At 60.0% G+C, this 115,343-nt stretch carries 99 protein-coding genes, 1 other RNA gene and 4 pseudogenes (2 of these 104 only partly in view); 43 read left to right on the top strand and 61 right to left on the bottom strand.

Going from position 1 to position 115,343, the window contains the following annotated elements; all coding sequences use genetic code 11:
• The 17 genes from ftsZ to rnpB form a co-directional block, all read right to left on the bottom strand.
• On the bottom strand, positions 1 to 814 hold the 5' portion of the coding sequence (gene ftsZ / locus A0U93_RS14395; protein ID WP_077807937.1) for a cell division protein FtsZ. 641 nt of this gene lie to the left of the window's left edge; the window shows 814 of its 1,455 coding nt (coding positions 1-814); its start codon is at positions 812 to 814; the stop codon falls past the left edge of the window.
• A gap of 88 nt (positions 815 to 902) precedes the next feature.
• A complete protein-coding gene (gene ftsA, locus A0U93_RS14400) occupies positions 903 to 2,297 on the bottom strand; it encodes a cell division protein FtsA (protein WP_077807938.1) in 1,395 nt (464 codons plus the stop codon).
• The gene (locus A0U93_RS14405; protein WP_077807939.1) at positions 2,294 to 3,211 is read right to left on the bottom strand and encodes a cell division protein FtsQ/DivIB; all 918 of its coding nucleotides are present in this window, start codon (positions 3,209 to 3,211) and stop codon (positions 2,294 to 2,296) included. Before A0U93_RS14405 ends, ftsA begins: the two co-directional genes overlap by 4 nt.
• Positions 3,211 to 4,137, bottom strand: coding sequence for a D-alanine--D-alanine ligase (locus tag A0U93_RS14410; RefSeq protein WP_077808571.1), 927 nt, complete (start codon positions 4,135 to 4,137; stop codon positions 3,211 to 3,213). Before A0U93_RS14410 ends, A0U93_RS14405 begins: the two co-directional genes overlap by 1 nt.
• A 2-nt stretch (positions 4,138 to 4,139) precedes the next feature.
• Positions 4,140 to 5,057, bottom strand: a complete 918-nt coding sequence (gene murB, locus A0U93_RS14415) for a UDP-N-acetylmuramate dehydrogenase (RefSeq protein ID WP_077807940.1) — start codon at positions 5,055 to 5,057, stop codon at positions 4,140 to 4,142.
• Positions 5,054 to 6,490, bottom strand: a complete 1,437-nt coding sequence (murC, locus tag A0U93_RS14420; RefSeq protein WP_077807941.1) for a UDP-N-acetylmuramate--L-alanine ligase — start codon at positions 6,488 to 6,490, stop codon at positions 5,054 to 5,056. Before murC ends, murB begins: the two co-directional genes overlap by 4 nt.
• A 12-nt stretch (positions 6,491 to 6,502) precedes the next feature.
• Entirely contained in the window at positions 6,503 to 7,642 is a 1,140-nt protein-coding gene (gene murG, locus A0U93_RS14425; RefSeq protein WP_077807942.1) for an undecaprenyldiphospho-muramoylpentapeptide beta-N-acetylglucosaminyltransferase, read from the bottom strand.
• The gene (locus tag A0U93_RS14430) at positions 7,639 to 8,835 is read right to left on the bottom strand and encodes an FtsW/RodA/SpoVE family cell cycle protein (RefSeq protein ID WP_077807943.1); all 1,197 of its coding nucleotides are present in this window, start codon (positions 8,833 to 8,835) and stop codon (positions 7,639 to 7,641) included. Before A0U93_RS14430 ends, murG begins: the two co-directional genes overlap by 4 nt.
• A 13-nt stretch (positions 8,836 to 8,848) precedes the next feature.
• Complete coding sequence (murD, locus tag A0U93_RS14435; RefSeq protein ID WP_077807944.1) at positions 8,849 to 10,240, bottom strand: UDP-N-acetylmuramoyl-L-alanine--D-glutamate ligase; 1,392 nt, start codon at positions 10,238 to 10,240, stop codon at positions 8,849 to 8,851.
• A 1-nt stretch (position 10,241) separates the two neighbouring features.
• Positions 10,242 to 11,333 (bottom strand): phospho-N-acetylmuramoyl-pentapeptide-transferase, encoded by a 1,092-nt coding sequence (mraY, locus tag A0U93_RS14440; protein WP_077807945.1) that lies wholly within the window; start codon positions 11,331 to 11,333, stop codon positions 10,242 to 10,244.
• Positions 11,333 to 12,709: a UDP-N-acetylmuramoyl-tripeptide--D-alanyl-D-alanine ligase gene (locus A0U93_RS14445; RefSeq protein WP_077807946.1), complete on the bottom strand. Its 1,377-nt coding sequence runs from the start codon at positions 12,707 to 12,709 to the stop codon at positions 11,333 to 11,335. The genes mraY and A0U93_RS14445 overlap by 1 nt, the downstream gene beginning before the upstream one ends.
• Positions 12,706 to 14,166, bottom strand: a complete 1,461-nt coding sequence (locus tag A0U93_RS14450) for a UDP-N-acetylmuramoyl-L-alanyl-D-glutamate--2,6-diaminopimelate ligase (protein WP_077807947.1) — start codon at positions 14,164 to 14,166, stop codon at positions 12,706 to 12,708. The genes A0U93_RS14445 and A0U93_RS14450 overlap by 4 nt, the downstream gene beginning before the upstream one ends.
• Before the next feature lie 8 nt (positions 14,167 to 14,174).
• Positions 14,175 to 16,184, bottom strand: a complete 2,010-nt coding sequence (locus A0U93_RS14455; protein WP_077807948.1) for a peptidoglycan D,D-transpeptidase FtsI family protein — start codon at positions 16,182 to 16,184, stop codon at positions 14,175 to 14,177.
• A 12-nt stretch (positions 16,185 to 16,196) separates the two neighbouring features.
• Positions 16,197 to 17,006 (bottom strand): cell division protein FtsL, encoded by an 810-nt coding sequence (gene ftsL / locus A0U93_RS14460; RefSeq protein ID WP_077807949.1) that lies wholly within the window; start codon positions 17,004 to 17,006, stop codon positions 16,197 to 16,199.
• Entirely contained in the window at positions 17,003 to 18,007 is a 1,005-nt protein-coding gene (gene rsmH, locus A0U93_RS14465; RefSeq protein ID WP_245824939.1) for a 16S rRNA (cytosine(1402)-N(4))-methyltransferase RsmH, read from the bottom strand. The genes ftsL and rsmH overlap by 4 nt, the downstream gene beginning before the upstream one ends.
• Before the next feature lie 8 nt (positions 18,008 to 18,015).
• Positions 18,016 to 18,480, bottom strand: coding sequence for a division/cell wall cluster transcriptional repressor MraZ (gene mraZ, locus A0U93_RS14470; RefSeq protein WP_077807950.1), 465 nt, complete (start codon positions 18,478 to 18,480; stop codon positions 18,016 to 18,018).
• A 349-nt stretch (positions 18,481 to 18,829) separates the two neighbouring features.
• Positions 18,830 to 19,246: RNase P RNA component class A (rnpB, locus tag A0U93_RS14475), an RNA gene on the bottom strand.
• A gap of 337 nt (positions 19,247 to 19,583) precedes the next feature.
• On the opposite strand from rnpB, the pseudogene A0U93_RS16870 reads away from it, so the two are divergent.
• A pseudogene (locus A0U93_RS16870) lies at positions 19,584 to 20,231 on the top strand (alpha/beta hydrolase); the annotation flags it as partial.
• A 69-nt stretch (positions 20,232 to 20,300) separates the two neighbouring features.
• Here the strand turns inward: A0U93_RS16870 and A0U93_RS14485 are convergent.
• The 5 genes from A0U93_RS14485 to A0U93_RS14505 form a co-directional block, all read right to left on the bottom strand.
• Entirely contained in the window at positions 20,301 to 21,044 is a 744-nt protein-coding gene (locus A0U93_RS14485) for a hypothetical protein (RefSeq protein ID WP_077807952.1), read from the bottom strand.
• A 67-nt stretch (positions 21,045 to 21,111) separates the two neighbouring features.
• Positions 21,112 to 22,467 carry an NCS2 family permease gene (locus A0U93_RS14490; RefSeq protein WP_077807953.1) on the bottom strand — a complete coding sequence of 452 codons (1,356 nt, stop codon included), beginning with the start codon at positions 22,465 to 22,467 and terminating at the stop codon, positions 21,112 to 21,114.
• A gap of 133 nt (positions 22,468 to 22,600) precedes the next feature.
• Positions 22,601 to 23,887 (bottom strand): alkaline phosphatase family protein, encoded by a 1,287-nt coding sequence (locus tag A0U93_RS14495; protein ID WP_211274017.1) that lies wholly within the window; start codon positions 23,885 to 23,887, stop codon positions 22,601 to 22,603.
• An 8-nt stretch (positions 23,888 to 23,895) separates the two neighbouring features.
• Complete coding sequence (locus A0U93_RS14500) at positions 23,896 to 26,055, bottom strand: AsmA family protein (protein WP_245824941.1); 2,160 nt, start codon at positions 26,053 to 26,055, stop codon at positions 23,896 to 23,898.
• A gap of 25 nt (positions 26,056 to 26,080) precedes the next feature.
• On the bottom strand, positions 26,081 to 26,389 hold the full coding sequence (locus A0U93_RS14505) for a hypothetical protein (protein WP_077807954.1): 309 nt from the start codon (positions 26,387 to 26,389) through the stop codon (positions 26,081 to 26,083).
• 108 nt (positions 26,390 to 26,497) lie between these two features.
• On the opposite strand from A0U93_RS14505, the gene A0U93_RS14510 reads away from it, so the two are divergent.
• Positions 26,498 to 27,034 (top strand): biliverdin-producing heme oxygenase, encoded by a 537-nt coding sequence (locus tag A0U93_RS14510; RefSeq protein WP_077807955.1) that lies wholly within the window; start codon positions 26,498 to 26,500, stop codon positions 27,032 to 27,034.
• Positions 27,035 to 27,043: 9 nt separating this feature from the next.
• On the opposite strand, the gene lepA is transcribed toward A0U93_RS14510, so the two are convergent.
• The 6 genes from lepA to efp all read right to left on the bottom strand — a co-directional run bounded on the left by lepA (position 27,044) and on the right by efp (position 33,448).
• Entirely contained in the window at positions 27,044 to 28,846 is a 1,803-nt protein-coding gene (gene lepA, locus A0U93_RS14515; RefSeq protein WP_077808575.1) for a translation elongation factor 4, read from the bottom strand.
• An 87-nt stretch (positions 28,847 to 28,933) separates the two neighbouring features.
• Positions 28,934 to 29,938, bottom strand: coding sequence for a peptidoglycan -binding protein (locus A0U93_RS14520; RefSeq protein WP_077807956.1), 1,005 nt, complete (start codon positions 29,936 to 29,938; stop codon positions 28,934 to 28,936).
• Between the two features lie 9 nt (positions 29,939 to 29,947).
• Complete coding sequence (locus A0U93_RS14525) at positions 29,948 to 31,117, bottom strand: flagellar motor protein MotA (protein ID WP_077807957.1); 1,170 nt, start codon at positions 31,115 to 31,117, stop codon at positions 29,948 to 29,950.
• A complete protein-coding gene (locus A0U93_RS14530; protein ID WP_147150680.1) occupies positions 31,114 to 31,923 on the bottom strand; it encodes an OmpA family protein in 810 nt (269 codons plus the stop codon). The genes A0U93_RS14525 and A0U93_RS14530 overlap by 4 nt, the downstream gene beginning before the upstream one ends.
• 66 nt (positions 31,924 to 31,989) lie before the next feature.
• Positions 31,990 to 32,820 carry an inositol monophosphatase family protein gene (locus A0U93_RS14535; RefSeq protein ID WP_077807958.1) on the bottom strand — a complete coding sequence of 277 codons (831 nt, stop codon included), beginning with the start codon at positions 32,818 to 32,820 and terminating at the stop codon, positions 31,990 to 31,992.
• A gap of 61 nt (positions 32,821 to 32,881) precedes the next feature.
• Complete coding sequence (gene efp / locus A0U93_RS14540) at positions 32,882 to 33,448, bottom strand: elongation factor P (RefSeq protein ID WP_077807959.1); 567 nt, start codon at positions 33,446 to 33,448, stop codon at positions 32,882 to 32,884.
• A gap of 256 nt (positions 33,449 to 33,704) precedes the next feature.
• Here efp and A0U93_RS14545 point away from each other — a divergent pair, with 256 nt between their 5' ends.
• On the top strand, positions 33,705 to 34,010 hold the full coding sequence (locus A0U93_RS14545) for a carboxymuconolactone decarboxylase family protein (protein ID WP_077807960.1): 306 nt from the start codon (positions 33,705 to 33,707) through the stop codon (positions 34,008 to 34,010).
• A gap of 18 nt (positions 34,011 to 34,028) precedes the next feature.
• Here the strand turns inward: A0U93_RS14545 and A0U93_RS14550 are convergent, their stop codons facing one another.
• The gene (locus A0U93_RS14550; protein ID WP_169852778.1) at positions 34,029 to 36,002 is read right to left on the bottom strand and encodes a glycosyltransferase family 61 protein; all 1,974 of its coding nucleotides are present in this window, start codon (positions 36,000 to 36,002) and stop codon (positions 34,029 to 34,031) included.
• 118 nt (positions 36,003 to 36,120) lie between these two features.
• The gene (locus tag A0U93_RS14555) at positions 36,121 to 36,705 is read right to left on the bottom strand and encodes a YqgE/AlgH family protein (protein ID WP_077808576.1); all 585 of its coding nucleotides are present in this window, start codon (positions 36,703 to 36,705) and stop codon (positions 36,121 to 36,123) included.
• A gap of 120 nt (positions 36,706 to 36,825) precedes the next feature.
• Here A0U93_RS14555 and A0U93_RS14560 point away from each other — a divergent pair, with 120 nt between their 5' ends.
• The 4 genes from A0U93_RS14560 (at position 36,826) to A0U93_RS14575 (ending at position 39,770) form a co-directional block, all read left to right on the top strand.
• The gene (locus A0U93_RS14560; RefSeq protein WP_077808577.1) at positions 36,826 to 37,581 is read left to right on the top strand and encodes an SDR family NAD(P)-dependent oxidoreductase; all 756 of its coding nucleotides are present in this window, start codon (positions 36,826 to 36,828) and stop codon (positions 37,579 to 37,581) included.
• On the top strand, positions 37,574 to 38,476 hold the full coding sequence (locus tag A0U93_RS14565) for a PPK2 family polyphosphate kinase (protein WP_245824943.1): 903 nt from the start codon (positions 37,574 to 37,576) through the stop codon (positions 38,474 to 38,476). The genes A0U93_RS14560 and A0U93_RS14565 overlap by 8 nt, the downstream gene beginning before the upstream one ends.
• A gap of 27 nt (positions 38,477 to 38,503) precedes the next feature.
• A complete protein-coding gene (locus A0U93_RS14570; RefSeq protein ID WP_211274018.1) occupies positions 38,504 to 39,457 on the top strand; it encodes an alpha/beta hydrolase in 954 nt (317 codons plus the stop codon).
• Positions 39,458 to 39,539: 82 nt separating this feature from the next.
• Positions 39,540 to 39,770, top strand: a complete 231-nt coding sequence (locus tag A0U93_RS14575; protein ID WP_077808580.1) for a (2Fe-2S)-binding protein — start codon at positions 39,540 to 39,542, stop codon at positions 39,768 to 39,770.
• Positions 39,771 to 39,868: 98 nt separating this feature from the next.
• Here the strand turns inward: A0U93_RS14575 and bfr are convergent, their stop codons facing one another.
• A complete protein-coding gene (bfr, locus tag A0U93_RS14580) occupies positions 39,869 to 40,354 on the bottom strand; it encodes a bacterioferritin (protein ID WP_077807962.1) in 486 nt (161 codons plus the stop codon).
• A 92-nt stretch (positions 40,355 to 40,446) separates the two neighbouring features.
• Positions 40,447 to 42,222 carry a DEAD/DEAH box helicase gene (locus tag A0U93_RS14585; protein ID WP_077807963.1) on the bottom strand — a complete coding sequence of 592 codons (1,776 nt, stop codon included), beginning with the start codon at positions 42,220 to 42,222 and terminating at the stop codon, positions 40,447 to 40,449.
• Positions 42,223 to 42,867: 645 nt separating this feature from the next.
• Here A0U93_RS14585 and A0U93_RS14590 point away from each other — a divergent pair.
• Entirely contained in the window at positions 42,868 to 45,030 is a 2,163-nt protein-coding gene (locus A0U93_RS14590) for an FUSC family protein (protein ID WP_245824944.1), read from the top strand.
• 4 nt (positions 45,031 to 45,034) lie between these two features.
• Here the strand turns inward: A0U93_RS14590 and A0U93_RS14595 are convergent, their stop codons facing one another.
• From A0U93_RS14595 to A0U93_RS14605, 3 genes are all read right to left on the bottom strand, one after another.
• Entirely contained in the window at positions 45,035 to 45,517 is a 483-nt protein-coding gene (locus tag A0U93_RS14595; RefSeq protein ID WP_077807964.1) for a hypothetical protein, read from the bottom strand.
• Positions 45,518 to 45,645: 128 nt separating this feature from the next.
• The gene (locus A0U93_RS14600; RefSeq protein WP_077807965.1) at positions 45,646 to 48,027 is read right to left on the bottom strand and encodes a DUF3772 domain-containing protein; all 2,382 of its coding nucleotides are present in this window, start codon (positions 48,025 to 48,027) and stop codon (positions 45,646 to 45,648) included.
• A 92-nt stretch (positions 48,028 to 48,119) separates the two neighbouring features.
• A complete protein-coding gene (locus A0U93_RS14605) occupies positions 48,120 to 49,196 on the bottom strand; it encodes a quinone-dependent dihydroorotate dehydrogenase (RefSeq protein ID WP_077807966.1) in 1,077 nt (358 codons plus the stop codon).
• Positions 49,197 to 49,332: 136 nt separating this feature from the next.
• Here A0U93_RS14605 and A0U93_RS14610 point away from each other — a divergent pair, with 136 nt between their 5' ends.
• The 7 genes from A0U93_RS14610 (at position 49,333) to purF (ending at position 57,044) form a co-directional block, all read left to right on the top strand.
• On the top strand, positions 49,333 to 49,593 hold the full coding sequence (locus tag A0U93_RS14610; RefSeq protein ID WP_077807967.1) for a hypothetical protein: 261 nt from the start codon (positions 49,333 to 49,335) through the stop codon (positions 49,591 to 49,593).
• 250 nt (positions 49,594 to 49,843) lie between these two features.
• Entirely contained in the window at positions 49,844 to 51,682 is a 1,839-nt protein-coding gene (gene thiC / locus A0U93_RS14615) for a phosphomethylpyrimidine synthase ThiC (protein WP_077807969.1), read from the top strand.
• Between the two features lie 480 nt (positions 51,683 to 52,162).
• Positions 52,163 to 53,572 carry an MFS transporter gene (locus A0U93_RS14625; protein ID WP_077808582.1) on the top strand — a complete coding sequence of 470 codons (1,410 nt, stop codon included), beginning with the start codon at positions 52,163 to 52,165 and terminating at the stop codon, positions 53,570 to 53,572.
• A 67-nt stretch (positions 53,573 to 53,639) separates the two neighbouring features.
• Positions 53,640 to 54,428, top strand: a complete 789-nt coding sequence (locus A0U93_RS14630; protein WP_077807973.1) for a 2-keto-4-pentenoate hydratase — start codon at positions 53,640 to 53,642, stop codon at positions 54,426 to 54,428.
• Positions 54,429 to 54,613: 185 nt separating this feature from the next.
• Positions 54,614 to 54,973 carry a hypothetical protein gene (locus A0U93_RS14635; RefSeq protein WP_147150683.1) on the top strand — a complete coding sequence of 120 codons (360 nt, stop codon included), beginning with the start codon at positions 54,614 to 54,616 and terminating at the stop codon, positions 54,971 to 54,973.
• A 65-nt stretch (positions 54,974 to 55,038) separates the two neighbouring features.
• Positions 55,039 to 55,560: a CvpA family protein gene (locus tag A0U93_RS14640; RefSeq protein ID WP_077807976.1), complete on the top strand. Its 522-nt coding sequence runs from the start codon at positions 55,039 to 55,041 to the stop codon at positions 55,558 to 55,560.
• 38 nt (positions 55,561 to 55,598) lie between these two features.
• Positions 55,599 to 57,044 carry an amidophosphoribosyltransferase gene (gene purF / locus A0U93_RS14645; protein WP_077807978.1) on the top strand — a complete coding sequence of 482 codons (1,446 nt, stop codon included), beginning with the start codon at positions 55,599 to 55,601 and terminating at the stop codon, positions 57,042 to 57,044.
• Between the two features lie 61 nt (positions 57,045 to 57,105).
• Here purF and A0U93_RS14650 read toward each other — a convergent pair whose 3' ends face one another.
• Positions 57,106 to 57,696 carry a TetR/AcrR family transcriptional regulator gene (locus tag A0U93_RS14650; RefSeq protein ID WP_169852779.1) on the bottom strand — a complete coding sequence of 197 codons (591 nt, stop codon included), beginning with the start codon at positions 57,694 to 57,696 and terminating at the stop codon, positions 57,106 to 57,108.
• 273 nt (positions 57,697 to 57,969) lie between these two features.
• Between A0U93_RS14650 and A0U93_RS14655 the strand changes: the two genes are divergently transcribed.
• From A0U93_RS14655 to A0U93_RS14705, 13 genes and pseudogenes are all read left to right on the top strand, one after another.
• Positions 57,970 to 59,181 (top strand): efflux RND transporter periplasmic adaptor subunit, encoded by a 1,212-nt coding sequence (locus tag A0U93_RS14655; protein ID WP_077807980.1) that lies wholly within the window; start codon positions 57,970 to 57,972, stop codon positions 59,179 to 59,181.
• Between the two features lie 7 nt (positions 59,182 to 59,188).
• Entirely contained in the window at positions 59,189 to 62,344 is a 3,156-nt protein-coding gene (locus tag A0U93_RS14660; protein WP_077808583.1) for an efflux RND transporter permease subunit, read from the top strand.
• 20 nt (positions 62,345 to 62,364) lie between these two features.
• Positions 62,365 to 63,855, top strand: coding sequence for an efflux transporter outer membrane subunit (locus tag A0U93_RS14665; RefSeq protein WP_077807981.1), 1,491 nt, complete (start codon positions 62,365 to 62,367; stop codon positions 63,853 to 63,855).
• Positions 63,856 to 63,915: 60 nt separating this feature from the next.
• Positions 63,916 to 64,227, top strand: coding sequence for a hypothetical protein (locus A0U93_RS14670; RefSeq protein ID WP_077808584.1), 312 nt, complete (start codon positions 63,916 to 63,918; stop codon positions 64,225 to 64,227).
• 49 nt (positions 64,228 to 64,276) lie between these two features.
• Positions 64,277 to 65,437 (top strand): hypothetical protein, encoded by a 1,161-nt coding sequence (locus tag A0U93_RS16295; protein ID WP_147150685.1) that lies wholly within the window; start codon positions 64,277 to 64,279, stop codon positions 65,435 to 65,437.
• 9 nt (positions 65,438 to 65,446) lie between these two features.
• A complete protein-coding gene (locus A0U93_RS14680) occupies positions 65,447 to 66,139 on the top strand; it encodes a flagellar hook assembly protein FlgD (protein WP_077807983.1) in 693 nt (230 codons plus the stop codon).
• Positions 66,140 to 66,191: 52 nt separating this feature from the next.
• Entirely contained in the window at positions 66,192 to 67,853 is a 1,662-nt protein-coding gene (fliF, locus tag A0U93_RS14685; protein ID WP_077807984.1) for a flagellar basal-body MS-ring/collar protein FliF, read from the top strand.
• Positions 67,853 to 68,212: a hypothetical protein gene (locus tag A0U93_RS14690; protein WP_077807985.1), complete on the top strand. Its 360-nt coding sequence runs from the start codon at positions 67,853 to 67,855 to the stop codon at positions 68,210 to 68,212. Before fliF ends, A0U93_RS14690 begins: the two co-directional genes overlap by 1 nt.
• A gap of 12 nt (positions 68,213 to 68,224) precedes the next feature.
• A pseudogene (locus A0U93_RS17145) lies at positions 68,225 to 68,410 on the top strand (flagellar motor switch protein FliG); the annotation flags it as partial.
• Between the two features lie 39 nt (positions 68,411 to 68,449).
• On the top strand, positions 68,450 to 68,857 hold the full coding sequence (locus tag A0U93_RS14695; RefSeq protein WP_169852780.1) for a FliG C-terminal domain-containing protein: 408 nt from the start codon (positions 68,450 to 68,452) through the stop codon (positions 68,855 to 68,857).
• Positions 68,858 to 69,098: 241 nt separating this feature from the next.
• Positions 69,099 to 69,410 carry a hypothetical protein gene (locus A0U93_RS16300; protein WP_170233436.1) on the top strand — a complete coding sequence of 104 codons (312 nt, stop codon included), beginning with the start codon at positions 69,099 to 69,101 and terminating at the stop codon, positions 69,408 to 69,410.
• A complete protein-coding gene (gene fliN, locus A0U93_RS14700; RefSeq protein WP_077807987.1) occupies positions 69,407 to 69,727 on the top strand; it encodes a flagellar motor switch protein FliN in 321 nt (106 codons plus the stop codon). The genes A0U93_RS16300 and fliN overlap by 4 nt, the downstream gene beginning before the upstream one ends.
• A gap of 14 nt (positions 69,728 to 69,741) precedes the next feature.
• Positions 69,742 to 71,817 carry a flagellar biosynthesis protein FlhA gene (locus A0U93_RS14705; RefSeq protein WP_077807988.1) on the top strand — a complete coding sequence of 692 codons (2,076 nt, stop codon included), beginning with the start codon at positions 69,742 to 69,744 and terminating at the stop codon, positions 71,815 to 71,817.
• A gap of 196 nt (positions 71,818 to 72,013) precedes the next feature.
• Here the strand turns inward: A0U93_RS14705 and A0U93_RS14710 are convergent.
• From A0U93_RS14710 to minC, 7 genes and pseudogenes are all read right to left on the bottom strand, one after another.
• Positions 72,014 to 72,935: pseudogene (locus tag A0U93_RS14710) on the bottom strand (IS256 family transposase); the annotation flags it as partial.
• The gene (locus tag A0U93_RS14715; protein WP_147150691.1) at positions 72,859 to 73,671 is read right to left on the bottom strand and encodes a phage baseplate assembly protein; all 813 of its coding nucleotides are present in this window, start codon (positions 73,669 to 73,671) and stop codon (positions 72,859 to 72,861) included. The pseudogene A0U93_RS14710 and the gene A0U93_RS14715, both read right to left, overlap by 77 nt.
• A gap of 53 nt (positions 73,672 to 73,724) precedes the next feature.
• A pseudogene (locus A0U93_RS14720) lies at positions 73,725 to 74,475 on the bottom strand (IS5 family transposase).
• Between the two features lie 171 nt (positions 74,476 to 74,646).
• Positions 74,647 to 74,991: a YidB family protein gene (locus tag A0U93_RS14725; RefSeq protein ID WP_077807990.1), complete on the bottom strand. Its 345-nt coding sequence runs from the start codon at positions 74,989 to 74,991 to the stop codon at positions 74,647 to 74,649.
• 57 nt (positions 74,992 to 75,048) lie between these two features.
• Positions 75,049 to 75,333 carry a cell division topological specificity factor MinE gene (minE, locus tag A0U93_RS14730; RefSeq protein ID WP_077807991.1) on the bottom strand — a complete coding sequence of 95 codons (285 nt, stop codon included), beginning with the start codon at positions 75,331 to 75,333 and terminating at the stop codon, positions 75,049 to 75,051.
• Entirely contained in the window at positions 75,330 to 76,145 is an 816-nt protein-coding gene (gene minD, locus A0U93_RS14735; protein ID WP_077807992.1) for a septum site-determining protein MinD, read from the bottom strand. The genes minE and minD overlap by 4 nt, the downstream gene beginning before the upstream one ends.
• 114 nt (positions 76,146 to 76,259) lie before the next feature.
• Entirely contained in the window at positions 76,260 to 77,015 is a 756-nt protein-coding gene (gene minC / locus A0U93_RS14740) for a septum site-determining protein MinC (protein ID WP_077807993.1), read from the bottom strand.
• A gap of 98 nt (positions 77,016 to 77,113) precedes the next feature.
• Here minC and fzlA point away from each other — a divergent pair, with 98 nt between their 5' ends.
• The 4 genes from fzlA (at position 77,114) to A0U93_RS14760 (ending at position 81,207) form a co-directional block, all read left to right on the top strand.
• Entirely contained in the window at positions 77,114 to 77,782 is a 669-nt protein-coding gene (gene fzlA / locus A0U93_RS14745; protein ID WP_077808585.1) for an FtsZ-binding protein FzlA, read from the top strand.
• A gap of 1 nt (position 77,783) precedes the next feature.
• Positions 77,784 to 78,962, top strand: coding sequence for a BaiN/RdsA family NAD(P)/FAD-dependent oxidoreductase (locus A0U93_RS14750; RefSeq protein ID WP_077807994.1), 1,179 nt, complete (start codon positions 77,784 to 77,786; stop codon positions 78,960 to 78,962).
• A gap of 71 nt (positions 78,963 to 79,033) precedes the next feature.
• Positions 79,034 to 79,687 carry a gluconate 2-dehydrogenase subunit 3 family protein gene (locus tag A0U93_RS14755; protein ID WP_169852781.1) on the top strand — a complete coding sequence of 218 codons (654 nt, stop codon included), beginning with the start codon at positions 79,034 to 79,036 and terminating at the stop codon, positions 79,685 to 79,687.
• The gene (locus A0U93_RS14760) at positions 79,684 to 81,207 is read left to right on the top strand and encodes a GMC family oxidoreductase (RefSeq protein WP_077807996.1); all 1,524 of its coding nucleotides are present in this window, start codon (positions 79,684 to 79,686) and stop codon (positions 81,205 to 81,207) included. The genes A0U93_RS14755 and A0U93_RS14760 overlap by 4 nt, the downstream gene beginning before the upstream one ends.
• Positions 81,208 to 81,229: 22 nt before the next feature.
• On the opposite strand, the gene murA is transcribed toward A0U93_RS14760, so the two are convergent.
• The 3 genes from murA to dcd all read right to left on the bottom strand — a co-directional run bounded on the left by murA (position 81,230) and on the right by dcd (position 84,345).
• Positions 81,230 to 82,492, bottom strand: coding sequence for a UDP-N-acetylglucosamine 1-carboxyvinyltransferase (gene murA, locus A0U93_RS14765; RefSeq protein WP_077807997.1), 1,263 nt, complete (start codon positions 82,490 to 82,492; stop codon positions 81,230 to 81,232).
• A 63-nt stretch (positions 82,493 to 82,555) separates the two neighbouring features.
• Positions 82,556 to 83,785, bottom strand: a complete 1,230-nt coding sequence (locus tag A0U93_RS14770; protein WP_077807998.1) for a right-handed parallel beta-helix repeat-containing protein — start codon at positions 83,783 to 83,785, stop codon at positions 82,556 to 82,558.
• A gap of 8 nt (positions 83,786 to 83,793) precedes the next feature.
• Positions 83,794 to 84,345: a dCTP deaminase gene (gene dcd / locus A0U93_RS14775; protein WP_077808586.1), complete on the bottom strand. Its 552-nt coding sequence runs from the start codon at positions 84,343 to 84,345 to the stop codon at positions 83,794 to 83,796.
• 223 nt (positions 84,346 to 84,568) lie between these two features.
• On the opposite strand from dcd, the gene A0U93_RS14780 reads away from it, so the two are divergent.
• Positions 84,569 to 85,756 (top strand): WD40 repeat domain-containing protein, encoded by a 1,188-nt coding sequence (locus A0U93_RS14780; protein ID WP_077807999.1) that lies wholly within the window; start codon positions 84,569 to 84,571, stop codon positions 85,754 to 85,756.
• Positions 85,757 to 85,764: 8 nt separating this feature from the next.
• Here the strand turns inward: A0U93_RS14780 and A0U93_RS14785 are convergent, their stop codons facing one another.
• From A0U93_RS14785 to A0U93_RS14815, 9 genes are all read right to left on the bottom strand, one after another.
• Positions 85,765 to 86,058: a putative quinol monooxygenase gene (locus A0U93_RS14785; RefSeq protein ID WP_169852782.1), complete on the bottom strand. Its 294-nt coding sequence runs from the start codon at positions 86,056 to 86,058 to the stop codon at positions 85,765 to 85,767.
• 91 nt (positions 86,059 to 86,149) lie between these two features.
• Positions 86,150 to 86,302: a hypothetical protein gene (locus A0U93_RS16520; protein WP_169852783.1), complete on the bottom strand. Its 153-nt coding sequence runs from the start codon at positions 86,300 to 86,302 to the stop codon at positions 86,150 to 86,152.
• Between the two features lie 17 nt (positions 86,303 to 86,319).
• Positions 86,320 to 87,519: a glycosyltransferase family 4 protein gene (locus A0U93_RS14790; protein WP_077808000.1), complete on the bottom strand. Its 1,200-nt coding sequence runs from the start codon at positions 87,517 to 87,519 to the stop codon at positions 86,320 to 86,322.
• A 57-nt stretch (positions 87,520 to 87,576) separates the two neighbouring features.
• Positions 87,577 to 89,163 carry a Na+/H+ antiporter gene (locus tag A0U93_RS14795; RefSeq protein WP_077808001.1) on the bottom strand — a complete coding sequence of 529 codons (1,587 nt, stop codon included), beginning with the start codon at positions 89,161 to 89,163 and terminating at the stop codon, positions 87,577 to 87,579.
• A gap of 68 nt (positions 89,164 to 89,231) precedes the next feature.
• On the bottom strand, positions 89,232 to 89,366 hold the full coding sequence (locus A0U93_RS17000; RefSeq protein ID WP_255318259.1) for a hypothetical protein: 135 nt from the start codon (positions 89,364 to 89,366) through the stop codon (positions 89,232 to 89,234).
• Positions 89,367 to 89,478: 112 nt separating this feature from the next.
• Positions 89,479 to 91,680 carry a pyrroloquinoline quinone-dependent dehydrogenase gene (locus A0U93_RS14800; RefSeq protein ID WP_077808002.1) on the bottom strand — a complete coding sequence of 734 codons (2,202 nt, stop codon included), beginning with the start codon at positions 91,678 to 91,680 and terminating at the stop codon, positions 89,479 to 89,481.
• The gene (locus tag A0U93_RS14805) at positions 91,680 to 92,063 is read right to left on the bottom strand and encodes a hypothetical protein (RefSeq protein WP_077808003.1); all 384 of its coding nucleotides are present in this window, start codon (positions 92,061 to 92,063) and stop codon (positions 91,680 to 91,682) included. The genes A0U93_RS14800 and A0U93_RS14805 overlap by 1 nt, the downstream gene beginning before the upstream one ends.
• 115 nt (positions 92,064 to 92,178) lie before the next feature.
• Positions 92,179 to 93,336, bottom strand: a complete 1,158-nt coding sequence (locus A0U93_RS14810) for a hypothetical protein (RefSeq protein ID WP_245824945.1) — start codon at positions 93,334 to 93,336, stop codon at positions 92,179 to 92,181.
• 179 nt (positions 93,337 to 93,515) lie between these two features.
• A complete protein-coding gene (locus A0U93_RS14815) occupies positions 93,516 to 94,385 on the bottom strand; it encodes a Rossmann-fold NAD(P)-binding domain-containing protein (RefSeq protein WP_077808004.1) in 870 nt (289 codons plus the stop codon).
• Positions 94,386 to 94,482: 97 nt separating this feature from the next.
• Here A0U93_RS14815 and A0U93_RS14820 point away from each other — a divergent pair, with 97 nt between their 5' ends.
• From A0U93_RS14820 to dld, 3 genes are all read left to right on the top strand, one after another.
• The gene (locus A0U93_RS14820; RefSeq protein WP_169852784.1) at positions 94,483 to 95,202 is read left to right on the top strand and encodes a tetratricopeptide repeat protein; all 720 of its coding nucleotides are present in this window, start codon (positions 94,483 to 94,485) and stop codon (positions 95,200 to 95,202) included.
• A gap of 78 nt (positions 95,203 to 95,280) precedes the next feature.
• On the top strand, positions 95,281 to 96,000 hold the full coding sequence (locus A0U93_RS14825; protein ID WP_245824947.1) for a type 1 glutamine amidotransferase domain-containing protein: 720 nt from the start codon (positions 95,281 to 95,283) through the stop codon (positions 95,998 to 96,000).
• A 78-nt stretch (positions 96,001 to 96,078) separates the two neighbouring features.
• A complete protein-coding gene (gene dld, locus A0U93_RS14830; RefSeq protein ID WP_077808007.1) occupies positions 96,079 to 97,836 on the top strand; it encodes a D-lactate dehydrogenase in 1,758 nt (585 codons plus the stop codon).
• Positions 97,837 to 98,186: 350 nt separating this feature from the next.
• Here dld and A0U93_RS14835 read toward each other — a convergent pair whose 3' ends face one another.
• From A0U93_RS14835 to A0U93_RS14845, 3 genes are all read right to left on the bottom strand, one after another.
• Positions 98,187 to 100,625, bottom strand: coding sequence for a helicase-related protein (locus A0U93_RS14835; RefSeq protein WP_077808008.1), 2,439 nt, complete (start codon positions 100,623 to 100,625; stop codon positions 98,187 to 98,189).
• A gap of 89 nt (positions 100,626 to 100,714) precedes the next feature.
• The gene (gene pdeM / locus A0U93_RS14840; RefSeq protein WP_077808009.1) at positions 100,715 to 101,383 is read right to left on the bottom strand and encodes a ligase-associated DNA damage response endonuclease PdeM; all 669 of its coding nucleotides are present in this window, start codon (positions 101,381 to 101,383) and stop codon (positions 100,715 to 100,717) included.
• Entirely contained in the window at positions 101,380 to 103,860 is a 2,481-nt protein-coding gene (locus tag A0U93_RS14845) for a ligase-associated DNA damage response DEXH box helicase (RefSeq protein ID WP_456306285.1), read from the bottom strand. Before A0U93_RS14845 ends, pdeM begins: the two co-directional genes overlap by 4 nt.
• A 59-nt stretch (positions 103,861 to 103,919) precedes the next feature.
• On the opposite strand from A0U93_RS14845, the gene A0U93_RS14850 reads away from it, so the two are divergent.
• The 6 genes from A0U93_RS14850 to A0U93_RS14875 all read left to right on the top strand — a co-directional run bounded on the left by A0U93_RS14850 (position 103,920) and on the right by A0U93_RS14875 (position 109,522).
• Positions 103,920 to 104,957 carry a ligase-associated DNA damage response exonuclease gene (locus A0U93_RS14850; protein ID WP_245824949.1) on the top strand — a complete coding sequence of 346 codons (1,038 nt, stop codon included), beginning with the start codon at positions 103,920 to 103,922 and terminating at the stop codon, positions 104,955 to 104,957.
• Positions 104,954 to 106,576 (top strand): cisplatin damage response ATP-dependent DNA ligase, encoded by a 1,623-nt coding sequence (locus A0U93_RS14855; RefSeq protein WP_077808012.1) that lies wholly within the window; start codon positions 104,954 to 104,956, stop codon positions 106,574 to 106,576. Before A0U93_RS14850 ends, A0U93_RS14855 begins: the two co-directional genes overlap by 4 nt.
• A 96-nt stretch (positions 106,577 to 106,672) precedes the next feature.
• Positions 106,673 to 107,128: a type II 3-dehydroquinate dehydratase gene (gene aroQ / locus A0U93_RS14860; RefSeq protein ID WP_077808013.1), complete on the top strand. Its 456-nt coding sequence runs from the start codon at positions 106,673 to 106,675 to the stop codon at positions 107,126 to 107,128.
• Positions 107,125 to 107,574, top strand: coding sequence for an acetyl-CoA carboxylase biotin carboxyl carrier protein (locus tag A0U93_RS14865; protein WP_077808014.1), 450 nt, complete (start codon positions 107,125 to 107,127; stop codon positions 107,572 to 107,574). Before aroQ ends, A0U93_RS14865 begins: the two co-directional genes overlap by 4 nt.
• 13 nt (positions 107,575 to 107,587) lie before the next feature.
• Complete coding sequence (gene accC / locus A0U93_RS14870; RefSeq protein ID WP_077808015.1) at positions 107,588 to 108,931, top strand: acetyl-CoA carboxylase biotin carboxylase subunit; 1,344 nt, start codon at positions 107,588 to 107,590, stop codon at positions 108,929 to 108,931.
• Between the two features lie 9 nt (positions 108,932 to 108,940).
• Positions 108,941 to 109,522: an NIPSNAP family protein gene (locus A0U93_RS14875; RefSeq protein ID WP_077808016.1), complete on the top strand. Its 582-nt coding sequence runs from the start codon at positions 108,941 to 108,943 to the stop codon at positions 109,520 to 109,522.
• A gap of 138 nt (positions 109,523 to 109,660) precedes the next feature.
• On the opposite strand, the gene A0U93_RS14880 is transcribed toward A0U93_RS14875, so the two are convergent.
• The 3 genes from A0U93_RS14880 to ccmA form a co-directional block, all read right to left on the bottom strand.
• A complete protein-coding gene (locus A0U93_RS14880; protein WP_077808017.1) occupies positions 109,661 to 112,942 on the bottom strand; it encodes a S41 family peptidase in 3,282 nt (1,093 codons plus the stop codon).
• 74 nt (positions 112,943 to 113,016) lie between these two features.
• Positions 113,017 to 113,688, bottom strand: a complete 672-nt coding sequence (gene ccmB / locus A0U93_RS14885) for a heme exporter protein CcmB (RefSeq protein WP_077808018.1) — start codon at positions 113,686 to 113,688, stop codon at positions 113,017 to 113,019.
• Entirely contained in the window at positions 113,685 to 114,320 is a 636-nt protein-coding gene (gene ccmA, locus A0U93_RS14890) for a heme ABC exporter ATP-binding protein CcmA (RefSeq protein WP_077808019.1), read from the bottom strand. Before ccmA ends, ccmB begins: the two co-directional genes overlap by 4 nt.
• A gap of 113 nt (positions 114,321 to 114,433) precedes the next feature.
• Here ccmA and acnA point away from each other — a divergent pair, with 113 nt between their 5' ends.
• A protein-coding gene (gene acnA / locus A0U93_RS14895) for an aconitate hydratase AcnA (RefSeq protein WP_077808589.1) crosses the window boundary here: on the top strand, positions 114,434 to 115,343 show its 5' end (the start). 1,784 nt of this gene lie beyond the right edge of the window; the window shows 910 of its 2,694 coding nt (coding positions 1-910); its start codon is at positions 114,434 to 114,436; the stop codon falls past the right edge of the window.

Consider the following 115,343-nt stretch of genomic DNA (forward strand, 5'->3'; position numbering starts at 1 on the left):
CCGTGATGTTGATGAGAAGGCCGCGCGCGCCCGACATCGACGTGTCTTCAAGCAATGGGTTGGAGATGGCCAGTATCGCTGCCTCGAGGGCGCGATCATCGCCCTCGGCTTCACCCGTGCCCATCATCGCCTTGCCCATTTCGGCCATGACGGTGCGGATATCCGCGAAATCGAGATTGATAAGACCCGGCGCCATCATCAGGTCGGTCACGCCGCGCACGCCCATGTAGAGAACGTTGTCCGCCATCTTGAAGGCGTCTTTCCAGCTCGTCCGCTCATTGGCCAGCCGGAAAAGGTTCTGATTCGGGATAACAATCAGCGTATCGACGTATTGCTGCAATTCGGCGATGCCGGCTTCGGCCGATTTCGCACGGCGCGCACCTTCGAAGGTGAACGGTTTGGTGACCACGCCGACCGTCAGGATGTTGCGCTCGCGCGCCATCTTCGCGATCACCGGTGCGGCGCCCGTTCCGGTGCCGCCGCCCATGCCGGCGGTGATGAACACCATGTGCGCGCCGTCGATGTGGCGGCTGATTTCATCGGCGGCTTCCTCCGCCGCGGCCTTGCCGATCTCCGGTTTCGCGCCGGCGCCCAGCCCCTGAGTCAGATGCGGCCCCAGTTGCACCCGCCGGTCGGCGCGGGAGTGCGACAACTGCTGCGCATCCGTATTCGCCACGACGAACTCGACGCCCTGCAACTGCAACGCGATCATGTTGTCCACCGCATTCGTGCCGCCGCCACCAACGCCGATCACAGTGATGCGTGGCGAGAAATCCGAATGGTTATGCTGCGGGACGGTGAGATTGAGCGTCATGGGCGTATCCGACTGGGGCAGAGCGTGGGAGAATTGCGACAGAAAATGTTAAAAAAGCGTTCTCGGAAAAGAATGTGGCAGTTCTATATCACACGCGATCACGAATGAAGTGGATCAAACGACGTATTACGCCTGAAGAGCGCAATTCTGGCGTATCAGCGTCACGAAAGGCGCGATCCGCACCCGCGGCCCATGCCAGAAGGCCTGCTGATGTCGCAAAGCCGGCCGATGCCGCGGCACCCTCCGGAAGGCCGGTGATGCGCAGGGGACGGCCCAGACGGATCGGCCGATCAAGAATACGGGCTGCCATGGGGCCGATCCCGTCAAGAAGCGAGGCGCCGCCGGTCAAAACGACCCGCCCGCGCCCGGCACGTCCCAGACCGGCGCCGTCGAGCCGATCGCGAACCAGTTCCAGCGTCTCTTCCACGCGCGGTCGAATGGCCGAGACCAGCCGGGCGCGGGAGACACGCGTCAGGGCGCCATCTCCTTCGCCGATCTGCTGGAGCTGCAGCAGGTCGCCCTCATCCTCGGAGGCAAGTTCCGCCGAGCCGAACATCGTTTTCAGCCGCTCGGCATAATCAAGCGACGTCGACAGCATGCCGGCCAGATCGCGCGTGACATGAAGCCCCCCGACAGGCAGGTGCGCCGTGTGAAGCAGCATGCCTTCGCCGAACACGGCCAGGGAGGTTGTGCCGCCGCCCATTTCGACGACGGTCGCGCCCAACTCACGTTCGTCCTCGTCCAGAACAGACAGGCCGGAGGCGAACGGGGCAGACACCAGACCGGACATCTTGAGTTCCGCTCGCATCATGACCGAATCCAGGGTGCGGAGCGCTGTCGAGGCGGCATCGACGATGTGCAGTCTGGCGGTCAACTGATCGCAAAGGTGCCCACGCGGGTCGAGAATGCCTTGTGTTTCGTCGACGGCAAAGCCGATCGGCAAGGTATGGATTGCCGTTCGCCCTTCCGTATGGGCGCGGGCCTGCCCTTCGGCAATGACGCGCGACATGTCCGCTTCCGTGACTTCGCGACCGCCGATCGGCATGCGTGCGTTGAAAAGGCGGCTTTCCGGCTGCCCGCAGGAGAGATTGACGACGACATGGTCGAGCCGCTTGTCGGCCGCGTCTTCCGCCTGACCGACGGTGGCGCGAATCGCCTGTTCCGCTTCGCGCAGATCGACGATGGCACCGTTGCGAATGCCTCGTGAGCGGCGCCAGCCATGGCCTAGCACACGAAGCGATCCGTCGGCTTCGCCCCGGCCGATCAGGCAGGTCATTTTCGTCGAGCCGATGTCGAGCGCGCCGAAGACACCAGGGCGCCAGCCACGCGGTGATGATGGCTCGTCCGCAGGGGGCAGCTTCAGGATATTTCGTTCCGACCCGCCGCGATTGCGTTCTCCACCTACGGGAATCAGCGCACGTCCCCGCGTGGCGCGGCGTTTGCGCTTTGGCGTCTGGGTGTCGGAGACGACAAGATCGTTCAAGGATGCTGTCCTTTATTGTCCTGTGCGGTTGCGCCCGTTTGATCGGGCGGAGAAGGAGTGCTGGTATCCGGTGACGGTGGAGCGGCGGGCGGTTGATGGATCACCATACGGTCGGGCAGGCGCATGTCGATAGAAATTACCGGCCGTTCGAGAAGATGATCGCTTGATTGATATCGGGCCAGACGGGCGAGTGCGGCTTTTTCCTGCCCTTCCGGCAGCAGGACGGTTGTGCCGTCGCGCAATGAAAGGTTCCACCGGCGTGCGCCGACCCGGACGGCGGCTGTGACGAAGGCCTTCACATTTGGCTGTGCGTCGAGTTCATCGATCAGCTCCGCCGCGGCTGTGTTGGCGCCGTCGCCGACCACCAGAGGCAGTTGCAGGAATGCTTCGGCATTCTTCCCGGTCGTCCCCTGATCCGGCACGCGGTCTCCCGCACGGTTGATCAGGACGAAATGGCCATGGTCCTGCCAGACGGCGACGGGGCTGCGCTCAAAAAGGTGGATCACGATCGTATCGGGCATATGTCGCTCGACGGACGCGTGATCCACGAAGGGGAGCTTGTCGATCCGCTCCCGCGCCGCGTTGACGGAAAAACCGAAGATCGGCGAGCCGATCGATGTGCCCAGCGCCTGCATCAGGCTGGCTTCGGTCGTGAGATGCTGCCCGCTGATCGCAATCGCGCGGATTTGCAGCGGCATCATGTGGATCAGGCGCGCGCGGAGGGGCGCGAATCGCTGCTCCGACGCCGCATCGTGAAGCAGGATGGCCGCTCCGCCTGTGAGGGCAGCGAGAACGGCGAGCAGCGTCAACGGCCGCCAGAGCCGACGAAGACGCCGCCCCAGCATTTTCATGCGCGACGGCCGGTCGTTCGTATAGCCGCCGCGCGCGCGTCGTTCTGTCTGCCAGTTCGCCATCAGCGTGAAAGTGCTTCCTGTACGATCCAGTCGCAAAGTGCCGGGTAGCTGATTCCTTCGAGCGCCGCCTGCTCCGGCAACAGCGATGTCGGCGTCATGCCCGGCTGCGTGTTGACCTCAAGGATCACCAGACGCCCCGGACCCTCGCCCGCCGTATCGTCGTAGCGGTAGTCCGTTCGGGTTGCGCCGCGGCAGCCGAGCGCCCGGTGCGCCGCTTCCGCCAGCCGCAGGGCCTGCTCGAAAGCTTCGGGATGAATGTCGGCAGGCAGGCGATGGACGGAGCCGCCCGCCGCATATTTCGCATCGAAGTCGTAGAAGCCATCCGCCCCGACTGCCGGAACGATGTCGGTGACCGTCAGGGCGCGATCGCCCAGAACGCCGACCGTCAGTTCGCGCCCGGGAATGAATTCCTCGACCAGCGCATGGCGCCCGAATTTCCAGTCCGCCGCGATGGCGGCACGCTTGTTGCTGCCGGTCCGCACGATTTCAACGCCAACGGACGAGCCTTCCGCGATCGGCTTGACGACATAAGGCGTCGGTAGCGGATCGGCTGCGGCAAGTGTCGCAATATCGACAACCATGCCACGGGCGACAGGTAATCCGGCGGCCTGCAACGCCTGACGCGAGGCTTCCTTGTTCATGGCCAATGCCGAGGCGCGGATGTCGCAGTGGGTATATGGCAGTCCAAGCCATTCCAGAACGCCCTGAATGGCGCCGTCCTCGCCATAGCAACCGTGTAGGGCATTGAACACGACATCCGGCGCTGCCTGCCGCAACGCGGCGATCGTCACAGCGATATCGGGGCCTGCGTCGATCGGCGTGACGGTGTATCCGGCCTCACGCAACGCAGCCGAGATAGCCGCGCCACTGCTCAGGCTGACACTGCGTTCGTTCGAGATGCCGCCCTGCAGGACGGCCACATGGATGCTCATGCCTGGTTCTCCGCAGTTTGCCGGCCGAGGCGTTTGATTTCCCAATGAAGATCGATGCCGGACTGTGCCCTGACGCGATCCCGGACGGTTTCCCCGAGTTGTTCCAGATCCATGCTCCGAGCCGCGCCGAGATTGAGCATGAAGTTGCAGTGCTTCTCGCTGATCTGTGCATCGCCGATCCGCAGACCGCGACAGCCGGCGGCGTCGATCAGGGCCCAGGCTTTCTCTCCGGATGGATTGCGGAATGTGGAACCGCCCGTGCGGGCACGGATGGGCTGTGCCGCTTCACGTGCGGCCTTGATCTCGGCGATATGCGCCCTGATCTCGCCCGGATCGCCGGAACGCCCCGTCAGCCGGGCGCGCAGGACGATCGCACCAGTCGGCAGGATGGAGTGGCGATAGGCGAAACCGAGTTCCGTGGCGGCGAGGCGGCGCAGCGTCCCGTCCGGCATCATGATGTCGATCCATTCCAGAACCGTGGACAAATCGGCACCATAAGCGCCGGCGTTCATCACCACCGCACCCCCGATCGAGCCCGGAATGCCGGCGAGGAACGATAGCCCGTCGATTCCGGCGGTCGCGGCATGTTCGGCGACCGTCATGTCCAGCGCCGCAGCGCCTGCGACGATCGACCGTCCATCGACGATGATGTCGGAAAAGCCACGCGTCAGGCGAATGACGACACCCTCGATCCCGCCATCACGGATGATGACGTTCGAGCAGGCGCCAAGCACCGTTATCGGTGTGGTGGCCGGTAGCGCCTTCAGGGCCGAGGCCAGATCGTCCGCGTCTTCCGGAACGAACACGAAATCGGCGGGGCCGCCTGTGCGAAACCATGTTCTGGGTGCCAGTGGCACGTCACGGCTGACGCGTCCGCGGACCCCTGACAGGCTATTTTCGATGGAGACCGTCACGCCGCTGCTTCTTTTCCCGGCGCCTTGCCATTGAGTGCCGCCAATTGGCCGGGCAAGGCATGCGCCCAGTTCGTGATGGTGCCGGCACCCAGGCAGACGACGAAATCGCCGGGCTTGGCGATGGCGTGCACCATTTCCGGCAGGTCTTCCGGCGCGGGCAACGGCACGACGGAACGATGACCGCGCGTGCGCAGGCCTTCGATCAACGCATCGCGATCGACGCCCTCGATCGGCGATTCCCCGGCTGCATAGACATCGGCGACGATCACCGTCCCGGCATCGTTCATGCAGGTGCAGAACTCGCCGAACAGGGCCTGAAGGCGCGAATAGCGATGCGGTTGCACCACCGCGATGACATTGCGCGCGCCGGCCTGACGTGCGGCGCGCAGCACCGCCGCGATCTCCACGGGATGGTGGCCGTAATCGTCGATAACGGTGATGCCGCCGAACTCGCCCGTTCGCGTGAAGCGGCGCTTCACACCACGGAAGCCGGCCAACGCCGAGCGGATCGTCGAATCGTCGATGTCCATCTCCTTGGCGACGGCAATGGCCGCCAGCGCGTTGAGGACATTGTGATGCCCCAGCATCGGCAGCCGGAACGGTCCCGCGCGGCGCGAACTGTTTCGCGAACGGTCCGTCATGACGACCTCGAAGGTCGCACCCATGCGGTCGGTAATGACTTTCTCCGCGCGGATATCGGCCTGCGGGCTGAAGCCGTAAGTAACGATCCGATGGTCGGAGAGGCGCGGGATCATCTGTTGCACCGCCGGATGGTCGATGCACAGCACCGCGAAACCATAGAAGGGAATGTTCGAGACGAACTGATCGTAGGCCGCCTGCATCGCTTCGGCCGTTCCCCAATGGTCCAGATGTTCGGGGTCCATATTCGTGACGACGGCGATGACGGCGGGCAGGCGAAGGAACGAGCCGTCGCTTTCGTCGGCCTCCACGACCATCCACTCACCCGAACCCATGCGCGTATTGGTGCCGTAAGCTTCGATGATGCCGCCGTTGATGACGGTCGGGTCCAGCTTTGCCTGTTCCAGCACGCAGGCGACCAGGCTTGTGGTCGTCGTCTTGCCATGCGTCCCGCCGACGGCGACCGACCAGCGCAGGCGCATCAGCTCGGCCAGCATTTCCGCGCGGCGCACGACAGGAATCAGACGTGCCCTTGCCGCGACAACTTCCGGATTGTCACGCTTGACGGCCGTTGACGTCACGACGACCTGCGCGCCGCCGAGATTCTCGGCCGCGTGGCCGACATGGATGGCAATGCCCAGCTTGCGCAGCCTCAGGACGTTCGTGTTCTCGGCAATGTCCGACCCCTGAACCTTGTAGCCAAGCATGTGCAGCACCTCGGCGATGCCGGACATGCCGATGCCGCCGATGCCGACGAAATGAATGGTGCCGATGGAAAGGGGGAGGGCGCGCATGGAAACGAACTTTCAGAGCGTCTTCGAGGAGGAGGAAATCGCAGCAGGCGCTGCGTAGACGGGTTGTGTCGATTCGACCAGATCTGCCAGCAATTCGGCACTATGCGGCTTGGCCAGCGACCGGGCGGCGGCAGCGGCGACGGCAAGTTGTGCAGGATCGGCCAGCAAGGCTTGCAACTGGGCCAAAAGGGCCTCGACCGTGAAGGCCGGCTGCCGAATGAGCCAGGCCCCGCCGATACGGGCCAGTTCGGCAGCGTTTGCGCCTTGCTCATCGGAAGCGGCAATCGGCAATGGCACCAGGATGGAAGGGCGACCGGCAATCGTGAGTTCCGCGATCGATGACCCGCCTGCGCGACCGATGACCAGATGGGCGTCCTGAAGGAGCTTCGGAACGGCCTCAAAAAACGGCTGGATTGTCGCGGCGATACCGGCACCGTCATAGGCTGCGCGAACCCGATCCACATCTTCCGCGCGCGCCTGCTGCGTGACATGCAGCCGGGACCGGAACCCGATCGGCAGGGCCACCAGGGCGGCGGGAACGATATCGGCAAAAACACGCGCGCCTAATGACCCACCCCAGACCAGCAGGTGGATCGCCTCCGCCGGGGCTGCGTAGGGTGCGTCCGCCAGAGCTTCGATGCCGGGCCGAACCGGCATGCCGGTCAACGACGTTCGTGCGTGCCGGGGAAGTTTCGAGACGACGGGATAGGACGTTGCGATGACGTCGGCGGTTCGGGCCAGCAAGGCATTGGCCTGCCCAAGCACGGCGTTGCCTTCGTGGATGACGATCGCCGGGCGGCGGCGCTTGCTGCGTAGCCATGCGCCCAGGATCGGCGGAACGGAGGGATAACCACCGAAGCCCACGACCACATCGGCCTCGATATCGTTCAGAAGGCGGCGCGCGGCCCGGATGCCGGCGAACAGCGCAAGACCGCCACGTAACTTGCGCATGAGTCCGCGACCGGCAATGCCGGCGCCTTCCAGAATATACTGGGGCCTGTCCGCAAAAATGCCGTGCTCGCGGCGGCCATGACGGCGGTCGGTCATCAGCACGATGTCGTGCCCCCGCGCCGCCAGTATCGTGGCAAGTGCTTCCGCCGGAAAGAAATGCCCGCCCGTTCCCCCGGCGGCGATGACGATCCGTCGCTTCATGACGCGCGCCGTGTGCGCAGGGCGGTGTTCCACTGTTCATGCTCGTCGAAACGCTGCGCGATCGGACTTGCCGAAACGCGACGACGCGTGAGCGCCAGAACCATGCCGATCGTCAGGGCGACGGACATGGCCGAGGAGCCGCCATAAGAGATGAACGGGAGCGTCATGCCCTTGGTGGGAATGAGATGCAGGGTCGACCCCATATTGACGAAGGCTTGCAGACCGAAACCGGTGACCAGCCCGGCTGCGGAAGTGATGACGAAAGGATCGTCCTCACGCATCAGCTTCATCAGCGTGCGCAAGACGATCACCAGAAACACGCAGACGATCCCAAGGCAGATCAGCAGACCGTATTCCTCACCAGCCACGGCGAAAACGAAGTCGGCATGGGCGTCGGGCAGCAGGTCCTTGACGCGTCCCTCGCCGGGACCGCGGCCCATGAGGCCCCCGTTACCGAAGGCGCGCAGGGCGGTGTCGATCTGATAATGGTCCCCCACGTTGGGATGGAGAAATCGCTCGACGCGGGAGCGCACATGCGGGAACACCACATAGGCCCCGGCAAACGCACCGACCATCGCGCCCACGCCGACGCCAACGAAAATGAGCCGCAGACCATCGACGAACAGCTGGGTCATGAAGACCATCGTAATGACGGACAACATGCCGATGTCCGGCTGCGATTTCAGCAGGAGCAGGATAAGACCGAAGGCGGCGAATGCGATCAGCAGTCCCGGGAAAGCGACGTTGCCGAATATCTGTCGCTCACGCCGTTCCGCAAGAAGCCACCCGGTCACCACGGCGAAGCAGGGTTTAAGAAACTCAGATGGCTGAACGGACATCATAGGCAGCGCGATCCACCGCCGGGCGCCTTTGATCTCGATACCATGCACGAGTGTCATGAATGTTGCAGCCAGTGCGAGGAGGCCGCCGATAAGGGCGAGACGCTTGATGCCTGTGCGCGAAAGGCTGGAAACGCCAAGCACGATGGCGCCGGCGATGCACAGGAAGATGACCTGCTTGAGAATGAACATCTCACGCGATGCGCCGATACGAACGGCAACGGCCGGACTGGCGGCCAGCATCAGGATATAGCCGAGCGCAATCAATATTCCGACGCAGGACAACGTGACGCGATCGACATGACGCCACCAGCGGGCAACCTTCGAAGTGTCGACGCGAGAAATGGCCGGCATCGTGTCTTTTCCTTCAGGTGAGCGTCTCGGGTGAACTATCTGATTTTATAAGATTGCCGAAAAGATGAATAAACTGTGAACCTCGTGCCTCAAAGCTCGAAAATTGGTCAAAACTTGCACAAGCCGGCGAAAGCAGCACCGTGCGCACGCCAGATGCCTTCGCTGCCTGGAAGGCCGCCGGGACCGCGCGTGCCAAAGTGCCGACATTCTCAAACGGAATGTCATGGCGCGCGAGTGTTTCGCCCAGCAGGGTGGCGTCCTGCCCGATCAGAAAGGCCTGTGCGATCCGGTCGAAAAACGGTGCCAGCATCTCGATCCCGCCGGCTTTTGCCGTGCCCCCTGCAATCCAGATGACACGGTCGTAGCAGCGCAGGGCTTTTTCAGCGGCTTCCGCATTGGTCGCCTTGCTGTCGTTGACGAATGTGATGCCGTCCAGAACGCCGACCCGCTCCAGACGGTGTGCCAGGCCCGGATAAGTCCGCAGCCCCCGCGAGATGGTGGCGTCGTCCAGCCCGAGATGCGCTGCCATTGCCCAGACCGCCAGGGCATTCTGCGCATTGTGCGATCCGGGCAGGGACGGTACCGCGCGCATGTCGAAAATCGTCTGCCCACGATGGATCAGCGATCCATCGATGCTGCTGAATTCTGCGCCCTGTCCGGTGGCCGATACGCGTGCGACAGGAATGCCGCGCCGGGCAGTCCGCGTGGCGAGTGCCGCACTATCCGGGTCGTCGACGCCGATGACGGCAAGATCGCCGGACGACATGTGATCGAAGACATGCTCCTTCGCGGCGATGTAACCCGCCATGTCGCCATGCCGATCCAGATGATCCGGAGAGAGATTGAGCAGGCAGGCGGCGCTGGCGTGGTAGCTGCCAAGCCGCTCCAGCATGTAGGACGACATTTCGATGACATAGACGCCGTTGTCCGGCAGGCGCGGGAGCGCCAGCGACGCTGTTCCGAGATTGCCGCCCGCCGCGTTCGGAATGCCGGCGTCTGACAGGATATGCGCGAGCAGCGCGGTTGTGGTGGACTTGCCGTTCGTTCCGGTGATCGAGACGAAACGTGCCGCCGATCCGCTCGCCCGCACAGCCTGAAAAAGCAGTTCGGCGTCTGAAAAAATGGGAATGCCGGCGGCGCGCGCCATGTCGGCGACAGGATGCGGCCTGGGTCGTTGATGGGGAATGCCAGGCGACAGGATCAGCGCGTCCGCCGTAACCAGATCATTGAATGGCGCGACGGTCAGGCGGGGATGCGCGGGCAGTTCGGCATGCCTGTCGTCCCATGCCTGAACCGATGCGCCCATCTGGAGCAGCGCGGTGACCACCGCTGCGCCGTTACGGCCCAGGCCGAGGACCGCGTAATGGCGCCCTGCGAGAAGGTCGGTTGGAAACGTCGCGCCCAAGTCAGCGCAACTTCAGCGTCGCGAGGCCGCAGAGGCCCAGCACGATGGAGACGATCCAGAACCGCACGACGATCTTCGGCTCCTGCCATCCTTTTTTCTCGAAGTGATGATGCAGGGGCGCCATGAGAAAGACGCGGCGACCGGTGCGCTTGTACCAAAACACCTGGATGACGACGGACAGCGTTTCCACGACGAACAGGCCGCCGACGATGCACAGGACCAGTTCATGCTTGACGGCGACAGCGATGGACCCCAATGCGCCGCCAAGGGCCAGGGAACCCGTATCCCCCATGAAGACTTCCGCCGGTGGTGCATTGAACCAGAGGAAGCCCAGTCCGGCGCCGATCAGGGCGGCGCAGAAAACCGCGAGTTCGCCGGTGCCTGGAATGGGGTGGAGCTGGAGATAATCGGCGAAGACATGGTTGCCGACCAGATAGGAGATCAACGCGAACACCAGCGCAGCGATGATGACCGGTACGATGGCCAGACCGTCCAGCCCGTCCGTGAAATTTACGGCGTTTCCGAAGCCCGTGATCGTGACCATGGCGAAGATGGGAAAGGCGAAGCCGAGTGGCAGCAGCAGATCCTTGACGAACGGAAAGGCGACTGTATTGCGCAGTTCGGGCGGCATCAGGCTTTCGATCCAGAAACCGCCAATCAGCGAAGTCGCGAATTCGATCGCCAGACGCGTCCGGCCCGATACGCCTTTGGTGTTGCGTCGTGAAAGCTTCAGGTAGTCATCGGCAAAGCCGACAGCCCCGAAGATGCCGGTGATCATCATCACCGCCCAGATGTACCCATCCGTCAGGTCGGCCCACAGCAGCGTGGCGGCGAACAGGGCGATCAGCGTGAGCAGGCCGCCCATGGTCGGCGTGCCGGCTTTTTCGAGAATGTGTCGCTCCGGCCCCAGCGTGCGAATGGGCTGGCCTTCGCGCTGGATGCGTTTGAGCTGCGCAATGAAAGGGCGACCGAACGCCATGCTGATGAGCATGGCGGTGAAGCACGCGCAGCCGGCTCGGAAGGTAATGTAGTGGAACAGGTTGAAGAAACCGCCATGCGTCGTGTCATGGGCGGCGACGAGATTATAGAGCATTACCGCGCGGCCTCGCGATCGTTCTTCAGAGCGGTAACGACATCGCGCATGCGGCTGCCCAGGCTGCCTTTGACGAGCACCAGATCACCATCCGAAAGGTTGTGTTGAACAAGGGGAGCGAGTGATGCCGCATCGAGCGCCCAGGCGCCACGTTTTTCCGGCGGGAGCGCATCGAAAAGTGCACGCATTGCGAGACCGCTGCAAAAGACAAGGTCCGCGGCACGGGCGGCGTCCGGTGCGAGGCCGCGATGCTCTTCTTCCGAAAACGCCCCGAGTTCAAGCATGTCGCCCAGCACGGCAAGGCGGCGTGTCGCGGGCAGAAGGGCGAGTGTTTCCAGTGCCGCCCGAACGGAAAGGCTGGAGGCGTTATAGCTTTCGTCCAGTAGTTGCGCGCGTCCGTCGAGAATCGGTTGTGTCTGTCCCCGACCCGCGCCGGGACGAAAATCGGCGAGCGCCTTCGTCGCGCTGGCGACGTCAAGGCCCAGCGCTGACAAAAGAGCTGTGACACTCGCGGCATTACGGACGAGATGCCGTCCCGGCGCTGCGATGTCGACCGTCTGCGAGAGCGATGGTCCCACCAGCGTGAAACGACTGCCCGCCGCGGTGTAATGGGGGGACGTGATCCTGAAGGTTGCGTTTTCGCCTGTCCCGACGCGCAGAAGCTTCGCATGCGATCGTGCGACCGCGTCGGCGAAACGGTCCTGACCGGGCGCATCGTCCGGCACGACCGCCGGTGCATGAGCCGGAAGGGCAGCAATCAGGTCGGATTTCTCCAGCGCAATAGCTTCGACGCTCCCCATATGGCCGAGATGGCTTGTGCCGATACTGGTGATGATGGCCGCGTGCGGCTGGACCAGGGCGGCCAGCGGGGCGATTTCGCCGCGATGATTCATCCCGATCTCGCTCACGCAGAAAGCGGCATCGCGAGGCAGACGCGCCAGTGTCAGCGGCACGCCCCAATGATTGTTGTAGGAGGCGGCGGAGGCATGTGTCGGCCCGATCGCCGAAAGCGCCATGCGCAGCATATCCTTTGTCGTCGTCTTGCCGACGCTGCCGGTCACGCCGATGACCGTGCCACGAAAGCGCGAACGCCCGGCATGGCCGAGCGCCTGCAAGCCGTCCATCGTGTTCGCGACATGCAGGATGCGCGGATCGTCCTTGCCATGGGCGGCATGCGCCATGACGGCGGTCGCACCGCGCGCGAACGCCGTCTCGATATGCGCGTGCCCGTCGCTATTTTCTCCGACCAGCGCGATGAACAGGTCGCCCGGCACGATAGTGCGCGTGTCGATCGAAATGCCGGTGACAGTCACCTCCGCGCTCAATTGCCCGTGCGTCGCGGTGACGAGTTCATCCCTGGTCCAGAGAGTCGTCATGCCGCAATGCCCGCAACTTCGCGAATAACCGCGCGATCGTCGAAAGGATGGACAATACCGGCGACCGTCTGCCCCAACTCATGTCCCTTGCCGGCAACGACCAGCACATCTCCCGGGCGCAGCATATCGAGGCCGGCGGCGATGGCGGCGCGCCTGTCGCCGATTTCGATCGCATTCGGGCAGCCTGACCGAACCTCCCGGCGAATGGCGGCCGGATCTTCGCTCCGTGGGTTGTCGTCGGTGACGATGGCGATATCGGCCAGCCTGGCAGCAACAGCGCCCATCAGCGGACGCTTTCCACGGTCGCGGTCGCCGCCCGCGCCGAAGATCGCGACGAGACGTCCAGTGGCGTGAGGGCGCAGGCTCGTCAGCAGGCGCTCGAGCGCGTCTGGTGTATGGGCGTAATCGACATATGCCGCCGCGCCGTCCGCTCGTGCAAAAGCGCGTTCGCATCGACCGCGAACGCCTTGCAGGCGGGACAGGATATCAATGACGCCACGCGCCTGATCGTCATTTTCCCAGGCAAGGGCCGCGGCGAGCATGACGTTGTCGGCCTGGAAACGTCCCGGCAGCGCCAGCGTGATGTCCGGCAGTTTCTCGCCGAACAGTGCAAGTGAAAGGACCTGTCCTTCGGGCAAGGGACGCGCCGATAGCAATTGCAGTGTTCCGGCCTGCATGCCGACTGTTCGCAGGCGATGCATGCGGCGGGCCGCGATGTTGCGCAGGGCCGTTACGGTTGCCGCATCCATGTCGGTATTGATCGCCGAGATGCCGCCGGATGGCAGGATGTTGTCAAAGAGACGGAGTTTGGCGGCGCGATAGGCCTCCAGCGTCAGGTGATAGTCCAGATGATCGCGGGTCAGGTTGCAGAAGCCGGCGGCCGTGACGGCAACACCATCCAGGCGGTGCTGATCCAGACCATGGGACGATGCTTCCAGCGCCACGTGGTCGACGCCAGCCTTGGCCAGCGCCGCCAGCGTCTGGCTCAGCGCGACCGGATCAGGCGTGGTCAGCGGCGGCGGTGGCGGCACGGCGCGATCGGAAATCAGGCCGAGCGTGCCAAGGCTGGCGGCCGGATGGCCCTGGGCGTGCCAGATCTGCCGAACGAAGTCCGCTGTGCTGCTTTTCCCGTTTGTGCCCGTAATCGCTGCAATGCGCGCGGGTTGCGAACCGGCAAGACGTGCCGAAATCAGCGCGAGGGCCTGGCGCGGCTGCGACGTTTCAATGGCGATGGACGGCGATGCAGGAAGGACTTGCGTACCGAGCACGGCAAGCGCCCCTTTCGTGACGGCATCATGAATATAATGTGCACCGTCAGCGACCTGTCCGGATAAGGCCGCGAAAATGAAGCCCGGCCGGACCTGACGACTATCGGCCGTGATGCCGGAAATGACGGGATCAGCAGCGCCGGCCGGCAGCGTGAGGTTGGCGGCAGCGAGGAGAGAGGAAAGCTTCATCGGTGCGGTCAACCGTTTCGGGCATCGCGTAAGGCGAGGGCATGGCGGGCCGATTTCTCCGCGTGTTCGCGCGCGGCCGCGGCACGCGGATCACCGGGGTCGTTTCCGGGGCCGAGAGGGCGATAGCCCGGCGGTGGGCTGGGTTCGAGCGGTATGGCCATTTCGCTATCGATCTTCGCGGCGTCCTTCGTGTTGGGGAACATGTTCAACATGGGGCCGATGCGGGAGATCAGTGTGCCGACCGTCGGCGCGGCGTTCCAGCCTGCCGTGACGAAGCCATGGGTCTTGGCCGTCGGATGTGGCGCGTCGAGCATGACATAGACCGCATAGCGCGGTGCGTTCATCGGGAAGATGGAGGTGAAGGCCGAAACGTTTACGTGTTTGAGATAGCCACCGTGAGGGCCGATCTTTTCCGCCGTTCCCGTCTTGCCGCCCACGAAATAGCCGGGGCTTTCCGCCGATTTGGCGGTGCCGGCGGTGACGTCGAGACGAAGCATTTTCCGCAGTAATGTGGAGTTGGCCTCGGAGATTACACGCGGTCCGACCGGTGTTTCCTCGCCAACCGGAACATCCTCGTTATATGTCTGCTCACTGGGCCGGAATGCCACAGGCTGGACGTGGCCGCCGCCCGGGGTCGTCGCATCAGGCGTTGCCGGCGTAGGCAGGGATGGGCCGTCGCTCTGCGCCGTGTCGTCCGATACGGCATGCGAAAGCAGCGTCGGCTTGACGAGAATGCCGCCATTCGCCGTTGCCGCCGTGCCGCGTACGATGGAGAGCGGCGGCTCGGCGACGCCGTGCCCGAATCCGACGGTCATGACCGTGGACATGCCCCAGTTTCGGGGAGCGGGCACGAGCGGACGGCCTGCTTCCGGCAGTTCGATCGGCACGCGATCGAAGAAGCCCATGCTCCTGAGCCATTCCTGCTGACGCTTCGCACCGACATCGAGCGCGATATGCGCCGCGGCCGGGTTGGACGACACGGCCAGAACATGCGGCAAGGCCAGCCAGGGCGCGAAATGATCGGTCTTCATGTCAGAGATGGTGAAACGACCGATATGGATCGGAATGGTGCAGAATTTATCCCACGGATGGATGATGCCGTATTGGATGCCCATCGCCGCGGTTTGCAGCTTGAAGGTCGAACCCGGTTCATACATGCCGGTGATGGGCCTGTTGAAACGCGCATCCGGCGGTGCATGTCCGAAGTCGTTGGCATCGTAGTCGGGCAGGCTGACCATCGCGATGATTTCGCCCGTGTGCACATCCATGACGATGGCAGCGGCGCCGATCGCCTGGAACTCGTCCTTCGCGGCCTGAAGGACGTCATGTGCGACGGCCTGGATGCGAACGTCCAGAGAGAGCCGGAGGGGTGTTCGATCCGTGTTCAGGCGATGATCGAAGAACCGTTCGATACCGGCGACGCCATGATCGTCAATGTCGACGCTGCCCATGATCTGCGCGGCCGTGCGGCCCAAGGGATAATGGCGCCGCTCGCCCGGTTCGAAATAAATGCCGGGAATGCCGAGATTGTTGATCGCGATTTCCTGCACGGGCGAGATATCGCGGGCAAGGTAGACGAACTGCTTCTTCAGGCTGAGGCGGCGTTGCGTTTCCACCTCGTCGAGTTGCGGCAGAACGGTCTTGAGCTTCTTGGCCGCATCCGCCGGATCGATCATCTCCATCGGATTGGCGTAGACCTGCGCAACGGGCAAGGAGAGGGCGAGCGTCTGCCCATTGCGATCCACGATATTGGCGCGATGCACTTCCGGCAGTGCGAAATCGCCGGCGATCTCGCCTTTCGGGTCGCTTTTCGGGATTTGCGGCACCTGCGGTGCGATCTGGCGCTCCTCCGGCGCCATAGGCATCAGGACGGTCGCGAAGGTAAGTTTCAGCCCGACCGCGCCGAACAGGACGAGAAAACCGGCACCCACACCCAGTAAACGCCCATGCATCTGGTCGAGCGATGCGCGAACACGACGGGACGTCGGGCGTTGGGGCGGATTATCGGAGGAAGGCATCGGTGCCTTTAATCAGTTTGCGAGTGGAACAGGCGGCGGCAGGGCGCCGCCGTTGCCGCCAAGAGCCGAGCCGCCCTCATAACGCTCACGACGAACCGGAGACGGTGCGGGCATGTGTTCCGTCGGGTGCCATGCAACCATGACCGGCGCTGGACGACCGCCGTGATAAGCTGCCAGACGTACGGACGGCTCGCTATGCGACGAACGGACGGCGTCGTCGTGACTGCGGGCCGTGTCGTGCGGATGGGCAAGGTGGCGCGTCGCATGCTGATCGTCTGAAGGGGCCGGACGGGTATCCAGACGGGCCAGTTCCACAGGCGGGCGTGCGATATGGGGGGCAGCATGCGGCGGCATGGTCACATGATGCACCGACGGCTCCGCTGCGGCGATAAGCGCCTGCGTGCCCGGGGCATGGGCCGGCTGCTGTGGCGTCGGGGCCGTGACATGCGCCGGGACCGACACCACAGGCGCCTCGTGCGAGACGATCTGCGCATCGAGAGCTTCCCGCGGATTGGTCGCTGGCGGTCTGGAGCCCGGTGCAGGGAGGGTTTCCATGGCCGAAGCAAGGCGCACGAACTGGTTGGGCGCCATCGGATGCAGTTGCGGCAGGAACCGGCCGGAGAGGATGCCGAGACGGTCCGGCTGATTGAGCAGCGCCCACTGTGTGCGCAACATGGCCGTCTGCTGACGGACATGTTCCGTACTCTGGACGATCTGCGTGATCTGCTGATCGAGGATCGTCGTTTCGTGCTTCTTCGTGTAGAGAAACATTCCGGACCCACCGGCGAGAACGGCGCAGAAAATCGTGAATGGCCTGATCATGAATGTTTCCCGGCAGCGGTGTCGGAGGTTGAGAGGCGGATGAGCGAACGCAGCTTGGCGCTGCGAGCGCGGGGATTGCGACGGACCTCGGCTTCGGAGGCTGTCAGGGGCCGAACCTGCCCCAGTTTGAACGGTGTCGTATTTCGGCCCTGATCGATGGTCGGCTCATAGCGCGACGGACGGCTTTGCCGACCGGCGAGCTGTGCAAGGGTGTGCTTCACCAGCCGGTCTTCCAGGGAGTGGAATGTGACGATGGTCAGGGATCCGGCTTCGGCAAGCAGAGATGGCGCCTGCTCGAGCGCCCGCTTGAGTTCGCCCAGTTCATCGTTCACGGCGATGCGCAATGCCTGGAACGTGCGGGTCGCCGGGTCGATGCCTGAACGATCCGGACGAACGACACGACGCACGATTGCGGCAAGCTGTGCTGTCGTTTCGATCGGCGCTTCCTGCCGCGCGACGACGATGGCGCGTGCGATGCGGCGCGACATGCGTTCCTCGCCATAATGATAGATGACGTCGGCGAGATCCTGCTCGCTTTCCCCGTTTACCCAGTCGGCGGCGCTGCGGCCGGAACGCGACATACGCATGTCCAGGGGGCCGTCATGCCGGAATGAGAAACCGCGCGCGGCTTCATCGATCTGGTAGGAGGAAACACCGATATCCAGCACGATTCCATCATAAGGCCCATGAGGACCGGCGAGGTTGGCCATATCGCCGAATGTGCCATTCAGAAGATGGAGTCTGGCTCGACCGGCTGCGTTTACCCGATCGGCAATCACGCGTCCACGCGCGAGGGCATCCGGGTCCCGATCGATTCCCCAGACAGCGCAATCCGCGGCTTGCAGAATGGCCTGCGCATAACCGCCGCCGCCGAATGTCGCATCCAGATATCGACCGCCATCATGGGGACGCAACGCCGACAGCACTTCATTCAGCATGACCGGCACGTGGCCGGGATCGTGTTCGAACGAACCCTCGACATGCGGCGCAGGCGGCTTCATGGCGGTTCTCATGCCGCACCTGCGGTGTTCTTGCGCGTCATCAGGGCGCGGGAGCGAGCGCGTGCCTCGTCGCGACGGCGTGCCGCTGCACTCGGTTCCCAGATCTGGAAAGTGCGCCCCATCCCCATGAATGCGACCTCTTCCGTCAACCCGGCATGGTGCCGCAGGGTTTCCGGCAGGATAATGCGCCCTTCCTTGTCGGCATCAAGGGGGTAGGCGTCCGCATAGAGGCTGGCGGCAAGATCGTCATGGTCTTCGGAGAACACGTCGATCTCGCCCAGCGGCGCGGCCAGCGACGCGAAAGCTGCGTTCGGCCATGCCTCGATGCAGGGATGGAGATGGGAGGGACGCAGAACGACGAGCGATTCCCCGGCAGCCGCCTGCGCACGCAGGACCGTGCGGAAAGGTGCGGGAATGGACACGCGGCCCTTGGCGTCGAAACGGTTCTGATGCGTGCCAAGAAACGCACTCACGCCGAACGATACCTCCCTGCCTTATGCCCCGTGGGGTCGTTTCAGTGGGCTGCGGGCGTTCCGGCTTTCGTTTCCGAAGTATTCACGGTGGAGAAAGGAAGCGAAAGGCAGCGCACTCAGTGTGTTTGGGATATCATGGGATTTCATGGGACGTCAAACAATTCACGACGAATTCCGGGCGGAAAATCAATATCTTTCGATGCCTTAGAAAACCTTGTTCAAGGTTTGTGATAAATTAAGAACTTTTCCAAAGAGCTATGTCGGAAACGATTTTTGTTTTTGTTTTTGTTTTTGTTTTGTTCCCATTCGCCGCCTTAATAACGACAGATTTCTTTACTTCCGGAAAAAGATTGTCAGACGGTCTGTAAGCCGGGTTCTGTCCGCCGTTTCCGGCGAGGCGACCATTCCTCTGGGACTCGCCTTGCGGCGAGCCTCACGCGACCAACCCGAACGACAGGGCGGGAGAACCCCTGACCGCACGACAAGCGCCGGTCCGCCGTTCCTATTCGGTCTTGCTCCCGATGGGGTTTACCATGCCCCCGCTGTTGCCAGCGGGGCGGTGCGCTCTTACCGCACCGTTTCACCCTTGCCTGCAATCCCGATGGGCCAAAGGCAACCGAGACCGGGCAGGCGGTTTGTTTTCTGTGGCACTTTCCCTAGGGTCGCCCCCGCCGGCCGTTAGCCGGCATCGTCCTCCCGTGGAGCCCGGACTTTCCTCCACCTCCGGAATTCGCATTCCGTCGGCAGCGGTCGCCCGACCGTCTGACGCGCGGAAACTGGCCCATGCCGCAATTCCGGTCAAGCGCCTGGCTTGCGAAAAGATAACCGGGTGGAACTTGCAATCCGACGATGTCACGTTCCAGATTATGCCGATGTCAGTCGCCTCTCGCCCGACATGGGCCTATCGAGCCTTTCTCGCCTATCTTCGCCATGCGGCGCGTCGGCGGCGTACAGCGCGCTCGGGCCACGAACCGGTCGATCAGCGGCATGCCTTGGACGCCCTGCGTCGCATCACGGGCAAGCCGAGTTTTCCGGAAGCGCTTTCGTCGAAGCAGATCCGGCAATGGATCGAGATCGTCGTGCCCGGTGGTGAAGCCGGGACAATGCGCCCTGCGCGGTTGTACAGGCCCCGTGGGGAAGTGGCGGGGCTGGTATTGTTTCTGCACGGCGGGGGCTTCGTGCATTGCGATCTCGTATCTCATCATGGGATATGCTGCCGACTGGCGCGACAGTCGAAGGCCATGGTGCTTTCGCTGGACTACCGCCTTGCGCCGGAACATCCTTTCCCTGCGGCGGTGGACGACAGCTGGGCGGCATTGATATGGCTGGCTGAGCGCGGGCGTGAAACCGGGCGGCCTTTGGCGGTCGCCGGAGATAGCGCCGGGGGTAATCTTGCGGCGGTACTGACGCAGCGATCCCGCGATCGGGGCGGCCCTGAACTGGCTGGGCAGCTTTTGTTCTATCCCGCCCTGAGCGGTGCGCTCGTACCATCGACGCGGACCGAATATGGTGATGGCTACATGCTGACCACACGCGTGATGGAATGGTATGCGCGACAATACCTGACTGATCCCGCCCAACTTCACGACCCCCGCTTTGCGCCACTCGTCGCCGAGCGGTTCGAAAGCCTGGCGCCGGCGATGATCCAGACAGCCGAGTTCGATCCGATGCGTGGCGAAGGGGAGATGTATCGCGACCGCCTGCGTGCGGCAGGCGTTTCGACCGTCTATCGCATGACGCACGGCGCCATCCACGGTTTCCTGAATGCCTATGCTTTCATGCGCGATGGGCGCCGCGCTATCCGCGAAGGCGGGGCGTTCCTAGGAATATGCTTTTCGAAGCAGCAGGTTGCCGACAAAGGTCGTACTGCCGGTATGGCCCAGGCGCAGCCCCCGGTGGAGCCAGGCTTGCCCGCCAATCCAGCGCCAACGCTGACAGAAGGCGAAGTCTTCGCTTAGGTAGGTCTTTGTTTCCAGGTCGATCAGGCAATCGAAAAGCGCGAACGCATCGTTGTGCTGCATGCTTTCGGCAACAGTATCGCTGTCCATGCGTCGATAGCGGGTTTCCGGATAGGCTTTCTGCAACGCCATGACCGTTTCGCGCCGGATGAGCAGGAAGCCCGTTCCGAGATAGGCGACAGGCGCGAGAACGTCGGTGTCGCCCTCGTAAAGGGCCGCACAGTCGCCAACATAGCGCAGACTGGCGGTCTGTGCCGTTTCACCGTGCATCTGAAAGCGCGCCGTCGTCTCGTCCCAGTAATGGGCCTTGACGGGATAGGCTGCGCCGACGATTGGCTTGTCGGCAAGGAGCAGCGCCTGAATATCGTCGGCCGCGAAGCTGATGTCGCTATCCACGAACAGGATGTGCGAGGCATCGGTCTGCGAGACGAACTGATGCAGGAGCGTATTGCGCGCCCGGGTCACGAGCGCATCGTTGCCGATCATGGACAGTGTCAGGCGCAGGTTGAGGTCCGAAGCCTGCGCCATGCAACCGATGACGGACTGCATGTAGTTCTGCGTTACGAGGCCGCCATAACAGGGCGTCGCAATGAAAATATGCTGCATGGTCTCCCGGCGCGCTGTGTGGAAGACCGTATTAATGGATAAAGATTGATGTCGCGTTAAAGGCGGCTCAACTCGCCCCGATGCCGATCCGGCTGACGAGCGTCAGATAGAAAAGAAAAATGATGTCGAGTCCCAGAAGCATTGGCGTCAGCTTGGTAAACTGGCGCGTGGCGATGAGAAGCGCGGAGTAGAAAAGAAGGCCGATCGCCAGGCTATACATGAAATTTCCGGTCATGACCGCGATCAGCAGCATGACGAGCGGCGTTAAAACCCCCTCCTGGGAGCGATCCGTCATATGGGCCAGATGGGACAGCATGCTGAGGCCGACCAGAATGAGGATCGGCGCTGTCGCGACGGCCGGGATAATGATGATGATCGGCCACAGTACGGAAGCGGCCAGGAACAACAGCGCCACGACAAGGGCGGTCAGTCCCGTTTTGCCGCCAGCTTCGACACCGACGAGGCTCTCCACATAGGCCGACACCGTGCAGGTGCCCAGTGCGCTGCCGAGGATGCTTGCCGCGCCGTCCGCCGCGAACGCGGAGCGGCCGAGCATTGTCTCGCCGTTCGGTTTCACCAGGCCGGCGCGATTGGCCACACTGAACATCGTGCCGGTCGCATCGAAGAAATCGCTGATGAGGAAATAAAGCGTGATCGGCACGAGGAGGCCGATATGGGCGGCGAAATCATGAAAATCGAATGGCAGAAAAAGATGTGTCGGATAATGAGGCCAGTCGAAAATATGTTGCGGTGGCATGGTGATCGGATGGCCGCCGCTCCGGACGAAGAGCCCGGCGATGGTGACGGTGGCGATTGTAATCAGCAAGCCGCCGGAGACACGGGCGACATTCATGATGGCCGCCATGGTCAGCCCGCCCAGACAGAGCAGGACCGCCGGATCGCTGAGGGCGCCGAAGCGGAAGCCATCTGCGGACGGCACGGCCAGGCCGCCTGTGACCATGCCGATCCTGGCGATGAAGATCCCGATGGCGACCTGGATGCCCATGACGATGGGTTCGGGAAAGCCGCGCACGATCTTCTCGCGAAGGCGGGATACGGATAACAGCGTGAACGCAATGCCGCCGAGCAGGATGATGGTGAACGCGGTGCCGACGCGGACATGCATCTGCTGGACGACCACTTGAGCAAATATCGCATTGCTGCTCATGGCAGGCGCCAGGGCGATGGGCATATTGGCGAAGACTGCCATCATCAGCGTGCCGAAGAAGGCGCCAGCGATCGTCGTCATGATCATGTCGTGACGGGCGAGCCCGGCGGCGGCCATGATCGCCGGATTGACGGCCATGATGTAGGCCATCGCACTGAATGTCGTCAGGCCGGCCAGGATTTCACGACGGATGTTCGAGCCACGCGCGGCAATGGCAAAGCGGCGTTCGAGCCAGGGCGCGTAAGATCTGGGCAAGGCAACGTCTTTCTATAGGACCGGGTGTGGCGCTGATCGGCTATACGCAGGACGAACGTTATCGGTCGCGCACGGCGTTTGGCATGCGATCATGTTCGTTACGCGAGTGTACCGCAAGGGCGCCGGGAGATTCCTACTGCAGATTGGCGTAGGGCCCGCGCAAAACGGGCGCGAAGGGCAGGATGCTACCGTCGGAGGGAAGCGGCATCAGACCCAGCAGATGCATCACAAGAGGATATACGTCGACATTGTCGAACGTCGCCAGATGATGCCCCGACAGGAAGGCAGGCCCCTGGGCAATGAAAACTGCGGTCATGTCGGCGGCATTATTGTCGTAGCCGTGGGAGCCGCCGTTGATGTTATGCGGCACGTGATCGCTCACCAGCGTCCATCCGACATCTGCGACGCAAAGAAAGGCGGGAACGCGGGCATTGCGGCCATATGCGAAATGTGACGGTATCTGATCCTTCGGCCAGCATTGCACGTGCTGATGAGGTCGTGCCAGTGCGGCGCCGAGCGACCGTTCGCGTCCCGGTGCGGCGTCGATCCCGGCATAGGCGCCACTTGTGATGATGCGCATGTCTGCCGGCGGTGCGAGATCATGCAGCATGACGATTCTCTGGTCACTTGTCCTGGCCATACCATGATCGGACACGATCAGGATGTCCGCGCTGACGTTGCGGGCATGTAGGCCGGCAACCAGATGGCCAATTGCCGTATCCACTTCGCGGACGGCCTCATGCGTCAATGCCGCATCCGGACCGGCTTCGTGCCCGGCGTGATCGACTGCGCTGAAGTACAATGTCGTGAGAGCAGGGCGCTGGTCGGGCTTCCGATCGAATAGGGCTAATACGTGGCTGGTTTCCTGTTCTGCCGTGACATGGGGGTCATAATGGACCCAGTCGGTCGGCCGGATGCCGTGTATGGGCACATCAGAACCGGGCCAGAACTGTGACGCGGTGTGGACACCATGTGTTTCCGCCGTGACCCAGGCCGGCTCGGCACCATCCCACCAGCGCGGATCATCGAGATTACTGTTGTGGCTTACGCTGAATCGTTCGGCGGGAATGGCGGGGTCGAGCATCGTATTGCTGACGATGCCATGATGATCCGGACGCAGGCCCGTCACCAGCGTGTAATGGTTGGGAAACGTCACCGAAGGGAAAGATGGGTGCATGCCGCTGGAGACGCCCGCCTCGGCGAGGCTGTCGAGAGTCGGCGTGTCTCCGTGATGCAGGTAATCGGGACGAAAGCCGTCGATGGAAATGAGGATGACCGGAGCCGGACCGGAAAAGCCGGTATTCTCCGTTACGTCGCTGGGCGTGGCACAGCCCGCAAACATTCCGCACAGGAGGAGAAGGGAAGCGAAGCGGCGCATCTGCCGAAACTGACAGGATGCGCCGTCAAGATCAATCGCCATTAACACGATCAGTCATGATGCATCTTTTTCAGCCATGCATCGTGGATCTGGGCCGCGCTCTTTGGTGGAGAGGTAACGGCCTTCCGCCGCTTGTGCTGCGATGCAACCGCCTTCGGCGCCGAGTGCGCGGGCTGCACGACCGCCTTGCCGGCACCCGTCGTCGAGCCCGGCGCGATTCCGGCAGCCGGCGCGGCATTGGCCTGCTGGATCGCGTCTTCGCAGACGCTGCCCTTGCCCACGCCGAACTGGATGGTCGGGAGAAGCGCTGCCGGTGGGAAAAGAACCCCAAGCCCGACGGCCGCGGCGGTCCGGCCGATCAGCTCCGCGCCTGGAAGGACGGTTGGGCTCCTGATCGGTCCGGAGATGTTCACGGCGCCAGGCAGGGACAGGATATTGAAATGAAGCGAGCGCGTCGTGACGTGATAATCCAGCGTATCGTTCCGCATATCCACCGTGCCCGTGCCGATCGTGCGTGTATTGCTGGTCTGTAGCAGCAGCGAATGCGTCTGGAGGACACCCCGGCGCAACGGCAGATCGGCGATGAAGCATTGCAGGTCCGAACGTGTCGGGATGCCGATCGCCGAGAGAACGGCGCTTCCGATCTTCAGGCCGAGCAGGTCCGGCAGGAGTGCGGAAACATCGCCGCCATGATCCACTACCAGTGTGACACCGCCATTACCCCTTGCGACAAGATTCGCAACCGAGTTGCCGGTCGAGTCGAGCGTGATATGTCCGCCGAGCGTGCCCTGGCCTTTGAACGTGCCTGTCGACTGCATGAGGCGTGCGATGTCGAGCCGGGCAACATCCACTTTCAGTTTTGTCGCGAAATCGCCGTCCTTGGCAGGATTGAGCGTTGCGACCATGCCGAGTGTGCCGCGACCGACGGCGAAGTTCAGATGGCGGACGTCGATCGCGCCATTCTGGACCTTGATGTCGGCATCGATATTATCCAGCGGCAGCTTTTTGTTCTCGATGTGATCGCCATGATAGGTCAGGGTTGCATTGACAGCATTGAGCTTCGGTACGTTGATTTTCTGATCGGGCAAAATCTGGTTGCTGGTCGCCGCCTCCTTGCTCGGTCCCGAGCCGGGTTTTGCGCCGATGAATCCACCGAGGTCCTGAAGGTCCACGCGATGCGAATGCAGGCGTGCATCGACATAGGGTGGTGCCGCATGCGGGTCGACAGCGATATCGCCGCCGATGTCCGAAGAACCCATGCGGCCCATGAAGTTGTCGAAGCGAATGCGGGCGGCGGTATAATTCAGGTTGCCGGTCACATTATAGGCCGGCGTATGTGGAATCGGCACGCCGGTCAGCGCGTAAAGCAGCGCCATATCCGGACCCGCGAAGTGCAGAGCCAGTCTGGTGCCCTTGAAATGCAGCGGATCGTCGACGGTGCCACGCAGCGTGACGTAGGTCGGGCCGTTCGCCAGACGCGCATCAATCGGATAGGGATGCGTCTCGTTGGTCAGGGTCAGTAATGAACCCCCGACGATATGGCCGGTAATAGGCGCCTTGGCATACTGGCCCTTGAGGTCGATGACGACGCTGCCATCGTCGCCGTTCTGTGCCGGCGTCGTGTGAACCAGCGCATGCATATCCGTATGCATCCTGGCGATTGCCAGGCGTATGTCGCCGTTCGTGATCGTGAGATCGCCGATCCTGGGGATTGACGACGAACTGCTACTTCCCTTCGACGGGTTGCTGGTACTGCCGAAGGTATAATTGTTCTTCCCATCCAGAAGGGAAACGATATCGCCTTTTGGCGTGTCCACCAGAATATTCGGCAGGAAAAGACCCCCGCCCGTCAGATAACGCCATACGTTTGCCGACACGGTAATGCGACGCGCCGATGCGAAATCGTCCTTTTCCTGCTCGAAGCCTGCCGGTTGCTTGATGTCGAGATCATCGACCGAGACGGTCGTCGTGAGGCCAAGCCGGACGTGCAGGTGCGCGATCGTAACGGGGCGATTCAACGCTGCCGATGCCTTTCGGTCGATGAGCGGAACGAACCAGTCCCAACGCCAGAAAATGATCAGGAGCGCGATCAGAACAACCAGAACGCCCAGTATGCCGCCGAAGATGCGAAGGGCGGGGCGTCGTTTTTTCGGTGTCGCAGGGGGGTGGGCCGTTGCCGAGTGGCCCTGCTCATCGTGTGTGGTGGACACCAGCAGATTCTCCGGTCGGGACGTATCAGTTTTGTGGCGACGCACTGCCCGGCGTCATGCTCTGTGTCGAATTCTGGGTGTTCTGTTCGTTCTGCTGGGCACCCTGCTGTTGCTTGGCGTCCTCACGCGCCTTCTTGCGGGCTTCGTGACGCCGGGCCATGCCCGCCGCGCATCCGCCGGCAGCACCGGCCTTGGCATGTCCCTTGCCCACGAAATGACCCGCGATACCGCCCGCCGTCGCGCCCTTGATGCAGCCGCCCGGCTCCGCCAGGGCGGGCGTCGCGAAAAGCGCTCCCGTCAGGAAAACGGAAGGAAGCAAACGGTTGAAGGGCATGGCTGTTTTCCTTGTCCTGAGGTGAAAGTCGGCATATTCGACTATTCCGGTCTAATACGATCCACAGGCCGGGCAGTTCCGCCAATAAGCGCAGACGAAAGAGCAACGGTGACAGCATCCATATCGCCAGGAGCCGAGCAACTCGCGATCCTGCGACGCGCCATGCGTGGCGTACATGAGCAGACCGACAGGAAATTTTCCGTTTTCGATTTGAGGAAAAGCGCCGATTACGCTGCTTTTCTACAGGCTCATAGTCGGGTGCTGACGTGGATCGAACCTGCATTGCTCGCCGCGCCGAATTTGCCCGAGTGGTTGCCTCGTCGTGATTTTATCGAAAGCGATCTGAACGAACTGGGCATCGCCCTGCCACAGAAGATCGATGCCGCCATGCCGCAGGAAGACGGGGCCTTGCTGGGGGCTGTTTATGTTCTGGAGGGCTCACGTCTCGGTGGGCGCTGGCTTGCGGAACAAGTGCCGGTAGATATGCCGCGCCGATATCTCGGCGCGGCGCACCCTCAGGGCAGTTGGGCCCGTTTTCTTCGCGCCCTAGAGGAGGCTTTCGAGAAACACCCTGAATATGGTCCCGGCGCACTGGCCGGGGCGCATGCGGTTTTTGCCGCGTTTGATCGGGCGGCGGGCGGATAACCGTTCCGGTCAGTCCATTTTCAAAGCGGCAAGGAATGCGCTCTGCGGAATCTCGACCTTACCGAACTGCCGCATGCGCTTCTTGCCTTCCTTCTGCTTTTCCAGAAGCTTGCGCTTACGTGAGATATCGCCGCCATAGCATTTGGCGGTGACGTCTTTGGACATTGCACCGATGGTCTCGCGGGCGATGACACGCGACCCGATGGCCGCCTGAATGGCGATCTTGAAGAGCTGACGGGGGATCAGTTCCTTGAGCTTCCCGCAGATGGCACGGCCGCGTGTTTCGGCAACCGAACGATGCGCAACGAATGCCAGCGCATCAACCGGCTCCTGATTGACCAGGATCGAAATGCGTACGAGGTCGCTCTCCTCGTAGCCATCCATCTGGTAGTCGAAGCTGGCATAGCCGCGCGTCAATGACTTCAGTCGATCATAGAAATCGAACACGACTTCATTGAGTGGCAGCTTGTAGACAGCCATGGCGCGATTGCCGACATAGGTGAGGTCGAGCTGCACGCCGCGCCGCTCGCTGCAGAGCGTCAGGACGGAACCGAGATAATCGTCCTGCACCATGATCGTTGCCTTGATCCACGGCTCCTCGATTTTCTCGATCTTGCCCGGATCGGGCATGTCCGCGGGATTATGCAAGTCTTCCTGCGTGCCGTCCGTCAGGAACATCCGGTAGACGACGGACGGTGCGGTCGCGATGAGATCGAGGTTGAACTCCCGGGAAAGGCGCTCCTGTATGATCTCCAGATGCAGCAGTCCCAGGAAGCCGCAACGGAATCCGAAGCCGAGGGCCGCGGACGTCTCCGCCTCGAAGTGGAAGGAAGCATCGTTGAGGCGCAACTTGGCCAAGGAGTCGCGCAATTTCTCGAAATCGTCGGCATCGACCGGGAACAGGCCGCACCAGACCACGGGAATGGAGGGCTTGAAGCCGGCAAGTGCCTTTTCCGCCGGGCGTCGGTCGAGCGTGACCGTATCACCGACAGCGACATCCGCGACGGTTTTGATGGCAGCGTTGATGTAGCCCATCTCGCCCGGACCGAGTGCTTCGACGGGGGACATCTTCGGCAGAAACACGCCGACCTGATCGACATGATAGGTCGAACCCGCCTGCATCATGCGAATCCGGTCGCCACGGTGCAGCGTGCCTTCCATGATTCGCACAAGAATGATGACGCCCAGATAAGGGTCGTACCAACTATCGACGAGAAGTGCCTGCAGCGGCGCATCCGGATCACCTTTCGGAGCGGGTAGCCGCTGCACAAGAGCCTCCAGGACGCCTTCGATGTTCAGGCCGGTCTTGGCGGAAATCTCGACGGCATCGTCCGCCGGAATACCGATCACTTCCTCGATCTGCGCACGAACCCGTTCGACATCGGCTGCCGGGAGATCGACCTTGTTGAGGACCGGCACGATCTCGTGGTTGGCATCGATCGCCTGATAGACGTTCGCGAGGGTTTGCGCTTCGACACCCTGCGAGGCATCGACAACGAGAAGCGATCCTTCGCACGCTGCCAGACTACGGCTGACTTCGTAAGCGAAGTCGACATGGCCCGGCGTGTCCATCAGGTTGAGCGTATAGGTATTGCCATCCTTGGCAGGGTAGGTCAGCCGGACGGTCTGGGCCTTGATGGTGATGCCGCGTTCCTGTTCCAGCTCCATGCTGTCCAGGACCTGGTTCTTCATTTCGCGTGCGGTCAGGGCGCCACAGGCCTGAATCATGCGGTCGGCCAGGGTCGATTTGCCATGGTCGATATGCGCGATGATGGAGAAGTTGCGGATAAGGGAAAGCGGAGTGCCGGTCATGGCGCGATACATAGGTGATTCACGCCGCCTTGTCAGCGGCGTTCGATGCTTGCATGCCCCGATGCGCGCGTTTTATTTTCGTGCGCCTCAGCGATCCGTCAGTCTGAATTCGATCCGGCGGTTGCGTGCATAGGCGGCAGGCGTATCGGCATTGTCCAGCGGCTGGAAGTCAGCGAAGCCGGTGGCCGCAAGATGCCGTGGGTCGACGCCTTCATGGATCAGCACGCGAACGACCGTGATCGCGCGCGCGGAGGACAATTCCCAGTTGCTGGGAAAGGCGCTGTGGATAGGCTGGCGATCGGCATGACCATCGATCCGCAGGATCCACGGAATATCTGTCGGGATCTGACTGGAAACCTGCTTGAACGTATGCGCCAGCGTCGCGATCTCGCGTTCGCCTTCCGGCGTCAGCGTGGCGCTGCCTTGCGGAAACAGGATCGAGCTTTGGAAAACGAAGCGGTCCCCGACGATCTCGACACCCTGCTGGTTCTTGAGGATATCGCGCAGGCGACCAAAGAATTCGGAACGATAGCGCTTGAGCTGGTTGACCCTGTCGGCGAGCGCCACGTTCAGTTTGTTGCCGAGATCCGTTATCTGCGCATCGCGGGCGGCCATGTCCTTTTTGGCGATATCGAGCGCCTGTCCGATGGCCTGAAGCTGCTGGTTCAACTGATCCAGCTGCGACTTGAGCTGCGCGATCGTGGCCTGATCGCTCTGGGTCGCCTGTCCGGCCGCGGCCAGAGCCTGATCCTTCTGGGCGATCGTGCCGGTCAACGTGCCGATCTGCGCGGTCAGTGCGTCGGCCTGCGCTTTCGTCCTGTCGCGCTCCGTCGTCAGGGAGGCGACCATTGCGTCAAGCTGATGGTTGCGATCCTGCGTCATGGACAGCGTGCGTTCGAGCGCTGATAGCTGCTGCCTGAGTGCGTCCAGCGTGTGTGTTCGCCGATTGAGCGATACGGACAGGAAAGCCTGACCCAGCACGAAGACGAGCAGCACGAAAGTGACGACCATCAGCAACGTGGACAGCGCGTCCACGTAGCCGGGCCATGCATCCAGCGTGTTGGGCGACGAACGGCGATTGCGACGAGCCATATGCGTGCCTCAGCCGAGTTGCTGGGACTGGGCGTTCGTCGAACCCGACGAAGCGGCGATCGTGCGGGCCAAAACGCGCAGATCGTTCCGGATTTCCCCGCTGACCTGCGCGCGGCCTTCGTGCAGTTCCTCGATCAGGCGGACCATCAGGCCTTCGATCCGGGCCAATTGATCGCGACCCTGGCGAGCGTCGTCGAAAGACGCGGTTCCGGGCGTGGATGCCTCGCCAACCTGCTTGAGGAATGGCACGAGCGCGACCTGCGCTTCCGCCACGCGGCTCATGAGTTTCTGATTGGCGGAGAGCAGTTCCGTCATGCCGCGCAGGCGCTCCTGAAGGCCATCGAGCAGCTGCATCTGCCGGACCCGGCCTTCCTCGCCACGGGAGACGACGTTTTGCAGGGTTTCGAGGTTTTCGGCCGTCTGCTCGAGCAGCGCCTGAACATAGGCCGGCACGGACGTATCGCTGATTTCCGGTCCCGCGCCACCGAAGCGGGTAACGCCAGCCAGCCATTCCTCGAGCTCGTTGAAGAAGCGGGTTTGCGCCTGTCCGGCCGTCAGATCAAGGAAACCCAGCACGAGCGCGCTGGCGAGGCCGAACATCGAGCCGGAAAATGCCGTTGACATGCCGTGCAGGGGCTGTGCCAGACCGCTTTTCAACTGAGCGAACATGGCGTCGAGATCGCCGCTGCCGACCGACATGCCGCCAATGACGTTCGCGATCGAACTGACGGTCAGCAGCAGTCCGTAGAATGTTCCCAGAAGGCCGAGGAAGATGAGCAGCCCGGTCATGTAGCGGGAGATTTCCCGCGATTCGTCCAGCCTGGATGATAGACTGTCCAGCATCGCCTGCGTGGCATGCGTGGAAAGCGTGAACCGGTCCGTGCGATTGCGTGCTGCCAGCATGCTGGCCATCGGCGCGAGGAGGCGGGGTGGGTTCGGCGGCGCCAGACCTGTGCGCGGGTGCCGTAGCATCTCCACCCAGCGTACTTCCGGCATCAGGCGCTGCACGATGCGCAGGTTCCAGAGAATCCCGAACATCAGGATCGCTAGGATGAGCCCATTGAGCAGTGGATTATTGAAGAACGCGGCGTAAAGCGTCGAAGACAGCAGGGCCGCTACGGCGAGGACGAGCAACAGGAACAGGCCCATCCGGAGCAGGAAGATCGTCGGTTTTGTCACGGGGCGGCCTTCGGGGCAGGGGTGGAGGTTTGCGGCGCGACGCCAAACTGGGCCTGATTGGCATTGGCGGGGACAGCGCCCTGCGCGGAGATGTCCAGACGATCGCGCGGCGCCTGATCGGAGGAGGGCGGCAGTCCGATGGCGCGCGGATAAATCCGCGTGGTGGCGACCCCGGCATTGATCAATACGGAACGGACAGCCAGCGCACGGGCCAATGCCACGCGCCGTGGTGTGGAGAGATCGTCCGGATTGCCGTTCGCATAGGCGAGCAGTGTCAGGCGAAGCCCGGGATTTCGGGCATATTCCGCGCCGATGTCTTTCAGTTTCGATAGCGTATCCGGATTGAGGTCGGCGCTGTCCGGATCGAACGTCAATTGCAGGCCATCCGGATGCATCGTGAGCGTGTTCTTCGCGGTGGCGACGGCCGTTACGGGGGCCGCGGGGACCGGCGGATGGGTAGCGACCGCGACGGCGGGCGGCGGAATGACGACGGGCGCCGGCGGATGGGGCGGCACATCGGGTGGTGCGCCCACACGCTGCGACGCGGTTGCGTGCGGCTGAGCCGGGATAGGCGCCTGTTTCGTCTGTGACTTGGCGTCGGGTTGCGCGGCGCTTGAACTGGTGTGACGCGGGTGGAGGGCCTGCGTCGATGGACTGGCCGCGTTCTTCTTTGCGGGAGGTGCTTCGGGCAGGGCCTCGATATTGGTCGAGACCTGCGCGCGAGCCGATTGGCCAGACGCTGCCGTCATGAATGCGGCGGCGCATATCGCCAGGATCGGAGAGGGGGAGCGAAGCGGCCGGTTCATATCGGAGGCGATCCTAGCCGCGTCACGTTGCGCCTAGCAATGCCTCCGCTTGTGACGATTTGCGAATCAGGCTTTGCGGGTCAGTGCCTCGTGCACGATGTTGCGCAGCGGACCATGCAGATGAGCATTGCCCGCCACCACGTTCACGTCATCGTCGAGGTCGGTGATTTCATGACCTTCGGGGTCGGTGGCATAGCCGCCGGCTTCACGCACTAGTAGAAGCCCCGCCGCGCAATCCCAGGGCTTGAGGCCGATTTCCCAGAACCCTTCGTAGCGACCTGCCGCCACCCAGGCGAGATCGAGCGCCGCGGCGCCAAAGCGACGGATGCCGGCGACCTGCGGCATCAGCGCGCCGAGCGTGCGGGCGAACGGCAGGCGACGTTGCGCGGGGACCTTCGCGAAGGGAATGCCTGTTGCGAAAAGCGCCTCGGACATCTCGCGCCGCGCGGAGACACGCAGACGGCGCTCGTTTAGGAAGGCGCCCACGCCTTTTTCCGCCCAGAACATCTCGTTATTGACCGGGTTATAGACCAGCGCGGCCGCCATCTCCGTCAGGCCATCGGAGAGCTTGCGCTGCAAGCCAATCGAGATGGCCCATTGCGGGATGCCATGCAGGAAATTCGATGTGCCGTCCAGCGGATCGACGATCCAGCGCCATGTCCAGTTATCACCGCCCGAAGCACCGCTTTCCTCCATCAGGAAAGCGTAGCCCGGACGCGCGCGTGCAAGTTCCTCGCGGATCGTCGTTTCCGCGCGCAGGTCGGCCTGCGATACGAAATCGCCCGGCCCCTTGATGCTGACCTGCAGTTGCTCGACTTCTGCGAAATCGCGCAACAGGCGTCGGGCCGCTTTCTGGGCAGCGTTCTGCATGACGGTCATGTGCGGGGACAGGCGCATGGCGTTGGTTTCCGATCGGTCGTTTAAAAGAACAGGGAGTAATAGGAGTTTGCCGGGCGCGTCAGCCCTTTGCACGCTCCACGTAGCTGGCGTCTTCCGTGCGGATGACCACGCGTTCGCCGGCCTCGATGAACGGCGGCACCATGGTCTTGACGCCATTGGACAGGACAGCCGGCTTGTAGGAGGAGCTGGCGGTCTGGCCCTTGACGACCGGATCGGCCTCGACGATTTCCAGCGTGACCTGCGGCGGAAGGGACACGCCGACCGGATCGCCTTCGACCAGCTTGACGTTCAGCGGCATGTTGTCCTGGAGGAAAGGCAGCTGGTCGCCGAAGATGTCCTTGTGCAGCATGACCTGCTCGAAGGTCTCCGGATCCATCAGGACGATGTTGTCGCCGTCCTCGTAGGAGTAGTTGTAATCCTTGTCCTCCGTCATCAGGCGCTCGACCGAATCGGCCGTGCGCCAGCGTTCGTTGGTCTTGTTCCCCGTGTTCAGATCACGCATCTCGACCTGGATGAAGGCACCGCCCTTGCCGGGCGTGATGATCTGCTGCTTGAGGACCGTCCAGCGACGGCCTTCGTGCTCGATGACCTGACCGGCGCGAATGAGGTTCGCCTGCTGTTTCATAAGAATGTTCCCGGGGTTCGACGATGTGCTTGGCGCACAGGAATGACGCGGGCTTCTAACGCTCTCGCGGCCGAAGGGCAAGCGATTGCGCTCCGCAAGCTGTGATCGGGACAGGGCGTTTTGCCGTTCTTGGCATTGCCGCCTTTGGATATGATCGACCGGGCAGTTATGTGGTGCCGGCGTTGCGCTATCGAGCAAGCCGGGCCGCCCGATAGCGTCTGATCGAGACGCGATGAGGCAGGAAAGATCAACATCCATGTATGACATGAAGAAACTCGGCAATCTGGCGACGATCAACAAAAGCGCCCCGGCAGCGACCAAGGCGTTCTGGGCATTCAATGAAGCGGCATTCGCGGATGGGGCTCTGGACCGTCTGACCAAGGAACTGATCGCGCTCGGCGTCGCGCTGACAACGCAGTGCCCGTATTGTATCGAGTTGCACACGAAGGCAGCCCGTGAAGCAGGTGCGACGGACGCTCAATTGTCCGAGGCGGCAATGGTTGCGGCGGCGATTCGTGCTGGTGGTGCCGTCACGCACGCCACGCATATGTTTGAGGGCTGAGACCCTGTATCTGGCGCGTTAGTTTTCGGTGATCCGCTCGAGCAATGCCATGAGCGGTTCGATGCCGATCCAGTAGGAACGCAGGTGCGGCGGGAGATCATTTTTTTCCGTCGCGCCATACAGGGCGGCGTAGCGTAGGCCGCGCAGGGCGGCGAGATCCCAGAAGAACGGCTCGATCCAGCCGTCTGGCGCCAGAAAGATAACTTTTGCTCCCGGCCTGGCGAAGGCAAGATTGGTCATGGCGGCCCCCATGCACCCCACGATGACATCGGCGTTTGCGAAAAGGGAGACCTGCTCATCGAAGCTCTGCGTATCGATCACGCACGTCTGGAAACCGGCGGCTGCAAGTTCTCTTTCGACATCGTCATGGTTGAGAAGTGTGCGCGAATAAGGCGCTCGCCGCGAGACGAAGAGAAGACGCGGGCCGTCTTGCGGCAGGTCCGCGGTAATGCGTCGATACAAGGTATCGAGCGCGTCCGGAGATTTTGTCAGGGGATGATTGCTGACCGGTGATGCATAGAACAGTGTCCTGCTGCGATAGAGCCGAAAAGGGTGCAGGTATTGTAGCGAGATGTTGGTCAGGCCGCGGACATAGCGAATGATGCTCTGAACCTTGATGGTATCGAGATGCTCATTGGCGGAATCCATCAGAATTCGGATATGGCGATTCGGATATGCTTCCCGCAGGGCGAATGCGGCTTCCATGCGCGGCAGGTCGTCCACGAGCCAGTGGCCGTAATTTCCCACGCCTGCCGAACCGACATAGAGATGAATGGTGTCTGCCTCGTTCGGAATATCGATCCAGAACATCTGGCGGATTTCCCGGGGCAGGGGGGCGGTAACGTAACCGCGGTCGTTCGGTCGGTAGGTCTCGTACAGCATGGTCAGACCATGGCCTTCGCCGAGGTAGATGACCGATCCGAGAAGGAAAGCATGCTTCAGGTGGACGAGCAGGGAAGCGGGATTTTCCTGGTCGATTTGCTGGTAGAGCCTGCGGACCGCATCGGCAAAATCCGGCTCGGCATGCAGGAGCGGCTCAGGGCGGCCATAGTGCCTGCTTGGATAAAGTTCGCGGATAAGCTCGATGCCCGGGCAATCCTGTGACAGGGCCTCGGCGCAACTGATGTATCGCCGTTCGTCTCCGATTGCGTCGGCATCCTCGAAAATATCGTCCATGCGCGTTTTGCCCAGAATGAAGTTGGGAGTATCGGCGTAATCGTTGGTGTAGTTGTCGGGAAGGTGATGGACCCAGCACATCGGGTCCGGCATCGTCGTGCCCGGCTTCAGGGGGACGACCATGCGCGAGGGGAAATCGGCGGGGACGTCCGTCCAGGTCAGGCCCATGGCGGCGCGTTCCGGCGTACCCCATTCCACCAGCGACCGGCTTTCGATCCGGTCCGCTGCCGGGCTTTCGAGATATTGGGGCATCATATGCCGTTCGACGATGAACATGCCCGCATAGGGGACGTCGAGCGAGATGAAATCACGACCATCGATACGGACCATGGTCTTGCCGGAAAGGCGCTGTCGGCCCTGCTGATCCGTCGTGAAGATATCGCCTTCCCGGACATTGAATTCGTAGCGAACGAAGCCGGGTAGCAGGCCGTAGGGTGTGAGATTTTCGGAAAAGTCGAGAAAGTATTGGAGATTGGAACGGGTCAGTCGCAGATCGTCCTCGATATACAGGTAATGCGTATAGGCTTCCGGTAAGTTTTCATACGCATTCCGCATGGCCATCTTGTGCTGCCATGGCAGGTGTCGTGGCCGTTTCGCGACGTCGGGATGACTTGAAATGGCAATTCTGAAGGACGAGCGCTGAAGCTTGGCAAGCAGGCGAGTCAGGGTGGTCAGGCGATCTTCCTCGGCTGCCTCTGTGAAGATCACGCAGGATACATCCTGCGCACCCCATTCCGCTGCGCTGGCGATCGTCTCGAAAAGATAGCGAAGGCGTTCCGGGCGGAAAAGAAACGTGACGCACATGAAAATGCGCATGTCGCCGATTTGCGCAGCACCCTGACTCACGACCATGGGTGCCCGACAATCGGGGCAAGACCGGCGACGCATCCGGTTCGACCGTGGTCACGGGTGACGGCATGCGCCGATGGAAGGATCAAGCGTGGCCTACGACGTCGGGAAGGGTCAGTGGATCGATATCGATCGCCGCCAATGCCCGGCGCCATTTGGACTGATGATCGGCACCATAGAGAATTTCGTCACTGGCTGGCGCGATCAGCCACGCATTGCCACGAATCATCTCGTCTTCCACCTGTCCCGCGCCCCAGGCGGCATGGCCGAGTGCCAGCAGGGCCTTCTGCGGTCCATCTCCCTCGGCGATGGCACGCAGGACGTCGAGTCCGACGCTCAATACTGTGCCGTCATCGACATGCAGGCTGCCTTCGCTGCTCCAGTCCGACGAATGCAGAACGAATCCACGGGCGTTGTCGAGGGGGCCGCCTGAACAAAGCCCGATCCGGCGCGCGGGCGGATTGGGCGTGATGTCCAGCTGCGTCAGCATTTCGTCCAGGCTGGGTTGTGACAGGCGCTTGTTGACGATCAGTCCCATGGCGCCGTCTTCGCGTGAATGCGCGCAGATATAGATGACCGTCTGTGCGAACTCGGAGGTGGACAGAGCCGGGCTGGCGACAAGAAGGCGACCGGTCAGACCGGTGTCAGGATCGGTGACATCATGGTTCATGATGAAAATGTCGGCAATTGCCGCGATATTTGCAAGGTGGCGGACAATCGGCAAGTCTGACGCGTGTGAGAACGATACGAGTTGATCGAGCGTTCATGGTTCTTTCGGAAGGATGACTTTATGTCCACTGTTCTGGTGACGGGCGCCACCGCCGGCTTCGGCCACGCCATTGCAACGCGTCTTGCAAAGGAAGGGCATCGCGTTATCGCCATTGGCCGACGGATGGAGCGGCTGAACGCGTTGCGGGATGCATTGGGAAAAGACAGGCTCCTGCCGCTGGAGCTGGACATGATGGATCTTGGCGCAATCACGGCACTGCCGACAAGCCTGCCTGCGGCGTGGCGCGACGTGGATGTGCTGATCAACAACGCGGGGTTAGCGTTGGGCATGGGCAAGGCGCAGGACGCCAGCCTCGACGACTGGACGACCATGATCGCAACGAATGTGACAGGCGTTGCCGCGCTGACGCACGCCCTGCTGCCGGGCATGGTCGAACGCAATCGGGGCTATATCATTTCCCTTGGCAGCACGGCGGGAACCTATCCGTATACCGGCGGGAACGTCTATGGCGCCACGAAGGCCTTCGTCAAACAGTTCATGCAGAACTTGCGGACAGATCTGCTGGGCACGAAAATCCGTGTCACCAATATCGAGCCGGGTCTTTGCGGGGGGAGCGAGTTCAGTAACGTGCGGCTGCGCGACGATCAGAAGGCGGCCGATGTCTACAAGGACACCACGCCGTTGAATTCCGACGATATTGCCGAAACGGTGTCCTGGCTGCTGAGCCAGCCAGCGCATGTCAATATCAACCGGATCGAAATGATGCCGGTATGTCAGGCATCTGCCGGGCTAGCGGTGGACAGAACCGTTGGCTGAGCCGTCGGATGCCGCGGAGTTTGGCAAGGGACTTCCGGAGCACTATCGCATCGACGATGGCAAGGCGTTCACGCTGGCCGATATGCCGACGGCGGAGCGCGGCGACCTGGACAAGGCTACGGGCAAGGCGCTGATCCGCGCGCGGCGTGAGCGTCTTGCGACATTGCAGGAGCGTCTGGCAGCCGGTCGAACGCGTGGCGTCCTCGTGGTGTTGCAGGGGATGGACACGTCCGGAAAGGACAGTCTGATCCGCCACGTCATGAGCGGCCTCAATCCCCAGGGCACGCGTGTAACGTCTTTCAAGGCGCCGAGTGCGATCGAGCAGGAGCATGATTTCCTCTGGCGCATCCATGCCGCCGTGCCGGAGCGCGGACAGATCGGCATATTCAACCGTAGCCACTACGAAGACGTGCTGATCGCCCGCGTTCATGCCGATAAGCTGTCGTCGGAAGGGCTTGAAGGCGACCCGCATCGTCCGGAATTCTGGGACGATCGTCTTCAGGATATTCGGCATTTCGAGCGTTACCTGACGCGGCAGGGAATCATCATCGTCAAGTTCTTCCTGCATATTTCGCCCGACGAACAGCGCCAGCGCCTGCTCCGGCGGCTTAGTCGTCCGCAAAAGCGCTGGAAGTTCGATGAAAGTGATATTGCGGAGCGCGCATTCTGGCCCGCCTACGCCGATGCATACGAGCAGGCGATTCGGGGAACCGCGCGGGCTGAAGCGCCGTGGTTTGTCGTGCCTTCCGATCACAAGTGGTTTTCCCGGCTTGTGGTCATGGAAGCCCTGATCGCCACGCTGGAGGCGATAGGTCCCGAACCACCCCCGCCGTCGGACGCGGTGGAGCGCCATGTCGAGCAGCTTTCGAAACGTCTGCGTGGTGATCACGTCTGACGCATTGACATGAAGGAAAGGCGGACAATGATTGATACGAGGGAACTGGTCGATCCCCAGCTACTGCCCTTTCTCGATGCCCTGCCTGGCGGGGCAGTCAATCGTCACACCCTGCCGGCGCGCCGTGAGCGAAGCGACGCGCTCATTCTTGCGCAGCTTCCGGACGATTTACCTGTTCTGGTCGAAGAACAGTATCTGTCCGGTCCGACAGGTCCGGCATCACTACGTATCCTGAAAATCCAACGGCACGACCTTGCCGACAAGGCGCCCGCTCTTCTTCATTGCCACGGCGGTGGACTTGTGATGGGCAAGCCGGAGAGCAGCCTCCCCACGCTACGGCATATGGCCATGACACTCGGCGTGGTGATCGTATCCGTTGATTATCGTCTGGCGCCCGAGGCCCCTTATCCGGCGGCTATCGACGACTGTTATGCGGCGCTTGAGTGGATGCATGACAATGCGAAGGCATTGCGGATCGATTCACAGTGCATTGGCGTCACCGGTGAAAGCGCGGGCGGCAATCTGGCGGCGGCTCTCTGTCTGATGGCGCGGGATCGTGCCGGGCCGCCGATTGCCTATCAGAATCTCGTCTATCCCATGTTGGATGACCGTGCGGATGCCACGGATAATCCTGTCGTCGGGCAGTTTTGCTGGACGAGGGAAAGCAATCGATTTGCCTGGAATGCGTATCTTGGCGCGACGGCGCATGATGCCGTTTCCCCCTACGCGGCACCTGCACGCGAAAGCGACTATGAGCGACTTCCGCCGCTTTATCTATCGACGGGCGCGCTCGATCTCTTTCTGGATGAGAACATACGGTTCGTGCAGGCCCTGGCGGCGGCAGGCGTTGCTGTCGAGGTCGATATCTACCCCGGCGCTTTCCATGCATTTGACGTCGCGCCAGATGCGGACGTCTCGATACGGGCGCGTGCCCGACGTCTGGACGCCATGCGGCGAGCGATCGACGGGGTGGGCGATTAAGAATGAGAAATATTCTCAATTGATATTGCGAATGTTTCTCAATGCCGTTACGTCGGAGGATATTCGAGTTCTGGAACGTCCAATGATCGTTTGCTCCTGCAATGCACTAACCCATCGCGACATCGAAACCGCCGTTGAAAAAGGGGCGTCCCGGCCTGCCGAGATATATGCTGCGCGGAATTGCCGGGCACAGTGCGGCGGGTGTGTCGGGGGGATTGTTTGCGTACTGCGTGCGCTTCTACGGGAGCGTGGTGCTAACGACAGTTGCGCCGTCGAACTGGATCAGCCATCGCGGATCGCCGTTCATCACTGAAGGCCTTCCGTCCGGAAAGGACAGGAATTCGGTATTGTCTCTGAATGGGGCGTCAAAAAGAAAAAGGCCGGTCCCCGGAAGAGACCGGCCTTTTTCAGTTAGTCCTGCTCGGGAGCGGGAGAAGAGTTAAGCGTGATATATCGCGGTAGTCCGACCTGCTTGATCAGGTCGAGTTGCCGGTCGATGAAGTCCTCATGCTCTTCCTCGTTGGCGAGGATTTTCAGCAGCAGGTCGCGAGAGACATAGTCGCGCACCGACTCGCAGTAGGCGATACCCTCGCGGAGATCAGCCAGCGCTTTCTCCTCAAGCTTGAGGTCGCACTTCAGGATCTCTTCGACGTCCTGCCCGATGAGGATCGTATTAAGGCGCTGAACGTTCGGTAACCCACCGAGATAGAGAATGCGCTCGATCAGCCAGTCGGCATGATGCATTTCCTCGATGGACTCGTCGTATTCCTTTTTGCCCAGCTTCGTGACGCCCCAGTGGCGAAGCGTCCGGGCATGGAGGAAATACTGGTTGATCGCGGTGAGCTCATTCGTCAGCTGTGTGTTGAGATGATCGATGACTTTCGGGTCTTTTTGCATATCAAATCCTCAGCAGGGCAACGAAACGAAGGGATGAGCAACAGAGGCATCGGCCGTCGCGCTGGATGAAACATACACGCGACGGCACCAGATCAATAGCGCTTGCGCGTCGAGCTCTTTCCCGCGCTGGGCTTGCGGAAAGGTGCCTTGTCGCCACGAGGGCCCGCATTGGTACGACGTGGCGCCGTATGCTCCCGCGGCGGCCGTGCCGAACGGGCAGGGCGCGTGCCGCTCGCATCGGTTGTCGGTGCCTGTGCCGGTTCGATCCGCGCTTCGTCGGCATCCGCGCCTTCGATGCAGGAGCGGAAACGCCCGACGCTGTCCGGCGCGATCTCGAACAGCGTGTGATCGCCGCTGATACGAATGGACCCGATGTCGCGCTTCGTAACATTGCCGAGGCGGCAGATCAGGGGAATGAGCCATTTGGGATCGGCACGTTCCGAACGGCCGATGCTCAGGCTGAACCATTCGCCACCAAGCGATTCGTTACGCGACGGACGTTCCGGGCGCTCGGTACGTTCGGCTCTCGGAGAACGGGTCGGCGCCTCGACACTGACAGGGCGGATGTTTTCCACCTGCGGCAGACGGGCCGAGTAGAGGCGGACGAGGGCCGTGGCCAGCTGGTGTGCGTCGTGCGCATTCGCCAGGCGGTTTGCCAGCTCGTCTTCCGTGGCCTGAGACGGCGCGAACAGCGCCGCGTCGTCCATCAGGCGCTTGGCATCCTGCGCATGAATGGCTTCCGCGGTCGGGACGCTTTCCCACTCGGCATCGTTGATCTTGGCCTGGGCCAGCAGACGTTCGGCACGGCGACGCTGGTTGACGGGCACCATCAGCACGCTCGTGCCCTTGCGTCCCGCGCGGCCAGTGCGCCCTGATCGGTGCAGGAGCGTTGCGCTCTCCGTCGGCAGGCTTGCGTGGATCACCAGATTGAGCGCCGGGACGTCGATGCCACGAGCGGCGACATCCGTGGCGACGCAGACGCGCGCGATGCCGGAACGTAGTGACTCGATGGCGCGCGACCGTTCATTCTGTCCCATCTCGCCGGAAATGGCGACGGAAGCGAAGCCGCGTTCCAGAAGGGCGGCCTGCACCTGCGCGACCATGGCGCGCGTGTTGCAGAACAGCATGGCCGTCGGGCTCTCATGGTAACGCAGGACGTTGACCACGGCGCGACCAAGCTCGTTGGGTGCCGTCACGACGCATTGGTAGGTGATGTCCGCGTGCTGTTTCGCGCCGGACGCGGTATCGATCCGCTCTGCGTTTTTCTGGAAACGGCGCGCCAGATTTGCAATGTCCCGGGCGATCGTCGCGGAGAACAGCAGGGTGCGGCGCTCAGCGGGCGCCGCGTCCAGCAACTGCTCAAGCTCGTCACGGAAGCCAAGGTCGAGCATCTCGTCAGCTTCGTCCAGAACCACCGCCCGAAGGCCGCTCAGGTCCAGGTTGCCGCGTTTCAGATGGTCGCAGAGACGCCCCGGCGTACCGACGACGATATGTGCGCCGTTGGACAGCGCGCGCGCCTCACGGCGGGCATCCGTACCGCCGATGCAGCTCGCGATGCGGGCGCCTGTCTCGGCATAGAGCCACTGCAACTCGGATTGAACCTGCATGGCCAGTTCGCGCGTGGGGGCGATAACGAGCGCGAGCGGGCGTTCGACGAACGGCACCCGTTCCGCGCCATCCGGCAGAAGTGTCGGCGCGATGGCCAGGCCGAACGCGACTGTCTTGCCCGATCCTGTCTGCGCGGACACCAGCAGATCGCGCTGTTCCAGTCCGGGCTGCAGCACAGCAGCCTGAACGGTCGTCGGCGTATCGTAACCGCGGGCCGCAAGCGCGCGGCCGAGGGGAGGGACGGTATCGGGGAAACTCATTCGGTTCGTAACTCGGTAATGAAAACAGCCACGCCAGCAGGCACCGCGGCGGCGCATCGCAGGGAAACGCGAGGAAGGGCGAAATCAGCGTGAGATGACGCTGCATAAAGAACTGAGTCGTGAAATGCTAGGGAAAGTATGGCGGCATGCGCGAAAATGCGGGCGTGGATTGCGTATCCCGGACCGTAATCAGGGCGAGGATCGACACGGAACATGGATAGCGCGTGTCAAAGTCGTCCTGAAGATAACCAAAAGATTGACGTATTGTAATCTAATAAGTTTCAGAGTATATAGCTTCCTGTCGGGCATCGATCGCCCGACAGGAGCAACCCATGCAAATACGTCTGAATTCCCCGCATCACGGGTGGGCAGGGCGCCTGAGCCATTGGTTTTCCGACCATGGCTTGCTGCTTGGACTGCTTGTGGGTCTTACCTGGCTGGCATTGTTGATCGTTGCCAGTCCTCATATGTGGTGGTGACTGAAGATGCCGGCTTGTCCAAGACAACTAGGATTTGCCCTTCTCCTCGGTTCCCGGTGGCGCCGACTGTTCCGACGATCCACCACGAATGTATCCTGATCGGGCGAAGACGATTTGGGTATTGCATGTGCCTGTCCTCCTGAGGTGAGGTATAGTATGAGGCAGCATGCGCAGGCGTTTCGTCACATGGATTGCGGCCAGTCCGCTCGGTCGGGTTCCGATGGCGGACTGGCCATTCGCATGGATATATGCGCCGAAATCCGGCAGTCTGATGTTCGCGCTGCGGAACACGATTGCGGCGTTGGTCGCTCTGGCCATTGCGTTCTGGATGGAGCTGGGCGAGCCGCAATGGGCGCCGATGACGGTATGGATCGTCGCACAGGGATCGCGTGGTGAAAGCCTGTCCAAAGGACGGTGGCGACTGGTCGGTACCGTCCTTGGCATGATTTCGGCGATCGCGCTGCTTGCCATGTTTCCACAGGCGCCGTGGCTTTTTCTGCCGGCTCTGGCAATCTGGGCGGGGCTATGCGCGGGGCTGGCGACCCTCGTTCACAATTTCCGCTCCTATGCCTTCGTTCTGGCGGCCTATACCTGCGCCATCATCGCCATGGGGGCGAGCAGCGAACCGGACCATGTGTTCCAGATCGCCATGGCGCGTGGCACCTACATCTTTCTTGGCGTCATCTGCGAGATGGTGGCCGGCCTTATCTTCTCGCATGATATGGCCCGGCAGGCGCGGCAGCTGATGCGCGGGCGACTGCTTTCGGCGATCACCAGTGCCACGGCGGCGATTGTGGATATTCTGCGCGAGGAACCGCCGCCGGAAAGTGATATCCGTGCCGTTTTCAGCCAGACGCTGACCCTGCACGATCAGATCGAATTCAGCGCCGTCGAGATCGGCCGCAACGAGCGTGCCGTGCAATGCGCGTATGCGACGATCGGCCTCCTGTCGCGCATCATGTCTCGTGGTCTGGGCCTGAGGACACGCCTGGCTGCCGTGCCGAACCGGTCCGCCACGTCGCAGGATATCATCATCCGCGCCACCGAGTTGCTGTCGGCCTTGCCGCAGCGTATTGCGGCTCAGGCAGAAGTCGTCTCGGTGCGGAATCAGGTCGATGCGCTGATTTCCAGGACAATTGAAGCGGTTGAGCGAACCCTCGTTCAGGAAATGGCCGGTGGCGATGCCCAGAAGGTTGCGATCAACGATCGGATCGCACTTCAGGGCGTGCGCCTGATGCTCAACGAATATCATGCGCTTCTCAGCTATTTCGGCGCAGATCCTCGAGAGAATCTCCACCCGGATCGCTACCGACTGAGGCATTTCCCAAACTGGCGGGCAGCGTTGCACAACGGCTTGCGCTCGATGGCGGCTATCCTGGCGGCATCTCTTGTCTGGGAAGTCACGGCGTGGCCGAACGGTGCGGCGTTCGTGTCCTTCATTGCCGTCGTATGCGGCCGCTTTGCGACATTCGAGAACACCGTTTTGGTCAGCAATAAGTTCTTCTATGGCGCATGTGTCGCTACGCTTGCGTCGATTATCCCGGTTTTTCTTCTGGTGCCGCTTGGCTCCAGTTTCGGCGCGCTGGCGATTGCCATCACACCGTTCATGTTCATTGGCGGGCTGGCGGCGCAATATGGACCGACAGCGCTACAGGCGGCGTCATACAACACGTTCTTTCCCGCATTGCTGGGGCTGGACAACCAGCATCGCCTGAATGAATTACAATGGTTCAACAATACCATCGCCCTGTTGTTGGGGCTTGGTGCCGGTGTCATCGTCTTTAAATGCGTTCTTCCGTTCGATGAGCGCCGAGTCTGTTGGATCATGCGCGGGAAAGCTCTCTCGGGACTGCGGCATATCAGTCGTCACACCGTGCGCATGATGGACGAAAACCACTGGATTGGCCGCAATACGCAGAGCATGCAGCGATTGATCCGTTATGCGGGTTCGCAGGTTACGCCGCTGATGGATACGTATCTGCATGGCACGCTTGCCATCATGACGATCGGCCGCAATCTGATGCATCTGCGCCACGCGCAGCATGCCCCGAACATGCCGGAAGCAGCTGCAACCGCCATTCAGGCCATGTTCGCGCGATTGGCCGAGCGCAACATCAACATCGAACGTCTGCACGCGGAGACGACGCATACGCTGAAGGTTCTAAGCGATCTGGAAGAAACGAACAGCGAGAACACCTATCGAATGGCGTTGACGGATGCCATTGGTTCGCTTCTGATCGTCTCTGCCGAATTGTCCGGTAACAGGGCCTTCCTCGACACCAGAACCTTCGTCTCGAACATGTTGACTCTGGAGACGAGTCCGGCCTGATCGTCTAGAAATGTGTCTTGAGAAGCGGGCTGGACGAGATGCAGAGCATGATGATGCCGAATAGCGCCATGGCTTTCAGGAAGAAGAAGATGGCGTGTTCGGCGATTTCCCAGCGGGTCATGATGACCATGAACGGGTCGGCCGGGTTCTGTTCCGCCGTATAGGTCAGTTTCGTCATCGTCATGGCAACCTGACGTAGATGCGCGCGGGCTTCTCGGCGGCGCAGCGCCTCAATGCTGGAAATATCGGCCTGCTCATAGAACTGGCCAATATATTGATCGAGTTCCTCGATGCGGAAGTTGCGCGTGCCATGACCCGACTTGTCGCCCTGCCGCGTCGGGCCGGCGCCCAGGCCAATGAGTAACTTCAGGCGAATGGGCGAAATTCCCAGATACACGGCAGCACCGTGCAGGTTAAGATGCTGCGTGCGTACAGGAAGACGGAAGAGATTACCGGTTTTGGTCGGACTATCGCCAGTTGGTCGCATCGTCTTGCCGCCTCTTCGGAAGGTGCGGATATCGGTCGATGCCTTGTACTCCCTGGCGACTGGCGCGTCGAGTTAAACAGTGCCGCGATCAGGAAACGGCTCTGGGCCGATAGGGCGTTTCGGGACGCTTATGCGGTAGCAATGGTCATCTTCTCTTCATTGAACGCCTGATAGGCATCGATGACGATTGCGCTGCGAACCGATGAAAGCATGCGCGGCGACGCAACCTTGGCGGAGACCGTCAACGTGACATTGTCGCCGGCCACGGCAGTGACATTGACCGTCGGGATCGGGGATTCCAGCACTTCCGGGCGGTCGGCCACCACCTTGCGCAGCAGTTGCCGTGCCTGTTCGATATCGGTGTCCTGCGAAATGGTGAAAGCCATTGATATCGTGCCTTGCGTGCCGAAGCGCGTGGCGTTGGTGACAGATGACGTGATGAATTGTGAGTTGGGCACGATCATGACGGCGCCATCGGACAGTCCGATTTCCGTGGAGCGGACGCTGATGCGCCGAACGTCGCCCTGGGAGCCGCCGATCGTAATCATATCGCCAACCCGGATCGGACGCTCAGCCAGAAGAATGACGCCGGAGACGAAATTCTGCACGATGGATTGCAGTCCGAAACCGATCCCGACGGATAGCGCGCTGACAACCCATGTCAGATTTTTCATCGTCAGTCCTGCTTCTGAAAGAACGATCAGGAAAATCGCGATCCAGGCGGTATAGGTGAAAATGCTGATGATCGAACTTCTGGCGCCGATATCCAGTTGCGTGGTTGGAAAGAGCCTGTCGCGCATCCAGACGCAGATCTGGCGGATACCGTAATAGGCGACAATGACGATGCCGATACAAATCAGGATCGTGTTGAACGAAACCGGCACGCCGCTGATCGTCTGGCCGACGAACAGGTTTCGCAGGTGTGTGGAAACCGATTGCGTCGAGAGATTGCCATCGGACTGGGCAACAGCCAGCAGGACGATGAGCAGAAGGATATTGCCGACGCCCGACGCAAGAACACCGAACTGGCTGACGCGCTGACCGCTGACGCCCAGAGGAAGCAGCCTCGTGGCAAGAAGCGTCTGAGGTTGCAGAAGACGACCGGCGAGCTCGCGGATGCACAGCGCGAACAGGCTGAGAATGGCGACCGCAGCACCAAACGAGACGAGCCACGCAACGGTCTGGAATGCGAAGGCGATGTAGCCATTCAGGACCGAGAGCCAGGTGACAATGACGATCAGAAAGGCCAGCCCGCGGATCGGGGGGGCCAGATGCGCACCTTCTCCACCGGCGCGTGACAGGCGCCGGCAGACAAGCAGGAAAACGGTGGCGATGACGATAGCGTAGCCGCCCTGCACGGCGCGCAAGGTCGTCAGGCCCAGAATGTATTCGTCATTGAGATACAGAAGAATGTTCTGGATCAGGATTGCCGTTGCCATCATCCAGTCGATGCCGCGCAGTGCCCGCGGGGCATGTGGCGGCGTTTCATGAATGGATGTCGCACGACTCAGGATCGGCACGCCTGCGCCGATCAGGAAGCCGCAGATCGGCAACGCGGTGCCGATGAGCTGTTGAAGTGCCGCGCTTTCATTCTGGTTCAGTGCCAGGACTATGCTGCCGATATTCCAGATGACGCCAGCGACGACGGCGCAGACGATACCGTTCAATGCTGGCGGGAGGAGAGAAATATCTGTATCGACCTCGTCGGGATGGCCGAAGCGTTTCGCGACGACGGTTCGTAGACGGCTCAGGCCGCTCAGGCTCGGTCGTGAGATGCCGAGGACGATGACGGCGGTGGTGGCAAGCAATGCCAGGAAATAGGGCCACTGGCGAAAAGGACCGGGGTAGGTGTTGTGACTGCCGGCGACAAAGGCGCGGCGATCGCCCGGCAATTCATCGATCAGGTTCTTCCAGAAGGCTGGTGTCAGCGGTGAGGCGAGGTGCTCGGAGAGAAGGGCATGGTGCAGGGAGTTGTCGCGGCGGTTGATCTCGAACAGGAGTTGTTTGGCCTGCAAGGCATACAGATGTGTGCGGGTCGAGGCCGAGTGGATCTCGGCCAGCTGTGACTGAATCTGCTTGCGTTGCGTGGTGATGCTTGCGTCTTCGCCGGTAACGGCTGTCGCGCCGACGATCTTGAGGTAATTCTCATAGACGGACTGATAGGACGCAATCTGCGTGTCCAGACTGTTTGCGCTGTCGAGTGCGGTCTGGGCCTGATGTCCGAGCGAGGCCAATGTATCGGTGCCCAGAGGAAGATCGGGCTGGTTCAGTTCATTGAAAATGCCGCGTGTTGTCGCGTGGATGCTGTCGAGCTGGGCGCTGATCGTCGGCAGGGCGGCATGCCAGCCGATGCCTTCGGACATATTGCCCAGTCCGGGATCGGGCGGGCCAGGATCTGCCGATGCAGGGGCAGCCTCGGGATGGGCCGCCGTCATGATGATGAGGGCTACAAGGCAGAACCGGCGCGCCCAACCTGAAATCGTCCTAATCGTGTTTTGGCGCACCGCCATCGTCTGGTCCCGCTCCTGATGATTGAGGGGACAAAACGATTTGCCGGCAAGGTTGGTTCGTCTGCCCTATGACAAACCGGCTGATGTTGTCGTCAGGCGCGTGCTTGCGCCCTGATATCGTCAATGCTTTCGAGGTTTCGCTCACGCATGATCTGCAGGAGTTCCCGTTTCATCCGGTCAAGGACTCCTGCGCCGTCCAGAATGAAGCTGGAATAGATCTGCACCATATCGGCGCCTGCGGAAAGACGATCAAACACGTCCTGACCGCTCTCGATGCCGCCACAGGCGATCAGGTGAAGTCGACCTTTCGTAACGGCAGCGACGCGATGCAGCATATCACGGGCAAGCGGCGCAAGCGGTCGTCCGGACAGGCCGCCGGCTTCGTCGGCGTGGAAGCTTCTCAGACCGGCAGGACGGCTGATCGTCGTATTCGTCAGGATCAGTCCGTCCGCGCCATGCTCGATCGCCGTTTCGACGATCGGCTGGATATCGCTCTCGGCGAGATCCGGCGAGAGTTTGACCACGAGCGGCGGGCGAGTCGGATTTCGGTCGGCAATGGCGCTGAGGATCGCGGCAAGATGTTCGGCTGTCTGGAGATTGCGCAAACCCGGCGTGTTGGGGGACGAAAGGTTGATGGTGACGTAGTCGGCATAGGGGCTGACGCGTGCGACACCATTGGCGTAGTCCTGTGCCGGACTGGCATTCTCCTTGTTGATGCCGAGGTTGACGCCGACCGGCGTATGTCCGGCGCCACGGCCATAGCCGCCAGGCATGGGACGATGCAGGCGCGCCAGGCGACGGCAGAAACGGTCGATGCCGCAGCTGTTGAAGCCCATGCGATTGATGATCGCCCCGTCTTCCGGCAGGCGGAAGAGGCGGGGGGCAGGGTTGCCGGGCTGCGGGCGCGGTGTGACCGTGCCACATTCGACATGGCCGAAACCGAGGCGTGCCAACGGCCGTACGGCCCGTGCGTCCTTGTCGAAACCTGCGGCAAGGCCGATGGGATTGGGGAAACGGAGGCCCATCAGACGCGTGCTGAGCGCCGGGACATCGCGCCGGGCATGAGCGGGACCCAGTCCGAGGGCGAGACCGCGAATGGCGATCTCATGAGCGGTTTCCGGCTCGAAGCGATGCAGGAGGGCGGTGGCGGCGGAGGCCAGTTTGTTCATGCGACGCGTGTCCTTGGGGTGTGGAAGTTGCAAGGCGTGGGGCGTCAATAGCGTGCCTGCTGGACCAAAGGGAGGGGTGCGGGGACGTGAGGGAAATAATTTGCGTGGCACCGACAATGCGCTAAGGGCTCAGACCATGTGGGATGAACCGTATCTTGAGACCTGCTGCCGCTCGGCCTTGCACCGGCTCCTGCTGTGCGCCGACGCTGGCAGGCCGCAGAACCTGCGTGACCAGCCCTGCCTGGAGCGCCTGTGCCGGATGGGTTTCGCGCAACTGCGCAACGATGGGCGATTCGAGATCGTCCCGGCGGGACAGGCCCGCCATGACAAGGAGATCGGCAAGCTTGCGCCGGCTTATGCCGGTGCGCGACGCCATCCTGCGCGCATTAGCGATTGACGGGAATCGACGAAAAGTCGAATGTTCCGGTCGACCAGGGGGAGCCTCAGAAAGAGGTTGAGAGGCTGCTGGCGGACGATGCTTCCGCAGTGCGGCGACCCTCCCGAGCGAGAATTTTTGCTCGGAGAACCTGATCCGGTTCGTACCGGCGTAGGGATTGGTATGGAAAGCGGCTCGCGTCGTAGCGGGCCGCCGCGCATGCTTTCCTCAAACGCTTGGACGATCCGTATTCGCCAAAGGAAAGCGCAATATGGACGACCAATCGATTTCTCCCACATACGCATCGCCTCCGAGCGGGCAAGTTACCACGGGGCCGATAGAAGGCTCCGTGAAGGTATGGTCATCGCCGCCGGGGCGTGACGATATCCGCGTGCCATTCCGCGACATCGCGCTCGATCCCAGCGCAAACGAGCCGCCGGTACGGATCTACGATACATCGGGGCCTTATACGGATCCGACTGCCGCCATCGATGTCGAGCGCGGCTTGCCAAGAGTTCGGTCTGCATGGCTGGCGACGCGCGGTCTGGACGCGACGGCGGAGACGCGTGTCGTCAAGCCCGAAGACAATGGCTTTGTCAGCGCCGACCGGTTGGTGCCCTCTTGTCCGGCCCCGCATGGGGTACTGCGTGGACGAACCGGGCAACCTGTGACGCAGTATGAATTCGCGCGCGCCGGCATTGTGACCGAAGAGATGATTTTCGTCGCGCATCGCGAGAACCTTGGTCGCGCGACGATGGTGGATGGTGCGGAAGAACGGCGTGCCGATGGTGAGGATTTCGGTGCGAATATTCCGGCGTTTATCACGCCGGAATTTGTGCGTGACGAGATCGCCGCCGGTCGCGCCATCATTCCTGCGAACATCAATCATCCGGAACTCGAACCGGTCATCATCGGGCGAAACTTCCTTGTGAAGATCAACGCCAACATCGGCAATTCTGCCGTGACGTCCTCGGCGGCCGAGGAAGTGGACAAGCTGGTCTGGGCGATCCGCTGGGGCGCGGACACGGTCATGGACCTGTCCACCGGCCGCAACATCCATAACATTCGCGACTGGATCCTGCGGAATTCGCCCGTGCCGATCGGCACGGTTCCGCTTTATCAGGCATTGGAAAAGGTCGGTGGGGTTGCGGAAAAGCTGTCATGGGAAATTTTCCGCGACACGCTGATCGAGCAGGCGGAACAGGGCGTGGATTACTTCACGATCCATGCCGGCGTGCGTTTGCAGCACGTGCCGCTGACCGCGCATCGCACGACCGGCATTGTATCGCGTGGCGGGTCCATCATGGCGGCGTGGTGCCTGGCGCATCATCGGGAGAGCTTCCTTTACGAGCATTTCGAAGACATCTGCGACATCATGCGCGCCTACGACATTTCCTTCTCCCTGGGCGACGGCCTGCGTCCCGGCTCGATTGCCGATGCCAATGACGCGGCGCAGTTTGCGGAACTGGAGACGCTGGGCGAGCTGACAAAGGTTGCCTGGAGCAAGGGTTGCCAGGTCATGATCGAGGGGCCGGGTCATGTGCCGATGCACAAGATCAAGATCAACATGACCAAGCAGCTTCGCGAATGTGGGGAAGCGCCGTTCTATACGCTCGGACCGCTGACGACGGATATTGCGCCGGGCTACGATCATATCACCTCCGGTATCGGCGCCGCGATGATCGGATGGTACGGTTGTGCGATGTTGTGCTACGTCACGCCCAAGGAGCACCTTGGCTTGCCGGATCGCAACGATGTGAAAGTCGGGGTGATTACGTACAAGATCGCAGCGCATGCTGCCGATCTTGCGAAAGGTCATCCGGCCGCGCAAGTTCGTGACGATGCGATATCGCGCGCCCGTTTCGAGTTCCGCTGGCACGATCAGTTCAACCTGGCACTCGATCCCGATACGGCGCGCCAGTTCCATGACGAAACCCTGCCCAAGGAAGCGCACAAGACGGCGCATTTCTGTTCCATGTGCGGGCCGAAGTTCTGCTCGATGAAAATCAGTCATGACATCCGGCGGGACGCCGAACGTAACGAGGGCATGGCCCAGATGAAGGCGGCTTTTCAGGAGCAGGGCTCCAGACTTTACGTGAAAAGCGCATAGCCGCCCAACGTGTCTGCAAGGCAAGGCTCGGACGCTTGCCGCGGGGATTATCGCCGGATCTGCGATGACGTGGATCCGGTCGTGCCTCGAATGAAGGTGGTCGTGCGCCTCAGAAGATCACACCATCGGCCTGTCTGCAGGGTGTCTCCTGGTCCTCTTGATCTCGGTTAAATGACAGGTTGGCATAAAAGTGATGTGTGGTCTGACCGACGTGTTGTCGGCGGTCCATATCGCCATTTTGGGGATCATCGAAGGACAAATCCGGCGCGGTAGTCCGTTGGATTGTCATGGTAGGCGGCGACCGGTCCGTCAGGTGCAGGTTTCGAAGGTTCGTTCATTGAAACGGCGGACCGTTCGGTTTGTCGCGATTTTGTGTGTAGGAGATTTGAGCGTCTCATATAGCGTCCGCCGGTGACATTCGACGATCTACCGACGGGACTGGATACTGCTTCCACCGCCCGATATTCGCAGGAGCTGTGCATGCAGAGTGAGACGAGCTCAACCTATGATGCAACGTTGGCAGGCGAGGTGACGCGGCCATCGGCGGAAGAGATTGGGCTTGATGCGTCCAGCCTTCGTCGAGCGGCATGGACATGTTCCTTCGGCAGCGCGCTGGAATATTACGACTTTGCGCTCTACAGCCTTGCCTCCGCGCTGGTTTTCGGGCCGCTTTTCTTTCCTTCGCACATACCCGGCATGGGTCTGATCGCCAGTTTCGGGACATATTTTCTCGGTTTTGCGGCCCGTCCGTTCGGGGGCATCGTGTTCGGTGCGCTGGGTGATCGCTGGGGACGCAAGAGCGTCCTTCTGATTACCGTGACATTGATGGGTTGTGCCAGCACGGGCATCGGCCTGATTCCGACCTATGCGACGATTGGCATGTGGGCACCGGTCCTGCTGGTGATCCTGCGGGTGCTTCAGGGGCTGGGCGCTGGCGCGGAACAGGCGGGCGCGGCGGTCATGATGACGGAATATGCACCGCCCGGGCGCCGTGGCTTCTATGCGTCCCTGCCGTTTCTCGGCATACAGGTCGGCACCATTCTGGCCGCGATCGTTTATTTCGTGCTGCTGTTTGGCGTTGATGACGTCTCGCAAGGCTGGGTGTGGCGCGTGCCTTTTCTGGCGAGTGCCGTGATCCTTGTCGTGGCGTTGTATATGCGTCTGACGCTCAAGGAATCACCGGCTTTCGCGCATATGCAGGAAGAGGCTGCCAAGGAGCAGCATGACGCAACGCTGACGGGTCTGCTTCGTGGTTCCTGGCGGACCATCGTGATCGGCATCGGCCTGCGTGCGGCGGAGAATGGCGGTTCGTCGATCTATCAGGTTCTCGCATTGAGTTTTATCGTGCACACGATGGGCATGAAGCCACTGGTCGGTACATTGGCGCTTATCTGCGCAGCCATCGCAGGCGCCGTGACCGTGCCCGTAGCGGGATTGATGGCGGATCGCTGGGGGCGTGTGCGTGTCTATCGCGGATTTGCGATCGTGACGGCGCTGGCCTCGTTCCCTGTCTGGTACGCTTTCAGTCTCGGGAATGTTTTCCTGGCCATCATTGCGCTGACGGTGGCGCTCGGCGTTGGCATCTGGGGCATGTTCGGCACGCAGGCGGCTTTGCTTCCGGAGATGTTCGGGGCCCGCCATCGGTATGTGGCGGTATCCCTGACGCGTGAGACGTCTGCCGTGATCTCCGGCGGCCTGACGCCGCTGTTCGGCTCGTTCGCCATCGCCTTTGTCTCTCGCTACCATATCCACGATGCTCATCCGGGCGAGGGCGCATGGTGGTTGCTGGCGATCTACGTCATCCTGTTGGCACTGACCACGATTTTGGCGACATTGTTCCTGCCGGAGCCGCGTAATCGCGATCTGCTGGATCCGAATGACGTCCTGTGATGCAGGTTATCGCCGGGGCTGTCGGGTGATGATCACCCGAAAAAAATCTGAATGAGGATCAGGCAGAATGGATAAACCATCCGCAGTGAACGGGTTGGCCGAGATATACCTGAATGCCCGGCATCGTGGAGAACTGTTGCAGGGCATTCCCGCGGCCTTCGAACCGCAGGACGAGGCGCAGGCTTATGCTGTGCAAGATGCCGTGGCGCGTATTCTGACCACCGGGTCCGGTCCTGTCAGGGGCTGGAAGGTCGGGGCAGCGACGCCGGAGGCAATCCCATTCTGCGCGCCGATACACGCGGCGACAATTCTTGAGGATGGGGCGAGGGTCGATGCGCGGCTTTGTCGTCATTTCGGCGTTGAGGCGGAACTGGCCTACCGGTTCGCGCGCGATCTTCCGCGTGGTGATAAACCCTATGATGAAAATACGGTGTTGGAGGCCATCGGTTCGATCCATGCTGCGATCGAGATATTCGATACGCGTTTCGACAAGCCCCACTCGCAGAGTCGTCTGGCGCACATGGCCGATCAGGGCAATCATGGCGCGATGATCGTCGGGGAGGGCGTGGCGGACTGGCATCGCTTTATTCCATCCACGGCCGCAAAGATGACGCTGACGATCAATGGCACGGTGACCCATCGCAAGATAGGTGGCAATTCCGCGGGAGACACGCGCCGGTTGCTGACATGGCTGGCCAATCACGCGGCTGAACGTGGCCTGCCGATCAAGGCCGGCGATACGGTTATCAGTGGCTCAACGATGGGCACGGCGTTTGTTCGTCAGGATTCCGAGGTTGTTGTGGAATTCGAGGGTCTTCCGCCGGTCCATGCGACCGTTCAGGTTGCTTCTGTGTGAGAAACGGGCAGGCGTTGCGGATGTCGAAAGGTGATGATGCTGTTCGCTGTCAATATTGGCGGCGATCTGGAGCGATTTATTACAGCCAAGCCGTAAGTTGACTGAAAAAGATGCTGCCGACTGGGTCGTCCGAGTTGACGCGCCCGTGATGTACGACCCATCATTGTGGCAGCATGATCGACCAGATGAACAACAGTCCTGAGCCGCATGTCCTGGATCGTCTGGCATGCCCGCGCGACGCAAGCGGTCGACCCGCAGGCAAGGCCGTAATCAGTGCGGCATCGGCTTTGGGTGAGGCGGCACTGAAATGCACGGCTGCTTATGTCGTCGACGACCGGCAGGCCTTCATTCAGGACAGCGCCACCTTTCTGATGACCCTGTTGCAAATCTGGCAACTCGGCGATGTCGATCAATCCGATGTTTTTCGGGAGATCGATCATCGACGCCAACTGGGTGATCTCTTGCTGAAGCTCAGCGAGGACAGCTCCGGGAACGAGCAGGGGCCGGCAAGACGATGGCGTCCTGCGTCCACGAAGCTTCCCTGATCGATCGAGCGCTTGCTGCTTTCGCTGTCATCGGGCATGCGAAGGCCCAGCAGTAAGGAGCCATCATGACGACCGCCGATATTGTCGCGCTGACGACCATGGGTCTGGCGGCGCTCTGGGGAATGTTCAACGGCTTCTGGACCCTCGTTCTTGGCTTTGCAGCGTGGGCGGGCGCAATCTGGGTTACGGTCGAGTGTTATGCGCTGCTGTTGCCCTTTATCGCGCCGCACGTCGGGGACGTTGTCGTGGCGAAAGGGCTTGCGATGGCATCGTGCTTCGTCGTGTCGATCCTGATATTCTCCAGTATCGCGCGTCGTGCAGGCCGTCTGGTGCAGGGGTCGGTTCTGGGCTCGGTCGATCGTCTGCTCGGTATCGGTCTCGGCGCGGCGGTGGGATTCGGCTTTCTGGTGATCGGGTTTGTGGCATTGCATGCGTTTTTCGGGCGAGGGATCGTTTTCATCGTGCATGGCAGCCATCTGGCCCCTTATATAGAGCGCAGCGCTTCCTATCTTGAGGGTTTGTTGCCGAGCTTTGCACAAACAGGGGTTGCGCCGTTGTCCGCGCCGGGCCATGACGCCGCCATCTGATTGCGTCGCCCTGTCATAGCCGCTGGAGATCCGTATCCATGAGTTGTCCTTCCGATCGAAGCGTGAGCGCCACGGCGGTCAACCGTCCCTATGAAGAATGCGGTGTTGTCGGAATCTGGGGTGCGGACGATGCAGCGGCGATGGTCGCGCTGGGCCTTCATGCCCTGCAGCATCGCGGGCAGGAAGCTGCCGGCATCGTCAGCCACGACACGGAGCGGTTCTACCAGCACAAGGGTCTTGGCCTGGTTGGTGAGGTGTTTCATGATCCGCGCGTCATGGCGACGTTGCCGGGGCAGTCGGCGATCGGTCACAATCGCTATGCGACCACCGGCGCCACCCTGTTGCGGAATGTCCAGCCGCTCTATGCGGATTTCGAATTTGGCGGCCTGGCCGTTGCCCATAATGGCAATCTGACGAATGCTGGCACCCTGCGCCAGGCGTTGGTACGGCGCGGTTGCCTCTTCCAGTCGACGACGGATACGGAAGTGTTCGTCCATCTCATTGCGATCTCGCTCTACACAAACGTCATGGACCGCTTGATCGATGCCGTGAAGCAGGTGAAAGGCGCATATTCCCTCATCGCCCTGACGCCCGAGATGATGGTGGGACTGCGCGACCCGCTCGGCGTCAGACCGCTGATCCTTGGGCGTCTGCCCAGTTCAGGCGGATGGATGCTCGCCAGCGAGACATGCGGCCTCGATATCGTCGGCGCTGAATATGTCCGGGATATCGAACCGGGTGAGATCGTGGTGATCGATCGCGATGGTATTCGGTCGATCAAGCCGTTTGCCGAGACGCAGTCTCGCTTCTGCGTTTTCGAATATATCTATTTCGCCCGTCCGGATTCCGTTCTGGAATCGCAGCCGGTTTACAGTGCGCGCAAGCAGATTGGCGTCGAACTGGCGCGTGAGAGTGCGGTGGATGCGGATGTAGTGGTTCCGGTGCCGGATTCCGGTGTGCCATCCGCCATGGGCTTTGCGGTGGAAAGCGGGATTCCCTTCGAAATGGGGATTATCCGCAACCATTACGTTGGGCGGACATTCATTGAGCCGACGGATCAGATTCGCAATCTCGGTGTTCGCATGAAGCATTCCGCCAATCGGACTGTTCTGGCCGGTCGGCGTGTTGTGCTTGTGGACGATTCGATCGTGCGTGGCACGACATCGCGCAAGATCGTGGACATGGTCCGCGCCGCCGGAGCGACGGAGGTGCACATGCGCATCTCCAGCCCGCCGACCAAGCATCCGTGTTTTTATGGCATCGATACGCCTGAAGAAAGCAAGCTATTGGCAGCGACGCATGATATGGCCGCGATGGCCGAGGTCATTGGCGTCGACAGTCTGGCCTTTATCTCTTTCGATGGGCTTTACCGCGCACTGGGATATGAAGGGCGTGGCGCTGCGCGCGGCCGGTATTGCGATGCCTGTTTTACGGGTGATTACCCGATCGAGCTGGTCGACAAGGAGGGCCATCTCGTCGCCTGATCAATGGCAGCTCAGAAAAGCGAGGTAAAGGCTTCGTTTTTCCGAGCTATGGACAGATGCTTTACGCTGCGCTGACGTGACGCGGCGCGCTCTGGCTACAGGCGCGCAGAAAGAACCGGACGCTCTCGATAATGTGGCTGGCTCGTTCGCAATTGCTTAATCGCGGTTTGCAGCGGGTCAGTTCCTTGATGGTCAGCAGGCCAATGGTCATGCCGAAAAGCCGATCGGCATCGGCTTCCAGGTCATTCAACACGATGAGTTTTTCGTCTTCCAGCTGCCGTAGCCAGATGTAGAGTGGAAAACTTCTGCTGTTTGACGTGAAATAAGTCTGCATGAAATCGCCGATCTCGGGGATACGGGAGACTTCCGTCACGACGACGCGCAGAAGGCAGATTCTGTCGTCACGAAGAAACTCATCGGTCAACCGCTGCATGCCGTAGACTAGCCGCGCCTCGGCCGTTTCGCCTATCAGGGGTAGGCTGCTGAGCCTGGTATTGAAGAGGCGTTCCGTGAGCAGGGCTTCCAGAAGTTCCTGCTTGGAACTGAACATCTGATAAAGCGTTTTCTTCGACATGCCAGAGGAATGGGCAATCCGGTCCATGGATGTGGCCTGGTATCCGAATTCGATCAATGTCTCGGTGGTCGCGTCCATGATCTTCTTGCGGCGCATTTCGTCGCATAGAACGGGTGGCCTGCCGCAACTGCGACGACCGCTTGATTCACCATGATCGTGGATCAAGGCTGGGTCGGAGGCGCGCGATCCCACCATAAAACTTTCAAGCTCCTTGAGTTTATCGGGCCGTTGACCTCGATTTGGAAACCGTATAGTTCCGTTTTGACTGGAAACTCAACAGTTTTCGTATCATTTCATGTCGCGGGCCATGGTGCCTGCATGTCAGCAAAATTGGAAACGGATAGCGCCAGTATGCGTGATGTCACGGTGTGTCTGCCTCGCTTCTCATATCGGACCGGAACGGTCGCCTTCACGCGTCTGCTGCCGCTGACGCCGCTTGCCGTCCTGTCGTTAGGCTTGACAGGTTGCCAGCGGAAGGCGCCCCCGCCCGCCATGCCGCCGCAACCGGTCGGGATCATCACGGTTCATCCGCATACGCTGACGCTCGACACCGTCTTGCCAGGCCGCACGGATGCGTATGAGCAGGCCGAGATTCGTCCTCAGGTCGGCGGCGTCATCCTGACGCGCAATTTCGAACAGGGCAGCGACGTCAAGGCTGGGCAGTTGCTTTACCAGATCAATCCGGCGCCGTACCAGGCCGCCTACGATCAGGCCAAGGCGCAGCTTCTGCATGCGCAAGCAGCGTCGCTGAGCATCCAGGCGCAGCTGGAGCGCTACAAGCCGCTTGCGGCGGCCCATGCCGTCAGTCGTCAGGAATATGACAACACGTTGTCCTCCGCGCGGCAGGCGGAAGCTGATATCGCGCAGGCCAAAGCCAATGTGACCAGTGCAGGCGTCAATCTGGACTGGACGCATGTCCGCTCGCCGATTGATGGTCGTATCGGGCGTATGCTCATTACGCCGGGAACGCTCGTAACGACAGGTCAGACCACGCCGATTGCGCTGGTGACCCGCCTCGACCCGATTTATGCCGACGTCAATCTGGCCGACAGCGACATGCTTCGCCTGCGCCGGGAAATGGCGAAAGGTCAGTTGCAGCGCAGCGGTGACAACGCGGCGGAGGTCACGCTCACGCTGGATGATGGCAGCACGTATGAACAGAAGGGCAAATTGCAGCTTTCGGAAGTGACCGTCGACCCTTCGACCGGCACTCTCGTCATGCGTGCGGTCTTTCCCAATCCTGACCGGTTGTTGCTGCCCGGCATGTTCGTTCACGCCACCATTAACGAGGGTGTGACGCCTAACACGTTGACCGTGCCGCAGACGGCCGTTCAACGCGATCCCAAAGGCGCGGCGATGGTCATGCTCGTCGATGGCGAGAACAAGGTCGTCATACGGCCCATCAAGCTGGGCCGTGCCGTCGATAGTGATTGGGTCGTGGCGAGTGGTCTCGGCGATGGCGACAAGGTCATTGTGACCGGCATTCAGAAAGCGCATCCGGGCGCCAAGGTGCAGCCGCAGGAAATGCAGGCCGCATCGGGCGATGCGGGACAGGCGGGATAATTCACTGATGTCACGTTTCTTTATCGACCGCCCGGTTTTTGCCTGGGTCATCGGTCTTATCATCATGTTGCTCGGCGCGGTGTGCATCGTGCGGCTGCCGATCGCGCAATATCCCTCGATCGCGCCACCGCAGATCGCCATTACGGTCACCGACCCTGGTGCGTCCGCCGATACCGTCAATAATACGGTTGTGCGACCAATCCTGCAGCAGATGTCGGGTCTCGATCATCTCGAATACCTATCCGCACAATCCTATGCCAACGGGTATATGGAAATCGACCTGACCTTTGCGCAGGGCACGAACCCTGACATTGCGCAGGTTCAGGTGCAAAACAAGCTGCAACTTGCCGAGGCACGTCTGCCGACCGAGGTGACGGCGCAGGGGCTGAACGTCGTCAAGGCCGTGAAAAACTTCATGATGGTCGTGGCCTTTATCTCGACCGACGGCAGTATGTCCGGGCAGGACATCACGGATTATGTCGCGTCCAATATCTCCGATCCGCTATCGCGGGTGACGGGCGTTGGCGATCACACCCTGTTCGGTTCGGAATATGCGATGCGCATATGGCTCGACCCGTCCAAGCTGTATAAATACTCGCTGACTGTCCCTGACGTTCAGAATGCGATCGCGGCACAGAACATTCAGGTTTCCGCGGGTGAACTGGGTGGCTTGCCGGCGAAGAAGGGGATTGGTTTCGACGCGACGATCATTGGCCCGACGCGCTTCAGCAAGATCGATGAATTCAGAAATATCCTGCTGAAAGTACAGCAGGACGGCTCGCAGGTGCGCGTTCGCGACGTGGCGCGGGTCGAACTCGGGGCGCAGGCCTATAGCCAGAGTTCGTTTTACAACAATTTGCCGGCAGCGGGCCTTGCCCTGAAGCTTGCACCTGGTTCCAATCAGTTGAAGACCGAGGCGGCGGTTCGTGCAGAACTGACGGAGTTGCAGAAATTTTTCCCGCCGGGTCTGAAGATGGTCTATCCGCTGGATACCGAGCCGTTCATCGTGATGTCGATTGAAGACGTCGTGAAGACGTTGCTCGAGGCCATCGCGCTGGTGTTCCTGGTGATGCTGGTCTTCCTGCAGAATTTTCGTGCAACGCTTATTCCGACGATTGCCGTGCCTGTCGTTTTGATGGGAACGTTCGGTATTCTTGCGGCACTCGGTTTCACGATCAACACGTTGACAATGTTGGCCATGGTGCTGGCGGTCGGCCTGCTCGTCGACGATGCGATCGTCGTGGTTGAAAACGTTGAACGCGTGATGACGCAAGATCATCTGTCGCCTCGGGAAGCCGCTCGCAAGTCGATGGATGAGATCTCGGGTGCGCTGATTGGCATCGTTCTGGTCCTGTCCGCGGTTTTCCTGCCGATGGCTGCTTTTGGCGGTTCCACAGGGGTGATTTATCGGCAGTTTGCGGTGACCATCGTTGCCGCGATGTGGCTATCGGTTGTGGTGGCGTTGATTATGACGCCCGCACTATGTGCCACGATGCTCAAGCCGACCGACCATGCCAAGGACAAGGGGCTTGCCGGCTGGTTCAACCGCAATTTTGATCGGATGACCGAGTCCTATCTGGGTGGCGTGCGCCGTCTGCTGCGTGTGCGTGTCGTGACGCTATTGGCTTTTGCCCTGCTGACGGCAGCGGCTGTGTTCCTTTTTCTGCGCGTTCCGGGCGGCTTCCTGCCGGATGAGGATCAAGGGCTGATCTTCGGTCAGGTGACCATGCCGCCGGGGGCGACGAACGAGCAGACGGCGGCGGTCAATCGGCGCATTACCGACTATACGTTGAAGAACTATGGGCATGATGTGACATCGATCTTCTGCATGAATGGCTTCAATTTCGCCGGGCAGGGGCAAAGCGCCGGTGCATTCTTCATCAAGATGAAGGACTGGAGCGTCCGACCGAATTACGCGCAGTCGACGATGGCCATTGCCAACAAGATCATGATGCATTTCTGGATGGATCCTGCGGCCATGATCTTTGCGATCAACCCGCCTGCCGTTCTGGAGCTTGGCAACGCGACGGGTTTCGACGTTGAACTCGAGGATCGTGGGCATGTCGGGCATGAAAAGCTTCTGGAAGCCCGCAATATGATCCTTGGCATGGCTTCGAAGGATCCGTTGCTGTTGGCGGTCCGACCGAACGGTATGGAGGACGCGCCGCAGTATCATCTCGATATCGACCGCGCCAAGGCCAATGCACAGGGCATCACCAACGCCGATATCAATACGACCCTGCAAGGTGCCCTGGGCTCGATCTACGTCAATCAGTTCCTACGCAATGACCGCGTGAAGCAGGTCTATATCCAGGGTGAAGCGGACTCCCGCATGGTGCCCGATGATCTCAACAAGTGGTATTTGCGTAACGCTGCCGGTTCGATGGTGCCATTGAACACGTTCGTGCAGGGAGACTGGATTGTCGGTCCTCAGAAGGTCGAGGACTATAACGGTCAGAACTCTTATGAGATATTGGGCCAGCCGGCGGCGTCTGCCAGTTCCGGGCAGGCCATGGACGAGATGCGCAAGATACTGAGCCATCTGCCCGATGGAATCGGCTATGAATGGACAGGATTGTCTTACGAACAGGTCGCTTCCGGCGGATCGACCGGGCCGCTGTATATCCTGGCGATGATTGTCATCCTGTTCTGCCTTGCCGCGCTTTATGAAAGCTGGGCCATACCTTTCTCGGTCCTGCTGGTTCTGCCGCTGGGCGTTCTGGGCGCCATCATCGCGACGTTTACGCGCGGCCTTGCCAATGACGTCTACTTTCAGGTCGGACTGCTGACGACGGTTGGTCTGTCTGTGAAAAACGCCATTCTCATCGTGGAATTTGCCAAGGCGTTCTTCGAAGCCGGTGACAGTCTGGAGGAAGCCGTCATGAAGGCCGGGCGAGAGCGCTTGCGGCCGATCCTGATGACGTCCATCGCTTTCGTCTTCGGCACATTCCCGCTGGCCATCGCAACAGGAGCGGGTTCCTCGGCTCGTGTGGCGATCGGCACGTGCGTGGTTGGTGGTCTGTTGTCGGCAACAGTTCTCGCCGTCTACTTCGTGCCGGTATTCTTCGTCGTTGTCCTGCGGCTGTTCCGCGTAACCCGTGTTCGCGATCGGGTGGATCCTTATGAAGAACGAAACATGCGTGCGAGAGAGGGTAACGTATGACCCGCCGGAAGACTTTTCCAATGACTTTTCAGCGGCTGTCAGCTGGGCTGCTGGCGAGCAGTGTTCTGGCGGGATGTAATCTGGCGCCGACTTATCATCGTCCGGCAATGCCTGTGCAGAACGCCTATCCTGACGATGCAGGCAGCAAAAACGTCAAAACGTCTCAGGATGCTGCCAATATCGGGTGGAAGACATTCTTCGTCGATCCGCGCTTGCAGGCGCTGGTCGAGCTTGCCCTGCGCAACAATCGAGATCTTCGGACTCAGGCCGGGGCGATCATGGAAGCGCAGGGGCAGTACCAGGTGCAGAATGCGTCGCTGTTCCCGACGATTTCAACCAATGGAACGGCTCAATACTATGCGCCGTCGAGTACTGCGGGTTTCGGGTTTGCACCGGGGCTGGGACAAAATATTTCGCTTTTGCGCTATTATACTGTTGGCATTGGGTTCTCTTCATATGAAGTCGATCTTTTCGGACGGATTCGCAATCTGACGAAACAGCAGGCGGAAGAGGCGTTGGGCTCTCAGTTCAATGCCCGGTCCGTGTTGATTAGCACGGTTTCTCAGGTCGCAAGCACGTACATCCAGTGGCTGGCCGACCGCGAATTGCTGCGCGTGACGAATGACACGCTGGCGTCGCAGGGCAACACGCTGCGCCTGACACAGATGCTGTACGATCGTGGTGAAACCGATCTCCTCACGCTGCATCAGACGCAGACGCAGGTGGAGCAAGCTGCGGCAAATCAAGCGCAGTATTCCCGTCAGGTCGCGCTGGACGAACATGCATTGCAGTTGCTGGTCGGCGCACCTTTGCCGGGCGACCTGCCACCACCGGCGCCGTTCGGGGGGCAAACAATTCTTTCCGACCTTCCGGCCGGTTTACCGTCTGACCTTTTGGCGAACAGACCGGACGTACTGGCGGCAGAACACAATCTACGGGCGGCGAACGCCAACATCGGCGCAGCGCGTGCTGCATTCTTTCCGCGTGTAACGCTAACCGCCTCGGAAGGTGTGAGTAGCTTGCAGTTCCGGCATCTCTTCACGCCAGGGGCGGAAACATGGACGGTATCGCCATCGGTTTCCCTGCCGATTTTCACGTGGGGGCAGAACGAGGGCAACCTGAGAATATCGAAAGCGCGGCGGCTTCAGCAGATCGCCAACTATGAGAAGACAATGCAAACCGCATTTCGGGAGGTTTCGGACGCATTGACGGGGCGTGAGACTTACCTGCAGCAAACGCAGCGACTGAAAAATCTCGTCAGCGCATCGCAGGGAGCTTACGATCTGGCGGAAATGCGATACAAGGCGGGGATTGACACATACCTGACGACACTAACGCAGCAACGTGACCTATATCAGGCTCAGCAATCTCTTATCTCCGTGGAGATGGCGCGGTATCAGAACCTTGTAACTGTTTACCGGGCATTAGGGGGTGGATGGACTCCGAATACCGTTCCAACGACGATTGCGATGAATGGTGGCCAGACAAGGGCTGGATCAAAAAGCAACTAGGACAGGAAGGCTTGAAGGGTGAAACGGTCGTATAATCGGCATCTGGGTTTAACGGCGTTGATGATGGTGATGGCCGTGCCGTCAGGCGCCTTTGCGCAGGATGAAGGTGGTGAAAAGAAGCCATCGATGCACGAGATGGCGCGTATTTCGTCGTTACCCAAGGCTCATGCTGATTTCAGTCGCTTTCTTTATCGCCCTGCCGGCGACAAGGTTATCGAGCAACCGGATGCAAATCGTCTCCTCTTTCGGAATAAGCAGGGAGAACCGGACGGTTATGCCGAAAGACGCGGAAACGCTATTGTCTACTTTGATCGACATGGAAAAGTAACCCAAGTTCAGCCTTTCAATGACGACGACCCCCCGTCTGAGTAACGATTTCTTTACCCTTCCTTCGTAATAATGGCTGCCTGGAGAACGGAACATGGCAGCCATACATCCATCGGTCTTGCAGTCGCCAAATCTGCCCAATGCGCAATCGACGCTTGTGCTTGGCGTCCCTACAGCTGCGGACGAGCGCTTCGCATCACTTCTGAAAAGCTTCGACCGTCAGTCTGCTAGCTTGGATCAAAAGGCGGAGGACAAGGCGCCATTTGTCAGGGCAGCTCAAGCCAATGGTGTCGGCGTTGATGCAAGCCACGGGGAAGTTGCACTCGGTGTGCGGAAGATAGAGATCCCGCACAGCATTAAACAAAACGCGAAATCAAATTGTCTTGCAGGACAGGAAGTATCCGGTCCAACTGCACATTCGTCCAATGACAGTATGCGTGGTGAGACTAACTTCACTTTGACGAAGGGTGGTAAAGGTAAGTTTGTTGCTCTTCAAGCAGTGGATAAGTTTTGTATTGATGATGATAGTAGTAATCTACTCGATATCATAGCTCCGTCACAAGCAAGTAAGTTATCTGGTGAAACTCCTGACTGTATTTCTGGTGAGTTTTCAATGCCGGATAACGGAAGTGTAGATATAAATCCAGAAAATAATGTTATTTTTGGCAATCAAGAAAAATCGGGCAATCTACAAGTATTGCGCACGACATCGAAGGGAAACCAAGAGCCGAAGTCGTCGTGCCAGCTTGACGAAACGTCAGCAGATGATGAAGCGAATATGGCTCACAATGAGCTAAGCCAGTCGGAAAGTTCTCATTCGAAAGCGGACTGTCATGAAGGTGATCTCGTTATTCTAATCAAACCGTCTGAGGGCGACAATACTACAACTCTGGAATGTCATCTAAGCGACGGCACGCAGGTAGCAATAAATATAAAAGAAAAAAAATTAAATGAATACAAATTAGATATTGGAACAAATGAGAAAACTTTAGGAGAGAAAATCTCTCAAACCAAATTGTCGATCGAAGAAAATATCATAGATTTATTAAATGACGATTTCGGGCACAAAAAAAATATCGAAAACGCATTTTTTAATAAAAAAAAGATGTTTTCACTAGAAATTAATAGAATAAGTTCTTCGAATACGAAAAACGACGGGTCGTCTGAGATAAAAGGGCACATATCTCATCGCAAACAAAAAGATGACTTCTTCCTAAATGAGAAGGATTTTTCTGCTCTGGATATAAATTTGTAGGAGTGTGGGATGACAAATATTTCTCTATATACCGCCGCTAGTAATGCAGCATTTGCAAATACGTCTTCCTCTTCGAGCGGAGAAACAACAAGTGCAAGTCAAACGTCGCTATCGAACTTAGGAGACAACTACAATCAGTTTCTGACGTTATTAACTACTCAACTGCAATATCAGGATCCCAGTAATCCTATGAGTAGCGACAACTTCACAAGTGAACTTGCACAATTTGCCGGAGTTGAGCAACAGGTGAAAACAAACAGCAATTTGCAAAGTTTGATTTCGGCAGTCGGCAATAGCGATTTCGTGACAAGTTCAAATTTAATAGGCAAGACGGCAGTCGCAAGTAGTTCACAGTTTTCCTTAAAAAACGGATCAGCATCTGTGTCGTTCGATGCTCAAAAGCAGGAAGAAACTGATATTGTCGTCAAAAACGGCTCTGGAAGCGTCGTAAAGACTGATGAAATGACGTCCAGCGCAGGCAGGAATCTCTGGTCATGGAATGGAAGAGACAACGGAGGAAATCAATTACCCGACGGGGTATATCAAGTCGGCATTGCGCAGGAAAATACCGATGGATCAATATCGACTTTGACTCCAAATATAGAAAGTACGATTTCAGGCATTATACGCGATACAAACGGTGAGAGCGCAGAACTCGGTGGTCTGGACGTCAATGTGCAGAAAATATCCTCTGTGTATTAGAAGTTAATCCAAAAATATAATTTCCAAAAAAAACCCAAAGAATATATGGAAAATGAATAATATAATTAATAACATTCGTTCGTTGGGTTTGAATAAACTTGTTGCGATCGGCGTGGTCTTGCTAGGGCTGATATTATCTTTGAGCTTTTTGGCGATAGATACCGAGAGCAAGAAGGTAATTCTGTATGAAAACCTTGAAACGAAAGACGTCGAGGGGATTACAGAACATCTGAGCAAGAATCATATTCCATATAATCTCTCAAATGATGCCAAAACCGTTTTTGTTGCTCCGACTGACGTTCCAAATGCCAGACTTATATTGGCGAAGCAGAATTTGCCAAACTCCGGAAGCCTTGGCTACGAACTATTCGACAAGGAGGACGGATTTTCTGCCACACAATTCAAGCAAAAAATCAATGAGAAAAGAGCCTTGGAAGGTGAGTTGGAGCGTTCTATTCGCTTAATCCAGGGTATTATTGGCGTGCGCGTTCATATCGTAATCCCTGACAGAGAAATGTTTTCCTCAGTTAGGCAGAGTGCGCAAGCTAGCATATTAATACAAACATCCCCGTCTAGAATTGATGACGAAAGCGTGAATGCAATCGCTAATTTGGTTAAAGCAGCTATACCCGAACTGAGTCGAGAGCAAATAGAGATAATAGATTCTTCAGGCCATGTCCTATACGACAATGGGAAATATAAAATCAATTCTGACTTGGAGAAAGATCAGGCGTCTAAAATGGAAGACGATATAGCGAGCAAAGTAGAAACCATTTTGTCACCAATTTTTGGCTCAGATCACCTTCGCGTAAAAGCAAATGTTCTTCTTGATTTTGATAAGGTTGTTAAAAGTTATCAAGACTTCAACCCCGAAAAGCAGGTACTTCGTTCGCAGAAAATTAAAACAGAAAAGTCAAATAATCTGGAGAAAACTCAAAACGTTTCTGCCTCTAATAACCTTCCGAATAAAGACGAAGATGGTGGCAGGAAAGGTAATATTTCGGAAGGAAATGAAGAGACAGATAATTATGAGATAGGAACGGAGACTATCAAACTAGAACATACGGCACCAAGTATTTCTAGAATTACCGTTTCTGTCTTGATAGATGGCAATCTCTATTCATTTCCTAAAGAAAACAAGAAATCTCCACAGTGGACGGATGGAAATATAGGTCAAATTGATAGCTTGGTAAAAGCTACAATAGGGTACGATTCAAAACGAGGTGATTTGGTAGTTGTAAAATCTATGAATTTCAGCAATGAAAATAAGTTTTCCGATGGGGATATGCAAGTAAGACATGAATGGATCTCCATTGTTTACAACAACAAAAATTTGGTTTTTCTTGTTTGTTTAGTGTTGTTTTTGCTTTTCTGCGCAAAACAAATTTTTAAATCAAAAGGTGGGAATGTCAAATTATCACATCAAAAAGAGCTGGGAATTTCTACTGAAAAATCAATGCATATTCACAAAGATAAAAATATAATTGCGGAGAAAGAGTCGCAATTGCCTCTACTGACATACGGGAAAGAGGTAGCCATCTCTACAGAAAATGTTCCGAATAATCTTGGCGCGATGGTGGTCATGGAAGGTATTGATGGTCAAATAAAGTCTTCTTCCATTCAGCAGGTCGCAAAAAAAATTGAGGAATATCCTGAGGAAAGTATCTCTTTAATCAAAAGCTGGTTGTCATCAGAGCCTCTGCAGGAATCCTAATGATGCAATTTGAAAAACTTACTGGACCTCAAAGGGTTGCAATATTGATGTTAGCCCTTTCCAAGGACGATTGTGTAGATATCTTCGATGAACTAGAGGAGAAAGAAATTCGCTCAATATCGACGGCGATGTCTAATCTTGGTCCTATACCGTCTTATATTGTGGAGGCAGTTTGCAATGCATTTAATAAACCTGACATTAGAGATTATGATCTTCTAGGAGACGTTTCTAATACAGAGCGCATTCTAAGACGCATTCTGCCAGAACCTAAAGCTGAAAAAATTATAGATGAAATACGCAGTTCTATCTCGACGACGATATGGGGGAAATTAGATGTAATATCTGAGGATGTGCTATGAAACTATTTAAAAAATGAGCATCCACAGACAATTTCTATAATACTAGACCGACTTAAACCAGCCCAAGCATCGAGAATTATATCAATTTTACCAGAAAATCTTGCTTTGGAGTCAGTTGTGAGGATGTTATGCAGCGAAAGCGTGCCTCATCAAATAGTTAAAGAACTTGAAGACACACTTCGAAAAGAGTTTATATCCAACTTTTCTCAACGCGCGCGGACAAGCGCTTACAAACGCATGGCAGATATATTCAACATTATGGAAAATCGAAGCGGGGAGAAGATACTGCTGTCCTTGTCAAAAACTTCTCCAGAAGAGACGGAATGTATAAAAGGACTTATGTTTACATTCGAAGATCTATCTCGACTACGTCCTGAAGCCTTAACTCGCATTTTGGCGCAATTAGACAAAGACATTTTACCTATTGCTTTAAAGGGGGCGACGAAGGAGCAAAAAAATGTCTTTTATCGAATTATGTCTGATAGGGCAATTCGATTGCTTCAGGATAATATGGAAGCACTTGGTAGTGTTCGGTTGCGAGATGTAGAGAAGGCAAAGGCTGAAATCGTTTTTCTGGCAAAAGAAATGAATGAAAATGGAGAAATAGAGTTAGATCCGGAAGAAAACGAAATGGTGATTGAATAGTGTGCAATATAAATTACAATAATCATGAAAAAAATTGCAATGAAATATACCATGATAACAATATAAATTTATGGGAAATGGGAAAAAGAAAAGGTATGCACACAGAAAAGTCGAGTTTGAGAAGTGAGTTAATTCGAAAAAGACTTCATCTTATGGAAAAAATAGAAAAAAGAATAGAAAAAAAATAGAGGCAGACCATAGATTAAGTGCTTTATTAAGGGCTGAAGTATTAAATTTGGTCTTGAAAACGATAAATAAAGCTCTGGGGGATAGTAAAATTAATGAGCGTATTGTTGATATGATTATCAGAGAAGTGGACAGTATTGAAGAAGATAGCGCGGGCAAAAAAGTTTTAGTAACTTCTAACGATGAAACTATTGATATGATAAAAAACGGAATTAGAGAGGATATAAGAAAGGATGTTGTGTTTCTAAAAAATCAAGAACTAACAGGAGGAGACTTGCACATATTTTCGAACCGAAAAATAGCCTTTCATGGAGGTGTGAAATTTCTAATCAAGTATGAGCACAGTCAGTCTGGGGATGAAAATTGAACAAAGAAAACGAAGCTCTCGATGTCTTTGATAAAGATGCTGTCGCAGTAAATAATCTTACGTCTCCGGAACATTCCCGGAATTTTGATGTTTTATACGATATCCCAGTTTCAGTTAGTGCACTCTTAGGTCGTGCAACGATGCAAATCAGCCAAGTTTTAAAGTTAGGTAAAGGGGATATCGTCGAACTTGATAAAAAAATAGGTGACCCTATCGACATACTCGTGAATAACAAATTTCTCGCAAGGGGCGAAGTTGTTGTAATTGACGAAAAAAAGATAGGAATTATAATGACGGAAGTAAGTAAAAGAAATTGATAAGCCGGAACTACATGAAAGCCGTATTGGGCAATGTCAAGGTTAAAGTTCTTCAGGCGCCCCCTGATATTAAGATGTTTTCTACTGTAGCTCTTCTTTGTGCTGTATCCATTATTATATTTCCCGTCCCTGTATTTTTTGTTGATGCTTGTGTTGCCGGTTCTTTCATAATTTCGATATGCATGCTGATAGTTTCTATATTCAGCCGATCTATCTTAGATTTCTTATCATTTCCCTATTTGATATTGTTATTCACTGTATTTAGACTCTCTATTGAAATCGCAGTTACGCGCTTAATTTTGGAGCATGGCCACGAAGGGATATATTCGGCAGGCGGTATGATCGCCATGTTTGGCAACTTACTTATGGGAGGGAATCTATTCATTGGTCTAATCGTATTTGCAATTATTATGATAGTGAATTTCGTTGTGGTAACGAAAGGTTCTGCGCGCATAGCTGAGGTGTCCGCTCGCTTTTTCTTAGATTCACTGCCGGGCAAACAGATGGCAATTGATGGCGAGCTAAATTCTGGAATCCTTGATGCTACGGAAGCGCACGCGAAGAGGCGGAACCTAGAGGCAGAAGGTGGCTTTTATGGTTCGATGGACGGAGCGTCAAAGTTCATTAGGGGCGATGCTATAGCAGGCATGTGCATACTTTTTGTAAATATAATTGCCGGTTTACTAATAGGCGTGTTCGGCCAGAAAATGAGCATATCTGACGCAGCGTCCGTCTTTACGACACTTACTATAGGTGATGGTCTTGTATCGCAGCTTCCTAGTCTTATTGTATCTGTTTCTGCCGGAATAATTGTTACCAAGGGAGACCAAGGGAATAGTGCCGCAGATGACAGAAGTGGAGATACTACATTAACACCTTTGATCATCGCCATCGGAGTGTGCGTTTTTCTTCTCGTTTTACCCGGTGTACCTTTTTTTCCCTTTTTTGTTATCTTACTACCCCTGCTGTCTTTATTTTTCTTTTTCAGAAATAAGCATGCTAATTCAGTTGATAAAAATAAAATCCAACCTAGTATAAATGAAAAAAACACTAGTATTTTACGAGACGAACTAGGCATTGATCCAATAAGGCTTGAGTTGGGTTTGGATCTGCTTCAAATCGTAAATGATTCTGTAGGTCACCTTGCAAAGCAAATGCAAACGATACGCCATAATTTCAATGAGGAATGTGGAATAAAAATCCCACAGATAAGAATACAAGATAATGTATCACTAAAGCCAAGATTTTATAGAATAAATATTAGAGAAATTACTTCCGGGGAGGGTGAATTATATCCCAATCATTTTTTAGTCATGGACCCTACAGGGCGAGTGCCGGAGATGGAGGGGATTGAGGCCAGAGAACCTGCGTTTGGAATTAAAGCTCTTTGGATCAAATCTGATTTGAGAGAGTTGGCAATATCAAAAAACTATACAATTGTGGATTCGACAAGTGTCATTATAACCCATATGGTTGAAGTTATTAGAAGGAACATTTTGGAATTATTTTCTACGACTGACCTCAAAAATCTAATTGATTCGTCTTCTGACGATATAAAGAACATCTTTTCCGATGTGGTTCCGGCACTTTTTCCCGTGAGTGTGATTCATCGCATATTTTCTAATTTATTATCCGAAAATGTTTCTATTCGCGATAAATACTTAATAATAGAAAGCATACAAGAAGCATATTACATTGGGAAGAAAGACTCTTCTGATATAACAGAGTTTGTTAGGATGCGACTATCCCGCCAGATATGTAGTTCCTTAATAAACTTGGATCAATATATCTCAGTCGTGACAGTTTCTGCGGAGATTGAGTTGGCATTGCTGGAAAATAGCGGTGTGTTATTAAACGGCGTTCAGCAAAGTAAGTTACCTCCTATAAGTTTTAATTCCTTGGTTGAAAAAATTACAAATTTTCTTAGCAAATTCCGAAGTGATTCAGGGGAAATAACGTTAGTAGTAAATGGAAGCATAAGAAGAAAAGTTCTATCAATGGTTCGTGCCTTAGACCGGAAAGTAAATGTTGTTTCTTATGATGAAATTTCCGGGAACGGAAATATAAAGAAGGTGGCTGAAATTTCTTGAAATCGACAAGTATTTTTCTTCAGAAAAATGTATAATTTCCTTGCATTATATGTCGTCGGATTCCAAAAAAAATCGAGATGACTTATATCGGAATTGTTTGCAGGGGGGTGTTGCTGTGACGATTTGATGGGATCACGATGGCCTGGACGGGACTGTCAGGAATTTCGTGTTTTTGGTGTGATGCTCATGTTGTTGATCAGGCGGTGACGCGCGCGAAGCGGTCACCGAAGAGAATGGCGAACTGTGCCTTTGCCATGGACCATTCCTTTGGGGGCATGATCCATTCTTTCTCGGCGCGGTTCAGGGCCAGGAAGAGAAGCTTGAGGGCCGCGTTGGCATTGGGGAAATGGCCTCCCCCCCCCTGGCCCGGACGGCCCGCCTCAGCTTGGCGTTCAGCGCCTCTATGGCATTGGTGGTGTAGACCAATTTTCGGACTTCGGCGGGAAAGGCATAGGTCGGAATGACCTCTTCCCAAGCCCGCTCCCAGGACTGGACGATCGCCGTGTATTTCCGGCCTCAGGGGCTTTCGGCAAAGGCAGCCAGAGCCGTCTTGCTGGCCTCGGCGTTCATGCCCGGTAGATATCCTTCAATGCCGTGGTCACGAATTTCCGGTCTTTCCAGGCGACGAAATTCAGCGAATGGCGCAGCAGATGCACGATGCAGGTCTGCACCAGGGCTTCGGAGAACACGGCACGAATGGCATCGGGGAAGCCTTTCAGCCCGTCGACCACGGCCAGCAGAATATCCTCGACGCCACGATGGCGCAGTTCGTTCATGACGCGGAGCCAGAACTTCGTGCCCTCGTTCTGCTCGATCCACAGGCCGAGGACTTCCTTGGTGCCGTCAGCGCGCACGCCCATAGCAATATGCACCGCTTTGTTGCGCACGATGCTTTCGTCGCGGATCTTCAGCCGCAGGGCATCGAAGAATACCACCGGGTAGACTGCCTCCAGCGGCCGGTTCTGCCAGGCGGCTACCTCGTCCAGCACAGCGTCGGTGATCACGCTGATCAGGTCCGGTGAAGCTTCCACGCCATAGATTTCAAGCAGATGGCCCTGGATTTCGCGCACGCTCATCCCGCGCGCATACATCGAGATGATCCGGTCGTCGAAGTCGGGAAGCCACCCATCTCACCGCGCCGATCAGCATGTCCTGGTCGAGACCCGAATACAGATCCGTCACCGTCACCAGCTGGTTCGGCTTCCACAACTCGCCCTTGGCGTTCAGCAGCCCGGGAACGACGTAAACCCGCGCTGTCGTATTGGCCCGCGTCGAGCGCATCCGCCAGTTCGCCTGGTCCTGCAACGTCCAGGGATCGGCATCCTCGCGCGGCCTGGTGCGCTTGCGGCTCGGTCGGCGGCTTGCGACATGATAGGCGGTGGGCGCTGGTCCCAGGTCGAAGGACAGTCCGGATGCCTGGCTGTCGAGCGGCGGATTGCTCGACTGTTGCGCCGCGACCGACCCGCCTGACTGCGTTGCCGCCAGCCAGGCGCGCGGGCGGTAGCGCCGAACGTCCGGATCAACGCAGTGCCCGTAACGGATCGTGCAGGCTTCCTCGACCTTGCGATGCGAGGGCGCGGCCGGCGCCGGACCCGGCGTGGCGGAAAGTGGCGCGGCCGTGGCATCGAGGGTCGCTTTAGCCGGTCTTAAAAGGCTCTTGAACTGCCCTTTAACCCACACATCCGAATGGCGACCGCGTCCGGAGATGCGACCCTCCATCGCCCGCACGTTGCCGGGAAACCTCAGGCTGTCACTCGCCCGCGTCGTGCCGGCCTGGGTGAGGACGCCGCCGCCGATCCCGTCTGATGTGACCAGGACGCCGCGCTGACGCGTATGCTTTTCGATGGCGCTCATCACCGTGTCGGTCGGCTCCAGCGCCACCAGCGTGCCCTAGGCCCGATCGACATTCAGGCCATCCAGATCATGGCTGAGGCGAGGTGAACGAAGCCGAGGAAATGGATGGTGCGTCGATCATATCGGGTAGCGAAGCGTCGGAAGTGCTTGAGGCGGTTGAAGCACCGCTCGATACGATTGCGTAGCCTGTAGGCGATGGCATCGTGCGAGATGATAATCTTGCGGGTCGGGTTGCAAGGAGTGACGGCTTCTGCACCCATCTGAGCGATGAGGGCACGTAACGCATTGCTGTCATAGGCTTTGTCGGCAATGACGACCGCCCCTTCCTAACCCGCGAGCAGGGCCGGCGCCTGGGTGACGTCGCCAACCTGACCAGCCGTGACAACGAAGCACAGCGGGCGGCCCAGCGCATCGGCCAGCATAGGGTCTTGGTCGTCAGATCACCTCGAGAACGCCCCAGCGCCTGATCTTTGGCCCTCCTTTTCCGCTCGCGGCCTGCTGATGGGTGCGAACGATGGTTGAATCCAGCATCAGATACTGATTGTTCCGATCGGCCGTCAGCGTCTCGAAAACCTTTTCCCACACCCCGGCATGGCACCATCGGCTGAACCGACGATGTACCGTCTTCCATTTGCCATACCGCTCAGGCAGGTCTTTCTAATGCGCGCCGGAGCGAGCAATCCAAAGACAGCCGTTCACGAACATGCGGTTATCCGTCCCGCTGCGGCCCGCGTCACCGACCTTGCCGGGTAGCAGAGGCGCAATCCTCTGCCATTGCACCTCGTTCAACTCGTAACGCTTGATCCCCATCCCACGCTCCGTGCTCCAACACGATGCTCTATGAAGCACTCATTCCAAAAGAAGGGAATCCTGAATGTCGATCGGGCCTAGTGCCCCCTTACAATCGCCTATCTCTTTTCAAAGACAGCGAATCACAAGGCGCACCCGACGAGAAGCGCTTTACGAGTCTTGAACCTAAGCAGGATTGCTTGTCGTATGCTGGTCCACGGCTGTCGGCAGGAATTCGGCGAGGGCAGGGAGAATGACTGACGCAGGTATTCCCGTGCGCGAAACGAAAGCTTCCAGTTGCTGGTCGGTCAGCAGATTGCGTATCTCGGCAGCCGATATCGGCAAGTTTTCACCGTTGCCGATCCACGAGCGAACCTTGTCAGCGAGGCCAGCATTCTCGGCTTGTTGGCGCAGCGCCTGTAAGCCCTGGCCTTGAAGAAGTTCACTGAAACTACCGCCAAGTTTCTGCTGCGCTTCTGCGCCGAGCGCATTCATTGCCTGATTGACGATATTTCCAAAAAAGCCACTCATAAACTTACCGATCCAGGGTTTGGGCTGACAGTTGGCAATAGAGAAAAGGAGCTTCCGTCACGCCGATTGGGACGCTTCTTTCTTTTTTTCCACCTGAGGCACTTCAATATCGATTTCAAGCATGGAGCAGCCGTTGCTACCGCCGTCGAGCTTGATTTGCACCTTATCCTGATCCACCGTTACATGACGCTTGATGACTTCCAGAATTTCCTGATGGAGCTTGGTGATAAGATCAGAGTCACCAATTCCCGCGGAACGCTCATGGGCCAACAATATCTGTAAGCGGTCACGCGCAACGGTGCTTGTATTACGCTTTGCAAAAAGATTGCCTAGAAAGCTCATGCGACCCTCTTTTTGAAAAGCCAATCAAACAGCCCCTTGCGTTCAACCGGGACATGAACTTCCAGTTTTTCCCCCTGGAGGCGGCGGGCAGCTTCGAAATACGCCCGCGCTGGAGCAGATTCGGGGTTGGACAACGTAACGGGCGAGCCGACGTTCGAGGCGCGAAGGACTTCTTCGCTTTCCGGGACGATACCCAGCAGCGGAATGGAAAGAATTTCCAGAACGTCTTCCGTGCTCAGCATCTCCCCGCGCGCGGCGCGACCCGGATCGTAGCGCGTGAGAAGAAGGTGTTTTTCCACCTTTTCCCCGCGCTTTGCACGCTCGGTCGTGCTGTCAAGCATGCCGATGATCCGATCGCTGTCCCTGACAGAACTGACTTCCGGATTGGTGACGACGACGGCCATATCGGCATGATACATCGCCAGCTGCGCTCCGCGCTCGATACCGGCCGGACTGTCGCACACGATCCAGTCGAACTTCTCACGAAGTTCTTCCATGACCTTCGCCACGCCCTCGGAAGTCAGCGCATCCTTGTCTCGCGTTTGCGAAGCGGGAAGAATAGAAAGCGTTTCGCAGCGCTTGTCGCGGATCAGGGCCTGCGCGAGTTTCGCATCACCCTGCACGACGTTGATGAGATCAAACACGACCCTGCGTTCGGCACCCATGACCAGATCGAGATTGCGGAGCCCCACATCGAAGTCGATTACCACGACATTCTGACCCGTCTGGGCTAGGGCGGCGCCCAGCGCCGCCGTGGAAGTCGTCTTGCCAACGCCTCCTTTACCCGACGTGACAACCAGCACCTTCGCCATACGCGCTCCACCACTCTTCTAACCGGTCATGCCGATGAACTTAATAATCAGACACATACTAGGAAGGATTGCGCAACTTTCGCAACGGGCAATCGTTCGTATGCGCCGAGAATATTATCCTATCTTCTGAACGACGATGCGATCATCGACCAGCAGCGCCTGCGTTGCGAGTCCGACAAGCCCGGCTTCCATCTCTTCCGCCGTCATGTAATAGCCATCGACCGCCAGCAACTCCGCATGCGTACGCGTCGCGAAAATTCGAGCGCCGGTCTGGCCACCCACGCCAGCCACGGCGCGTCCCCTTAGGCTGCCGTAAACGTGAATGGAGCCGCTTGCGACCACTTCCGCGCCGGATGCGACCGAACCGATCACGACCAGGTCACCCGTCATGTGCATGATGCTCTGTCCGGACCGGATGCTCGCGTCGACAATACGCGTCTCCCCATTTGAGACAGATTTCGGCGTATCGACTGGCGAAATCGCCTCGGTCGTTTCCGGGATGTCAACGGCGCCACTGGCCCGGCCCCCCTCCAGTCCGGTCGGCATGTCCCATTGCGCGAGAGCCGGCCATTCCGGATTGCCGCCCTCCACGCCGATGATCCGAATCCCGCGTTCGATCAGGCGCGCTTGCAATGTGTCCAGGCCTTCATCATCCGCATGAAGCAGGGCGAGATCCAAGATAACCGGCTTTCCCGCAAAAAACGCGGCAGAGCGGGCGATCTGTGCGTCGAGGCTTTCCAGCCAGTTCGACAGTGGGCGTTCCGGCGACAGGACGAGCGCGAGAAACGAGCGACCGCGCGCGCGGATCTGGATCGGTGCATCCGGGGCCGGCGTGGTGCCTGTCGCGGCGTGCAGGGGCGAGGACGACATGGGAATACGCTCAGCTCTCTCGAATTAAGGAAAACATGGGGCGGCATCGTTTCGAGACATCTTGTTGCACGAGGACGAGGTGCCATAGAATGATGCCCATGCGCATTCTCTATCATTTGCCCCTTTCTCCGCAAAGTCGTCAGGTTCGGCTCGTTCTTGGCGAGAAGCGACTGCCCTATGAACCAATGACGGAACGCGTCTGGGAACGTCGCACAGAGTTTCTGGCGATGAATCCTGCGGGCGACGTGCCCCTGCTGGTCGAGGAGAACGGACTGACGATCCCGAATGCCGGGGTTATTTGCGAGTATCTCGAGGAAGCCTATCCGGATACGCCGCTCATGGGCCGGACCCTTGCCGAGCGCGCGGAGGTGCGGCGGTTGATGGCGTGGTTCAACGAGAAGTTCGCTCAGGAGGTGTCGCGCAATCTCCTGGGGGAAAAAGTGGACAAGCGGCTCTCGGGCCGGGGCAATCCTGATGGCAATGCCCTGCGGGCCGGATATGCGAATATCCGTTTTCATCTGGATTATATCGGCTGGCTGGCCGAGACGCGCGCCTGGCTGGCGGGCGGGATGCTGTCCATGGCGGATTTCGCCGCCGCCGCACACCTGTCATGCCTGGATTTCATTGGCGATATCGACTGGTCGAAAGCACCGGCCGTCAAGGACTGGTATGCACGGGTCAAGTCAAGACCGTGTTTCAGGGCGCTTCTCAATGACCGGGTAACGGGCTTCACGCCGCCGGACCATTACGCCGATCTCGATTTCTGACATGATATTCGATATCGCCGTTCTCGGGGGCGGCGCCGCCGGCCTGATGGCCGCCGCCACGGCTGGCGCGCGTGGCGCGCGCGTGATCGTGCTTGACCACGCTGCCGAGATCGGGCGGAAAATTCTTATATCGGGCGGCGGCCGATGCAACTTCACGCATCTCGATACCAGGCCGGAAAATTTTCTCTCGGAGAACCGGCATTTCGCGCGATCGGCTCTGGCGCGCTACACGCCGCGGAACTTTCTCGCGATGGTCGAGCGTCATCGGATTGCATGGCATGAGAAAACGCCGGGGCAGTTGTTCTGCGACAATTCAGCCCGTCAGATCGTCGAGATGTTGCTATCCGAATGCAAAGCAGCAGGCGTCGAGTTCCATCTGAACGCCAACATCGGAGATGTTTCGAAGGGCGACACCTTTCGTGTTGCACTCGATCATGACGAGGTAAGGGCTTCCCGCATCATTCTGGCGACGGGCGGTCTTGCCATTCCCAAGCTGGGGGCCACCGATTTGTCGTTGCGGATCGCCAAACGGTTCGGCCTCGATATCGTGCCCCCCACGCCTGCGCTCGTGCCGCTCACCCTTGCCGCACCGAATGTCGATCTTGCGGGCGTTGCGCTGCCAGTAAGCGCCCGCATTGGAAAAAGATCGTTCAGCGACGCCATGGTCTTCACGCATAGGGGGCTTTCCGGGCCGGCGATTCTACAGATATCGTCGTATCGTCGAGACGATGCCGAGCCATTGGAACTGGATTTGCTCCCCGGTACAGATGCAGAAGCGACCCTGCTCGACATAAAAAGACAGCGTCCGCGTGCCGAACCGTCTGCCTTGCTGGCCGCCCTGCCACAGAGGCTTGCGCGCGCACTGGTCGATACGGCGTGGGGACGCGATATGCGATGCGATCTGGTCAACCTGCCTGATCGGCAGATCAAGGCTTTGGCGACACGTGTCGCCCGATGGCGCCCGACGCTGAGTGGGACCGAGGGCTACGCAAAGGCCGAGGTCATGCGCGGTGGAATCGATACACGCCATCTCTCGTCTCAAACGATGAGCGCACGCCATGTGCCGGGATTGTTTGCTATCGGAGAAGCGGTGGATGTTACCGGCTGGCTGGGGGGCTACAATTTCCAATGGGCCTGGTCGAGCGGCTACGTTGCGGGCATCTCTGCGGCAATGTCGTAGCGGGGGAACCCGAAGGGTGGCGCGAGAGTTAGCCACAGGAACCGGGCACGATGATCCGGAAGGGAAGAAGAATGACAGAAAAACCAGTATCCTCATTCGAGGCTCCGGTTATCAATTCCGCTTTCGAAGCCGTGCTGAATTCGGATCATGTTTCCCAGCGGACACGGGATATCATGTCCCGAAGGGCACAGCCGGACGATCCTGCCTATGCGCCGGTCCATATGTCGCGCGACGCACTGACATTATTGCGCGCGTTGCTTGAGCGGGTTCTTCCGCAGGCGCCAATTCTGGACGCATCGCGGATCGATATCGCGGCGCGGATCGACCAGCGTCTCGGTCAGCCGGGCGATGGATGGCGTTTTGCCGCCCTGCCGCCGGACCCGGAGGCGTATCGTCACGCATTGGAGACGCTTGATAATGCGGCTTTCAAGCGCTTCGGCAAATCCTTTGTCGGCTTGACCGATATGGAGCAGGACGACCTGATCGAAGCGATGGCGTCAAAGACACTCATAGCCGATGGAATGACTGCCGCGCAGATGGCGCTCTGGTTTTCAGACCTGCGGGCGGATGCGGTGCAACTGTTCATCAGTCATCCAGCCGTTCAGGGTGCTTTGGGGATCGATGCGGTTGCCAATGGCGGCGACAGGATTTTTCAGGGTTTTTCCGCGATTGGCGAGGGAGCGCACGAAGATTGGGAACCCGCCGGACCGAGGGCGCTGGCATGAACGGGCCGCATCATGGCAACGACGATATCGTGGATGTCGTTATCGTGGGTACCGGTGCGGGAGGCGCGCCATTACTGGCCGAACTGGCACGGGCAGGGCTGCGTGTCGTCGCGCTCGAGGCCGGTCCTCGCTTCAACGCACGGCAATTCACCCCGGACGAAACCGAGGCATCCGAGTTCTACTGGCGCGAGGAGCGCCTTTCCGGAGGGGACACGCCCCAGGCTTTCGGCGGCAACAACAGCGGCACGGGCGTCGGGGGCTCGTTACTGCATTATGGCGCGTTCCTGCCGCGTCCGGACGCACGGGATTTCCATCTTCACGCCGAAACAGGGCAGGGCGTGGACTGGCCTTTCGATCGCGCGACATTGTTGCCGTATATCGAACGTGTCGAGACCGAAATCGGCGTGTCCGGGCCGGATCATTATCTGTGGGAGCCTGAGCGTCGCTTTCGCACGCCGCCCCCCGCGCGCAACGCCGCCGCGCAGGCAATGTTACGAGGATGCGACGCACTGGGTATCCATGCGTCCGACGGTCCTGTCGGGCTGATTACCGCGCCATGGCACGAGAGGGAGGCATGTGTCGGCTGCGGCGCGTGCCATCAAGGTTGTCGTAACGGCGCAAAGTCCGGTGTCGAGAACACATATCTGCCGCGTGCGGAAGCCGATGGTGCCGAAATCCGCCCTGACTGTTTCGTGCATCATATCGAGCGGGATGCGGCGGGTCGTGTCTCAGCAGTCGTTTATCGTCACAATGGTGTCAATTACCGCCAGCGATGCAAGCAGCTGGTCTTGTCGGCCGGCGCGGTCGAAACGGCACGGCTCCTGCTTCATACCGGTCTGGCGAACAGCAGCGGGCAGGTGGGGCGGAATTACATGGCGCATGTTTCACCCCAGGTCTGGGGGACGCTGCCGGATGAGACGAGACCCAACAAGGGATATCCCTCGCTGGCCATAACCGAGGATCTGCAACGTCCGGAAAACGTCGATTTCGTCGGCGGCTACCTGTTGCAGTCGCTGGGTATGATGCCGCTGACCTGGGCGACCGCAGTGGCACGTGGACGCGGGTTATGGGGAAGTGCGCTGACCGACTATCTCCGGCGGTACAACCATGTCGTGGGAATCGGGGCGCATGGTGACTGCCTGCCATCCGAGAGGAACCGCGTTACCTTGTCGAACGAGGTCGGTCGCGCTGGGGTCCCCAAGCCGCATATCTCGTTCAGTTATGGCGCCAACGAAAACGCCATGAACGCGCATGCTATCCGGACCATGACAGACATCATGAGCGCGGCAGGCGCTACCGATATCTGGTCTCTGTCACGCGATGCGCACATGATCGGAACCTGCCGAATGGGAACCGATGCGGCAACCAACGTCGTCGATCCGTATGGACGGAGTTTCGATATCGACAATCTATGGATTTGCGATCATTCGGTTTTCCCGAGCGCAACCAGCGCCAATCCGGCGCTGGCCATTATGGCGCTGAGCCTGCGCACGGCGGAGGCGATCCTGTCGCGTCGCTAAGGCGCGACAGCGCCATCCCGTTCTATTCCCTGACGCGCTCGATCGAGGCGCCCACGGCCGCAAGCTTCCGATCGACCGCCTCGTAGCCGCGATCGAGATGGTAGATACGGCTGAGAACCGTCTCGCCCTGTGCGGCCAGGCCTGCCAGGATCAGCGAGAACGACGCGCGCAGGTCCGTCGCCATGACGGGTGCGCCGGAAAGGGATGGCACGCCGCGGATGATCGCTGACGATCCATGCACGTTGATGCGCGCGCCCATGCGATTGAGTTCGGGGACATGCATGTAACGGTTTTCGAAAATCGTCTCGGTGATCATCGAGGCACCTTCGGCGACCGACAGCATGGCCATGAACTGCGCCTGCATGTCCGTCGGGAAGCCGGGATAAGGCTCCGTCATGATGTCGACGCCTTGCAGCGGGCCATCGCGACGCACGCGTATCGCGTTTTCCTCGGCAATCACCTCGACCCCGGCTTCTTCAAGCGTGCGGATTACAGCGCCCAGATCGCCGATGCGCCCACCGATGAGCCTGAGATCGCCGCCCGTAATGCCCGCGGCGCAGGCATACGTGCCGCACTCGATACGATCGGCCATGATGGCATGTTCCGCACCATGCAATGCCTCCACGCCATCGATCACCAGGGTGCCGGTGCCCGAACCGCTGATACGCGCGCCCATGCGGTTGAGACACTCGACGAGATCGCCAATTTCCGGCTCACGCGCGGCGTTGACGATCTCGGTGCGTCCCTTGGCAAGGGTCGCCGCCATCAGGAGATTTTCGGTGGCACCAACGGACGCGAATGGCAGCACGACACGGTCGCCGACCAGACCGCCCGGCGCGGAGGCGTTGATGTAGCCGTTCTCCAGCCGGATCTGGGCGCCAAGCGTTTCCAGTCCCTTAAGGTGCATGTCGACCGGGCGTGTTCCGATGGCGCAGCCGCCGGGGAGGGATACGCGCGCCTCATGCATGCGCGCGAGCAGTGGTCCGAGGACGAGGATGGACGCCCGCATCTTGGAGACAATGTCGTAAGGGGCTTCGACCGACTCGATCGGGCCACCGATCGAAAGCGTCCGTCCTTCGGCGTCGACATTCTCGACGGCAACACCATGCTGCCGCAACAGATCGCGCATCGTGGCGATATCGGCGATCTGCGGGACATTCGACAGGATCAGGCGCTCGCCGGTCAGCAGACCGGCGACCATCAACTTCAATCCGGCATTCTTGGCGCCGCCGATGGTGATTTCGCCCTCAAGGCGACGGCCGCCGCGAATAATAAAACGGTCCACGGCACAGGCTCCCGATATAGACGATCAATATGTTCGCTCCCATCCCGCGTTGAGGCGTCGGCGTCAAGGGAGAGGAGGGGGCGGAAAGCGTATGAGCGTGTCATGATGCGGGCCGGTCCACGCATTGCTGTCGCCAATGATGTGACTTCCCGGCCGGATGTCGTAACCATGCGCCGCCCAGCAGTCGTTGCCGCTCAGCACGATCGCGTCGTTCTTTGCGTTCTCCGGCGTCGCGAGGCGCATGCAGGCGCGGTCGTGGTCGGCCAATCCGATGGCCATGTTCCCGGATACCACCGCTTGGCCTGCCGCGATCTGAAATGGCGGGCTCGTCGTCTGGCCGAAACCTGACACCTGATTACCGATGATCTGGATACCCATGGGATAAATATTGGCACTCTCATCGCCAATGGCGATCGCATGCCAGTCCCGCGCGAGCCCGTTCGGCGTCGAGTCGAAGCTGTTGCCGTTGAATTGCACCAGCGAGTAATTACGCAGGACGATACCGCCATCGTGGCCTTCGAAATAACTGGCGGTTATCTGCACACCTTCCGTGGAATCGTCGTTGTCGTCCTTCACGCCATAGGTGCCGAGCATCACCTTGCTGTTGGTGATGTTCACCCCCTGTATCGCACCGACGAGATGGAAGCCGTAGCCGCCGACGACGGTCACGTTCTCGAAGAAATTGTTGTTGGCCCAGTGGTTGCGCTTGCTGCTCGATCCTTCAATCCGGATGGCCTCGCTTTGCGGGTTGCCGACATCCGTGATGGTGACGTGCGATACCAGCGCGCTACCGACGTCGTGCAGCACGATGCCGCGCAGGAAGCCATCGATGATTACATCCCGGATCGTCGGTGACTGAAAACCCGCGCTGGTGCCTGTGACGGCGGCATTGTCCAGAACGATGGCGCTACCGGCCAGATGCCCGCTATCATTCTTCAGCCGGATGTCACGCAGCGCCACGGTTGGCGACGTGTGCGTGTCCGCCGGGAGTGAGAAGTGCAGGATATCGTTGCCATGACTGAGCAGCGTTCCGCCGCGCCCGTCGATCGTGATCGACTGCATGTTGGTGTCATGGACGATCAGCGGACGATCGATGCGGCAGGTGCCCGAAAACACGAGTTCGCCGCCGTCTGCCGACAGGCGGTCCAGAGCCGACTGGAAGGCTGGCTGGTCGTCATGCCGGCCATCGCAGGCAGCGCCCACCGAGTGCACGTCGATATCGGCTGCCTGCGCCAGTCCGACATCGGCAAGCAGCATCGTTGCAAGACAGATGAGGGCGAGCCGATGACGCACGAAGCGGCTCAGAGGCGCGGCGTGGTGACGCCGGACTGGCGCATGTATTTTCCGGCGCGGTCGGCGTAACTGACTTCGCAGGGCGAGGCGCCCTGGAAGAACAGAAACTGGCAGATGCCTTCATTCGCATAGATGCGCGCGGGCAGCTTGGTCGTGTTGCTGATCTCGATCGTCACCTGACCTTCCCATTCCGGTTCCAGCGGCGTGACGTTCACGATGATGCCGCAGCGCGCATAGGTGGATTTGCCCAGACAGACGACGAGCGTATCGCGCGGGATGCGGAAATATTCGATCGTGTGGGCGAGGGCGAAGGAATTCGGCGGAATGGTGATATCGCCCGTCCGCGTGACGAAGCTGTTTGCGGCGAAATTCTTCGGATCGACGACCGCGTTGTCGACATCCGTGAATATCTTGAAATCCTCCCCGACGCGCGCATCGTAACCATAGGATGACAGGCCATAGGATATGACGCCTTCACGCTTCTGCGCCTCAACGAACGGCTCGATCATGCCGCGTTCGAGCGCCATGCGGCGGATCCAGCTGTCGGGCATGATCGGCATGGTCGGGGTAACTCCAGAAAAACAGTTGTTGACCAATGGGGATAGCGGGTCGCGGCGTGCCACGCAATTTTCCATGGCGCCGGTTTGCGAAGCAACGATATGGCGCTGCAAGTCCGTGATGGACACCGCGCAAACGTTATTTCGGTCATTTTCCGGCCGCTGCCATAAGTGGCCGGACGTGAACGATGCCGTCATTCGTTCATCTGGATGAGGTGTCACGCGAATGCGCAGGTTATGGTCGTTTCTACTGCCGGTTACGGCTTTGTTCCATGTTTCATGCGCGTGGAGTGGGCCGGCGCATGATCTGGTCATCTCGACCCAGGACGGGAAATACCAGCGCACCGACGGCGCGGGCCTGACGCGGCGGCCGCCAGCGCCCGATAGCGTCGTGGTGATCGATACGCGCCAGTTTCCACCGAAAATTGTCACGCGGATCGATCAGGGGATCGAACAGACCATCGCCGGGCCGCCACAATCGGTGGCGATCACGCCCGATGGCGAACTCGCCCTGCTTGGCGCGCCGTCGCGGCTCGATGCCGACGGCAAGACCGTGGTGGACAGTTTTCTACAGGTCGTGGCGTTAACGGAACCGCATCGCGGTGTCATCGCGCGTCTGCCGATGAACACCACGATTCAGGGCATCGCGATCAACCGGCAAGGGACACTGGCGCTGGCATGCGGCGTGGACGGACAGTTACGGGTGCTCCGCCTGCGAGGGCGGGAGGTCACGCTTCTGACGACATTGCGCCTTGCGCCCCGCCGTCTCGCCAGTGTCGTTTTCACGCCGGACGGGCGGCATGCGCTCGTATCGCGTCGTGACGACGGCGGCATAGCGGTGCTGGACGTCGATCGGGAAGAGGTTCGCCCGAATGGGCATATTCTTGCCAGCGGCCTTGCGCCCTATGCGCTCGATGTATCGTCGGACGGACGATGGATGGTAACGGGAAATGTGGGGTTGGCGGGACTGCCGGATTTCACCCTTGGCCAGAGCACCGGTGATGCCGATACGATCACCCTCTACGACCTGTCGAAACAGCCATTTCAGGCCGTGGATTTCGCCACGACGCCGACGCTCCCGGAAGGCATTGCGCTTTCACCGGATGGCAAGTGGGTCGCTGTTCAGTCGATGGACGGCTCGTTTCTGCCGCATAACCAGCCCGGACACAGTGCTCACGGGTCGCTGACATTGTTCCGGAACGATCATGGCCATCTCGTTCGGACAGGGCATTGGGCGTCCGGCATCGCGGGTCAGGGTCTGGCTTTCGCGCACGGTGGGGACATGCTGCTTGTGCAGCGGAACGTCGAGCATGAAATCGCCGTCTACCGACGCATTGGCGGCACGTTGACCCCGACGGGCACGGTCTTTCACGTGGGCGGCGGCCCGGTTGCGATCAATACGCTCCCGCGCTGAAATCGGTCTCAGGTCACGTTGTTGAGCATGACCACCGTTGAGCCGCCGCCTTCGACGAGCGATTCGATCGCCTTGTTGAAGGCACGTCCATGGGCGGTGCCCATATGCGCGACAAAAGCGTCGTCGTCCCGATAGGTTTCCTCGACATGGAAGCATTCGGGGTTATCCGCGCGTGTATAGACCACGAACCGCTCGCATCCCGGTTCCGCACGGACGTCCCGCGCCAGATCGATCAGCAATGCCCGAACTTTATGACCGTGGCCGGGCAGGGCGCGCATCGTGGCGTAGAGCGTCTTCGGCATTGTCGTATTCCCATCGTACAGTTTCAATTGAAGCTATTCTGCGTATCAGGACGGACGGCAAGCCAACTCCCCGTGTTCGCCAGACATCCCTTCAATCCTCGCAGTCTTCGGGGGCTTTTTCAGCGCGGTCCCGAACCTGCTGCTTTCGGCGTTTCAGATTGGCGCGCAGGGCTGCGGCCTCCCGCGCCAGGCGTGCGTTCAGTTCCGCCTGCGCCTTTTCCTTCAGGGTCGGGCGGGGTTTCATGGGGGGCGTTTCGTTGGTCATTCTGAAACAATCTCGCTTTTTGACAGGAAACAGTCTTTCATCGATGTACCCAGCAACTCGTCGTAAACGCCGAGGGTCGCTGCCTGCATACGGCGCGTCGGATAGGTCTCGACGATATGGCGGCGTGCTGTTTCGGCCAGAAGTGTGAGAGCATCGGGCGGTGCGTCCAGCACGGCACAGATGGCATTTGCCAATGCCGCCGCATCGCCCGGGGCGACCAGCAGCCCGGTTTCTTCCGGCAGGACGGTTTCCACGGCGCCGCCGTGGGCGGATACGATGACCGGACGTCCCATGGCCTGCGCCTCGATCGCCACCCGGCCGAACGGTTCGGGGCGGAGCGAAGGCGCAACGACCACGTCGGCAAGTGCGTAAGCGGCCGGCATATCCTGGCACAGACCGGCAAAGCGCAGGCGGTCCGAGATTTTCAGGTCTCGTGCCCGCGTCACCAGTTCCCTGACGAACCTGTCGTCCGGATCGGCTGGACCGACGAACACACAGACCCATTCGCCGGGAAGCATCGTTGTCAGCAGGGCGAGCGCGTCCAGCATCAGCGCCTGGCCTTTCCAGCGTGTCAGGCGTCCCGGCAGCATCACGACCCGCGCGCCTTCCGGAATGGCCCATGCCTCGGCCAGCGACTGCACGCCTTTGCCGACGATGCGCGCCGGATCGAAGGCCTTGATATCTGCGCCACGTGGGATCAGGCGTAGCCGATCCGGCGCGACACCATATTGCGTGGCAAGGCGCTGGGCGATGAAGTCACTGATGGCGATCACTCGGGCACCACGCGCCAGCACGGCATTATAGCGCTTCTTGCCGGGCAAGTTCTCGCGATGCAGGCCATGCCAGGTCGTCACCAGAGGGATACGTGTCCGTTGGCAGGCGCGACTGGCGACCCAGGCTGGCGCCCGGGATCGGGCATGGACAAGATCCACGCCTTCGGCCCGGATAAGGGCGACCAGTTTGCGGGTATTGCGCCAGATGGCCCACGGTGATTTCCCGCGCAGGTCGAATTCGATATGCCGCGCGCCGATACCGTGGAGGCGTCCTGCCAGACGTCCGCCCGCACTGGCGACGAGTGCGCGGCCACCAGCCTGCGTTATGGCATCCGCGATCTCGAGAGCGCCGCGCTCCACGCCGCCGGCATCGAGTGCCGGCAAGACCTGCAGGATCGTAGGGCCTTGAAACGCATGAGACATGCTCAGCCGGTTAGCACGGGAAATGCGATGAGACGAGGCGCGCGGGAGCAGGCAATGTCAGGCGCGCTCATTTTCAGCCGATAGTTCCTGCAGGTCCAGTTGATGCTCGAGACTATGCAGCACATCATCGTGGATGGCGCCGGCGCGATGAAGACGCAGGATTTCCTTGCGCCCGGCCGTAATGGCAGCGAGCACAGCTGTGTAATGCGCAGATTTTTCTTCTGCGAGGAGTGTTTCCGACCGGCTGTATTCATCGGCCACGCGCGCGCGATAACCGAACTGCTCCAGAAGACGCGGGTGACGAAAGGCGCCATTGCTGTGTTGTGCGAGCTTTTCGATGGCGGTGAGTTGCACGGACGTCATGCGGGCGACGGCTTGCGCGCGCGTAAGATGCTCATCGGCGAAAGCGATGTTTTCCTTGGGCTCCATGACTCGGATGAGCCAGCCGATCGTCGTGCCCTGGAAGACGACCGTCACGAGGATGACGGAGAAGGCACTGATGAGGATCAGATCGCGCCCCGGCATATGTTCCGGGAGAGCCAGCCCGATGGCGAGTGTCACGACGCCGCGCATGCCGGCCCAGCTCATGATCGTCGCTGAAGCTACCGAAAACGGTGTCGTAGGCCGTCCAGTCACCCGCGCGAGCCCCAGACGAATGCCATCCGTGGCGAAAATCCAGACGAACCGGGAGATGATGACTGTCAGGACAACGGCCAGAACGGGGAGAAGCAGAACGCCGATGACATGCTCGGTCGATCCGAAATGCATACGAATGGAACGCAGAGCGAGGCCGATCAGGATGAAAACGAATGACTCCATGACGAAGACCATGACTTCCCAGACGGCAATCGATCGAATGCGCATGGAAGCGGAAAATGTCTCATGTTGATACCATCCGATAATCAGGCCGGCCGTTACGGTTGCGAGTACGCCGGACACATGGATGGCTTCTCCCGTGATGTAGGCTGCCCAGGACAGGACGAAAGTCGCCGCGATCATCAGGGATGTATTGCCCAGAAGCGGCAGGAAGCGCAGCCATAGCAGGCCCAATGCCGCGCCGACCGCCGTACCGCCGACCGCAAGCATGACGAATGAACCCGTGGCGCTGGGAAGGCTGAAGCTTCCCGTCAGGGCAGCAGCGACGGCGAAGCGCAGGAGCACAAGGCCAGCCGCATCGTTCAGCAGGCTTTCACCCTGGAGCAGCACCATCATGCGGCGCGGGAGATGCACGCGTTCGAGAATGGCTTTCGCAGCAACGGCATCGGGCGGGGAGACGACGGCACCAAGTGCGAAGCACGCCCCCCAGGGAAGCGATGGCATGACCCAGTGAGTCACCGCGCCGACGACCAGTGTCGTGAAAATCACCGCGCCGACGGCCAGCGACAAGATGCCGCCGATCAGCCGCCGGAAATCGGCCCAGACGGTGAAGAATGCGCCCTCCATCAGAAGCGGCGGCAAAAACAGAACAAGCACCAGATCCGGGTCGAGCTCGAAATTCGGGATACCCGGCGCCACGGCGAGCAGGGCGCCACCGGCGATCAGCGCGGCCGCAGGCGGAAGGCCCAGACGTCGCGCCAGTACTTCGAGGCAGAGGATGGCAACGAGAAGAAAAAGTGAGAATTCGAAAACGGCAACGGCAGACATGGCGGCCCTCTGCTGGGTAATATGCCTACGTTACGCCATTTTAACGATGATGTCCGGTCCTTTCGCGCTCATGGCACGAACTGCAAGGTCGGCCCCGCATTGGCCATCGCCGTCACCAGGACGGTTGCAAAAGCGATACTGAGAAAGGCGATGACCCCGATCGCCGTCCAGCTGGGGGGCTCGTCCTGGCCGTTGTCATACAAGGAACCGACTCCGTCGAAATGAAGCGTCCTGCTTATCGGAAGCGAGCATAAAAGCGAAGGGCCGGGTTATGAACCCGGCCCTTGCTTCATTTCCGTCGATGTCGGTCCGGCGTCAGTGCGTGCTGCCAGGCAGCGCGTAAACGACCAGATCATCGCTCACAGGCGTCATCATGAAGTGATGACCGCCGGCCATGATGGCAAGATACTGCTTGCCGTTGACTTCATAGGTCATCGGGGTCGCCTGGCCACCGCCCGGCAGAACGTCGCTCCACACGACCTTGCCGGTCTTGACGTCGATCGCGCGGATCTGGTTGTCCGTCGCGGCCGCCACGAAGACGAGGCCACCTGCCGTGATAACCGGACCGCCGTTGTTCGGCGTGCCGATGTTCAATGGCAGGTAGGTCGGCAGGCCCCAGGGACCATTGGCGCGCGCCGTGCCCAGCGGCGACTGCCACAACACCTTATGCGTCTTGATGTCGATTGCCTCGATCATGCCGTAAGGCGGCTTGTTGCACATCATGCCGGTATACTGATCCCAGAACGGCGTCACGACGATACCATAGGGCGTCTCCGCCATGGCGCCGTTGCCTTCCGCGCCACCAGCGCTGGGCTTGAAGTTGGGATCGTCGATCGGCATCAGGCCCAGCTTGTTCGCCTGCTTACGCGTGACGAGCTGGTCATACATCGGGGTGTTGTTCCAGTTGGCGATGACGATGCCGTTCTTGGCGTCGTAAGCCATGCTTCCCCAATCCGAGCCGCCATTATAGCCAGGATACTCGATCCAGGGCTTGGTGATATGCGGCGGGGTGAATTCACCCACATAAGCCGCGCGGCGATACTTGATGCGGCAGAACAGCTGATCGATCGGCGACATACCCCACATGTCGCTTTCCTTCAGGTCCGGAAAGCCGAGACGCGGGAAGGCGACCGACCAGGGCTGGGTCGGCGAACGCGGATCGCCCGGCACGACGCCCGGCGAGGGAGCGGGGCGTTCCTCAACCGGAAACTCCGGCAGGGGCTTGCCGGTGCGGCGGTCCAGGAGGAACGTCTGGCCGCGCTTCGTTGGCATCAACAGCGCCGGAATCGTGCTGCCATCTGCCGCATGATAGTCGAAGAGCGTGGCCTGGCTGCCGATATCGTAGTCCCACACGTCCTTGTGGACTGTCTGGAAGACCCAGCGCGGGGAGCCTGTCTTGACATCGATCGCCACGACGGCGGAGGAAACGGCGTTCTCCTTATCCGAGCGCATGGCGCTGTAGTAGTCGGATGCCGAGTTGCCGGTCGGGACGTAGACGAGGCCCAGCGCATTGTCACCGGTCATGGCGGCCCATGAGTTCGGCGTGCCACGGCTGTAATGCTCGCCCGCAGCCGGCTGATGGTGGTTGTCGGGATTGTTGACGTCCCAGGCCCAGGCGAACTTGCCGGTTTCGGCATCGTAACCGCGGATGACGCCCGAAGGAGCCCAGCGGCGCTGGCCATCCAGCACTTCCTGATTGACCACGGCGACACCGTTGATGACCGGCGGTGGCGTCGTCATCGAGACGAAGCCCGGAACGGATTCGCCCATGCCTTGCATGAGGTTGACCTGGCCATGGAACCCGAAGCCTTCGCAGGCCTTGCCTGTTTCGGCGTCCACCTGGATGAGACGCTCGTCCAGCGTGCCTTCCATGATTCGGTTATGGCAGGGCTGCCCTTCCGGCACGGTGGAGGACGTATAATACGTCACCGCCTTGCAGGCTGCCGTGTAGGGAATGGAGTGGAACTTGACCCCGGCCTTGTAGCGCCAGATCTCATGACCGTTGGTGGCGTCGATCCGCATCATGTCGTTCATGGCTGAACACATATACAGGGAGTCGCCGACCTTGATCGGTGTCGTTTCGGCTGCCCACTTGTTCTGCTGGCCAGGCGCCGGCTTGCTGCCCGTGTGATAGACGAAGGCCCGCTGTAGCTGGCCGACATTGCTCGGCGTCAATTGATCGAGCGGCGAGTAACGTGAGGCATTGTCGTCCCGGCCATAGGCAGGCCAGTCGTCGTGCGCCGGGTCGGCGCTGTGTTGTGCGGCCATTGCCGGGATCGTGGCAGGATCGATCTCTTCGGCGTCCGGCAGGTTGGCGGCGTTCACACCGGAGGCCTGTGGCGCGTTTGGCGACGGCGCTGCGAACCTGGCGGCTTCGTCGCTGCTCTGCGGTTCCTGTTGTGATGTATTGCCGGGGCCAGGCAGGCGCTCGGTATGGGAGGCGACCTGAGCCTGGGCCGAGGCGAGGGTCATGACGCCGCACAGAGTGGTGGCAGCCAGAAGGTTTATTTTACGCATCAGACGGCTCCGCGTGAAATGGGACGGATAGTGTCCCGGCGACGCAGGGCCGGCACGCAAAGAACAACGAGGATTGCAAGGATCGTCGGGCCGAAATCACGGGGGAGCCATCCCCACCACTCGAAGCCCACTTCGTAGATCGTCCAGATGATGGTGCCGAGCCAGGCCGCCAGGAAAAGCCAGGCCCCGAGCAGCTTACCTGTGACCATCAGGGCACCCGAGGTAACCAATACAAGCCCACAGATAACGTAGTACCAAGAGCCTCCCAATACAGCGAGATACGCGCCCATGAGCACGAAAATCGCGCCGAATAAGGCAATGACGACGCCGAGTGCGATACTAGCGGCCCCGCCAATACCCATCGGTCGGGTTCGAGAAGACATGAAACCTCCTAAATTTCGATGCTCCCACCCTAAGTCACTGAGTTTTGATTTGTAGAAGCAAAAAAAAGTGATGCGCTGCCGTCTTGCTCTTGCCGGCAAGCTATGAGCCCGACAATCAGCCGGCGGGAATGGTAATGACCGCACCGGGCGAGTGGCTTGTTGCCGCCAGCGCCGCCAGGATCTGGATCATGGTGAAGCTGAGCTTGCTGTTGAAGTCAGAATCCTCGATCCAGAACCATTGGTCGCGGTAGTGAACGGCGTCATAGACATCGTCCGGCACGTGTTTGCCGGAGTGGATGACGATATCGGGCCGGGTTTCAATGCCGACGGGACTGATCGTCGGCAGCGTGCGTTTCGTGTCCACGTCGTGTTGCGGGACATTCGTTTCATACGCGATCTGCGAAAGGATGGCGAACATCGAGCGGGTGAGAATGGCGATCTGGCCTGGCTTCTGATAGGGGCCGTAGACGATTTCAGCTTCTTCCGCATGGGCATCGAGATGCAGTAGCCGGCGGACCTCGCTCTGAATCGACGTGAGGGATGGATCGGATGTCGAGGTCAGCACCAGATAGGCGTGCTCTGGCTGCGGGCCGGTCGATTTTGTCGAATTCGAGGCGTTGCTGGCGCTGGTCTCGCCGCTGCCGGCCTTTGGTGCGTCCGTCGATATACGGATGGTCATCGCACCGGCGATCTGGAGTTGCCGCAGGTCGTGAAGTAGCAGGTAGAACTTGAGGGAACCACCGCCCGTTGGACCGGCGCCGAGCGCACGGACGTTGCTCAGGCCGTCGATGGACTGTGCCGTTAACCGCAACAGGGAGTCGATCGGCAGGCCACCGAGGCTGAGTGGCATGATGACGACCGGCGAAATGGGCCGAATGACATTCTCGGCATATTGCTGGCCGGTTTCGGGCTGATAGGTGAAGGTCGGGTTCTCCTGCAGGGTCGCCGTGCCGCTGCCGAACAGATAGCTTCCAATCCCGGAAGGAAAGGCATTGAAACCGCCATTGACCGAACGATTGAGCTGATAACCGGCGATCACCTGCGTCGTATCGAGGAAGGTCGGCGGATCGGCATATCGGATGCGAACGATATTGAGCAGCATCTCGTGCTTCTCGGTTTCGCCGAGCGCCCGGGAATAATCGAGTTGATCGCGCGTCAGCCGGTCCGGGCCGATCGACATGCATCCTGCGAGCAAGGCACTGAACGCGAAGCCGGTCAGGCATTTTATCGAGCGAGAGGGTAGGCGGCCCTGCCGCACCGAAAGAATCGTCATGGCGTCCGTTATATCTAACCCTATCTTGTTCCGGATCGATCGCGGACAGGCGGCGGCAGCCCCGCGATCGTTTCTTGATGGCGATCAGATAATGCGCATGGACCAAGGCGCTCCATCCCGCAAGAGCCGCCATGGTCGTTTACGGTCTTCCCCGTGGGGTTTCGGACGATCGAGGCTACTCACACGTCATGCAGGATGGCAGCAAGGCCTTCCCGATAGGTTGGATAGCGCCATCTCCGGTGCAGGCTGGCTTCTGTCCACCGGCTATCGACCTGCCGTCGCTCCGACCAGAAGCTTCTGGCCATTTCGCTCATTTCCGGCCACGCGGCCGCCAGCGGCATCGCCGGCGGCATGGGACAATCGAGCAAGCGCGCCGCCTCCGCGAAGACGTCGCGTTGAGGGCTTGGCAGACGGTCCGTAAAATTGAGGATGCGAATATCTCGCGCGGTTTCAATCGCCGCCAGTGTCCCTTCCGCAATGTCCTGCCGATGAATTCGACTGAAGCAATGGTCCGGCGCATCGATGATGCGTGCCGTCCCGTTGCGCAACGCATCCAGCGCCGAGCGGCCGGGGCCGTAGATTCCACCGAGACGCATGACGTCGCATGCGATGGCACGCTCTCTGGCCAGGTTGCGCCATGCGTTCTCCGCGTCAAGACGGGCGATACTACGGTTCTGCGCGGGCGCGGGCGTTGTCTTCTCATCCACGCGCGCTCCCCCCTGATCGCCATAGACGCCGGTCGTGGAGTAATAGCCGATCCAATGCAGCTGCGGCGCCGCACGTATTGCCGCCGCGTAACGCAGATAGGCCGGATCGCCGTCAGCGCCGGGCGGCGTCGAGATCAGGATATGTGTGGCCGCTGCCAGAATGTCCGCAGCCTCGTCGAACGGAACGCAAGGCAGCGTGGTGGCCGCTTGCGCAGCCTGCCGCTTCGTTCCGATCGTGCACCACCCGCGTGTCTGGGCCAATGTTGCGAACGCCGTGGCGGCATATCCCATCCCCAGAATAACAATTCGCCGCACATCGATATCCTTTTCCCGCTTGACCATCGGCGAGGCCCAACGTCAATCAACACTTATGAAAGCATGTGGGCGCATCATAGTATCAACATGGGTTGTCGGCACCCTTGGCTTCGGCTCGGTCGCCGTGGCGCAATCCCCATCGCCGGAGCTGGCGCGCTGCCTGACCCATCTCGCGGATAATCCCGATGCAGTGCTTGCGCAGGCCGAGGAATGGACGCGCCATGGCGGCGGCCTGGCTGCCGGTGAATGCGCCGCTTTGGCACAGATGGAACGTGGCGAGGTGGCCGATGCAGCGCGGCGCTTCGATGCACTCGCGCTGGCGAGGGCGGAAGGCCATACCGTGTCGGCGGGTGATCCGCAGGCGGAGGTTATTGCCGCGTTCTATGCAAATGCAGCGCGCGCCTGGCTGCAGGTCCATCAAACAGCATCCGCCGCGTCATCGGCGCGTGCCGGGTTGGCATGGTCACCGCAGGATCTTGTATTGTCGACCCTGCTTGCGCGGGCCCAATGTGACGAGGGCCAATATGCCGCAAGCCTCCAGACGCTGGGCGCATTGCCCCGGACCGGCAAGGATTTGTCGGACGCCTACACACTCCGGGCGGCCGATCGTCGTCATATGAACGATATCGCCGGTGGGCTGAAGGATGTGGAGACGGCACTGGACCTGGCGCCGGATAACGTCGGGGCTTTGCTGGAGCGGGGCATCCTTCATGCACGACAGGGCGCGCTCGGCCCGGCGCGGGATGACTGGGACCGGGTGATCGCACTGTCGCCCGATACGCACGATGCGTATCTTGCCCGACAGGACGAGGATGTTCTGGCGGCCGATCCCGATCAGCCATGATGCGGAACGCCTGAAACTCCGCGTGTCGCGCCACGCTTCTATGCCAGTCGTCGGATGGGATGGAGACGGGATATGACCGTGACGCAGAGAATTCTTATCGTCGTGACCAATATTGGTGAGTTCGATCGCGTTGGCTATCGAACGGGGCTTTGGCTGAGCGAACTGACGCACTTCTGGGATGTTCTGGAAGCCGCAGGCTATTCGATGGATATCGTCAGTCCCGGCGGCGGGCCTGTGCCCATCGATCCGGAGAGCCTGATCGTTACGGAGATGGGAGCGGCTTTCGGTCTGAAGGGCGGCGTGCACCGCCGGTATAAGGATCGTGCGTTCATGAACCTGCTGCGCGATACGCGGCCGGTATCCGCGATCGATCCTTCCTTTTACGACGCTATCTATCTGACCGGCGGGCATGGCGTCATGTTCGACTTTGCCTCCAGTCGTGCGTTGACGGCGCTGATCGGCTCGTTCCTCGACGCCGGCAAGCTCGTGGCCGCTGTATGTCATGGTCCATCGGGACTGCTGGATGTGCAATTGGCAGACGGTCGTTATCTGGTGGATGGTCGTAACGTCACGGGTTTTTCGTGGCGTGAGGAAGTCACGGCCAAGCGCGACGATGCGGTTCCGTTCAGCCTTGAAGACGAATTGCAGAAACGTGGCGGCCGGTACAGCATGTCGGCGTTGCCGTTCGTTTCCCATATCGTGGAAGACGGACTTCTGATTACGGGTCAAAATCCCGCCAGTGCGCATGGTGTCGGGCAGGCCGTGGTGCGCAGGCTGGGGCAGGGGATCCGTTCCTGAATTTTATCTGATTTGGTACCGTGCGTGGCCGCTGGTAAACGTCGTCGGGAGAAGCGGCGTAGGAAAAGCATCGTATCAATGAAACACACGCAACGGTCGGATCGTGGAGAGCCAGGCATCGGTAGCCTGGATTTTATCGCGGACCTGCGGAAGATCGTTGGCAGACGGCATGTCCTGACGCGGCCTGCCAGCACCTATCGTTACCGCCGTGGCTATCGATTTGGCGCCGGCGCCGTTCAGGCCGTCGTCCGGCCGGGGTCTCTTGTGGAGCTGTGGCGTGTCGCGCAGGCCTGCACGCGTGCTGGCAAGATTGTCATCATGCAGGCCGCCAATACCGGACTGACGGGTGGCTCGACGCCGGACGGGAACGATTACGACCGGGATATCGTGCTGATTGGCACGCTGAGACTCTCGGGGATTCACCTGATCGATCAGGGACGGCAGGTCGTATGTCTGCCCGGCGCAACATTGAATGTTCTGGAGACGCTGCTCAGTCGGATCGGGCGTGAGCCCCACTCCGTTATCGGGTCATCGTGTATCGGCGCTTCGGTTCTGGGCGGCATCAGCAACAATTCCGGCGGGGCGCTCATCCAGCGTGGTCCCGCTTTCACGGAAATGGCCTTGTTCGGGCGTGTCGGCATCGATGGGCGGCTTCAACTCGTCAATCATCTGGGCATCGAACTCGGTGAGGAGCCGGAACTGGTTCTTTCGCGTGTGGAGAAAGGCGAGTTTACCGCGCAAGACGTGCGTGCCGCCGGAAAGGGGCACGATGCGGATTACGCCCGGCGCATACGCGATGTCGATGCCGACACGCCTGCCCGCTTCAATGCCGATGCCGCCAGATGGTTTGAAGCCGCAGGCTGCGCGGGCAAACTCATCGTTTTTGCTGTGCGTCTCGATACGTTCGAAAAGCAGAAGGACCCGGCGGTATTCTATATCGGCACGAACGAGACGGACGAACTGGAGCGGATACGCCGTGATATCCTGACGACCTTCGACGAACTTCCGATCGCCGGAGAATACATTCACCGCGAGGCATTCGACATCGCCGAAACCTACGGCAAAGACACCTTCGCGATGATCCGCTATTTCGGCACGCGTCGGCTGCCGTTGTTTTTCGCCCTTAAAGCGCGGTTCGATATTATCGCGCAACGTGTGCCATTTCTGCCGGCGCATCTTAGTGACCGCCTGCTTCAGGCTGCCAGCAGGCTGCTACCGCAACAGGTACCCTCGAGGTTGCGGCAATACCGGGATCGTTTCGAGCATCATCTGATGCTCAAAGTATCGTCAAACATGCGATCGAGCGCCGAGCAGTATTTGAAAGAGTTCTTCACCCATAATTCCGGCGATTTCTTTCAATGTTCGAATGACGAAGGTGCACGGGCATTCCTGCACCGTTTTGCGGCAGCCGGTGCCGCGGTTCGCTATCGCGCCGTCCATTCGGATACGGTCGAGGACATCGTGGCGCTCGACATCGCGCTACGCCGGAACGATCGAGCGTGGTTCGAGAAGCTTCCGGCGGAAATCGAGAACAAGATCACCCTGAAACTCTATTATGGCCACTTCTTCTGCCATGTCATGCATCAGGATTATGCTGTTCGGAAAGGTTATGATGCCATGGCCGTGGAGCATGAAATGCTGCCACTGCTCGATCAGCGTGGTGCCCGATATCCTGCGGAGCACAATGTCGGACACCTTTATGAGGCGCCGTCGGCGATGCTGGCCCATTATCGGGAACTCGATCCCTGTAACTGTTTCAATCCGGGGATCGGCAAGGCAACGAAAAAAAGAAACTGGGTGGCGGAGAGTGTCGAGGGATGCGACGCCAGCCGATAAGTCGGAGCGATCTGGCTCCGCCTAAAGTACGGACGTCGCATAAGGGCAGAAGCTACGGCGGATCTGCCCCCCAATGCATAACGTTGACATGCGCAACCCGGCTAAAGCCAATAGTTTTGCGACGGAATGTGCTTACGGAAAAACCAGATAACATATCGGTATTCCTTCTTCACATGCGCATAAAGCGCGTTGCTTTGCGTTGGCCGATCAATACTTGCACCATGCCCAAAAATTATTTGGGAGAGCTGCAAGGCTTACTCGGTTGCCGCAAAATGACGCTAGCGCGTATTTCGTGAAGAATGGAAGAACTTTTTGCGTCACGAATATGAAAAATTATGCCAGCCCGTCGATCAGCGCGAGGGCCGGCGACGCTTGCCCTTGTCCTTGCTGGATTTTTCCGTGGAAAACACCGGCTTTTTAGGCGCCTGCGCGCCCCGGCCACGCGATTTCGGCCGCTCGTGGCGCTGATTTTCGCGCACACGGCTCTGCTGCCGGAGAACGGCTTCAATCCAGTCGTTGAGTGCGACGGTATTGTCTTCCGCCATTTCGCGGTCGGGATAGGCTTCCGGGAAGCGGAGTGAAAGCCAGCGCCATGCGACGAGGCGCTTGTGCCGCTTTTCCGCGCGTTCCAGTTCTTCCCGACCAGCTTGGACGGGCTGTGGCAGGCGACCTGTTCCGGGCGGTGGCACGGCGCGACCCGCGGCATGGTCTGCCGCCCAGCGTGTCAGGCGGATGATGCCATTATCGCGTTCGTCGACTGGGCACATCGCGTAGGTCCAACGCTGCGTGAGGTCGAGCCCTTCAACACCTTCCAGCGCGGATGCGATCTCGAAGGCCTGATCCATGTCCGCGAGACGGTAGTTCGGATCGTCCGTCCGCAAGACAGCACGTTTGATTCGCGCGAGCACGCCATAGAGGCTATCGGACTCGATCTCTTCCGCGACGGCGCGAACGATGTCGGCGTCCGGCTGAACGAGCGGGCGCAATTCAACGATCGGTTCGGGTGGGGCCGCGAGCTTCTGGCGGATATAGGTCGGGCTGCCGGCCTCGGAAAGGACGGCGACGATGCCATCCTCGTGCTTTCCGTAACGTCCGGCACGACCGCCGATCTGCTTGATCTCCTGCGTTGTCAGTTCGCGCGTCTGTTTGCCGTCGAATTTGCGCAGGCTGCTGAAGACCACCCTTTTGATGGTCAGGTTCAGGCCCATGCCGATGGCATCCGTCGCCACCAGGATTTCGGCATCGCCATCGTTGAAGCGCGCGGCCTCTGCGCGACGGACCTCGGGGCTCAATGCACCGTAGACGACGGCGACGCGCCGGCTGCGCGCCAGTAGTTCGGCGCGGAGATCGAGCACCTCGCGTCGGGAAAAGGCGATGACGGCATCGCCCGGGGCAAGTTCGTTCAGCCGGACAGGCGCGGTTGCGGCCCGCAGTGGGCTTTTGCGTTCAAGCGTGATTTCGTCGAGCGGGTCGTCGCAGAGTTCCGCGATCCGCCGCACGAGGGGAATGCAGTCCGGCGCGCCGAGAATATAGAGATGGCGGGCGGGGGCGCCCATGATGGCGGCTGTCCACGCCGCGCCGCGATCCGGGTCGGCCAGCATCTGCGCCTCGTCGATCAGGGCGACGTCGACCGGGTTGTGAAACGGGCACATCTCGACCGTCGCGGCCAGATGGCGCGCGCCGGACATGACGATCCGTTCCTCACCCGTCGCCAGTGAGGCCGGGACGCCGCGTGAAAGCAGCGCCTCCCGGAATTCATGTGCCAGCAGGCGCAGGGGGGCGAGCGCGAGACCGCTTTCCGCGCCCGCGAGGGCATTCAGCGCCGTATAGGATTTGCCGCTGTTCGTCGGTCCCGTCACCAATGTAATGCGGCGTTTCAGGGCCCGTGCGGTCTTGAAATGCGCGGCGTAACGGTCCAGCGCGGCCACGCGGGCGATGACGGCGTTGCCGACCTTGCGATTTCCCGCCGGGATACGGTCCAGATCGGGCTTGCCTGTGCCCGTGCCGCGTCGCCAATCCGGGAGCTGCGGACGCAGACGTCTGAGTTCCGCCGGGTCGAAAGCAAAGATTTCCGTACCATCCGGCTGCGGCGTCCGACGCGCGACCGGCAGCCGGTTTTCCGCGATCCACCGGAGGGCTTCGCGCGGGCTGCAATGCAGGATACCCGGCACGTCCTCGAAAGTGACGAGGCTTTCCTCCCAGGCGCGCAGGCGATCATTCTCGCGACGCCGCCGTGCGTCGGCACGAGCCTCGATCCGGGCGTCTTCCTCACGACGGGCGCGTTCGGCCGCCAGCATTTCCGCTTCGAAGGCGACGTCGCCGATGCCGAAGGCATGGGCGATCGTCTGGGCCAGACGATCGATCTGCCCGCCCGAAAGGAACTGGCCGGCATCCGTCAGGTCGGCCTGAACGGCCTCCAGAACCGTTCGAGGCGTATCGCCCAGATCGCGGAGCCGCTCCGCCAGGACGTCGTCCAGCAGGGTGCGCAACTGTTCGGGCGTAGCGCGTGGGTCGTGCATCCTCGTGACGGCTTCGAGAATGTCCGGCTTGCCGATCCACTGCTCGCCCGCGCGACGCGCCCCGTTCATGAGTTGGGATGCCCAGTCCTTGCGGCGCACATCGCAAACGCAGCGTTCGAATTCGGACGGGGAAATCTGGTCGGCACCCGGCGGCAGGGCGCGCGCAACAAGCTTTTCCAGGCGCGCCATTTCGCGCGGGGTGGGTGTCAGGCCGGTTTCGGCAATTCCATGTTCGAGGGCACGAGCGGCGGGAGAAGAGGCGGCATCCATAATGGCGGTTTTGCGGGATGCGCGCCTGCACCGCAATGCGATTCACGGGGTCGACAGAAAATTCCCTCGATCCGTCGTGGGATCGGCGATCATATGGCAAATCGATAGACGCGTTCCTTGCCGCGCATGAAGATTTCCGCGCCGTTCGGAAACAGGTTGCCGATGGCAGGGTCGCTGACGTCCAGACCACCGGTATAGGCGCCGAAAGACGGCAGGATCAGGCGTCGCGCATCGCCGATGAAGCAGGAACGACTGATGGATTGTCCACGCAGGCGCACGCGTGCCTTCGGGTGCAGATGCCCGGCAAATTCGAAAGAACCTGTCGGAATGTCCGTGGCAGGTTCATGGCGAAAACGGAAGGAACCGATCCGCCATTCATCGGCATGCCGTCCCGGCACCTGTTGCCGGAGGTCCGGGTCGTGGTTGCCCGCAATCCAGATGGTTTCCGCCAGGGCTGTGATGGCGGCCAGCTTCTCGCGTTCGGTCGAGGCCATCCGGCCGGGACCTCCATTGTCATGAAAGCTGTCGCCCAGCGCCAGCAGGGTCTCGGGGTTGTAGCGGATCATCGCGTCATGAAGCATGGCGAGCGAGACGCTGGTGTCATAGGGAGGAAGAAGCAGTCCACGGGCAGCGAAAGCCGTGCTTTTTTCCAGATGCAGGTCGGCGACAGCCATCAGCCGCTGTTCGGGCCAGTAAACGATGCCGGTCGGATCGAGCAGGAATTTCGAGCTTCCGAGAGACCATTCGGATGCGATCAAGCCTGAATCTTTCGTTTTCTCGCCGGTTTGGGCAGGGGTATGGAAGGCGCATCGGCGGACGCTTCGGCCAGAAGGCTCTCCGCCTCCGCCATGAGTTCGTCTTCGCTGTCGCCCGCACCGACTTTTTCGCGGCCCAGCTCCAGCATGATGGGGACGGCGAGGGGAGATACACGATCGAGCCGCATATGCATAATGTTCCCATAGGCATCGGCAAGCATGGCGGACAGGCGACCGAGATCGGTCATGCCGGTCGCGGCGTCCGCCCATGTGGCGCGAATCAGGACGTGATCCGGCTGATGGCGGCGCAGGACATCGTAAAGCAGATCGGTGCTCATCGTGACCTGCCGCCGGTTTTTCTGCCGGCTGGGCAGGTTGCGTTCCACCAGCCCGGCGATGACGGCGACGTTACGGAACATGCGCCGCATCATCGAACTTTCGGCCGTCCATTCCTCCAGGTCCTCGCCCAGCATATCCTGACTGAACAACGCGGATATGTCCGTCGGTTCTCGGATGGACCAGGCCGCCAGTACGTAATCCGTTGCAACGAAACCCAGCGGACCGTAGCCGAAACGCGCCATGCGTCGCGTGAGCAGCATGCCGAGCGTCTGATGGGCGTTGCGGCCCTCGAAACAATAGGCGACCAGGTACCAGCGGTCGCCGCGTGGAAACGTCTCGACCAGCAGGCCGTGCCGGTCCGGCAGTCTGGAGCGTCGCTGCTGCATGGCCAGCCAGTCGTGCACGGGCTGTGGCAGGATGTCCCACTCGGCGGAGTCGTGGATCAGTCCCCGCACGCGTCGGGCAAGGTTATTGGCAAGCGGCATCCAGCTGCCGCCATAGACAGGAATACGCGGGTCTCCGCTGCCGCCCTGGGTCACCTCGACCACCATATCGCGCAGGCCGTGAAAACAGACGAGTTGGCCTCCGAAGACAAAGGTATCGCCAACGACGAGTTGGCTGGCGAAGGATTCCTCGATTTCCCCCAGTGCAGGGCCACGGCGCAGGCGTACGCGCAGCATCGGTGTTTCCACGATCGTGCCGATATTCATCCGATACTGGCGCATGATGCGCTCGTTGCGGACCCACATCTGACCCAGCGAATCGCGGATCAGCCGCCGATGCCGGTCGTAGGCCTGCAATGCGTAGCCGCCATCCTCGACATACCGCAGTACGTCGTCGAAATCCTTTCGCGATAGCGTTGCGTAGGGAGAGGTGTCGCGCACTTCGTCGTAAAGATCGTCAGGCATGAAGGGGGCGCTGCACGCCATGCCAAGAATATGTTGCGCAAGAACGTCAAGCCCACCGGCACGCGGCATTGGTCCGTCCAGATCCATGGCCGCGACGCCTTCGCGCGCGGCGACGCATTCCAGCACCTCGAACCGGTTCGCCGGCACGAGAACGGCGCGGGAGGGTTCGTCCAGTCGATGATTGGCGCGGCCGATGCGTTGCAGAAGGCGGGAGACGCTTTTCGGTGCGCCGACCTGGATGATCTGGTCCACCCCCGCCCAGTCGATGCCGAGGTCGAGGGATGCTGTGGCGACGACGGCGCGTAACGTGCCCTCGGCCATCGCCTGCTCAACGCGCTGGCGTTGCGTCGATTGCAGGCTGCCATGATGCAGGCCGATCGGCAGCGTGTCTTCGTTATATTTCCAGAGCCCCTGGAAGATGAGTTCCGCCTGGGCGCGCGTGTTGACGAAGACGATCGTCAGGCGCGCGCTGGCGATCGCGGTGAGAATGGCACGGGTGCTGCCAACGCCCATGTGACCGGACCATGGAAGATACCAGTCTCGCGTTGATCGGTCGCCGCTCGGCAAGAGCAGATGGACCTCCGGGGGTGCGCCGGCACGTGCGTTGATGCGTTCGACGCGTCCGGGGTCCCCGCCCGGCGCGATATAGGCTGCGACGGCGTCCGGATCCGCGACCGTGGCCGAAAGGCCGACGCGCCGTGCCGTCGGTGTCAGACGGGCCAGACGTCCGAGGCAAAGCGCCAGATGATCGCCACGCTTGTTGCCATGGAGAGCGTGGACCTCGTCCAGGATGATGGCCCGCAGCCCGGCGAATATTTCTCCGGCATCGGGATAGGACAGCATCAGCGCCAGACTTTCCGGCGTGGTGAGCAGGATATCCGGCGGGGTCTTGCGCTGTTTCTGTCGCTGGCTTGCGGATGTGTCGCCGGTTCGCGCATCGATGCGGATCGGAAGGTCCATTTCCTCGACCGGACGCGTCAGGTTGCGCGCGATATCGACGGCCAGCGCCTTGAGGGGACTGATATAGAGCGTGTGAATGCCGTGCCGTGCCGATGACGGCATGGACGCCAGTTCGACAAGACTCGGCAGGAAGCCCGCCAGCGTCTTGCCGCCACCCGTGGGCGCGACGAGCAACGTGGATGCCCTGCGGGCAGCGGCTTCGAGCATGGCCAATTGATGGGCATGCGGCTGCCAACCATGGCGCGTGAACCACGTTGTAAAGGGAGCGGGCAAGAGTTCATCCATGAACCAGAATACGCCCGAATACGCTTTTGGATTTGCAAGGCAGGGACGTGACGACACCATCCGACTGGCTTTCGCCACGCCCCGAAGGGCTTTACTGCGCTCCGGGGGACTTCTTCATCGACCCGGTCTGCCCTGTCGAGCGTGCCGTCATCACCCACGGTCATTCCGATCATGCCCGCTCCGGCCATGCCCGTGTTCTCGCGACGCCGGAAACGCTGGCCATCATGCGCGTCCGCATGGGCGAGGACATGGCAGGCCGGGTCCAGCAGGAATTGCCGTATGGGGAGACCATCCGCATCGGGGATGTCGCCCTGCGGCTGGCACCTGCCGGGCATGTGCTGGGAAGCGCGCAGGTTGTCATGGAAAATCGCGGTGGGCGTGCCGTCGTGAGTGGCGATTACAAGCGCCATCCGGACACCACGTGCGAAGCCTTCGAGCTCGTGCCATGTGATTTGTTCGTGACGGAAGCCACTTTCGCGCTACCGGTGTTCCGCCATCCTGACCCGCTGCACGAGATCGACAAGCTGCTCCATGATGTGCGGCTGTTTCCCGAGCGCACGCATGTCGTGGGCTGCTATGCGCTGGGCAAATGCCAGCGCGTGATCTCGCTGCTACGACGCGCGGGATATGATGAGCCGTTATGGCTGCACGGGGCCCTGCGTCCGGTTTGCGATCTCTATGAACGTTTCGGTGTGGCTCTAGGCGACCTGCGCCCGGCGACGGGTGCTGCCAAGTCGGCATTGCGCGGGGGCATCGTCCTGGGACCTCCGGCGGCGGTGACGGACCGATGGGCGAGACGGCTGGCCGATCCGGTTGTGTGTATGGCCTCGGGGTGGATGCAGGTGCGGCAACGTGCGCGGTCGCGTGGCGTGGAGTTGCCTCTGGTAATCAGCGATCATGCGGACTGGGACGAACTGCTGGCGACATGTAAGGAAGTGGGCGCGCCGGAAATCTGGGTGACACATGGACGGGAGGAAGCGCTGATCCACGCCCTCGGTGGTCTTGGCATCAAGGGGCGCGCGTTGCGCCTGATCGGCTATGGCGATGAGGAGGACGAAGGCGGCCAACAGGAGCAGGCGGCATGATTGCTTTCGCCGCCTTGCTGGAGCGTCTGACCTTCACGCCATCACGAAACGCCAAACTGGCGATTCTACGGGATTATTTCGTCAGTGCACCGGACCCCGATCGCGGTTTCGCACTGGCGGCGATGGCCGGTGCGCTATCGTTCAAGGCCGCCAAGCCCGCCATGATCCGCGAACTGACCATGCGCCGCGTCGATCCGGTACTTTTCGAATGGTCCTACGATTATGTCGGTGATCTGGCCGAGACGGTCGCGCTGATCTGGCCGCCGGGCGAACTGCGGCCCAACCGGCCGCCGCCAGGTGTTGGTGAGGTCGTCGAAGCCCTTCATACGACGCCCAAGGCGGCATTGCCCGATCTTCTGGCCGACTGGCTGGATGCGTCGGACGCATCGGTTCGCTATGCGTTGTTGAAGCTGATGACGGGATCGTTGCGTGTTGGTGCTTCGGCGAGGCTGGCGAAAACAGCCCTGGCCGAGATCGCGGGTATCGAACCTGATGACATCGAGGAGGTCTGGCACGGGCTGGAGCCGCCTTACACCGCGCTCTTCGCCTGGATCGAAGGTCGGGAAGCGCGGCCCGATCTTCAGGACGCGCCTGTTTTTCGACCGCCGATGTTGGCCCATCCGCTGGAGGAGGTCGATCTGGCCTCGCTCGATCCGGCGGACTGGCGCGCCGAGTGGAAGTGGGACGGCATTCGCGTTCAACTGGTGCGCACGCGCGGTGGCGCGCGTATCTACAGCCGTACCGCCGACGATATTGGCCTGGCTTTCCCCGAGATACTGGACGCCGTGGAGCGCCTGCCGGACGATGTGGTTCTTGACGGCGAATTGCTGGTCATGCGCGACGGCGAGCCGGCTCCTTTCTCCGACCTACAGCAACGGCTGAACCGGAAAGCGCCGACTGGCGCGATGTTGAAAGACATGCCGACTGGCGTAAGGCTCTACGACATTCTTTTCGACAGCGATAATGACGTTCGTGGTCTGCCGTTCGACGAGCGCCGTCGGCGACTGGAAATGTGGTTCGAACGCAATGCGCCGCAGCGGATGGACCTGTCACCCCTGATCGCATTCGAGGATTTCAGCCAGCTGGAACGACATCGTGAGGACGCGCGCGCGGCCTCCATCGAAGGGTTGATGCTCAAGCGGGGCGATAGTGCGTATCTGCCCGGTCGTCCGAAAGGACCGTGGTGGAAGTGGAAGCGCGCGCCGCTGACGGTCGATGCCGTGATGATGTATGCGCAGCGCGGCCACGGCAAACGCAGCAGCTACTACTCGGACTACACCTTCGGGCTTTGGCGCGAAAACGCCGATGGTGAGGAGGAACTCGTGCCGATCGGCAAGGCCTATTTCGGCTTCACCGATCAGGAACTGGCTTTCCTGGACCGGTGGGTGCGGCATCATACGGTCGGCCGGTTCGGTCCGGTGCGCGAGGTGGAAAAGTCGCTCGTGCTGGAAATCGCCTTCGATGCGGCGCAACTTTCCGCCCGTCACAAAAGCGGGGTCGCGTTGCGTTTCCCACGCGTTGCAAGGATACGGACCGACAAGCCTGCGGCGGAGGCGGACCGTCTCGCGGCATTCATGCGGGCCTATCTTGGCGACACCAGCGCGCCGACAGGGCCATGACTCCAGCGCGTGTTCGGGCACTTTCGCATGCTTAATGAATGAACCGCGCGGGTCGAGGCTTTTACGTGTGGAATGAAAGTGCTACGGGCAGCCTTCATGATCCGTCCCCTCATTGCCGTGCTGAACGGTCCGAACCTGAATATGCTTGGTCTCCGCCAGCCGGAGGTTTACGGCCATGCGACGCTGGACGATCTGGAGCAGGTGTGCATCCAGGCGGCCGAGCGGCTCGACGTTGCCATCGATTTTCGTCAGACGAACATCGAAGGCGAGCTGATATCCTGGATCCAGGAATGCCGGGGACGGGCACGTGGGATCGTGATTAATCCGGCGGCTTACGGTCATACCTCCATCGCTTTGCTCGACGCATTGCTGGCGGCGGGACTTCCGACGGTCGAGGTACATATATCCAACATTCATCGCCGCGACGCCTTTCGCCACCACACCTACACGTCGCAGGCCGCCATCGGCGTGATCTGCGGGTTCGGCGTGCGTGGCTATGCCCTGGCGTTGCAGGCCCTTTACGACATGATTGAGGACGAGGACGAACGATGAGCCGTATGCTCGTGGACGCGGATGCCATCCGGGCATTGGCTGATATTCTGACCGAAACCGGGCTGACCGAGATCGAGATCGCGGAAAAGGACAACCGTATCCGCGTCGTGCGGGGCGGCTCGGTCGTTCACACGGCGGCGCCCGCCCCGATTGCGGCAGCGCCGGCGGGCACGCCGACACCGGCGGCCGCGCCCGTCGACCCGGCCAAGCATCCCGGCGCCGTCAACAGCCCGATGGTCGGCATCGCCTACCTGACGCCCGATCCCTCCGCGCCGCCGTTCGTGTCCGAAGGGCAGAGCGTTACCGCAGGCCAGACGATCATGCTGATCGAGGCCATGAAGACCTTCAACCAGATCAAGGCGCCGCGCGCCGGCACGCTGACCCGCTTTCTCGTGACGAGCGGCGATCCGGTCGAGTTTGGCGAAGCGCTGGCCATCATCGAATAGGCGCAGGCTCCCGATGTTTTCCAAGATCCTCATCGCCAATCGAGGCGAAATCGCGCTGCGCATCCAACGCGCATGCCGTGAACTGGGCATTGCGACGGTCGCCGTGCATTCGACTGCCGACGCTGATGCGATGCATGTTCGCCTCGCCGATGAGGCAGTCTGCATCGGACCGCCCTCGTCCCGGGAATCGTATCTGAACGTCGCCGCGATCATGTCGGCGGCGACCATCACGGGCGCGGATGCCATCCATCCCGGCTACGGCTTCCTGTCGGAAAATGCCGACTTCGCCGAAACGGTGGAAGAACACGGGCTGGCCTTCATCGGGCCGACCGCCCAGCACATCCGCATGATGGGCGACAAGATCACCGCCAAGACGACGATGAAGGCGCTTGGCGTGCCGCTGGTGCCGGGTTCCGACGGCGCGCTGCGATCGATCGACGAAGCGCGCGAAGTTGCCGATCGTGTCGGCTATCCCGTGCTCATCAAGGCGGCTGCCGGTGGCGGCGGGCGTGGCATGAAGGTTGCGCAGACAGAAGCCGAGATCGAGGAAGCCTGGAGCGTGGCGCGCACGGAAGCACGCGCCGCTTTCGGCAACGACGAGGTCTACCTCGAGAAATATCTCGACAAGCCTCGCCACATCGAGTTGCAGATCCTCGCCGACACGCATGGGAACGTCGTGCATTTCGGCGAACGCGACTGTTCGTTGCAGCGCCGTCACCAGAAACTGCTCGAAGAGGCCGGCTCGCCTGTCCTGTCTACGGCGGAGCGGGATGCCATCGGCGAAACCGCGACGGCCGCGCTGAAGAAAATGGGTTATCGCAACGCCGGCACGCTGGAGTTCCTGTATCAGGACGGTCAGTTCTGCTTCATCGAGATGAACACGCGTCTGCAGGTCGAACATCCGGTGACGGAAATGGTCTGTGACGTCGATCTCGTGCGTGAGCAGATCCGCGTCGCGGCGGGGCAGGCATTGGGATACGAGCAGGCCGATATCCGTTTCAGTGGACATGCCATCGAATGCCGCATCAACGCTGAAGATCCTGAAACTTTCCTGCCCAACCCCGGGACCATTCAGGTTTTCCACGCACCGGGCGGGCTGGGTGTTCGAATCGATAGTGCCATTTATGCCGGCTATCGAGTGCCACCCTATTATGACAGCATGATCGCGAAGCTGATCGTGCACGCCCCGACGCGTGCGGAAGCTATCGCGCGCATGCAGCGTGCGCTGGAGGAATGCGTTGTCGAAGGTGTGAAGACCGTCATACCGTTGCATCGCAAGATTCTGGCCGACCCGCAGTTCCAGCGTGGTGACTATACGATCCACTGGCTGGAACGCTTCGTTGATTCGCTGAAATAGGACGTCGCCATGCTCTATGCCGAAACCCTGATCGTGCAGTGTGCACCCGGCAAGATGGGTGGGGTTTTGGCAGCGCTTCGTCCTCATGTCGAAAGAGCGGGTCTTGGGTGCTGGACGAACGAATTCGGGACGTTGAACCGGATCACACTGTTTCGCACCTCTGAAACCCTCTCGTTTTTCGATGAAACGCCTATTCTCGGTGCGACAGACTTGCCGGCGGGAACAGGCGGCACGGACCGCACGCGCTGGCGTGTTGTTGGCGATGGCGTCCTTCCGCCTGGCCAACATGGTCCGATCTATGAATGGCGCTGCTATGACGTGGCGACCTCGCGCATGGCTGACATGACGGCGGGATTCCTGTCGGCATTGCCGCGCCGTCTGGCATTGTCCTCACTTTTTGCGGTGATGGAATCGCTCGATGGCGCCGCGCGCTTCTGTCATATCTGGCCCTATGAAAGCCTGGCCCAGCGCACCGATATCCGCCGTCAGGCAACGGAGGCGGGCATCTGGCCACCTGCCGGCGCCGCCGACAATCTGACGGCCATGTGCAGCGAAATCATCTTGTCGGCGGATTTTTCGGCTTATCGCTGACCTGTCCTGCGGGCCTGGAAGAGCACCGGCCGATTTGAAACTCGCCGTTTGTTCCTGGCGGCGTTCTGACTGTTGGATCGCTGACGGTGAAAGGCGCGATATTGCCGGTCCTGTCGGCCATATCGCGCTCGGTAACTGTTATTGTGGAGCGGGGACGGCGGGGCGGAAGGCCTCCGGAACGAGTTTCTGAATGGGCTCCTTCTGGAGTTCCAGCTTCAGGGTATCGACAGCCTTCATCAGTTGCTGGTCGTCGCCGTTGAATGTCGCATGCGGCATGTTTTCGACGACGACATCCGGTTCGACGCCGTGGTTCTCGACAAGCCAATGCCCGTTGAGATCGAAATACGGATTTTCGGCAGTGCGAGCCATGCCCTTGTCGATCAAGCGGTCACTATCCGAAAGCCAGACGCCAGCGCCGGCGGTTCGCATGCCGATCAGCGGGGCGATGTGGAGCGACTTGATGCCCTGCGAGAAAGTCTCACCATCGGAATAGGTGAATTCATCGCAGATAACGACGATGTGCCCGCGGAAAGACTGCTGCATGTTGACGGCCGGCGCATTATTGTAGCGTCCCCAGAACATCCATGGGCGTCGCAGCAGGTTGGACAGCACCCAGGAATCGATATTGCCACCCATATTACGGCGGACATCGATGACGATACCGTCCTTGTCGAGATTGGCGTAGAAATCCCGCGCGAAGCTTGCGATATCGGGGTCGGTCATCGCACGCAGATGCAGATAGCCGATGCGACCGTTACTGGCTTTCTCGACGGCCTGGGCGCGCCCCAGTTCCCAGTCGCCATAACGAAGGTTCGATTCCTGACGCGCGCTTGTCGCGACCACGACGGTTCGAATCTCCTTTCCGTTGCGACGCAACGTCAGCAGGACCTGCCGCCCCGCCTGATCGGCCAGAACATCGGACAGGTCGGGCGCGCCGACGACGTTCTGCCCGTTGACGGCGACGATCAGGTCTCCGTTACGCGCATCCACCCCAGGTGCCAGCAACGGGGAAAGCTGATCCGGCAGGTCGGGATCGCCGGCATCGATATGCGTGATGCGGAAGCCGTCGTTTTCCTTCGCCAGATGCGCGCCGAGACCTGCGATCAGATCGCCTGAGGGGCGTTGATCCACGTCGGCGGGCCTGAGCTGTGAATGCAGCGCACCCAGTTCGCCGACCATCTGACCCAGCAGATCGTCGAGATCGGACCGGTCGCTCAGGCGGGCCACAAGCGGCCGGTAGCGCGCGCGGATCGAATCCCAGTTCACGCCCAGCAGGTTGCGGTCGTAGAAATGATCGCGGCGCAGGCGCCATGCGTCGTCGAACATCTCGGCCCATTCAGCGCCAGGATCGATCCGCAAGCGGAGATCGTCGAGCTTGATGCCATTCTGCGCGGTATCCGTCGGCAGCTTCGCGCCGGTAGGCACAAGCAGCAGGCTGGGCGGTGCGTCGTTGGGCGTATGCTTCCGCAGCAGCATCGTCTTGCCGTCCGGCGTGATCTCGAAATGTTCGACCGACGGGGCAAACGTCTCGATCTTGTGGGCTTCGTTGTCGATATGAATGGATTTGAGCGGATTGGCGTCGTCCGTCCCGTCCAAGACGAACAGGAATTCGTCCGACGCATCGAGTGACTGATAGTCGCCGGAGGGAACGGGGACCTTATAGAGCCGTTCCGGCAGACCGGCCGTGACGATGGACGCGGGCTTGGTCTTCTTGTCGTTCTTGTCCGTTGACGCGGGCTTTTCCGGTGGCGGCGCGTCGAGTTCCGTGCGTGGCTGGAACGGAAACTTTTCATTCGGCTGGAGCGCGAGCGCGTAGATGCCGGTGCGCTTCGGGAAGGCTGGTCCCATATTGCGATCGCCCCATGGCGAGTCGTTGGCGAGATTGAATGTCCTGTCCGACAGGAACCAGAGCCAGTGGCCATCGGGGCTGAAGCGTGGGGCATACGATTCGTATTTGCCGTCGGTCAGCCAGAGAATCTTGCCATCGCCCACCGTGTAGAGCGCCATCTGCCGCCGGATATTGTCGGCGCGCGTGCGAACGAACACCAGCGCCTGACTGTCCGAAGACCATGTTGCGGTGTCGTAGGTGTTCGTGCCGTCCTTCGTGGCATCGTCGATGACGCGGTCTGTGCCGCTTGCGATGTCCAAGATGGAAAGGCGACCGAACAGATCCGTATGCGCGATACGCTTGCCGTCGGGAGATATATACAGGCCGGTGGGCTCGGTATGCCCACCATGCGTCAGTTGCGTGCCATGACCATCGCCGTTGGTCGGGAAGCGCCAGATTTCGGATTCACCGGATGCGTCACTGAAGGCGTAGACGGCCTGTCCATCGGGACTGACGACGGCGTGGCGCAAGCGGATGTTAGGCGCATCGGCGATCTGCACGCGTCGGCGGGGGCCGCTGCCGGCGAGGATGACATGCCCGCGGAAGGTCAGTGCGGCCAGTTGTCCGTTCGGCGCGAGCGCGATGTCGTTGAGGTAGCGGAAGGGGTGGGCCAGCCACTGGGGGCGCCGGGCGGCATCGTCCGTCGCGATGTCGATCGGCAGTTTCGCGGTCGTGCGACCGGCAAGGTCATAGGCAAAGAGATCGGCGCCAAGCTGGTAGACGATGCGGTCGTTCGCGAGACTCGCATCCTCGATGCCGAAGTCGATGTGATGCGTCAGTTGTTGCGGATCGGTGCCGTCAAGCGCGTAGCTCCACAGGTTATAACGACCGTTCTGATCGCTCACGACGACGAGGCGATCGCGCCAGAGCATGGGACGTCGCAGGTTGACGTCCTGAGGTCCGATGCGTTCGGCCTCATGACCACTTTGCAGATCGAAACGCCAAAGCTGTGACAACGCGCCGCCGCGATAGGCGCGCAGATGATCGCCACTGATGGCCGTGCCGAAACGTACGAAGTAGATCCAGCGACCGTCGGGACTGAGGGCTGCGTCGTTGGCGTCGGCCAACGGATAGACGTGCCGGGCCAGCGTGGCGGGGTCGACACTGGCGACGATACGACTGAAGGCCGGTCCCGTGTCGGGCGTGGTGCTGTAGAGGATGCCCGCGTGGGCGTCCCAGCCGATCGGTCGCGGCGCGACACGCCCCGACAGGCTCTCGAACGTCACGCGTTTCGGCGTGCCGCCTGCGACGGGCATGACGTAGATTTCAGTCGGGCCGTCGAAGTCTGCGAGGAAGGCAACGTTGCGGCCATCCGGCGACAGCACCGGTTGTGGATCGACATGGGTATTGCTGGTCAGCCGGCTGGCCTGACCGCCCTGCGCCGGAGCGGTCCAGACCGATTGTTCCGCCTCGAAGGCCACCATCTGTGCCGCGGCGCTGGGACTGCGCAGGTAACCGGGGGAGGCGTTGGCGGCGGTAGCGAGGAACGAGAGAGCTGTCGTGCCGATCAGGAGGGTGGAAAATAAACGCATCAAGCAAGTCCGGAAGTGAGGCAATATCAAAAATATTGCCCAGATTGTTCCGCTTGTGAAGCGAGCAACGCCCCTTATGCTGCCGCCGCCGCCTTAAGCCCGCTCCCCGCGGCAAGCGGGCAGAGCAAGGCGGAGAGCGCCAGAAATGCACCGAGAAGATCGAATTCCACGGCGTAGGACAGATCGAACTCTCCGGCATAGGCGGCAGCTGCACCGAAAATCAGCACCGGCGTGGCCAGTGGGAGGACGAGCAGTGGCAGCAGGACACCGCCCCGGCGCGCGCCCAGCACAATGCCGGCCGCCATGCCGCCGATCAGGGACAGGATCGGCGTACCAAGCGCCAATCCGATAAGAAGCGGTGCCAGATCGTGCGGATGCAGGCCCAGCATGATGGCCATGGGCGCGGCGGCAATGAGCAGCGGCAAGCCGGTGGTCAACCAGTGGGCCGCGATCTTGCTGAGTGCGACGAGGGAGGGCGGGAGACCGAGGAGCAGAAGCTGGTCCAGCGATCCGTCCTCCAGTTCCGAGCCGAACAGGCGGTCCAGCGGCAGCAATGTCGCCAGCAGGGCGCAGACCCAGACGACGCCCGGTGCCATGCGGCGCAGGAGATCGGCCGAGGGACCGAGTGCCAGAGGGAACAGGCTCCCGCAAAGCAGGAAAAACAGAAGCGCGGCCAATGTATCGGCCCCATGTCGCACAGCCAGGCGGATTTCACGGCCGACCAGGGCAAGCAGGGCGGCGATCATCGTTCGGGCACCATGTCGGGCGCGCGCAAGGCCAGGTGCCGTGGCGCGGGGAGCGGCAAGGGAACGTGTGTGGTGGCGATCACCATGCCGCCTCTGGCGCGATGGGTAGCCAGAAGGCCGCCGAGCTTTTCAACGGCAGCGGCGTCGAGTCCGAGGCTCGGCTCGTCCAGAAGCCAGAGGGCCGCGTCGGCCAGCAGCACGCGGGCGATTGCCGCGCGGCGCTTCTGCCCGGCGGAAAGCAGCCGGGCAGGGAGTTCGGCCAGAGGAAGGAGATCGACCTGGGCGAGCGCGGTATCCAGATCGGTGGCATTGAGCCGTGCGGTCAGGGTGAGGTTCTCGGCAACCGTCAGGCCCGGCTTCAACGCATCCTGATGGCCAAGGTAAGCCAGACGTGATGACGAGACGGGAGCCTCGTCTTCCCGCCAGCGAATCTTTCCGCCATCGAGACGGCGCAGACCGGCGAGAGTGCGCAACAGCGTGGATTTGCCGGCGCCGTTGGGGCCGGTCAGCAGCAGTGCCTCCCCGTCGTCGAGGTCGAAGCCGACATCGTCGAGCACCAGACGTTCACCGCGGATGACGACGATATTGCAGGCGGTCAGGCGGGCATGCGGGCGGAAGGAAAACTCTGGCATCGGCTTTCGTAAGCGTGTTGTTCCGGCCCTGTGCGGAGCGGCGGAGAGACTGTATAGAGGGCGAAAGCCGCCGGGCCAAATTCCCGGCATATGGACTGAGCGGAGGGATGGACATGCGCGCGACGGGACGGGATTCGTTGGGGGTGGCGCAAGACCTTGCGGTCGATGGCCGGTCGTATCGCATATTCTCCTTGCAGGCAGCCGCTTCCACACTTGGCGACCTCTCGCGACTGCCGGTCAGCCTGAAGATCCTGCTGGAAAACGTTCTTCGATTCGAGGATGGATCGAGCTATCGCGTCGAGGATGCGCAGGCGATCGCCGATTGGGTAAAGAACCGGCATTCGACGCAGGAAGTGCCGTTCAAGCCAGCGCGTATCCTGATGCAGGACTTCACGGGTGTTCCTGCCGTCGTCGATCTGGCGGCAATGCGCGACGGAATCGTCACGCTGGGCGGAGATGTCGAGCGCGTCAATCCGCTGGTGCCAGTCGATCTGGTGATCGACCATTCGGTGATGGTGGATGTGGCGGGCACGAAAGACGCACTGGAGCGCAACGTTGCCATCGAGTTCCAGCGTAACGCCGAACGCTACGCGTTCCTGCGCTGGGGCCAGGGCGCATTCGAGAATTTCCGCGTGGTGCCGCCGGGGGCGGGCATCTGCCATCAGGTCAACCTCGAGTATCTTGCCCAGGCCGTCTGGACAGCACATGTCGATGGCCGGGATTATGCCTATCCCGACACGCTCTATGGCACGGACAGCCATACGACCATGGTCAACGGCATGGGCGTGCTGGGCTGGGGCGTGGGCGGTATCGAAGCCGAGGCGGCAATGCTGGGCCAGCCGATCGCCATGCTGATCCCGGACGTGGTGGGCGTACGGCTCGATGGCTTGCTGCCGGAAGGCGCGACAGCCACCGACCTGGTCCTGACGATCACGCAGATGTTGCGCAAGGAAGGCGTGGTCGGCAAATTCGTGGAATTCTACGGACCGGCACTCGATCGCCTGCCGGTTGCCGACCGCGCGA

The sequence above is a fragment of the Neoasaia chiangmaiensis genome, assembly GCF_002005465.1.
Classification (GTDB): Bacteria; Pseudomonadota; Alphaproteobacteria; order Acetobacterales; family Acetobacteraceae; genus Neoasaia; species Neoasaia chiangmaiensis.

What these genes read in the sequence shown, in the direction of transcription:
- A0U93_RS14405 (WP_077807939.1), bottom strand. Translation starts at nt 3,211, where the DNA reads ATGGCGAACTGGCAGACAGAACGACGCGCGCGCGGCGGCTATACGAAC.
- murC (WP_077807941.1), bottom strand. Translation starts at nt 6,490, where the DNA reads ATGCGCGCCCTCCCCCTTTCCATCGGCACCATTCATTTCGTCGGCATC.
- murG (WP_077807942.1), bottom strand. Translation starts at nt 7,642, where the DNA reads ATGAAGCGACGGATCGTCATCGCCGCCGGGGGAACGGGCGGGCATTTC.
- A0U93_RS14430 (WP_077807943.1), bottom strand. Translation starts at nt 8,835, where the DNA reads ATGCCGGCCATTTCTCGCGTCGACACTTCGAAGGTTGCCCGCTGGTGG.
- mraY (WP_077807945.1), bottom strand. Translation starts at nt 11,333, where the DNA reads ATGCTCTATAATCTCGTCGCCGCCCATGACACGACGCATGGCGGTTTC.
- A0U93_RS14445 (WP_077807946.1), bottom strand. Translation starts at nt 12,709, where the DNA reads ATGACGACTCTCTGGACCAGGGATGAACTCGTCACCGCGACGCACGGG.
- A0U93_RS14450 (WP_077807947.1), bottom strand. Translation starts at nt 14,166, where the DNA reads ATGAAGCTTTCCTCTCTCCTCGCTGCCGCCAACCTCACGCTGCCGGCC.
- A0U93_RS14455 (WP_077807948.1), bottom strand. Translation starts at nt 16,184, where the DNA reads ATGCCTTCCTCCGATAATCCGCCCCAACGCCCGACGTCCCGTCGTGTT.
- ftsL (WP_077807949.1), bottom strand. Translation starts at nt 17,006, where the DNA reads ATGATCAGGCCATTCACGATTTTCTGCGCCGTTCTCGCCGGTGGGTCC.
- rsmH (WP_245824939.1), bottom strand. Translation starts at nt 18,007, where the DNA reads ATGAAGCCGCCTGCGCCGCATGTCGAGGGTTCGTTCGAACACGATCCC.
- A0U93_RS14485 (WP_077807952.1), bottom strand. Translation starts at nt 21,044, where the DNA reads ATGCAGCATATTTTCATTGCGACGCCCTGTTATGGCGGCCTCGTAACG.
- A0U93_RS14495 (WP_211274017.1), bottom strand. Translation starts at nt 23,887, where the DNA reads ATGGCGATTGATCTTGACGGCGCATCCTGTCAGTTTCGGCAGATGCGC.
- A0U93_RS14505 (WP_077807954.1), bottom strand. Translation starts at nt 26,389, where the DNA reads ATGCCCTTCAACCGTTTGCTTCCTTCCGTTTTCCTGACGGGAGCGCTT.
- lepA (WP_077808575.1), bottom strand. Translation starts at nt 28,846, where the DNA reads ATGACCGGCACTCCGCTTTCCCTTATCCGCAACTTCTCCATCATCGCG.
- A0U93_RS14520 (WP_077807956.1), bottom strand. Translation starts at nt 29,938, where the DNA reads ATGGCTCGTCGCAATCGCCGTTCGTCGCCCAACACGCTGGATGCATGG.
- A0U93_RS14530 (WP_147150680.1), bottom strand. Translation starts at nt 31,923, where the DNA reads ATGAACCGGCCGCTTCGCTCCCCCTCTCCGATCCTGGCGATATGCGCC.
- A0U93_RS14535 (WP_077807958.1), bottom strand. Translation starts at nt 32,820, where the DNA reads ATGCGCCTGTCCCCGCACATGACCGTCATGCAGAACGCTGCCCAGAAA.
- efp (WP_077807959.1), bottom strand. Translation starts at nt 33,448, where the DNA reads ATGAAACAGCAGGCGAACCTCATTCGCGCCGGTCAGGTCATCGAGCAC.
- A0U93_RS14545 (WP_077807960.1), top strand. Translation starts at nt 33,705, where the DNA reads ATGTATGACATGAAGAAACTCGGCAATCTGGCGACGATCAACAAAAGC.
- A0U93_RS14550 (WP_169852778.1), bottom strand. Translation starts at nt 36,002, where the DNA reads ATGCGCATTTTCATGTGCGTCACGTTTCTTTTCCGCCCGGAACGCCTT.
- A0U93_RS14555 (WP_077808576.1), bottom strand. Translation starts at nt 36,705, where the DNA reads ATGAACCATGATGTCACCGATCCTGACACCGGTCTGACCGGTCGCCTT.
- A0U93_RS14560 (WP_077808577.1), top strand. Translation starts at nt 36,826, where the DNA reads ATGTCCACTGTTCTGGTGACGGGCGCCACCGCCGGCTTCGGCCACGCC.
- A0U93_RS14570 (WP_211274018.1), top strand. Translation starts at nt 38,504, where the DNA reads ATGATTGATACGAGGGAACTGGTCGATCCCCAGCTACTGCCCTTTCTC.
- A0U93_RS14575 (WP_077808580.1), top strand. Translation starts at nt 39,540, where the DNA reads ATGATCGTTTGCTCCTGCAATGCACTAACCCATCGCGACATCGAAACC.
- bfr (WP_077807962.1), bottom strand. Translation starts at nt 40,354, where the DNA reads ATGCAAAAAGACCCGAAAGTCATCGATCATCTCAACACACAGCTGACG.
- A0U93_RS14585 (WP_077807963.1), bottom strand. Translation starts at nt 42,222, where the DNA reads ATGAGTTTCCCCGATACCGTCCCTCCCCTCGGCCGCGCGCTTGCGGCC.
- A0U93_RS14590 (WP_245824944.1), top strand. Translation starts at nt 42,868, where the DNA reads ATGCGCAGGCGTTTCGTCACATGGATTGCGGCCAGTCCGCTCGGTCGG.
- A0U93_RS14595 (WP_077807964.1), bottom strand. Translation starts at nt 45,517, where the DNA reads ATGCGACCAACTGGCGATAGTCCGACCAAAACCGGTAATCTCTTCCGT.
- A0U93_RS14600 (WP_077807965.1), bottom strand. Translation starts at nt 48,027, where the DNA reads ATGGCGGTGCGCCAAAACACGATTAGGACGATTTCAGGTTGGGCGCGC.
- A0U93_RS14605 (WP_077807966.1), bottom strand. Translation starts at nt 49,196, where the DNA reads ATGAACAAACTGGCCTCCGCCGCCACCGCCCTCCTGCATCGCTTCGAG.
- A0U93_RS14610 (WP_077807967.1), top strand. Translation starts at nt 49,333, where the DNA reads ATGTGGGATGAACCGTATCTTGAGACCTGCTGCCGCTCGGCCTTGCAC.
- thiC (WP_077807969.1), top strand. Translation starts at nt 49,844, where the DNA reads ATGGACGACCAATCGATTTCTCCCACATACGCATCGCCTCCGAGCGGG.
- A0U93_RS14625 (WP_077808582.1), top strand. Translation starts at nt 52,163, where the DNA reads ATGCAGAGTGAGACGAGCTCAACCTATGATGCAACGTTGGCAGGCGAG.
- A0U93_RS14630 (WP_077807973.1), top strand. Translation starts at nt 53,640, where the DNA reads ATGGATAAACCATCCGCAGTGAACGGGTTGGCCGAGATATACCTGAAT.
- A0U93_RS14635 (WP_147150683.1), top strand. Translation starts at nt 54,614, where the DNA reads ATGAACAACAGTCCTGAGCCGCATGTCCTGGATCGTCTGGCATGCCCG.
- A0U93_RS14640 (WP_077807976.1), top strand. Translation starts at nt 55,039, where the DNA reads ATGACGACCGCCGATATTGTCGCGCTGACGACCATGGGTCTGGCGGCG.
- purF (WP_077807978.1), top strand. Translation starts at nt 55,599, where the DNA reads ATGAGTTGTCCTTCCGATCGAAGCGTGAGCGCCACGGCGGTCAACCGT.
- A0U93_RS14650 (WP_169852779.1), bottom strand. Translation starts at nt 57,696, where the DNA reads ATGGACGCGACCACCGAGACATTGATCGAATTCGGATACCAGGCCACA.
- A0U93_RS14655 (WP_077807980.1), top strand. Translation starts at nt 57,970, where the DNA reads ATGCGTGATGTCACGGTGTGTCTGCCTCGCTTCTCATATCGGACCGGA.
- A0U93_RS14660 (WP_077808583.1), top strand. Translation starts at nt 59,189, where the DNA reads ATGTCACGTTTCTTTATCGACCGCCCGGTTTTTGCCTGGGTCATCGGT.
- A0U93_RS14665 (WP_077807981.1), top strand. Translation starts at nt 62,365, where the DNA reads ATGACTTTTCAGCGGCTGTCAGCTGGGCTGCTGGCGAGCAGTGTTCTG.
- A0U93_RS14670 (WP_077808584.1), top strand. Translation starts at nt 63,916, where the DNA reads ATGATGGTGATGGCCGTGCCGTCAGGCGCCTTTGCGCAGGATGAAGGT.
- A0U93_RS16295 (WP_147150685.1), top strand. Translation starts at nt 64,277, where the DNA reads ATGGCAGCCATACATCCATCGGTCTTGCAGTCGCCAAATCTGCCCAAT.
- A0U93_RS14680 (WP_077807983.1), top strand. Translation starts at nt 65,447, where the DNA reads ATGACAAATATTTCTCTATATACCGCCGCTAGTAATGCAGCATTTGCA.
- fliF (WP_077807984.1), top strand. Translation starts at nt 66,192, where the DNA reads ATGAATAATATAATTAATAACATTCGTTCGTTGGGTTTGAATAAACTT.
- A0U93_RS14690 (WP_077807985.1), top strand. Translation starts at nt 67,853, where the DNA reads ATGATGCAATTTGAAAAACTTACTGGACCTCAAAGGGTTGCAATATTG.
- A0U93_RS14695 (WP_169852780.1), top strand. Translation starts at nt 68,450, where the DNA reads ATGGCAGATATATTCAACATTATGGAAAATCGAAGCGGGGAGAAGATA.
- A0U93_RS14705 (WP_077807988.1), top strand. Translation starts at nt 69,742, where the DNA reads ATGAAAGCCGTATTGGGCAATGTCAAGGTTAAAGTTCTTCAGGCGCCC.
- A0U93_RS14715 (WP_147150691.1), bottom strand. Translation starts at nt 73,671, where the DNA reads ATGAGCGCCATCGAAAAGCATACGCGTCAGCGCGGCGTCCTGGTCACA.
- A0U93_RS14725 (WP_077807990.1), bottom strand. Translation starts at nt 74,991, where the DNA reads ATGAGTGGCTTTTTTGGAAATATCGTCAATCAGGCAATGAATGCGCTC.
- minE (WP_077807991.1), bottom strand. Translation starts at nt 75,333, where the DNA reads ATGAGCTTTCTAGGCAATCTTTTTGCAAAGCGTAATACAAGCACCGTT.
- minD (WP_077807992.1), bottom strand. Translation starts at nt 76,145, where the DNA reads ATGGCGAAGGTGCTGGTTGTCACGTCGGGTAAAGGAGGCGTTGGCAAG.
- minC (WP_077807993.1), bottom strand. Translation starts at nt 77,015, where the DNA reads ATGTCGTCCTCGCCCCTGCACGCCGCGACAGGCACCACGCCGGCCCCG.
- fzlA (WP_077808585.1), top strand. Translation starts at nt 77,114, where the DNA reads ATGCGCATTCTCTATCATTTGCCCCTTTCTCCGCAAAGTCGTCAGGTT.
- A0U93_RS14750 (WP_077807994.1), top strand. Translation starts at nt 77,784, where the DNA reads ATGATATTCGATATCGCCGTTCTCGGGGGCGGCGCCGCCGGCCTGATG.
- A0U93_RS14755 (WP_169852781.1), top strand. Translation starts at nt 79,034, where the DNA reads ATGACAGAAAAACCAGTATCCTCATTCGAGGCTCCGGTTATCAATTCC.
- A0U93_RS14760 (WP_077807996.1), top strand. Translation starts at nt 79,684, where the DNA reads ATGAACGGGCCGCATCATGGCAACGACGATATCGTGGATGTCGTTATC.
- dcd (WP_077808586.1), bottom strand. Translation starts at nt 84,345, where the DNA reads ATGCCGATCATGCCCGACAGCTGGATCCGCCGCATGGCGCTCGAACGC.
- A0U93_RS14780 (WP_077807999.1), top strand. Translation starts at nt 84,569, where the DNA reads ATGCGCAGGTTATGGTCGTTTCTACTGCCGGTTACGGCTTTGTTCCAT.
- A0U93_RS14785 (WP_169852782.1), bottom strand. Translation starts at nt 86,058, where the DNA reads ATGCCGAAGACGCTCTACGCCACGATGCGCGCCCTGCCCGGCCACGGT.
- A0U93_RS16520 (WP_169852783.1), bottom strand. Translation starts at nt 86,302, where the DNA reads ATGAAACCCCGCCCGACCCTGAAGGAAAAGGCGCAGGCGGAACTGAAC.
- A0U93_RS14790 (WP_077808000.1), bottom strand. Translation starts at nt 87,519, where the DNA reads ATGTCTCATGCGTTTCAAGGCCCTACGATCCTGCAGGTCTTGCCGGCA.
- A0U93_RS14795 (WP_077808001.1), bottom strand. Translation starts at nt 89,163, where the DNA reads ATGTCTGCCGTTGCCGTTTTCGAATTCTCACTTTTTCTTCTCGTTGCC.
- A0U93_RS14800 (WP_077808002.1), bottom strand. Translation starts at nt 91,680, where the DNA reads ATGCGTAAAATAAACCTTCTGGCTGCCACCACTCTGTGCGGCGTCATG.
- A0U93_RS14805 (WP_077808003.1), bottom strand. Translation starts at nt 92,063, where the DNA reads ATGTCTTCTCGAACCCGACCGATGGGTATTGGCGGGGCCGCTAGTATC.
- A0U93_RS14810 (WP_245824945.1), bottom strand. Translation starts at nt 93,336, where the DNA reads ATGACGATTCTTTCGGTGCGGCAGGGCCGCCTACCCTCTCGCTCGATA.
- A0U93_RS14815 (WP_077808004.1), bottom strand. Translation starts at nt 94,385, where the DNA reads ATGGTCAAGCGGGAAAAGGATATCGATGTGCGGCGAATTGTTATTCTG.
- dld (WP_077808007.1), top strand. Translation starts at nt 96,079, where the DNA reads ATGAAACACACGCAACGGTCGGATCGTGGAGAGCCAGGCATCGGTAGC.
- A0U93_RS14835 (WP_077808008.1), bottom strand. Translation starts at nt 100,625, where the DNA reads ATGGATGCCGCCTCTTCTCCCGCCGCTCGTGCCCTCGAACATGGAATT.
- A0U93_RS14855 (WP_077808012.1), top strand. Translation starts at nt 104,954, where the DNA reads ATGATTGCTTTCGCCGCCTTGCTGGAGCGTCTGACCTTCACGCCATCA.
- aroQ (WP_077808013.1), top strand. Translation starts at nt 106,673, where the DNA reads ATGATCCGTCCCCTCATTGCCGTGCTGAACGGTCCGAACCTGAATATG.
- A0U93_RS14865 (WP_077808014.1), top strand. Translation starts at nt 107,125, where the DNA reads ATGAGCCGTATGCTCGTGGACGCGGATGCCATCCGGGCATTGGCTGAT.
- accC (WP_077808015.1), top strand. Translation starts at nt 107,588, where the DNA reads ATGTTTTCCAAGATCCTCATCGCCAATCGAGGCGAAATCGCGCTGCGC.
- A0U93_RS14875 (WP_077808016.1), top strand. Translation starts at nt 108,941, where the DNA reads ATGCTCTATGCCGAAACCCTGATCGTGCAGTGTGCACCCGGCAAGATG.
- A0U93_RS14880 (WP_077808017.1), bottom strand. Translation starts at nt 112,942, where the DNA reads ATGCGTTTATTTTCCACCCTCCTGATCGGCACGACAGCTCTCTCGTTC.
- ccmB (WP_077808018.1), bottom strand. Translation starts at nt 113,688, where the DNA reads ATGATCGCCGCCCTGCTTGCCCTGGTCGGCCGTGAAATCCGCCTGGCT.
- ccmA (WP_077808019.1), bottom strand. Translation starts at nt 114,320, where the DNA reads ATGCCAGAGTTTTCCTTCCGCCCGCATGCCCGCCTGACCGCCTGCAAT.